Origin of the sequence: Telluria aromaticivorans (assembly GCF_013003915.1) — a bacterium.
Lineage (GTDB): Bacteria > Pseudomonadota > Gammaproteobacteria > Burkholderiales > Burkholderiaceae_D > Telluria > Telluria aromaticivorans.
This window is the reverse complement of the sequence record NZ_JABAIV010000003.1, coordinates 1-113,903: the sequence shown is the minus strand read 5'-3', so window position 1 is coordinate 113,903 and position 113,903 is coordinate 1. Positions and strand designations below refer to the sequence as shown.

At 65.3% G+C, this 113,903-nt stretch carries 98 protein-coding genes, 1 tRNA gene and 1 pseudogene (1 of these 100 running past the window's edge); 53 read left to right on the top strand and 47 right to left on the bottom strand.

The features are described 5' to 3' along the window. On the bottom strand, positions 1–741 hold the 5' portion of the coding sequence (locus HGB41_RS09735) for a D-2-hydroxyacid dehydrogenase (RefSeq protein WP_171083715.1). Its footprint begins 207 nt before the window's first position; only the first 741 of its 948 coding nucleotides appear in the window; its start codon is at positions 739–741; the stop codon falls past the left edge of the window. 509 nt (positions 742–1,250) lie between these two features. Between HGB41_RS09735 and ligD the strand changes: the two genes are divergently transcribed. Beyond that, positions 1,251–3,935, top strand: coding sequence for a DNA ligase D (ligD, locus tag HGB41_RS09730; RefSeq protein ID WP_171083713.1), 2,685 nt, complete (start codon positions 1,251–1,253; stop codon positions 3,933–3,935). Positions 3,936–4,151: 216 nt separating this feature from the next. Here the strand turns inward: ligD and HGB41_RS09725 are convergent, their stop codons facing one another. The 5 genes from HGB41_RS09725 to HGB41_RS09705 form a co-directional block, all read right to left on the bottom strand. Further along, positions 4,152–5,645 carry an App1 family protein phosphatidate phosphatase gene (locus HGB41_RS09725; protein WP_171083711.1) on the bottom strand — a complete coding sequence of 498 codons (1,494 nt, stop codon included), beginning with the start codon at positions 5,643–5,645 and terminating at the stop codon, positions 4,152–4,154. 97 nt (positions 5,646–5,742) lie between these two features. After that, positions 5,743–6,405, bottom strand: coding sequence for a PEP-CTERM sorting domain-containing protein (locus HGB41_RS09720; protein ID WP_171083709.1), 663 nt, complete (start codon positions 6,403–6,405; stop codon positions 5,743–5,745). 249 nt (positions 6,406–6,654) lie between these two features. Beyond that, positions 6,655–6,888 carry a hypothetical protein gene (locus HGB41_RS09715; RefSeq protein ID WP_171083707.1) on the bottom strand — a complete coding sequence of 78 codons (234 nt, stop codon included), beginning with the start codon at positions 6,886–6,888 and terminating at the stop codon, positions 6,655–6,657. Positions 6,889–6,891: 3 nt separating this feature from the next. Continuing rightward, positions 6,892–7,953 (bottom strand): non-homologous end joining protein Ku, encoded by a 1,062-nt coding sequence (ku, locus tag HGB41_RS09710; protein ID WP_171083706.1) that lies wholly within the window; start codon positions 7,951–7,953, stop codon positions 6,892–6,894. A 29-nt stretch (positions 7,954–7,982) separates the two neighbouring features. Then, positions 7,983–8,972 (bottom strand): SDR family oxidoreductase, encoded by a 990-nt coding sequence (locus tag HGB41_RS09705; RefSeq protein WP_171083705.1) that lies wholly within the window; start codon positions 8,970–8,972, stop codon positions 7,983–7,985. A gap of 160 nt (positions 8,973–9,132) precedes the next feature. On the opposite strand from HGB41_RS09705, the gene HGB41_RS09700 reads away from it, so the two are divergent. From HGB41_RS09700 to HGB41_RS09685, 4 genes are all read left to right on the top strand, one after another. Continuing rightward, positions 9,133–10,602: a GGDEF domain-containing protein gene (locus tag HGB41_RS09700; RefSeq protein WP_171083703.1), complete on the top strand. Its 1,470-nt coding sequence runs from the start codon at positions 9,133–9,135 to the stop codon at positions 10,600–10,602. A gap of 59 nt (positions 10,603–10,661) precedes the next feature. Then, a complete protein-coding gene (locus HGB41_RS09695; RefSeq protein ID WP_171083701.1) occupies positions 10,662–12,293 on the top strand; it encodes a SulP family inorganic anion transporter in 1,632 nt (543 codons plus the stop codon). Between the two features lie 51 nt (positions 12,294–12,344). Continuing rightward, on the top strand, positions 12,345–12,500 hold the full coding sequence (locus HGB41_RS09690; RefSeq protein ID WP_171083698.1) for a hypothetical protein: 156 nt from the start codon (positions 12,345–12,347) through the stop codon (positions 12,498–12,500). A gap of 121 nt (positions 12,501–12,621) precedes the next feature. Then, a complete protein-coding gene (locus tag HGB41_RS09685) occupies positions 12,622–14,409 on the top strand; it encodes a DUF1302 domain-containing protein (RefSeq protein ID WP_171083696.1) in 1,788 nt (595 codons plus the stop codon). A 58-nt stretch (positions 14,410–14,467) separates the two neighbouring features. Here HGB41_RS09685 and HGB41_RS09680 read toward each other — a convergent pair whose 3' ends face one another. Next, on the bottom strand, positions 14,468–15,100 hold the full coding sequence (locus HGB41_RS09680) for a 1-acyl-sn-glycerol-3-phosphate acyltransferase (protein ID WP_171083694.1): 633 nt from the start codon (positions 15,098–15,100) through the stop codon (positions 14,468–14,470). Positions 15,101–15,284: 184 nt separating this feature from the next. On the opposite strand from HGB41_RS09680, the gene arsC reads away from it, so the two are divergent. Beyond that, entirely contained in the window at positions 15,285–15,647 is a 363-nt protein-coding gene (gene arsC / locus HGB41_RS09675; RefSeq protein ID WP_308788929.1) for an arsenate reductase (glutaredoxin), read from the top strand. Here the strand turns inward: arsC and HGB41_RS09670 are convergent, their stop codons facing one another. Together HGB41_RS09670 and HGB41_RS09665 are read right to left on the bottom strand one after the other, a co-directional pair. Then, the gene (locus tag HGB41_RS09670) at positions 15,648–16,826 is read right to left on the bottom strand and encodes a right-handed parallel beta-helix repeat-containing protein (protein WP_229422959.1); all 1,179 of its coding nucleotides are present in this window, start codon (positions 16,824–16,826) and stop codon (positions 15,648–15,650) included. Between the two features lie 173 nt (positions 16,827–16,999). Beyond that, positions 17,000–17,452: an acyl-CoA thioesterase gene (locus tag HGB41_RS09665; protein WP_171083690.1), complete on the bottom strand. Its 453-nt coding sequence runs from the start codon at positions 17,450–17,452 to the stop codon at positions 17,000–17,002. Between the two features lie 123 nt (positions 17,453–17,575). Between HGB41_RS09665 and HGB41_RS09660 the strand changes: the two genes are divergently transcribed. Then, positions 17,576–17,923 carry a hypothetical protein gene (locus HGB41_RS09660; RefSeq protein ID WP_171083688.1) on the top strand — a complete coding sequence of 116 codons (348 nt, stop codon included), beginning with the start codon at positions 17,576–17,578 and terminating at the stop codon, positions 17,921–17,923. Positions 17,924–17,944: 21 nt separating this feature from the next. Here HGB41_RS09660 and HGB41_RS09655 read toward each other — a convergent pair whose 3' ends face one another. The 5 genes from HGB41_RS09655 to HGB41_RS09635 form a co-directional block, all read right to left on the bottom strand. Next, positions 17,945–18,331, bottom strand: coding sequence for a VOC family protein (locus HGB41_RS09655; protein WP_171083686.1), 387 nt, complete (start codon positions 18,329–18,331; stop codon positions 17,945–17,947). A 60-nt stretch (positions 18,332–18,391) separates the two neighbouring features. Beyond that, complete coding sequence (locus HGB41_RS09650; RefSeq protein WP_171083684.1) at positions 18,392–19,105, bottom strand: hypothetical protein; 714 nt, start codon at positions 19,103–19,105, stop codon at positions 18,392–18,394. A gap of 4 nt (positions 19,106–19,109) precedes the next feature. Continuing rightward, complete coding sequence (gene pepN, locus HGB41_RS09645) at positions 19,110–21,755, bottom strand: aminopeptidase N (RefSeq protein ID WP_371868497.1); 2,646 nt, start codon at positions 21,753–21,755, stop codon at positions 19,110–19,112. Positions 21,756–22,029: 274 nt separating this feature from the next. Further along, a complete protein-coding gene (locus HGB41_RS09640; protein ID WP_171083681.1) occupies positions 22,030–23,085 on the bottom strand; it encodes an alkene reductase in 1,056 nt (351 codons plus the stop codon). 10 nt (positions 23,086–23,095) lie between these two features. Next, the gene (locus HGB41_RS09635) at positions 23,096–23,392 is read right to left on the bottom strand and encodes an ArsR/SmtB family transcription factor (RefSeq protein WP_171083679.1); all 297 of its coding nucleotides are present in this window, start codon (positions 23,390–23,392) and stop codon (positions 23,096–23,098) included. A gap of 167 nt (positions 23,393–23,559) precedes the next feature. On the opposite strand from HGB41_RS09635, the gene sugE reads away from it, so the two are divergent. Further along, positions 23,560–23,880, top strand: a complete 321-nt coding sequence (sugE, locus tag HGB41_RS09630) for a quaternary ammonium compound efflux SMR transporter SugE (protein ID WP_171083677.1) — start codon at positions 23,560–23,562, stop codon at positions 23,878–23,880. Between the two features lie 13 nt (positions 23,881–23,893). On the opposite strand, the gene HGB41_RS09625 is transcribed toward sugE, so the two are convergent. Next, positions 23,894–24,880, bottom strand: coding sequence for a M14 family metallopeptidase (locus HGB41_RS09625; RefSeq protein WP_171083675.1), 987 nt, complete (start codon positions 24,878–24,880; stop codon positions 23,894–23,896). Between the two features lie 110 nt (positions 24,881–24,990). Here HGB41_RS09625 and HGB41_RS09620 point away from each other — a divergent pair, with 110 nt between their 5' ends. Then, entirely contained in the window at positions 24,991–26,133 is a 1,143-nt protein-coding gene (locus tag HGB41_RS09620; protein ID WP_171083673.1) for an acyltransferase family protein, read from the top strand. 131 nt (positions 26,134–26,264) lie between these two features. On the opposite strand, the gene HGB41_RS09615 is transcribed toward HGB41_RS09620, so the two are convergent. From HGB41_RS09615 to HGB41_RS09605, 3 genes are all read right to left on the bottom strand, one after another. Next, positions 26,265–26,738, bottom strand: coding sequence for a hypothetical protein (locus HGB41_RS09615; RefSeq protein ID WP_171083671.1), 474 nt, complete (start codon positions 26,736–26,738; stop codon positions 26,265–26,267). Between the two features lie 83 nt (positions 26,739–26,821). Beyond that, positions 26,822–27,691 carry a pirin family protein gene (locus HGB41_RS09610; RefSeq protein ID WP_171083669.1) on the bottom strand — a complete coding sequence of 290 codons (870 nt, stop codon included), beginning with the start codon at positions 27,689–27,691 and terminating at the stop codon, positions 26,822–26,824. A gap of 51 nt (positions 27,692–27,742) precedes the next feature. After that, entirely contained in the window at positions 27,743–28,339 is a 597-nt protein-coding gene (locus HGB41_RS09605) for an FMN-dependent NADH-azoreductase (RefSeq protein WP_171083667.1), read from the bottom strand. A gap of 108 nt (positions 28,340–28,447) precedes the next feature. Here HGB41_RS09605 and HGB41_RS09600 point away from each other — a divergent pair, with 108 nt between their 5' ends. Next, the gene (locus tag HGB41_RS09600; protein ID WP_171083665.1) at positions 28,448–29,368 is read left to right on the top strand and encodes a LysR family transcriptional regulator; all 921 of its coding nucleotides are present in this window, start codon (positions 28,448–28,450) and stop codon (positions 29,366–29,368) included. A 10-nt stretch (positions 29,369–29,378) separates the two neighbouring features. Here HGB41_RS09600 and asd read toward each other — a convergent pair whose 3' ends face one another. Beyond that, a complete protein-coding gene (asd, locus tag HGB41_RS09595; protein WP_503827418.1) occupies positions 29,379–30,227 on the bottom strand; it encodes an archaetidylserine decarboxylase in 849 nt (282 codons plus the stop codon). A gap of 225 nt (positions 30,228–30,452) precedes the next feature. Here asd and HGB41_RS09590 point away from each other — a divergent pair, with 225 nt between their 5' ends. Next, complete coding sequence (locus tag HGB41_RS09590; protein WP_171083663.1) at positions 30,453–32,648, top strand: TonB-dependent receptor plug domain-containing protein; 2,196 nt, start codon at positions 30,453–30,455, stop codon at positions 32,646–32,648. A 507-nt stretch (positions 32,649–33,155) separates the two neighbouring features. Then, positions 33,156–35,339 carry a TonB-dependent receptor plug domain-containing protein gene (locus tag HGB41_RS09585; protein ID WP_171083661.1) on the top strand — a complete coding sequence of 728 codons (2,184 nt, stop codon included), beginning with the start codon at positions 33,156–33,158 and terminating at the stop codon, positions 35,337–35,339. Positions 35,340–35,343: 4 nt separating this feature from the next. Here HGB41_RS09585 and HGB41_RS09580 read toward each other — a convergent pair whose 3' ends face one another. The 5 genes from HGB41_RS09580 to HGB41_RS09560 all read right to left on the bottom strand — a co-directional run bounded on the left by HGB41_RS09580 (position 35,344) and on the right by HGB41_RS09560 (position 39,148). Beyond that, positions 35,344–36,621 carry a TCR/Tet family MFS transporter gene (locus tag HGB41_RS09580; protein WP_171083659.1) on the bottom strand — a complete coding sequence of 426 codons (1,278 nt, stop codon included), beginning with the start codon at positions 36,619–36,621 and terminating at the stop codon, positions 35,344–35,346. Between the two features lie 50 nt (positions 36,622–36,671). Beyond that, the gene (locus tag HGB41_RS09575) at positions 36,672–37,346 is read right to left on the bottom strand and encodes an HD domain-containing protein (protein WP_371868512.1); all 675 of its coding nucleotides are present in this window, start codon (positions 37,344–37,346) and stop codon (positions 36,672–36,674) included. Between the two features lie 4 nt (positions 37,347–37,350). After that, complete coding sequence (locus HGB41_RS09570) at positions 37,351–38,034, bottom strand: ribonuclease HI family protein (RefSeq protein WP_171083655.1); 684 nt, start codon at positions 38,032–38,034, stop codon at positions 37,351–37,353. Positions 38,035–38,100: 66 nt separating this feature from the next. After that, positions 38,101–38,748 (bottom strand): YXWGXW repeat-containing protein, encoded by a 648-nt coding sequence (locus tag HGB41_RS09565; protein WP_171083653.1) that lies wholly within the window; start codon positions 38,746–38,748, stop codon positions 38,101–38,103. Positions 38,749–38,932: 184 nt separating this feature from the next. Next, positions 38,933–39,148 carry a hypothetical protein gene (locus tag HGB41_RS09560; RefSeq protein ID WP_171083651.1) on the bottom strand — a complete coding sequence of 72 codons (216 nt, stop codon included), beginning with the start codon at positions 39,146–39,148 and terminating at the stop codon, positions 38,933–38,935. A 233-nt stretch (positions 39,149–39,381) separates the two neighbouring features. Here HGB41_RS09560 and HGB41_RS09555 point away from each other — a divergent pair, with 233 nt between their 5' ends. From HGB41_RS09555 to HGB41_RS09515, 9 genes are all read left to right on the top strand, one after another. Beyond that, positions 39,382–42,474 carry a penicillin-binding transpeptidase domain-containing protein gene (locus tag HGB41_RS09555; RefSeq protein WP_171083649.1) on the top strand — a complete coding sequence of 1,031 codons (3,093 nt, stop codon included), beginning with the start codon at positions 39,382–39,384 and terminating at the stop codon, positions 42,472–42,474. Between the two features lie 91 nt (positions 42,475–42,565). After that, the gene (locus HGB41_RS09550; RefSeq protein WP_171083647.1) at positions 42,566–43,876 is read left to right on the top strand and encodes a hypothetical protein; all 1,311 of its coding nucleotides are present in this window, start codon (positions 42,566–42,568) and stop codon (positions 43,874–43,876) included. Next, positions 43,867–44,424, top strand: a complete 558-nt coding sequence (locus tag HGB41_RS09545) for a hypothetical protein (protein WP_171083646.1) — start codon at positions 43,867–43,869, stop codon at positions 44,422–44,424. The genes HGB41_RS09550 and HGB41_RS09545 overlap by 10 nt, the downstream gene beginning before the upstream one ends. Before the next feature lies 1 nt (position 44,425). Continuing rightward, entirely contained in the window at positions 44,426–45,457 is a 1,032-nt protein-coding gene (locus tag HGB41_RS09540; protein ID WP_171083644.1) for a hypothetical protein, read from the top strand. Continuing rightward, positions 45,454–46,446 (top strand): hypothetical protein, encoded by a 993-nt coding sequence (locus tag HGB41_RS09535; protein ID WP_171083642.1) that lies wholly within the window; start codon positions 45,454–45,456, stop codon positions 46,444–46,446. Before HGB41_RS09540 ends, HGB41_RS09535 begins: the two co-directional genes overlap by 4 nt. 170 nt (positions 46,447–46,616) lie before the next feature. Beyond that, the gene (locus HGB41_RS09530) at positions 46,617–48,599 is read left to right on the top strand and encodes a coiled-coil domain-containing protein (protein WP_171083640.1); all 1,983 of its coding nucleotides are present in this window, start codon (positions 46,617–46,619) and stop codon (positions 48,597–48,599) included. A gap of 8 nt (positions 48,600–48,607) precedes the next feature. Next, positions 48,608–50,830 (top strand): SUMF1/EgtB/PvdO family nonheme iron enzyme, encoded by a 2,223-nt coding sequence (locus HGB41_RS09525; protein ID WP_171083638.1) that lies wholly within the window; start codon positions 48,608–48,610, stop codon positions 50,828–50,830. Positions 50,831–50,852: 22 nt separating this feature from the next. Continuing rightward, positions 50,853–51,656, top strand: a complete 804-nt coding sequence (locus HGB41_RS09520) for an alpha/beta fold hydrolase (protein WP_171083636.1) — start codon at positions 50,853–50,855, stop codon at positions 51,654–51,656. 30 nt (positions 51,657–51,686) lie between these two features. Then, positions 51,687–52,577: a pirin family protein gene (locus tag HGB41_RS09515; protein WP_171083634.1), complete on the top strand. Its 891-nt coding sequence runs from the start codon at positions 51,687–51,689 to the stop codon at positions 52,575–52,577. Positions 52,578–52,832: 255 nt separating this feature from the next. Here the strand turns inward: HGB41_RS09515 and HGB41_RS09510 are convergent, their stop codons facing one another. From HGB41_RS09510 to HGB41_RS09500, 3 genes are all read right to left on the bottom strand, one after another. After that, positions 52,833–54,392: an FHA domain-containing protein gene (locus HGB41_RS09510; RefSeq protein ID WP_229422958.1), complete on the bottom strand. Its 1,560-nt coding sequence runs from the start codon at positions 54,390–54,392 to the stop codon at positions 52,833–52,835. Positions 54,393–54,520: 128 nt separating this feature from the next. Continuing rightward, entirely contained in the window at positions 54,521–55,534 is a 1,014-nt protein-coding gene (locus HGB41_RS09505; RefSeq protein ID WP_171083632.1) for a PP2C family protein-serine/threonine phosphatase, read from the bottom strand. Positions 55,535–55,606: 72 nt separating this feature from the next. Next, positions 55,607–56,878 (bottom strand): MFS transporter, encoded by a 1,272-nt coding sequence (locus HGB41_RS09500; protein ID WP_171083630.1) that lies wholly within the window; start codon positions 56,876–56,878, stop codon positions 55,607–55,609. Between the two features lie 109 nt (positions 56,879–56,987). Between HGB41_RS09500 and HGB41_RS09495 the strand changes: the two genes are divergently transcribed. Continuing rightward, positions 56,988–57,449: a GNAT family N-acetyltransferase gene (locus tag HGB41_RS09495; RefSeq protein ID WP_171083629.1), complete on the top strand. Its 462-nt coding sequence runs from the start codon at positions 56,988–56,990 to the stop codon at positions 57,447–57,449. Here the strand turns inward: HGB41_RS09495 and HGB41_RS09490 are convergent. From HGB41_RS09490 to HGB41_RS09465, 6 genes are all read right to left on the bottom strand, one after another. Further along, positions 57,446–57,895 (bottom strand): SH3 domain-containing protein, encoded by a 450-nt coding sequence (locus HGB41_RS09490; protein ID WP_171083627.1) that lies wholly within the window; start codon positions 57,893–57,895, stop codon positions 57,446–57,448. The two genes, HGB41_RS09495 and HGB41_RS09490, sit on opposite strands and share 4 nt — an antisense overlap. 8 nt (positions 57,896–57,903) lie before the next feature. Beyond that, on the bottom strand, positions 57,904–59,469 hold the full coding sequence (locus HGB41_RS09485; protein ID WP_171083625.1) for a hypothetical protein: 1,566 nt from the start codon (positions 59,467–59,469) through the stop codon (positions 57,904–57,906). Then, the gene (locus HGB41_RS09480; RefSeq protein ID WP_171083624.1) at positions 59,439–61,775 is read right to left on the bottom strand and encodes an FtsW/RodA/SpoVE family cell cycle protein; all 2,337 of its coding nucleotides are present in this window, start codon (positions 61,773–61,775) and stop codon (positions 59,439–59,441) included. Before HGB41_RS09480 ends, HGB41_RS09485 begins: the two co-directional genes overlap by 31 nt. Continuing rightward, positions 61,772–62,737, bottom strand: coding sequence for a protein kinase domain-containing protein (locus tag HGB41_RS09475; RefSeq protein ID WP_171083621.1), 966 nt, complete (start codon positions 62,735–62,737; stop codon positions 61,772–61,774). Before HGB41_RS09475 ends, HGB41_RS09480 begins: the two co-directional genes overlap by 4 nt. A gap of 73 nt (positions 62,738–62,810) precedes the next feature. Beyond that, positions 62,811–63,764 carry an IS1595 family transposase gene (locus HGB41_RS09470; RefSeq protein ID WP_171083619.1) on the bottom strand — a complete coding sequence of 318 codons (954 nt, stop codon included), beginning with the start codon at positions 63,762–63,764 and terminating at the stop codon, positions 62,811–62,813. Between the two features lie 147 nt (positions 63,765–63,911). Further along, a complete protein-coding gene (locus HGB41_RS09465) occupies positions 63,912–64,463 on the bottom strand; it encodes a glycine zipper domain-containing protein (protein ID WP_171083617.1) in 552 nt (183 codons plus the stop codon). 274 nt (positions 64,464–64,737) lie between these two features. On the opposite strand from HGB41_RS09465, the gene HGB41_RS09460 reads away from it, so the two are divergent. Together HGB41_RS09460 and HGB41_RS09455 are read left to right on the top strand one after the other, a co-directional pair. Next, positions 64,738–65,820: a metallophosphoesterase gene (locus HGB41_RS09460; protein WP_171084809.1), complete on the top strand. Its 1,083-nt coding sequence runs from the start codon at positions 64,738–64,740 to the stop codon at positions 65,818–65,820. Between the two features lie 80 nt (positions 65,821–65,900). After that, a complete protein-coding gene (locus HGB41_RS09455) occupies positions 65,901–67,340 on the top strand; it encodes a M20/M25/M40 family metallo-hydrolase (protein ID WP_171083615.1) in 1,440 nt (479 codons plus the stop codon). 46 nt (positions 67,341–67,386) lie between these two features. Here the strand turns inward: HGB41_RS09455 and HGB41_RS09450 are convergent, their stop codons facing one another. Continuing rightward, positions 67,387–67,755, bottom strand: a complete 369-nt coding sequence (locus HGB41_RS09450; protein WP_171083612.1) for an Lcl C-terminal domain-containing protein — start codon at positions 67,753–67,755, stop codon at positions 67,387–67,389. A 218-nt stretch (positions 67,756–67,973) separates the two neighbouring features. On the opposite strand from HGB41_RS09450, the gene HGB41_RS09445 reads away from it, so the two are divergent. Beyond that, complete coding sequence (locus tag HGB41_RS09445) at positions 67,974–68,570, top strand: hypothetical protein (RefSeq protein ID WP_171083610.1); 597 nt, start codon at positions 67,974–67,976, stop codon at positions 68,568–68,570. Positions 68,571–68,670: 100 nt separating this feature from the next. Here HGB41_RS09445 and HGB41_RS09440 read toward each other — a convergent pair whose 3' ends face one another. Then, positions 68,671–69,342 (bottom strand): SOS response-associated peptidase, encoded by a 672-nt coding sequence (locus HGB41_RS09440; protein ID WP_171083608.1) that lies wholly within the window; start codon positions 69,340–69,342, stop codon positions 68,671–68,673. Between the two features lie 118 nt (positions 69,343–69,460). Between HGB41_RS09440 and HGB41_RS09435 the strand changes: the two genes are divergently transcribed. From HGB41_RS09435 to HGB41_RS09365, 15 genes are all read left to right on the top strand, one after another. Then, entirely contained in the window at positions 69,461–69,865 is a 405-nt protein-coding gene (locus HGB41_RS09435) for a hypothetical protein (RefSeq protein ID WP_171083606.1), read from the top strand. Positions 69,866–69,887: 22 nt separating this feature from the next. Continuing rightward, positions 69,888–70,097: a hypothetical protein gene (locus HGB41_RS09430; protein WP_171083604.1), complete on the top strand. Its 210-nt coding sequence runs from the start codon at positions 69,888–69,890 to the stop codon at positions 70,095–70,097. Positions 70,098–70,423: 326 nt separating this feature from the next. Continuing rightward, positions 70,424–70,508 (top strand) — tRNA-Leu (locus tag HGB41_RS09425). Between the two features lie 196 nt (positions 70,509–70,704). After that, positions 70,705–71,496 carry a hypothetical protein gene (locus tag HGB41_RS09420; protein ID WP_171083603.1) on the top strand — a complete coding sequence of 264 codons (792 nt, stop codon included), beginning with the start codon at positions 70,705–70,707 and terminating at the stop codon, positions 71,494–71,496. Between the two features lie 86 nt (positions 71,497–71,582). After that, the gene (locus tag HGB41_RS09415) at positions 71,583–73,829 is read left to right on the top strand and encodes a penicillin acylase family protein (RefSeq protein ID WP_229422957.1); all 2,247 of its coding nucleotides are present in this window, start codon (positions 71,583–71,585) and stop codon (positions 73,827–73,829) included. Between the two features lie 7 nt (positions 73,830–73,836). After that, entirely contained in the window at positions 73,837–74,385 is a 549-nt protein-coding gene (locus HGB41_RS09410) for a sugar O-acetyltransferase (RefSeq protein ID WP_171083601.1), read from the top strand. Between the two features lie 128 nt (positions 74,386–74,513). Then, positions 74,514–75,143, top strand: coding sequence for a PEP-CTERM sorting domain-containing protein (locus HGB41_RS09405; protein ID WP_229422956.1), 630 nt, complete (start codon positions 74,514–74,516; stop codon positions 75,141–75,143). 141 nt (positions 75,144–75,284) lie between these two features. Continuing rightward, positions 75,285–75,836 carry a thymidine kinase gene (locus tag HGB41_RS09400; RefSeq protein ID WP_171083599.1) on the top strand — a complete coding sequence of 184 codons (552 nt, stop codon included), beginning with the start codon at positions 75,285–75,287 and terminating at the stop codon, positions 75,834–75,836. Positions 75,837–75,842: 6 nt separating this feature from the next. Next, entirely contained in the window at positions 75,843–76,427 is a 585-nt protein-coding gene (locus tag HGB41_RS09395; RefSeq protein WP_171083598.1) for a hypothetical protein, read from the top strand. Between the two features lie 156 nt (positions 76,428–76,583). After that, positions 76,584–78,863: a carboxy terminal-processing peptidase gene (locus HGB41_RS09390; protein WP_171083596.1), complete on the top strand. Its 2,280-nt coding sequence runs from the start codon at positions 76,584–76,586 to the stop codon at positions 78,861–78,863. Between the two features lie 297 nt (positions 78,864–79,160). Beyond that, positions 79,161–79,853 (top strand): PEP-CTERM sorting domain-containing protein, encoded by a 693-nt coding sequence (locus HGB41_RS09385; RefSeq protein WP_171083593.1) that lies wholly within the window; start codon positions 79,161–79,163, stop codon positions 79,851–79,853. A 132-nt stretch (positions 79,854–79,985) separates the two neighbouring features. Then, on the top strand, positions 79,986–81,188 hold the full coding sequence (locus HGB41_RS09380; RefSeq protein ID WP_171083592.1) for an acyl-CoA dehydrogenase family protein: 1,203 nt from the start codon (positions 79,986–79,988) through the stop codon (positions 81,186–81,188). Between the two features lie 10 nt (positions 81,189–81,198). Next, on the top strand, positions 81,199–82,338 hold the full coding sequence (locus HGB41_RS09375) for an acyl-CoA dehydrogenase family protein (RefSeq protein ID WP_171083590.1): 1,140 nt from the start codon (positions 81,199–81,201) through the stop codon (positions 82,336–82,338). Between the two features lie 5 nt (positions 82,339–82,343). Beyond that, positions 82,344–82,808 carry a MaoC family dehydratase gene (locus HGB41_RS09370; protein WP_171084803.1) on the top strand — a complete coding sequence of 155 codons (465 nt, stop codon included), beginning with the start codon at positions 82,344–82,346 and terminating at the stop codon, positions 82,806–82,808. Between the two features lie 228 nt (positions 82,809–83,036). Next, positions 83,037–85,754: a DUF8189 domain-containing protein gene (locus HGB41_RS09365; protein ID WP_171083588.1), complete on the top strand. Its 2,718-nt coding sequence runs from the start codon at positions 83,037–83,039 to the stop codon at positions 85,752–85,754. A gap of 732 nt (positions 85,755–86,486) precedes the next feature. Here HGB41_RS09365 and HGB41_RS09360 read toward each other — a convergent pair. The 3 genes from HGB41_RS09360 to HGB41_RS09350 all read right to left on the bottom strand — a co-directional run bounded on the left by HGB41_RS09360 (position 86,487) and on the right by HGB41_RS09350 (position 89,631). Next, positions 86,487–87,719 (bottom strand): acyl-CoA dehydrogenase family protein, encoded by a 1,233-nt coding sequence (locus tag HGB41_RS09360; RefSeq protein WP_171083586.1) that lies wholly within the window; start codon positions 87,717–87,719, stop codon positions 86,487–86,489. A 41-nt stretch (positions 87,720–87,760) separates the two neighbouring features. After that, a complete protein-coding gene (locus HGB41_RS09355) occupies positions 87,761–88,837 on the bottom strand; it encodes a phosphotransferase (RefSeq protein WP_171084801.1) in 1,077 nt (358 codons plus the stop codon). A gap of 83 nt (positions 88,838–88,920) precedes the next feature. Further along, entirely contained in the window at positions 88,921–89,631 is a 711-nt protein-coding gene (locus tag HGB41_RS09350; protein ID WP_229422955.1) for a histidine phosphatase family protein, read from the bottom strand. 194 nt (positions 89,632–89,825) lie between these two features. Here HGB41_RS09350 and HGB41_RS09345 point away from each other — a divergent pair, with 194 nt between their 5' ends. The 11 genes from HGB41_RS09345 to HGB41_RS09295 all read left to right on the top strand — a co-directional run bounded on the left by HGB41_RS09345 (position 89,826) and on the right by HGB41_RS09295 (position 100,834). Continuing rightward, the gene (locus tag HGB41_RS09345) at positions 89,826–91,529 is read left to right on the top strand and encodes a GspE/PulE family protein (protein ID WP_171083583.1); all 1,704 of its coding nucleotides are present in this window, start codon (positions 89,826–89,828) and stop codon (positions 91,527–91,529) included. Then, positions 91,529–92,761, top strand: coding sequence for a type II secretion system F family protein (locus HGB41_RS09340; RefSeq protein WP_171083581.1), 1,233 nt, complete (start codon positions 91,529–91,531; stop codon positions 92,759–92,761). The genes HGB41_RS09345 and HGB41_RS09340 overlap by 1 nt, the downstream gene beginning before the upstream one ends. Further along, complete coding sequence (locus tag HGB41_RS09335) at positions 92,758–93,300, top strand: hypothetical protein (protein WP_171083579.1); 543 nt, start codon at positions 92,758–92,760, stop codon at positions 93,298–93,300. Before HGB41_RS09340 ends, HGB41_RS09335 begins: the two co-directional genes overlap by 4 nt. 45 nt (positions 93,301–93,345) lie before the next feature. Continuing rightward, entirely contained in the window at positions 93,346–93,843 is a 498-nt protein-coding gene (locus HGB41_RS23820) for a type II secretion system protein (protein WP_171083577.1), read from the top strand. A 443-nt stretch (positions 93,844–94,286) separates the two neighbouring features. After that, positions 94,287–95,177 carry a type IV pilus biogenesis protein PilM gene (gene pilM, locus HGB41_RS09325; RefSeq protein WP_308788928.1) on the top strand — a complete coding sequence of 297 codons (891 nt, stop codon included), beginning with the start codon at positions 94,287–94,289 and terminating at the stop codon, positions 95,175–95,177. Continuing rightward, entirely contained in the window at positions 95,174–95,836 is a 663-nt protein-coding gene (locus tag HGB41_RS09320) for a PilN domain-containing protein (RefSeq protein ID WP_229422954.1), read from the top strand. The genes pilM and HGB41_RS09320 overlap by 4 nt, the downstream gene beginning before the upstream one ends. Continuing rightward, on the top strand, positions 95,833–96,570 hold the full coding sequence (locus HGB41_RS09315) for a type II secretion system protein M (RefSeq protein WP_171083575.1): 738 nt from the start codon (positions 95,833–95,835) through the stop codon (positions 96,568–96,570). Before HGB41_RS09320 ends, HGB41_RS09315 begins: the two co-directional genes overlap by 4 nt. After that, positions 96,567–96,959, top strand: a complete 393-nt coding sequence (locus HGB41_RS09310; RefSeq protein ID WP_371868495.1) for a hypothetical protein — start codon at positions 96,567–96,569, stop codon at positions 96,957–96,959. Before HGB41_RS09315 ends, HGB41_RS09310 begins: the two co-directional genes overlap by 4 nt. Positions 96,960–96,969: 10 nt before the next feature. Beyond that, positions 96,970–98,769, top strand: coding sequence for a pilus (MSHA type) biogenesis protein MshL (gene mshL, locus HGB41_RS09305; protein ID WP_171083574.1), 1,800 nt, complete (start codon positions 96,970–96,972; stop codon positions 98,767–98,769). After that, positions 98,769–99,659, top strand: a complete 891-nt coding sequence (locus HGB41_RS09300) for an ExeA family protein (protein WP_171083572.1) — start codon at positions 98,769–98,771, stop codon at positions 99,657–99,659. Before mshL ends, HGB41_RS09300 begins: the two co-directional genes overlap by 1 nt. Continuing rightward, complete coding sequence (locus HGB41_RS09295; RefSeq protein ID WP_229422953.1) at positions 99,641–100,834, top strand: tetratricopeptide repeat protein; 1,194 nt, start codon at positions 99,641–99,643, stop codon at positions 100,832–100,834. Before HGB41_RS09300 ends, HGB41_RS09295 begins: the two co-directional genes overlap by 19 nt. A 152-nt stretch (positions 100,835–100,986) precedes the next feature. Here the strand turns inward: HGB41_RS09295 and HGB41_RS09290 are convergent. From HGB41_RS09290 to HGB41_RS09275, 4 genes and pseudogenes are all read right to left on the bottom strand, one after another. Next, positions 100,987–101,529 (bottom strand): annotated as a pseudogene (locus HGB41_RS09290) (aminotransferase class I/II-fold pyridoxal phosphate-dependent enzyme); the annotation flags it as partial. Between the two features lie 583 nt (positions 101,530–102,112). Continuing rightward, complete coding sequence (locus HGB41_RS09285; RefSeq protein WP_171083570.1) at positions 102,113–102,790, bottom strand: hypothetical protein; 678 nt, start codon at positions 102,788–102,790, stop codon at positions 102,113–102,115. A gap of 8 nt (positions 102,791–102,798) precedes the next feature. Further along, entirely contained in the window at positions 102,799–103,356 is a 558-nt protein-coding gene (locus tag HGB41_RS09280) for a hypothetical protein (RefSeq protein WP_171083568.1), read from the bottom strand. Positions 103,357–103,707: 351 nt separating this feature from the next. Beyond that, positions 103,708–104,610: a retropepsin-like aspartic protease gene (locus HGB41_RS09275; RefSeq protein ID WP_171083566.1), complete on the bottom strand. Its 903-nt coding sequence runs from the start codon at positions 104,608–104,610 to the stop codon at positions 103,708–103,710. 709 nt (positions 104,611–105,319) lie between these two features. On the opposite strand from HGB41_RS09275, the gene HGB41_RS09270 reads away from it, so the two are divergent. Beyond that, entirely contained in the window at positions 105,320–105,721 is a 402-nt protein-coding gene (locus tag HGB41_RS09270) for a hypothetical protein (RefSeq protein WP_171083564.1), read from the top strand. A 430-nt stretch (positions 105,722–106,151) separates the two neighbouring features. On the opposite strand, the gene HGB41_RS09265 is transcribed toward HGB41_RS09270, so the two are convergent. After that, complete coding sequence (locus HGB41_RS09265) at positions 106,152–106,778, bottom strand: tyrosine-type recombinase/integrase (RefSeq protein ID WP_171083562.1); 627 nt, start codon at positions 106,776–106,778, stop codon at positions 106,152–106,154. A 138-nt stretch (positions 106,779–106,916) separates the two neighbouring features. On the opposite strand from HGB41_RS09265, the gene HGB41_RS09260 reads away from it, so the two are divergent. After that, complete coding sequence (locus HGB41_RS09260) at positions 106,917–107,252, top strand: H-NS histone family protein (RefSeq protein WP_171083560.1); 336 nt, start codon at positions 106,917–106,919, stop codon at positions 107,250–107,252. A 629-nt stretch (positions 107,253–107,881) separates the two neighbouring features. Here HGB41_RS09260 and HGB41_RS09255 read toward each other — a convergent pair. From HGB41_RS09255 to HGB41_RS09240, 4 genes are all read right to left on the bottom strand, one after another. Then, a complete protein-coding gene (locus HGB41_RS09255) occupies positions 107,882–110,449 on the bottom strand; it encodes a S1 family peptidase (protein WP_171083558.1) in 2,568 nt (855 codons plus the stop codon). After that, positions 110,430–111,809, bottom strand: a complete 1,380-nt coding sequence (locus tag HGB41_RS09250; protein WP_171083555.1) for a metallophosphoesterase family protein — start codon at positions 111,807–111,809, stop codon at positions 110,430–110,432. The genes HGB41_RS09255 and HGB41_RS09250 overlap by 20 nt, the downstream gene beginning before the upstream one ends. 46 nt (positions 111,810–111,855) lie before the next feature. Further along, positions 111,856–112,260 carry a hypothetical protein gene (locus tag HGB41_RS09245; protein WP_171083554.1) on the bottom strand — a complete coding sequence of 135 codons (405 nt, stop codon included), beginning with the start codon at positions 112,258–112,260 and terminating at the stop codon, positions 111,856–111,858. A gap of 347 nt (positions 112,261–112,607) precedes the next feature. Beyond that, a complete protein-coding gene (locus HGB41_RS09240; RefSeq protein ID WP_171083551.1) occupies positions 112,608–113,411 on the bottom strand; it encodes an SGNH/GDSL hydrolase family protein in 804 nt (267 codons plus the stop codon). Positions 113,412–113,903 lie beyond the last annotated feature (492 nt).

The window sequence follows — 113,903 nt, the reverse complement described above, 5'->3', positions numbered from 1 at the left end:
CGCTTTCAAGGCAGCGGCCAGCGCGGCTTCGTCCACCAGGCCGCCGCGCGCGGTATTGATCAACAGGGCGGTTTTCTTCATCAGCCCCAGCTCGCGGGCGCCGACCAGGTGGCGGGTCTGGTCGGTGAGCGGCAGGTGCAGGCTGACGACGTCGGAGGTGGCCAGCAGCTCATCGAGCGGCAGCTGCACGACGCCATCCTCGAGGATGGGCGAGCGCGAAGTCGCGGCGATCTCCATGCCGAAAGCGCGGCCCAGTTGCGCCACCTTGTGTCCCAGCGCGCCGTAGCCGACGATGCCCAGCCGGCTGCCGGCCAGGTCGCCGATCGGATGGTCGAGCAGGCAGAAGCGGCTGGATTGTTCCCAGCGTCCGGCTTCGACATCGGCCATGTAGGCGCGCAGGTTGCGGCGCAGTGCGAGCAGCAGCGCGAAGCAGTGTTCGGGCACCGACACCAGGGAGTAGTCGCGGATGTTCGAGACCACGATGCCGCGCGCGCGGCAGGCGTCGAGGTCGACGTTGTCGGTGCCGGTAGCGGCAATCGCCACCATCTTCAGGTCGGGCAAGCGCTCCAGGCTCGCCGCGCGCAGTGGGACCTTGTTGGTGACGGCGACCGTAGCGCCAAGCAGGCGTTCCACGACCTCGCCTTCCCGGGTGCCGCCGTGGTCTTGCCATTCATGGGCGAAGCCGGGCGCACGCACGCGGGCCTGCAGGCTGTCGCGATCGAGGAAGACGATTTTTTGCATGGCGGCCTCGCGGAAGTGAAAAACGCATTGTAGTCGCCAATGCCAGCTGGAAGCGGCAAAGACAGGGCGAATCCTCATGCCGACCACTTAAGAGCCGCCGCTTACTCGTAGGGTGGGCAATCCGTAACTCATGCCACTGGCCTGAGTTACCTTGCCCACGCGTTCAAACTACGGCGCTGCGGCCCGCGCGCCGGCTAATATGGCAACTATCACCGCGTGGGGTAACCTGGGCCAGTGGTCCGGGTTACAAGCCGCCCACCCTGGGGTTCCCGCTAATTGACTGGCATTAGGGCGAACCCTGTCTTCTGGCATATGCGGCTCGACTGTGGTTGAGGGGGTAGGGCATCTGCGTGGGCAGTCAACGTGGCCGCAAAAGCGGTCGTTGACCGTATTTATATCCACTTACAAGTTGCCGGATTTGCACGACGCCGGCTTACAGGGTTAGGTGGCGTACAGTCGCCTCAGGTGCCCGGGCATACACTTTCCTTGGACAGTTGCCGGGAGGCCCCATGCCAGACGCGCTAAAACTCTACAAAGCCAAGCGTAATTTCGATATCACGTCTGAGCCGGCCGAGGGCGGCGTCGCCGGCCTTGACACCTTGACCTTCGTCATCCAGAAGCACTGGGCGACGCGGCTGCACTACGATCTCCGCCTGGAACTCGACGGCACCATGAAAAGCTGGGCGGTGCCGAAAGGTCCGAGCTACGATACGCGCGACAAGCGCATGGCGGTGCATGTCGAAGACCATCCGATTTCCTATTCGGATTTCGAAGGCACGATTCCTCCGAAGCAGTATGGCGCTGGCAAAGTCATCATCTGGGACAAGGGCATCTGGGAACCGATCGGCGATCCGCACGAGGGCTACCGCCAGGGCAACCTGAAGTTCGCCATCCACGGGCACAAGATGCAGGGGCGCTGGGCACTGATCCGCATGAAAGGCCGCGGCGAGAAGCAGGAGGCATGGCTGCTGATCAAGGAGAAGGACGAGTACGCCCGTCCGGCGGAAGAATTCTCGGTGGTGGACGAACTGCCCGACAGCGTCAAGGCGCTGCCGATGCCGAAGCCCGCGCGCGGCAAAGTTGCGGCCTTGAAGGCCGAAGCAGAGTCGGAGGAAGCGCCGAAGCCGGCCCGCAAGCGCGCCGCCGCGGCCAAGCCTGCGGCAAAATCGGCAGCGAAGGCGGCAGCGAAACCAGCAGCGAAGAAGGCTGCCAAGGCAGCGGCCAGGCCTGCCGCCAAATCCACCAGGTCCACGAAGTCCGCAATCAAAGGCGTGCCGGAAGGCGCCGTCGAAGCCGCGCTGCCGGAGAAATTCACCCCCGAACTGGCCACGCTGGTGGACGCACCGCCGCACGACCCGGCCGAATGGGTATTCGAGGTCAAGTTCGACGGCTACCGCATGCTGGCGCGGGTGGAGAACGGCGAGGTGCGCCTCGTCACGCGCAACGACAACGACTGGACCGACAAGCTGGCCCCGATGCGCGAGGAACTCGAACGCATGGGGCTGCCCGATGGCTGGTACGACGGCGAAATCGTCGTGCACGACGAACATGGCAAGCCGAATTTCGGGCTGCTGCAACTGGCCTTCGACGGCCAGCGCCGGGCCGACATCGAATACTTCCTGTTCGACGTGCCCTACTGCGGCGGCTACGACCTGCGCGACGTGCCGCTGGTGGAGCGCCGCGCCGTACTGGAAGCGGTACTGAAAAAGGCCAAGTCGGACAAGGTGCGCTTTTCAGGCGAATTCGGCGGCAATCCGGACGAGCTGGTGGTGGCCGCCTGCAAGATCGGCCTGGAGGGCGTGATCGGCAAGCGGCGCGACTCGCGCTATGTCTCGCGCCGTTCGCCCGAATGGATCAAGCTCAAATGCGGGCTGCGCCAGGAATTCGTCATCGGCGGCTTCACCGACCCGAAGGGCTCGCGCAAGGGCGTCGGCTCGCTGCTGCTGGGCACCTACGACCGCGAGGGCGTGCTGCGCTACGCGGGCAACGTCGGCTCGGGCTTCAAGCACGCGACCCTGATGGACGTCAAGAAGCAGCTCGAGGCCTTGCGCACCGACGAGAGCCCGTTCCCGCCGCGCGCGGTGCCGGGGCGCCAGCACCACTGGGTCAAGCCGGTGCTGGTGGCGGAAGTGAGCTTCTCGGAATGGACCAGCGCCGGCGCGGTGCGCCATCCGGTTTTCCAGGGCCTGCGCGCCGACAAGCCTGCGCGCGGCATCACGCGCGAGGAACCGCGCCACATCGAAGACAGCGAGAAGCCCGTGACGCCAGATGCGCCGGTGGCGCCGCCGCCGCCCGGCCTGCACGGCAAGCTGCCGGAATCGCTGCGGGTGACCAATCCGGACCGCATCGTCGATCCGTCCACCGGCATCACCAAGCTCGATGTCATCCGCTACTACGCGCTGGTCGGCGAGCTGATGATGGAACACCTCAAGCGCCGTCCGCTGACCCTGGTGCGGGCCCCAAGCGGCATCGGCGCCGAACTGGTGTTCCAGAAGCATGCCGACGTCAAGAAGCTGCCGGGCGTGAAGCAGATGGATGCGGCGCTCGACCCGAGCAATCCGCCGATGCTCGAGATCGTGGGCGTCGAAGGCATCCTGTCGGTGGCGCAGTGGAATGCGATCGAGCTGCATACGCAAAATGCCGTGGCCAGGAGCTATGAAAAGCCCGACCGCATGGTGTTCGACCTCGACCCGGGCGAAGGCGTGGAATGGCCTGCGATACAGGAAGCGACGCAGATCATGCACGCCTTTCTCGACGAGCTGGGATTGCCGTCCTACCTGAAGACCAGCGGCGGCAAGGGCCTGCACGTGGTGGTGCCGATCAAGGGAGAGTACGGCTGGGATACGGTGAAAGCCTTTTCGCAGGCCATTGTGCGCCACCTTGCCGCCACCTTCCCGGACCGCCTCGCGTTCAAGAGCGGCCCCAGGAACCGGGTCGGAAAGATCTTCATCGACTACCTGCGCAACGGCCGCGGCGCCACCACCGTGTGCGCCTGGTCGGCGCGGGCCCGGCCGGGCATGGGGATTTCGGTGCCGCTCGAATGGGATGAACTCATGAAGCTCAAGTCGAGCACGCAGTGGACGGTGGCCAACGTGCACACGCGGCTCGACAAGGGGAATGATCCCTGGGCGGGGTATGACAAGGCGGCCAAGGGAATTACCAGGGCGATGAAGGTGTTGGGGTTCGAGGATTAAGGGGCGTTAGCGGCAGCGCATGGTAACTTGGACGGGATATTGCCAGTGGCATTATCCCGGCCTGCGCCGGGATGACGTTTACGAGTACGTGGTCAGTGGCGCAGCGAACGTCGTCGCCACCCTGAAAGCCGTCGTCCCGGCGAAGGCGGTAACGATGCCACTGGCATCGTTCCCCCCAAGTTCGCAACGCACCCGTAGCGCGTCCTCTGGCAGTGATTAGGGTTCGTTCACGGTACTCGTATCTTCTACGCCACCCGCAGCCACCCCGGTCGCCACCGCCTTCGCCGTCTCATCCTGCCGCATGTCCGAGCGCACCGACGGCAAGCGATCCACCGCGATCAGCCCCTCCGCCGCCGCGTGCGACGCCGCGAACACGCTGTCCGGCGACAGGATCAGCTGCGTGCCCGTGGTACTGACCTCGTCGATCAGCTTGTCCAGCGCATCGATCCGCGACGGATCCGGATTGACGTTGCGGATGTAGATCATGCGCACCGCCTTCGGATGGCGCCGCACCACTTCGGTATAAATCTCGGGATCCTGTTCGCCGCTGTCGCCGACCAGCACGAATTGCATGTCCGGATAAAAATCCAGGATGCGCTCGATCTGTTCGAGCTTGTGGTTGCCGTGCTCATTGAGCTTGAGCACGTGGCGCACGCTCAGTTCGCGCAGCATCAGCGGGCCGACCGGGATGCCCTGCAGCTTCAGGAAGTGGACCAGGGGCCCGTACAAATGCCAGGGGCTGCTCGACACGTAGAACAGCGGGTTGTTCTCGGCCCCGCCCACGCCGTCGCCCAGCGCGCGGTAGAAGGCGGCAACGCCCTTGAAAGGTTTGCGGGTGTGCGAGTTGGTCCGCGCCAGCATCAGCGCCATGTTCAGTTTGTTGGTGACGTTGGTCCACAGGACCGTGTCGTCGATGTCGCTGATGATGCCGAAGCGCGCGGTTTCCGCCGGCACGATCACGTCGGCCACGGCGCGCAGCGGCCGGCCGTCGGGCTGGGCATTGTCGGGGAATTCGAGTTCGACCCGGTGCCGGCCGCCGGCCAGGGGGGCGCCGACGGTGATATCGAAGGAAAAATAGCCGCCCCGGTCAGTCGTCGCTTCATGGGTCGTTCCGCCGAAATGCGCCAGCACGCGCGAGTCGGCGACTTCGTCGGATTCGAGGCGCTGGTAGAGCGCGACCAGGTTGTTCCAGCCGCTATCCTCGCCAGACTGTTCGCGGAAGGCATATTCGTCGAGCAGCCGGCCCTTGAGCCAGATGCGGTTGGCGTTGCCGAAGCCCAGGTAGGGCACGGCCATCAGCGCGCGTCCGGATTCGGGCCGGCGCAGCAGGCGCCATGCATTGGAAGCGAAGGCGCCGGCGGTGCGCGCCAGGCGGTGGCGCAGCGGTGTCTCGGGGACGATGTCGTCCTGCGCGCGCTGGCCTGTCGCCACCGGAATGCCGGCGCGTGGCGCGCCGCGCTCGACCCAGACGCTGCCGGCTTCCTTGCGCGTCAGGAGCAGCGCCTGCTGGACTTCCTGCGGCTTGAGGGGATCGACTGCGGTGCCCATGACGTGCACGGCGGCGCCGCTTTCGCGCAGGCGCGCGATGTCGTCTTCCGACACCAGGCCGGGGTTGAGGAAGAGGGTAGCGCGGCCCAGGTCGACCCGCTGGGAAATATCGTCGAAACCTGCGCGGGTGAGGACGAGGAAGGGCATGGGATTGGCGGTCATGGCATACGGGAGAGCTTGTCGATGTGCCAAGTATCCTCCATGCTGGCGGAAGGCAACGCACGCTTGCCGTCCGCCTTCCTTTCCCGGAACTGCCCGTTTAGCGGGACGGCGCGCGGCGCCGGCGGGCGGCGACCAGCAGGACGCCGGTGGCGACCAGCATGCCCGACCCGGGCTCGGGAATCTCCGATTCCACGGCGCGCAGTTGCGTCACTTGCCACCAGGTGACGAGGCTTGCATCGGTCCCATCCGAATACACCAGGGCGAAGCTGCCGCTTTCCGGTGTAGCCGAAGCGAGCAGCTCCCGGACCGGCGTATCGAGCGGCAGGATCTCCGGCCGCGAAAACCGCAGCTGGACGCCGGCCAGGGTGAGGCCCGGTATCTGCAGGCTTTCCTCGACCACGCCGCCGGTATTCCAGCGGTTGCCGCCGAGCATCGTCAGTTCTGTCCCGTAAGGCAGCACGGTATTGGCGGCGAAGCTGTTTCTGGCCTTGACCAGGTTGCTGCCGAACGCGAACTCGCCGCTGAAGGCGCCAAAAAACCAGTTCGCATCCGGGAAGCGGGTCAAGCCGACCTCGTCGTCGAGCGTGAAATTGCCCCTGACCACGGTGCCGGGAGAATAGTAGGGCGCCAGCGCCTCCGGTGTGAGCGGATCCCACGGTAGGCCAAGGACGCCCTCGACGGTATAGGTGATCGGAGCGGAGCGGCCGGGCAAGGGCAAGGCCATCAGGAGGGCAAGGATAGCTGGACCTAACATGCGCATGGGAACCTCATCTAGTGTGGAGGAACGGCTGGATTGCACGCCTGGCTGCTTGCCCGGTGCCGGACCTGCGTGCAGGCGGTTGGCGAAGGCTCACCTGGCCCTGCGCCGCGGGAGCAGCAGCCATGAAACCGGCAGGTGAAGCAGCCGGCGCTACGGTCGAGCAAACTCTACCATAGCGCCGGCGCCGGTGTCGCACTCTTGGTAGCGAAGCGCCGGGTACCCCGGGTTTCGTCCAGGCGGGCTGGCGCTTCAGGACTCGTTCTTGAAGATGCCGCGCACGTTGGTCACCATCAGGGCCACCTGCAGCGCGATCAGCGCCCAGGCTTCGTCGTGCCAGCCCCAGGCGATCCACAGCAGGTTACTGAGGATGAACATGCAGAAGCCGAACACGCGGCGCTCGGCGCGCTGGGAGCCGATCAGGTAGGCAGCAAACAGGGTGACCAGCATTGCCGGCCATTGGAGGAAGTCGATGAATTCATCCATCCGTCAGGCTGCCTTCTTGCGGCGCGCGGGCGCCGTCGATGGTGCGCCGGCCGACTTGGCGGCCGTCTTTTTTGCTGCCGGCTTGGCGGCCACTTTCGCACTCGAACGCTTGGGTGCGGCGCCGCTGGCCGCGACCCGGTCGATGCTGTGGCCGGGCGTCTTGCGTGCGCGCGGGGCCGGCGCCTCTTCCTCGTCGTCGTCTTCGGCGGGCGCCTTGCGCTTCTTTGGCGGCGGCGGTTCGTCGTCATCGTCCGCGGCGGCCTTCGAGGGCTTCTTGCCCAGGCTGGCCTGCAGCAGCGACACCAGGTCGATGACCTTGCCGGTCTCGCGCTTCTTCTCGCCCGGCTCGGGCATGGTGATGGTCTTGGTCTGGTGCGCCTTCACCTTCATTTCGATCAGCGCCATGATGTCTTCGCGGTAGGTGTCGTGGTATTCCTCCGGGTCCCAGTCCTCCGCCATGCCCTGCACCAGGGCCATTGCCATCTTGAGTTCCTTGTCGGTGACGGCGGCCTTCTTGTCGCCCGCGGACGGGATCTTGAGCTCGCCCGAATCGCGGATCTCGTCGGCATAGCGCAGGGTGTTGAGGACAATGGTGTCGCCCACGCAGACCAGCGCGCACAGGTGCTGCTTGACGCGGATGACGACGCGCGCGATGCCGATCTTGCCGGCCTTGCGCAGGGTTTCGCGCAGCAGGGCGTAGACCTTGTCGCCGCCCTTGCCGGGCGCGAGGTAATAGGGCTGCTCGAAATACAGGAGCGAGACGTCCTCGGCGTCGACGAAGCCGACGATGTCGATGCTCTGGGTTGCTTCCGGATTGGCGCGCCGCAGGTCTTCGTCGGACAGCACCACATACTCGCCGCTGGAGTATTCGTAGCCCTTGACGATGTCGTCCCAGGAGACTTCCTTGTTGTTGCCCTTGTTGTAGCGCTTGAAACCCACCGGCGAGAAATCGCGGCGGTCGAGCATGGTGAGGTCGAGGCCCTTGTTGGCGACGGCGGGGTACATGTCGACGGGGATGTGCACCAGCCCGAAGCTGATCGCACCTTTCCACATGCTGCGCGGCATAGCGGTTCTCCTTATTGGTTTTTTTCGCGCTACTCGCCGACCACGCCGGTGACCGGCAGGACGATGCCCGTGATATAGCCCGAGCACACGCTGGAGGCCAGGAACACATAGGCCGGCGAGAGTTCTTCCGGCTGGGCCGGGCGCTTGTAGGTGGTGCTGGCGCCGAACTCCTTGATCTTGTCGGGCGATTGGTCGGCCGGGTTCAGCGGCGTCCATACCGGGCCCGGGGCCACCGCATTCACGCGGATGCCCTGTTCGATCAGGCTGGCCGCCAGCGACATGGTGAAGGCGTGGATCGCGCCCTTGGTGCTCGAATAGTCGAGCAGCTTGCCCGAGCCTTTCAGGCCGGTCACCGAGCCGGTATTGACGATCGCGGCCCCGCGCTTCAGGTGCGGCAGGGCGGCGCGCGCCATGTGGAAGTATCCGTAGATATTGGTGCGGAAGGTCTCGTCCAGGCGCTCGTCGGTGATGTCGAGCAGCGAGCCGGCATGCTCCTGGAAGGCGGCGTTATTCACCAGCACGTCCAGGCGCCCGAACCCGGCCACGACCTTGGCCACCGCGTCTTTGCAGAAGGCCGGGTCCTTGACGTCGCCGGGGATGGTAATGCAGCGCCGGCCCTCGGCCTCGATGCAGCGTTTGGTCTCTTCGGCGTCTTCGTGCTCGTTCAGGTACATCACCGCGACGTCGGCGCCTTCGCGCGCGAACAGCACGGCGACCGCGCGGCCGATGCCCGAGTCGGCGCCGGTGACAATTGCGGCCTGGCCTTCGAGCTTGCCGCTGCCCTTGTACTGCTCGGCCATGAACTTCGGTTTCAGCTCCATCTCGGCTTCGATGCCGGGTTTGGCAAGGTGCTGCTGGGGGAATGGCGGGGCCGGCTGGTCGACACCGGTCTGCACGGCCTCGTCGCTTTCCTGCTTCTGAGTCTTGGCGTCCTTCTGGTCCTGCTGCTGCTGGATCGTTTTCTGCTTGTCCGCCACTTTGTTTGCCGCTTTGTTCCCCGCTTCGTCCTGATTTGCCATCACATGCTCCCATGAACGTTCAATCAACCGCATGAGTATCGGGGCCCGGAGCCTGTGGCGACCGTGCGCTCACGTACATTCACGGACAAATCCGCTATCGGGCCGGGTGGCTTTATGGCAAACTTGCCAGCGTTCTGTAACAATTATCAGGGAGAAAACGATGTCTCAGCAGGAAAGCGCGCCCGTCCCTCCAACCGGCCTGTACGTCAATCCGGTCGGCCAGCGCCGTGCGGATTTCCAGCATGCCTGTGCTGCCCTGTTCGACGGCCTGCGCGTGGCCGATGGCGCCGAGCAGGCCGCCGCCATGCTGGCGCAGGGACCAAGCGCGGTGCTGGTGCTCGACCTGGAACGCTTCGAGCTGGGCATCGACCTGCCAGCGCTGGGCGAGCTCGTCGCTTCCCGCAATGGGGCGCCGGTACTGGTCCTGTGCCCATTCACGAATGCGCGCTGGCTGCCGGCGCTGATGCAGCACGGGCCACTGGACTATGTCATCGGCCCGCTTCCGGCGGACGAGACCCGGCGGCAGGTCGAAGCACGCCTGCAGGCAGGATTTGAGGCGCCGCTCGAGCCGACCGCGGCAGAAGCCGAACTGGCAGCCCTGCTGGCGGTGCGCACCGAAGCGCAGGCGGCGCTGCAAGAGGCCGACGACGGCATCCGCTTTGCCGAGCGCCTGTGCGCGGCATTGTTGCGCTGGCCAGGCCTGGTGCATGCGGCAGTATTCGGGCTGCACGAAGGCGGCGACCTGCGCCTCGATGCCCAGCACGGCAAACCGGGCCTGGACCTGGCCGCCGTCCTGCAGCGCCGCGAGCGCCTGCTGCAGTCGCCGCTGCGCCATGCCTTCCCTGGACTGCTGGCAGCAAGCAGCGGCGAGGCGGCCCTGCTCGACGCGCTCGACAAAGCCGGCGAGCCGGCCCTGGCCGCGGTATTGCGCGAGCAGGGCGTGCAGATGGTGCTCGGGCTGCCGATCCCGGCGCCCGGCCCCGGCGCGCCGCGCGGCGCCCTGTGCCTGCTCTTCGATCACGCGCGGCCGTTCTCGCGCGCCCAGCTCACGGCCTGCGACGACCTGGCGCAGCTGGCCGCCTTCGGCCTGCGCATGGCGGACCTGATGCGCGAAAGCGAAGAGCTGCTGGGGCGGGTAACCCACCTGGCAACCACCGACGCATTGACCAACGTGGCCAACCGGCGCCATGGCGAATACCTGATGGAACAGGAGATCAAGCGCGCGCGCCGCTACCGCCTGCCGCTGGCCCTGATCGCCTTCGACATCGACCGTTTCCGCGCCATCAACGACAGCTTCGGCCATCCGGTGGGCGACATGGCCTTGCGGGTGGTGGCCGATACCGCGCGCAGCCTGCTGCGTTCGAGCGACGTGCTGGTGCGCTCGGGCGGCGAGGAATTCCAGGTGATCGCGCCCCATACCAGCGCGATCGACGGCCTCAAGATGGCCGAGAAGCTGCGCGCCGCGATCGAAGCGGCCGAGATCCCCGGCTGCGACCACGTCACGGTCAGCCTCGGCGTGGCCCAGTTGGGCGAAACCGAATCGGGCGATTCGCTGGCGGTGCGGGTGAATGCGGCGCTGGCGCGCGCCAAGCGGGCGGGGCGCAACTGCGTCGAACTGGCCATGCAGTAAGGCGCTCATCGCCGGCTGGCCCTGTGGTAGGCTAGCGGCTTTTCTTTCAGGCAATACCCATGCTCTCCTGGTTGCAGCACTACCGGCGCGCCATGCTGCCCGGCGACATCAGCGCCGGCATCGTCGTGGCGATGATGATGATCCCGCAGGGCATGGCCTATGCGCTGGTGGCCGGACTGCCGCCGGTGGCCGGCATCTACGCGAGCATCGTGCCGCCGCTGCTGTATGCGCTGTTCGGCACCAGCAGCACGCAATCGGTCGGGCCGATGGCGATCACTTCGCTCATGGTGGCATCCGCGCTGGCGCCGCTGGCGCTCCCCGGCAGCGCGCTGTACGGCGTGCTGGCCGCGCAGCTGGCCTTGCTGTCAGGCGCGGTATTGCTGGCCTGCGGCCTGCTGCGCATCGGCTTCGTCGCCAACTTCTTTTCCCGTCCCGTGATGAGCGGCTTCACCATCGGCTCGGCGATCCTGATCGCCTGGGGACAGGTGCGTCCGCTGCTGGGCGGCATGCCGCCTGCGGTGCACTGGCCGAGCGCCGCGATGGGCCTGGGCGCGCTGGCGCTGCTGCTGTGGGCGCGCAGCTGGATGGCCGGGACCCTGCGCCGCACCGGACTGTCGCCGGTCGCCGCCGACATCGGCAGCAAGCTGGCGCCGATGGTGGTCGTGATCGGCGCCACGATCCTGGTCGCCGCCATGGGGCTCGATGCACGCGGCGTGGCCACCACGGGCGCAGTGCCGGCGGGGCTGCCCGGCCTGAACTTGGCAACGTCAAGCGCGCACTGGCAGCCCTTGCTGCAGCCGGCGCTGCTGGTCGGCTTCATGGTTTTCCTGATCAGCATGTCGGGCGCCCAGGCGCTGGCGCTCAAGCGCGGCGAAAAGCTGGGCAGCAACCGCGAACTGGTGGGACTGGGCGCGGCCAACATCGGCAGCGCGCTGTCGGGTGGCTTTCCGGTCACCGGCAGCATCTCGCGCTCGGCGGTGAATTTCGCGGCCGGCGCCAACAGCCAGCTGGCGAGCATCATTACCGCAGCGCTGCTGGCGCTGGCGCTGGTGGCGCCGACCGGCTGGCTGGCACTGCTGCCGCTTCCTGCGTTGGCGGCGACCATCATCGTCGCGGTACTTGGCATGCTCGACCTCTCGCTACTCCACACGGCCTGGCGCTATGACCGCGCCGACGCGGCCGCGCTGCTGGCGACTGCCGCCGGGGTGCTGGTGCTCGGCGTCGAGGCCGGCGTGGTTGTGGGCGTGGCGCTCTCGATGGGCGCCCTGATCTGGCGCGCCAGCCGCCCGCACATCGCGGTGCTGGGGCGGATTGCCGGCAGCGAGCATTTCCGCAACGTCGACCGTTATTCAACCGAGACCGCACCGGGCCTGCTGATGCTGCGCGTGGATGCCGGCCTGTTCTTCGGGAACGTCGAAGCGGTGAACGAGCGCATCGAGGACGAGCTGAAGGCGCATGCCGGCACGCGCCACCTGGTACTGGTGCTGTCGGCGGTGAACTCGATCGATACCTCGGCGCTGTTCGGGCTGGGCGAACTGAATACCTCGCTGAGCCAGCGTGGCGTGCTGCTGCACCTGGCCGAGGTCAAGGGGCCGGTAATGGATCGCCTCAAGCAGAGCAGCCTGCTGCAGGCCTTGAACGGACGCTTGTTCCTGAGCGCAGCAATGGCGTGGGATGAGCTTGCCTGCTAAGGCTGTTCTAATTCCTGCCTGATAATGTTCCTGTACTTACCGGAGACTACGATGCGCCACCACCTGCTGACCCTGGCCTTTCTCGCCGCCGCCGCCACCCTGTGGTTCTTCGGCCTGCGCGACGACGCGGTACTGTTGATTGTGGGCGGTATCCTGTTCGAAATCGTGTTCTGGAAACGCCTATTCCGGCGGCATAAAACGCGCTGATCGCGCATTCTTTTGTTGACCGGAATCATCCCCGCCTCTAGGATTCCTTCGATGCGTATTGACGATGCGGCGAGCTGACAGCCGCACGGCGCACACGACGTACTAAAAAAAAAGGGTAGGGATGACCCGAGAAGCGACCGCGGCGACCGGTGTCGCCATTCTCCGGACAGCGATTGCCGTGGCGCTTGCCGCGGCGGCCGCTGCTCCGTCACTGGCAGCCGGGATCACGGCCAGTGGCCGCCTCATGGCGGGCAATATCTATCGGGTGCAGGACCGCGACCCGCAGCTCCTCACCGGCGTCAACGCCGCCACCCTCGGCCTTCCGGGCTATGGCAGCGGCGGTAATGCGGACGACGCCAGCACCAATTACGCGAAGGGCGACGCGGTATCGCGCATGGTCAAGGCGGTGCTCGAGGTCTCGGCGCAGGAGGGCGACTGGGCCGGGCTGGTGCGCGTGAAAGCCTGGCACGATCGCGGCTTGTCGCATGACGGCCGGCCCTGGGGCAATGTCCCGAACCGGTATGCGGCGGGAGCGCCCCTGTCGGACAGCGGCGCGCCGCGCCTCTCGCGCTTTTCCGGTGTTGCCCTGCTCGACGCCTGGGTGGAGCGCAGGTTCATCCCAGGCGGAACGCCCGTGGTGCTGCGCCTTGGCCAGCAGACGCTGGGCTGGGGCAGCCAGTCGCTCACGCCCGGCGGGCTGGAAGCGCTCGATCCGCGCGACATGCCCGGCCAGCACCGCGCCGGTCCGGTCGCCCTTGAAACCGTGGTGCCGCGGCCGATGCTGTTCGGCCGCGTCCAACCCACACCCAACCTGGCCATCGAAGCCTATTACCAGACCGCCTTCCGGCCAGCCGCGCTCGACCAATGCGGCACCATATGGTCGATGAGCGACTACATCGTGGATGGCTGCGACATCATCATGTCGGGCCAGCCCGTGGTGAGCGACCGTTCGCGGCTGGTGGTGGGTTCGTTCAAGAAGCGGCTGCCGACCCCGAAACCCGAGGCCAAGGAATTCGGCGCAGGGTTCACCTGGCGACCGGACGGCCTGGCCGGCACCGAGTTCGGCCTGTACCACGCCCGCTATAACGGGCGCATGGCCATGCCCGGGCTGCGGCGCTCGACCCGGCCAAATGGGCCGGCGCTGATTGCCGGCGACCCGGACGGCCGCAACCAGGCTTATTACTCCGAATATCCCGAAGGGCTGCGCATCAGCGCCGCGACCCTGTCCCACAAACGGGGCCCTGCAACGCTGTACGGCGAACTGTCCTACCGCGACGGCGTGCCCTTCATGCTGGCGCCGGGCGACGTGATGCCGCCTTTCCTGAGCGCGACTGCGCCCTCGCTGCTGCGCGCGCGCGCCAATGCGGTGCCGCCGGGTGGGCTGTTCCGCGGCTTCGACCTGTATGCGATGTGGCAGGCGCAGTTCGGCGTGCGCGGCCAATGGACGCTGGCCGGCATGGCGGTGGTGGCCAGCGTCGAGGCAGTCGGCAAACATGCGCGCGGCTTGCCCGAGCCGTCGGTCATGCGCTATGGGCGGGCCGACATTTTTGGGGCCGGTGCGGTCTTTGGTGCCTGCTCGGTGCATACGGGCGATGCGGCGCGCCAGTGCAGCCTGCGCGGCTATGCCACGCCGAATTCCTGGGGTTACCGGTTGCGGGCCGATGCCCGGCTGCCTGCCATGGCGCCGCAGCTGGTCACCAGCGCCAGCGTGCTGTTCGTCCACGACGTCAAGGGCTGGTCGGGCGACCTGCTGCTCAATGAAGGACGCAAGTCGGTCAGCATGGCGCTGCGTTTCGAATATCGCGAGCGCTACCTGGCGGAGCTGGGCTACCAGCCGACCTGGGGCGGGGATTACCACCAGGCCGCCGACCGCGATACGGCCTCGGTGGCAGTTGGGGTGCGCTTCTGAGCGGTGCCCCGGTCGCGCCAAGGGACGTGCAGGCAGCCGGCCGCGCTGCCGGGTGCTGTCAGGCGCGGCGGCGCTGCGGTTCCGAGGCGTCGCGCGGAGGCGCGAGCTTGATGGGCGCGGCCTTGTCCGGATACAGGGCCTGGCGGTCCTGGTAGATGGCGGCGATGGCTGCCATGTCCTGCCCGGTGTCGCCGGTCAGGTCGAGCGTATCCACCACGCTGAGCACCTTGGTGCGGTAATCGATATACACCAGCAGCAGGGGCACCTTGGCCATCGTGGCGAGGTGGTAGAAGCCGCTCTTCCAGTGCGGGCGGTAGCTGCGCGTGCCTTCGGGGGTGATCCCGATCCAGCACCATTCAGATTTCAGCATGGTGTCGGTCAACTGGCGGGTGGCGCCCATCGAGGCGCGCCGGTCGACGGCGATACCGCCCCAGTAACGCATAATCGCGCCCATCGGGCCGCGGAATAGCGAATCCTTGGCAACCCAGCGGAACTTCAGGCCAATGGCCCATTTGCCGAGCAGGCCAACCGGGAAATCCCAGTTCGAGGTGTGCGGGTAGACCACGGCGATGCCATGCGGCCCCGGCAGCGGTTTGAAACGCAGGTTCCAGCCAGCCAGGTTCAGCAGGCGCAACGCGAGCCGCTGGCTCCAGGTGGGAAGGTCTGCGGCGCGCAGCATGTAATCGCTCATCGAATCTCCGTCGCTATACGAAAGGCTATTTTTCTACAATCAATGTTACTGCAGAAAAATAAGCGACGAATTCTATAGTGCGGCGGGGAGGGCAACAAGCAAAAAAGCTGGTGCACGCCATGAGCTGTGGTTATCATGCCGCTGGAAAAAATGGCAAGCCACCACCCACTCATATTGAACAGCCATGGGCAAACAGCAGATGGACATCACGATTTACCATAACGCGCGCTGCGGCACCTCGCGCAACGCACTGGCGGCGATCCGCGAAGCGGGACACGAACCACAGGTGGTGGACTACCTGGCGACCCCGCTGTCGCGCGAGCAGTTGCGCGAGCTGATCGCCGCCGTCGGCTTGCCGGTGCGCGAGGCGATCCGGAGCAAGGAAGCCGCATTTGCCGAGCTCGGGCTCGACGCGCCGGGCACGGGCGACGAGGCGCTGCTCGATGCGATGGCGGCCCATCCTGTCCTGCTGAACCGGCCCTTCGTGGTGACGCCGAAGGGGACGCGCCTGTGCCGGCCGTACGAGCTGGTCAAGGAAATCCTCTGACTACTCGGTAGCGGTCGACATCGGGCTGGCCAGCTCCGGCGGCGTGTAGGGAACGGCGCCGATGTCGGTCGGGCGCCTTGGCCGGGCCCCGGCCGTTTCGGGGGGCGGGCCTGCCGCCATCCCCTTGCCGATCGCCGGCGACCCGGGCTGCAGCCGGAAGTCCGGCTCGGCACCCCCTCGGGTGTAGTCGACGAACAGGGGCCCGGCGCTGATCGTGCCGACGTGCTCCCGGCCAGCCGGCAGCTTCCAGTCGCTGCCGCCATTCTGGTAGACCAGGTTGTTGCGGTAGCTGACATTTGGGCCGGTCTCGCCCTGTTCCACGACGCCCTGGCCATTGTCGACCACGATGTTGTTGATCGTGTGCGTATTGTCGTTCGGCCCCTTGCCGTGATAGTAGTCGCCGCCGCCGACCACGATGCCCGACCCGGAGGCCACCACGGTATTGCCGCGGATGCTGACATTGGTGGCGTCATGCCACAGGTGGATGCCGCTGCCCGAGGCGCGGTAGATGATGTTGTCGCGCACGCTCGCGCGGGTACTGATATAGATGCCGTGCATGGTGCGGCATTCCGGCGGGCCGATATCGTGCACCTGGTTGCCCACCACCTCGGCGTCGTTGCCCTTGTAATAGCTGTCGATGCCGATGCCGGCGCCGCCCTTGGTTTCGCAGGGCACGTCGTTGCCGATGTGGTGGATGCGGTTGTGATGGACGCCGTTGTGCGAGGCGGCGTTGTAGATGCCGCTCAGCCATTTCATGCCGCTCTGGTACTGGTTGCCGTCGATCTCGAAGCCGACGATGTCGAGGTAGTTGGCGCGGTTGTCCCAGGCCGCCGGCCGGCGCGAATCGAGCGGCGGGACCAGCCGCGCGCCCCAGCGCTCGGTGGACTGGAACACGATGCGCGCCTCCGCCGTGCCATGGGTATTGGTGCGGATGCCGCCGAAATAGGTGCCAGGTGCGACATGCACCGTGGTGCCCGGCGTGGCGGCCTGCGCGGCGCGCGTGAGCGTGCGGAAGGGTTCGTCGCGGGTGCCGGGATTGCTGTCCGAGCCGGACGGGGCGACATACAGGTGGGTGCGCACCAGCTCGGGGATGACGAGGTCTTCCTGCCCGGCCTCGCGCAGGCGGCAGCCGGAGAGGAGGACGCACAGCGCCAGCGCCGCCGGCAGCGGAAGAAGCAAGGCAAGGACATGATTGGATAGTCGGCGCAGCATCGTTCCCCCGTGGCAGCGGATGTGACTTGGCCAGTTTGACGCAGCACAAGCCGGAACGGGGCCGGTTGGCTCAATGTATTCCTTGAGCGCGCTCAACACGGGGCGAGGCCGTGGCGGCTGCCCCGGCGCCCCGGCCTGGCTTACGGCGCGGCTGCGTCCACGGCCTGCGCCATCGCCGGCATATAGGTGTCGACGAACTCCGCCGGCATGCGGCGCACCCGGCCGCTGCTGATCTCGATGCAGACCAGGTCCCAGCGGCCGCGCAGCACGGTGGCGCCGTCGCTGTCGCGCACCAGCTGGAAGCGGCGCTCCATCGCCAGCTTGCCGTCGCCCGCCACCAGCCAGGTGGCCAAGGTCAAGGCTTCGCCGGCGAAGGTCGGCAGCAGGTAATCGTATTCGCCGCGCCGGATCGCCATCGCACGGTCCAGGCGCCGGTAGTCAGGCAGCGACAGGCCGAGCTGTTCCGAGTGGGCCCAGCCGGCCTGCTCGCACCAGCGCACGTAGACGGCATTGTTGGTGTGGTCCAGGCCGTCGATGTCGCCGGCGCAGGGCGTGACGGGCAGTGTGAAGGGTTGCGGATAATCCCAGTCCAAGCTGTTACCTCGTGATGCGGTGGGCGGCGCGCTGCCGCTATACCGCTATTCTACGGGCTGGCGCCGTACTGCAAAGCCAGCCGGACATGCGATGATGGCGCAGGACCCATGCCTGGAGAGTAGATGTTTACGATGATCCTCTTGCTCTACCTGCAGCAGCACCGCGACGTGACGCTGGAAAGCAGCAGCCTGCGCGGCAGCTACAAAACGAAGAAGGCCTGCGAAGCGGCGGCCCTGCGCCTGCGTGGGCCCTTGCCGACGCCCGACGGCCATGCCGCGGCCTGGCACGACGCGGTGTGCATCCCGATCAACCGCAACGTGGAAGTGAGGGAGGGCAAGCCGGTCGACCTGGGTAAACTCCTGCAGGGGCGTCCGCCCATCGTATGCGAAGGTACCGGTGCCTGGCGCCGGGTGGCCGAATTGTGCGTACCGGCCGCGCGCGAGGGCAAGGGCGAGGGCGGCGCGGATTAGGAGCGCTGCCGGTGCGAAACCTTATTGCCCGGCAGGCGGTTCCCACAATTCGACCTTGTTGTTTTCCGGGTCCATGACCCAGCCGAACTTGCCGTATTCCGAGTCTTCCGGTTTCTCCAGAACGTTGCAGCCTTCCTCGCGCAGCACGGCGAGCAGGGCGTCCAGGTCGGCAACGCGGTAGTTGATCATGAAGGACGCCTTGCCCGGGGCGAAATGCCCGTTGTCTTCAGCGCCGACCGACCAGATGGTCGTGCCCTTGGCCGGTTTGCCCGCATCGTCGGTCCAGGTAAAGGCCGCGCCTCCCCATTCCAGCACGTCGATGCCCAGGTGCCGCTTGTACCAGGCGCGCAGCGCGACCGGGTCTTTTGCGTGGAAGAAGATGCCGCCGATACCAGTAACGCGTTTCATGTGAATCTCCGATCTGGAAAAAGAGGCAAAACATTAACACATGCGAATGCGCCGGAACAGCTAATCGCGCTTCCAGGTGGCATGGCTCGGGCAGCTGATCAAGCCCGCAGTGCCATTGCCGCCTTGTACATCGAAGGCGCTTGGAACAATGGCGTTGCCGATGCCCGGCTTGACCCCGCCGCTGATGCGGCAAAGGACCCTGCCGCCTTGGCGGAAACGGTAGATGATTGCACCATCGGGCGCGGTATAGGATTCGCTGACCAGCGTGCGGCTGTTGTCGATATGGGCGGCATCTAACGCGCGCGTGAAGCGTCCCCAGGGCGTGCCCGCAACGGCCGGCACGCCGGACTTCCCCTTGCGCAGTTCGCGGTCGATCACGCCGGCCTCGCGGCGCGCACGGCCCACCATCGCGTCGAGCGGCGATTCCGCTGGCGCAGCGGTAATGGCAAGCGGGTCGGCGGCTGGTGCCGGTGTGGCGGCCGATGGTGTGATTGGCTCCGCTGCGCGCACTGCATCCGGCAGCGCAGGCAGTGCTGGATCAAGCGTGCGCGGCGCCTCCGTGCGCACGGGCTCCGTCTCCCGGCGCACGGAAGCCAGCTCCGGCGCCGGCGGCGGGACCGGGATCACATTGAAAACGCGTTCCTCGAGCGTGTCCTGGGCCGGCGGATGCGCAGTCCGCCAGCTCCAGGCCAGCAGCAGGTGCAGGCCCAGCGTGGCCGCGAGCGGCCAGCCGGGCCTGCGGCGCGGCCAGGCCGCGTCGCCAGGGTCGGTCAAGGAGTCAGGACTTCGGTGCCGTCATGGCCTTCTCGATCGCCACGCAGCGCTGGTCTTCCTGCAGCGTGTCGAGCAGCGCGCGGCGGGTGCCGGCCGACAGTTCCTTCATGCTGCCTGCCGCACGGCTAAGTCGCTGCACGCTGGCCGGGGTGCAGCTGGCCGGAATCATGGCGCCGGCATAGGAACGCATGAAGACCGGGCCGGCCGCCTTGTCGATCGCCGGCAGTTTGGCCAGGCGCGCCTCCGCGGTCTGCTCGGCGAGTTTCGCCTGCTCGGCCGGGTACAGGCTGCCCATTGCCGTACGCACCTTCGAGAACGGCAGCTCCGTCTGGAGGTTCTGAATGGTTGCCAGCCATTCGGCCTTGACCTTCGGGTCCGGGCGCGCCACGGTGGCGGCCAGCGCCGCGCCCTGGCCGGTGTCGGACTTGTCGCGTGCCTGCTCGGCTTCGACCAGTGCCGCGGCGCCGCTCGCGTTGTAGCGGTTCAGGCGCCCGATAATGGCCCAGCGCTGATCCTGGCCGATGTTCAGGCCTTCGGTGCCGCGTCCCTCGAGCATGCCGGCCAGGCGCGCCAGCGCCTCCGGGCTGCTTGCCACATTCAGGTAAGTCGCAAACCAGCGGCGCTGGAAGTTGTCGTTGCCCTTATGCGCGACGACGCCATTCCACGCCATGTCTTCCAGCTGCTTGCCGGTCTCGCGGCTCCAGGCATTATCGAGGGCCATCGCATCGAGGTAGTATTTTGACGTGCTGACCTTGCCCAGCACATCGCCCAGCAGCGTGTAATCCTTTTCCTGCGGCGCGTTGGCCAGGGCCACCTTGATGAAATCGTTCAACGGCAGCTTGGCGTCGCGCACGCCGTCCCACAGGCTTTGCCACAGCATGGCGCGCAGCAGCGGGTCGTCCACGCCGGCCAGTGTGGTGCGGGCGGTGTCGAAGGAACGCTTGTCCAGCTGGACTTTCACGAAGCCCCAGTCCTGGTAGTTCGGGTAGACCAGGTCGGGGCAGGCGGCGCCCACCATGCCCGGCACATTGGTCTTGGCGCCGGAATAGGTGACCGGGACGTTCTTGGCCAGCACCAGCTTGCCGCTCTCCAGCTTGAAGGCGGCCACCTGCACGCGCTGTTCGCGCAGCGTCGGCAGGGCGCGGCTAGCCGCCGCCTGCTGCAGCGAGAAGGCCTTGATCTTGCCATTGGCGCAGGTGTAGTTGGCGGCGATGGTGTTCACGCCGGCCTGGTACAGCCAGTCCTGGGTCCACTTCGACAAATCGCGGCCCGCCGCTTCGCCCAGGCTGCCGATGAAGTCTTCCAGCTTCGCGTTCTGCCACGAGTATTTGACGAGGTAGTTATGCACGCCCTTGCGGAACACTTCTTCGCCCAGCATGTGGCGCAGCTGCTTGAGGGTCGAGGCGCCTTTCGAATAGGTGATCGCGTCGATGTTGTCGAAAGCATTGGCCGAGGAGGGCACCGGCACTTCGATCGGGTGGGTCGAGACCTTCTGGTCCTGCGCGTAGGCGGCCTGCTTGTCGTCCTGGAAGAAGGACTGCCAGGCATCCTTGAATTCGGTCGCTTCGGCGGTGGCGAGCGTCGCCATGAAGGCGGCGAAGCTTTCGTTCAGCCACAGGCCGTTCCACCACTTCATGGTGACCAGGTCGCCGAACCACTGGTGCGCCATCTCGTGCATGATGACTTCGGCCAGGCGCGCCTTCTGGGCGGCGGTCATCTCGGCCTTGTACAGGAAGCCGCCTTCGGCGAAGGTAATCGCCGCGGCGTTTTCCATCGCGCCGTACAGGAAGTCCGGCACCAGCAGCTGATCGTATTTCTCGAACTGGTAAGGGATGCCGAAGTAGTTCTCGAAGAAGCCGATGCCGCTCTTGGTGTAGCGGAACCAGTCGGCCGGGGTGACCTGCGCCGCCACCGACTGGCGCGCGAACAGGCGCATCGGGTATTTGCCGCTGTTGTCTTCCCAGACCTTGTACGGGCCGGCGTGCAGCGAGAAGTTGTAGGGGCTGAGTTTCTTCGTCTTCGGGAAGGTCCAGCGCTTGCCGCCGGTGGCGTCGGCAATGCCGGATTCGCGGGTGGTGGTGACCACATGCCAGTCGTTCGGCGCGTTGACGGTGACGGTGTAGGTGGCCTTCAGGTCGGGCTGGTCGAAGACCGCGAACATCTGGTGCGCGGCGGCCGGCTCGAAATGGGAATAGGTGTAGACGCGGCCGTCGACCGGGTCGACCATGCGGTGCAGGCCTTCGCCATTGGTGCTGTGCAGGCGCTCGTAGCTGACGGTGACGGTGTTGCGGCCCTTGGACAGATCCTGCGGCGCCAGCGTGATGAACCACTTGTTGTACTGCGGCGTGACCTGCTTGCCGTTGACGGTGAGCGACTTGACGGTGGCCTTGTCCAGGTCGAGCGTGACGGCGGAGTCCAGGTCGGCCAGGTCGAAGCTGACGGTGGTGGTGCCGGCGAAGCTTTCCTTGCCCGTGAGGGTGAAGTCCAGCACGTAATCCACATTCGACACGCGCGCGGAGCGGGCCATGGCATCAAGCTGCGACAGGTAGGCGTTCTCGGCGCGGGCCGGGGCCGGCGCTGCGGTGGCGGTGTTGAAGGCGAAGGCGGACGCGATGGCGAGCGCCATCACGCGTGGTGCGAAGTTGTTCACTACAGTCTCCCGGACAGCGCAGGCTAGGTGCGCATTAAAAATAATCGCGCAAGAATAGCATGGGAGGGCTGTGGTTTACACCACATACATATCGGTTTGTGGGACGTATGTATGGGCGGAGAGACGTTGGCCGTGCTCGCGGAACTTGGGTTCCGGCCTTCGCCGGAACGACGGTCTTTAGGGAAGGGGCTGATCGATACGTTGTTCCGGCCTTTAGCTTTAAGACCGTCATCCCGGCGTAGGCCGGGATCCAAGTGAGTAATCTACCGCTAACTTATGCCAGCGCCGGATAGTCGATGTAGCCTTCCGGCCCCGAGCCATAAAACAGCTCCGGCTTCGGCGCATTCAGCGACGCATCCACCTTGAAGCGCTTCGGCAAATCCGGATTCGCAATGAACCACACGCCGAACGCCACCGCATCGGCTTCGCCTGAAGCGATCAGGGCCTCGGCGCTGTCCTTGGTCAGCTTCTCGTTGGCGATGTACACGCCGCCGAATTCCTTCTTTAAATACGCGCGCAGGCTGTCGTCGCCGATGGCTTCACGGGCGCAGATAAACGCGATGCCGCGCTTGCCGAGTTCACGCGCGACGTAGCCGAAGGTGTCCGCCGGGTTTGAGTCGCCCATGTCGTGCGAATCGCGGCGCGGCGCCAGGTGCATGCCGACGCGGTCGGCGCCCCACACTTCGATGCAGGCATCGGTCACTTCCAGCATCAGGCGGGCGCGGTTCTCGACCGAGCCGCCGTACTGGTCGCTGCGCTGGTTGGTGGAATCCTGCAGGAACTGGTCGAGCAGGTAGCCGTTGGCGCCGTGGACTTCCACGCCGTCGAAGCCGGCCAGCTTGGCGTTCTCGGCGCCCTTGCGGTAGGCCGCGACGATGCCCGGGATCTCGGACAGCTCGAGCGCGCGCGGGGTGGTGAAGTCGCGCATCGGGCGCAGCAGGCTCACATGGCCTTTCGGTGCGATCGCGGACGGCGCCACCGGCAGCTGGCCATCGAGGAAATGTGGGTCCGAAATGCGGCCCACGTGCCACAGTTGCAGGACGATGCGGCCACCGGCCTTGTGCACGGCCTCGGTGACGATCTTCCAGCCTGCCACCTGCTCGTCGGACCAGATGCCCGGGGTGTCGGCATAGCCCACGCCCATCGGGCTGACGGCGGTTGCTTCCGACAGGATCAGGCCTGCCGAGGCGCGCTGCACATAGTATTCGGCCATCATCGCATTCGGGACGCGGTCGCCGCCGATGGCGCGGGCGCGGGTCAGCGGCGCCATGATGATGCGGTTCGGGAGTTCGAGCGCGCCTACGCGCAGTGGGTCAAACATGGTCGTCATTGAAATACTCCTACAATCCGTCATTCAGTTGGTCGAGGAAGGTCTTGATGGTTTCCTCGTTACGTTGGAAGAAGATGAACTGTCCGACGCGCCGTGTGCTCACGAGCCCGGCGCGCTGCAGCGTTGCCAGGTGGGCCGAGACCGTCGATTGCGACAGGCCCGTCTGCTTATCGATCAGCTTGCAGCAGACGCCGAAATCGAGCGGGTGCTCCTGCTCGGCGAAATGCTGGTGCGGATCCTTCAGCCACTGCAGGATCTGGCGCCGTACCGGGTTGGCCAGGGCCTTGTGGATCGCGTCGATGTCCATGAATTCTTCCTTGTATCGGGTTCTTTCGATCCGAGTATCGTCATCTTACGATATTCAGAAAATCCTTGCTGGCGGCCGGCCGTTTTACGGAGCAGGGCACGGCCGGGCCCGGTGGTATACTCGGCGCCCTTCGACACTGGGGCGCACGCGCCGCGAAAGGGTAATGCATGAGCTGGTTCTATCTCTTCATAGCCGGGCTGCTGGAAATCGCCTGGGCGGTCGGCCTCAAGTACACCGAGGGCTTCACCAAACTGATGCCGTCGCTGTGGACGCTGCTGGCGATGCTGGGCAGTATCGGCATGCTGGGACTGGCACTGCGCCAGCTGCCGCTGGGTACCGCCTACGCGGTCTGGACCGGCATCGGCACCGTCGGCACGGCGATCGCCGGCATGGTGATGCTGGGCGAGCCGGCCGGCGCCATGCGCCTGGGCGCGATTGCGCTGATCGTCACCGGCATCGTCGCGCTGAAGTTCCTGTCGCCCGGTTAAGCGCAGGCGTGCTTCATTCCCGTCCGAACGTCGGGTTCGGGCGGGTCAGGTAATACCACTCGGAGTTGGCATTCGCCTTCGCGTCCGGAAACAGGATGCGGCCGCTGAATTCCGCGGTGACCCGCGTGCCGTCCGCGCGTACGCCGATCTCGTCGCCTTCGGCCACCGCATCAAAGCTCGCCCAGCTGCGGGTGAAGCGGTCGGCCGCATCGAGCTTGTCGTGGACCACGACCATCGACAGCGCTTCCATCTCCTCGAACGGCACCGGCTCCGGATCCGGCGCCTCGATCAGTTGCAGGTGCGCGAGCGTGTTCATGATTGCGCGGTAGGCGACTTCCGGCGCGCCTGGGTCGTCGTGCTGGCCGCATTCGAGCGTCAGCGCATAACCGCCGGTGGTGCGCATGTATTCGGTGGTGCCGACGCCGTAGCGCAGCACGGTTTCCAGTTCGGACGCGTTGCCGCGGCTGCGGCGCTTGACGCCGTCGCCATAGGACGCCAGCCAGCCATCCACGAAGCGCTTCACGCCCAGGCGGCGCGCCCATGCCCGTTCTTTGGCCGCGTGTTTGAACGGCTGCAGCGGGCCCTCGTTGTCGAGCGGGCCGACCATCACGAAGGGCTGGCCGCCGGTCGCATTGAACGAATGCAGGTCGAGCAGCACGTCGTGCTGGCCGAGCAGGGGGCAGAGCCAGTTGGCGATGTGGTCTTCGAAGTCTTGCGGCTCGTCCTTCGGGAACAGGTTGCGGTTCAGGTTGCGGTCGCCGTTGCGGGTGTTCTGCTCGTAGGCCTTCGGGTTCACCACCGGCACGAAGGTCACGCTGCCGGCCGTGACCTGCAGGCGGCCGCTGTCGATGTCGTCCATCACGCGCAGGATGCCCTTGGTGCCGCAGGTCTCGTTGCCATGGGTCGCGCCCATGATGATGACGCGCGGGCCGGGGAGCAGGCCGGTGTAGTTGACGGATTTGAACTGGTAGTTGTGCTGGTGATTGCTGGTGGAGGTCATTGCGGTGGCGTGCCAGGGACGTTTCGGGTGCCGGTATTTTAGCGGACAAAGCTGGCATGCGGCGGGGCGCCGTGGCATGATCCGCAACTTCGCTATCCCGCAGCCGCCGCATGCAGCATGCTACTTCCACCATTCGCGTCCATGGCCTCGACACCCTGCGCGCGCTCGCCGTCACGCTGGTCGTGCTGCACCACTACGTGCTGTTCGTCAGCCACGCGCCGACCTTCGGCTGGATCGGTGACGTCGGCTGGGTCGGCGTCGACCTGTTTTTCGCGCTTTCGGGCTACCTGATCGGCAACCAGATCTTCGCGGCGATGAAGAGCCCGGGCGGCTTCTCGCTGAGGCACTTCTATGCACGCCGGTTGCTGCGCACCTTGCCGAATTACTGGGTGGTGCTGGCGCTGTACTTCCTGTGGCCGGCCTTTCGCGGCCAGTCGCCGCTGCTGCCGCTCTTGGAATACCTCAGCTTTATCCAGAACATCGGGCTGGAGCCGGGCAGTGCGTTTTCGCATAGCTGGTCGCTGGCGATCGAGGAGCAGTTCTATCTGGTGCTGCCGGCGCTGGCCCTGCTCGGCGCGGCATTCAAGGGTTCGGTGCGGCTGGCCTGGGTGGCGATCGCCCTGGCCTTCGTCGCGGGGATGCTGGTCCGCGCCGACCTGTGGCAGGAGCTGGTCGAGGGGCGGAACTATAAGCTTTACTACTATTTCAAGTTCATTTATTACTCTAGCTTATGCCGCGTCGACGAGCTGCTGGCCGGGGTGGCGCTGGCGCTGCTGCGCAACCACCATCCAGGCGCCTGGCGTGCTCTGACGCGGCATGGCAACCTGGTGGGGCTGGCCGGGCTGGTCGTGTGCGGGGCGACGTTCTGGTGGTTCCTCGCAGACCGGTACGGCTTCTTCGTGACCGTGTACGGGTTTCCGCTGCTGGCGCTGGGGTTTTCTCTCTTGATTGTGTCGGCGGTGGCCGAAGGATCGCTGCTGCGCAGCCTGCGCGTGCCGGGGGCGGGGGCGCTGGCCTTGTGGTCGTATGCGATCTACCTGCTGCACAAGCAGGTGTGCGTGCTGGGGGCGAAGTGGATGGCGGGGCAGGGGTATGGGACAGAGTCTTTGGAGACCATCGTGGCGATGCTGGCGCTGTCGGTGGGGACGGGGTGGCTGCTGTATAAGCTGGTGGAGACGCCGTTCATGTGGCTGCGGGAGCGGTATGTGCCAAGTAATGCGTTGTATCCAGCATCGGCGCATCGCATCGTGTAGTTGAACGCGCGGCCGTTTGTAATTCCGGGCACTGCCCGAAATTACCCCTGCCACCCTACGGATGCGGTTGTAGGGTGCGCGGGTCTCCCGCCCGCGCGTTCAACCAGCCGCAAATCCCTCGCTGATCACACTCAAGCCCGCGCCTCGATCACCCCGAACGCCGCCGGCGCATCCGCCAGGAACGCCAGCAAGGCATTCGCCTGCACCTGCGGCTCGAACCTCGCCGTCTCGATAATCGCCTGCCTCAAACCCGGCACCGTCTCCACCGTATGCGGACTCCGGTAAGCCGCCGCCAAGAGCTGCGCCAAATCCAGCGGCGCCCCATGCCCACGCCGCAGCCGCTGCTCGATGATGGCCAGCAGCGCGCGCTGCATGCGCGGGGTCGGGTTGAGGATTTCGCCGAACACGAGCGGCGTATTGGCGATGGCTTCGCACAGCGTACCCTCGATCGCATCGGGCTTCATGTCCGAGGCAATATCGAAGTAAGCCTTGTTCCAGCGTGTGCGCGCGTAGGCATGGCCGGGCGGGAAGGAATCGACCGTCTCGAGGCCGAGCGCGCGGCTGGCGCGCGAAAGTAAATCCGAAACGGTATCGATCAGCGGCATGGTGGGAGGAAGTGCGAAGACGTCATGCCGGCAGTGTAGCGCAAGCGGGGAGGCTGCGTGCATGCAGCCTCCCCGCAGGATCGTCAGGCGAAGCGCCCGGCGCGGAAGTCGTCGAAGGCCTGGTGCAGCTGCTCGGTCGTGTTCATCACGAAGGGCCCGTGCTGCGCGATCGGCTCGTTCAGCGGCCGCCCCGCCAGCAGGATCAAACGCGTCGGTTCGACCGCCTTGATGCGCACGCCATCTGCGCCGGCGGCATTGTCGAGGATCGCCATGCGCGTCTTGCCCACGCCCTTGCCGTCAACGACAACCTCTCCGCGGTAGACGTAGAAAAAGGCATTATGCCCCTGCGGGATCGGCTGCTCGAAGGTGACGCCGGCCGGGATCTCCAGGTCGAGGTAGAGCGGCAGTGTCGTGTCGCGCTGCACCGCACCCTTCACGCCGAAGGTCTCCCCGGCGATCACCTGCACCGTCACGCCATCGTCGTTGGTAAAGCGCGGCACTTCCCCGGTCGGGATGTCGCGGTACCAGGGCGCCATCATCTTGTCCTTGGCGGGCAGGTTGAGCCATAACTGGAAGCCTTCCATCAGGCCTTCGTCCTGCTCCGGCATCTCCGAATGGATCACGCCGCGGCCCGCCGTCATCCACTGCACGCCGCCATTCGTCACCAGGCCTTCGTTGCCGGCGCTGTCGCGGTGGCGCATGCGGCCGTTGAGCATGTAGGTGACCGTCTCGAAGCCGCGGTGCGGGTGCTCCGGGAAGCCGGCGATATAGTCGCCGGCCTTGTCGCTGCCGAAGGCATCGAGCATCAAAAATGGATCGAGGCGGCGCTGCAGGTGACCGGTGAGCACACGGTTGATCTTCACGCCCGCGCCATCCATCACGAACTGGCCGTTCACCAGGCGTTCGATGCCGCGCGACGTCACGATCGTCGATAAACCAGCTTGCTGGGTCATGCTGTTCTCCTGTCGATTGTTCGGATTGCGCCGCCCCGTAACCGGGACAGCTTAAGCCAGTGCCGCTTCCACTGCCTCGTTGGCCGCCTGCTGGCCTTTCGCCGCCGCTTCCGGACCCATGTTCAGGCCGTGCGAGTAAATAAACGTATGGTCGCTCAGGCCCAGGAAGTTCAGCAGCATGCGGATGTGCGGCACCTGCGGGTCGGCTTCAGCCGGATAGACGCCGCCGCGCGCCGTCGCCACGTACACCTTCTTGTTCGCCAGCAGGCCTACAGGTCCGGTCTCGGTATAGCGGAAGGTCACGCCGGAACGGGCGATCGCATCGAACCAGCCCTTGAGCTGGGCTGGCATGCCGAAGTTGTACATCGGGGCGCCGATCACGATCACGTCGGCAGCCTGCGCTTCCGCGATCAGGGCGTCGTCCAGGGCCACGCGCGCCGCCTGCTCGGACGAACGCTGGTCCGCCGGGGTGAACAGGGCGCCGACGGCGGCGCCGTCCAGCAGCGGGTGCGGCTGGGCGCCGAAGTCGCGGCGCACCACGGTCGCATCCGGATTGGCGGCGACCAGCTTGTCGATGACGAGATTAGTAACGCGGGTCGTTTCCGAATCCTTGCCGCGCACGCTGGAGGTAATTTGCAGGATGTTCATGGTGGGTCCCTTTGTCCGAAGAATGAGTTGATGGACCCACTGTAAAGGTTCCATAAACAATACGGAAGCCAGTAGAATGGATAACATTATCCCAGTGGTGGCACAATCATGAATCTCGAACCGAATGACCTGCTGCTGTTTGCCCGCATCGTCGAGGCGGGCAGCTTCAGCCGCGCCGCCGAGCGCGTGCAGCTGCCGAAATCGACCGTCTCGCGCCGCATCGCGCTGCTGGAACAGAAGCTGGGAGAGCGCCTGCTGCAGCGGACCACCCGCAAGCTGATGGTGACCGAATTCGGAGCCAGCCTGCTCGAGCACGCGCGCAAGGTGGCCGAAGAAGTGGAGGCGGCCGGCGCCCTGGCCCAGCACCGCCAGGCCGCGCCGAGCGGCAAGCTGCGCCTGTCGGTGCCGGGCGACTTCGCCAACAGCAGCCTGCACGAGGTGATCGCGCGCTTCATTGCACGCTATCCGCAAGTGTCGCTGGAGATGGATTTGTCGCCGCGCCGGGTCGACCTGATCGCCGAGAATTTCGATATCGCGATCCGCATGGGAGACCTGCCCGACGACTCCTCGCTCAATGCGCGCCCGATCAACCTCGAATACTTCGGACTGTATGCGTCGCCCGCCTACCTGGCCCGCCATGGGCTGCCGGAACACCCGGATGACTTGCTGAAGCACGATGTGCTGTGCATGCTGAACCGCAGCGGCGCCGCGCCTTCCTGGCTGCTCACGCGCGGCAAGCTGAGATGGGAACGGCAGCTGGTGGCGAGGCTGACCGCGAATTCGCCCGACCTGCTGGCGCGGATCGCCTCGCGCGGTGCCGGCATTGCGGGCAGCTCGCAGACGTTCGCGAGTCCCTACCTGGCGACCGGAGAACTGGTGCGGGTGCTGCCCGAATGGGATCTGCCGACAGCCAGCGGCTGGGCGGTGTTCCCGGGGCGGCGCCTGATGCCGGCCAAGACCCGGGCTTTCCTCGACTTGATGGCAGAAGTATGCCGGGAACGCGGCCAGGACGACGCACCGGGTAGATAACGCAGTGCGCTTAGCGGGGACGGTTGCCCATGGTCTCGCCCAGGCGCACCGAGCGCTCCGGCGCCCACTCGCCATTGAAGGAGATCGCGCCCTTCTTGAACAGCATGACCACGGTGGAGCCGAGCAGGAAGCGGCCCATCTCTTCGCCTTTTTTCAAAGTGACCTGGCCGGGTTCGTAATTCCATTCGCAGATGCGGGTCATGCGCGGCGGGTTCACCACGCCATGCCAGGCGGTCGCCATGCTGCCGACGATGGTCGCGCCGACCAGGGTCATCACGAAAGGCCCGTGTTCGCTTGAGTCGAACACGCAGACCACGCGCTCGTTGCGGGCGAACAGGCCCGGCACGCCGCGCGCCGTGGTCGGGTTCACCGAGAACAGCTTGCCCGGCACATAGATCATGCGGCTCAAGCGGCCATCGCAAGGCATGTGGATGCGGTGGTAGTCCTTCGGGCTCAGGTAAAGGTTGGCGAAGAGGCCGTGCTGGAAGTGCGCGGCCAGCTTGTCGTCGCCGCCCACCAGTTCCGCCGACGTGAATTTATGTCCCTTGGCCTGGAAGATATGGTGGTCGTCGATGTCGCCGTACTGGCTGATGGCGCCATCCACCGGGCAGACGAAATCAGCCTGCGCCAGCGGACGCGCATCGTCACGTAGCGGGCGCGTGAAGAATTCGTTGAAGCTGCTGTAGCTCGCGATGTCCGGGTTCGCAGCCTCGTCCATGTTGACCCCGTACTTGCCCACGAACCAGCGGATCAGGCGCGTCGTCATCGCGCCTCCCTTGGCGCCGGCTACCCGGCCGGCGAAGTTGGTCAGCGCCGTCTTCGGCATCACATACTGGGGCAAGACTTTTAAACGGGACACTTTGATGGGCCTCTAGGTTTCGAATCGATGGCGAATTATAACGGCGATGATGGCCTGAATTGCATCTTTATGGCCGCAGTGTACTCCAGCAGGCTGGGGCAGGGGATCTGGCAGGCGTGCATGGCGCATGCGCCCTGCATCGACCTTCCATGCATACACGATTTCCCGCGACAATGGGAATTGCTTCTGGGACAATGTTGGCCCCTGCACCCACGAAGCCTGACCATGTCTCGTATTTACTGCCCGATCCGCCTCAGCGCGCTTGCCGCCGCCGTCAGCCTCTGCCTTCCCGTGTTTGCGCAGGAGGCGCCGGCCACCCCGGCCAAGGCCGAACCGGTCAAGTCGGAAGACGGCAAAAAGATCCAGCAGGTGCAAGTCAAGGGGACGGCCGACAGCTACGACCCGCGCCGCGACGACACCGCCACCAAGATCGTCGTCACCAGCGAAGAGATCACCAGATTCGGCGACACCAATGCCCTCGACGTGCTCAAGCGCGTGCCCGGCATTACCGTCAACAGCGCCAATGGCCGCGGCGGCGAGATCCGCATGCGCGGCCTCGGTAGCGGCTATACGCAGATACTGGTGAACGGCGAGCGCGCGCCGGCCGGCTTCTCGATGGAGGCGCTGGCGCCGGATTCCATTGAGCGCATCGAAGTGCTGCGCGCGGCCAGCGCCGAGTTCTCGACCCAGTCGGTGGCCGGCACCATCAACATCATCCTCAAACGCACGGTGAAGAACCGCCTGCGCGAACTGAAGCTCGCCATGCAGGGCTCGAGCAACGGCTTCGGCCCCAATGCCAACCTGCAGATGTCGGACCGCGACGGCAGCTTCTCGTATTCGTTCACGGCCAACGCGATGCAGGACCGCTTCGACTTCGATGCCGCGGGACTCGAGACCACCGTGGCGCCCGACGGCACGGTGACCGAACTGCAGTCCCTGGAACTGCCGCAGAAGGGCTGGTTCCGTGCCCTGAACCTGAACCCGCGCCTGAACTGGACCCTTGCTCCAGACAATACCGTCACCTGGCAGACCTGGGTCAATGCCAACCGCTTCCGCAACCGCTTCCGTGAGGTCACGACCACCGTCATCGGCAGCCCGCCGTTCTACCCGGACGAGTCCAATGCGGTCGACAATGAGGGCAACCAGCTGCGCTCCGACCTGTCGTGGGCGCGCAAGCTCGCGTCCGGCGCGAAGCTGGACCTGAAACTCGGCGTATCCGCCGGCGAGGTGACAAGCATCATGCTGCGCTCTGCCACCAACGGCACCAATCCGATCCTCGACAAGCATATCCGCGCCGAGGGCGAGGACCGCGGCATCAACTCCACCGGCAAATACGCCCGGACTTTGGGCAAGGGCCATGCCTTCACGGCCGGCTGGGACGGCGGCGTCGATACTCGCGACGATGCGCGCATCGAGCGCGATGCCCTGCGCAGCGCACCGCCGCTGCCCGAGGAAAATTCGGAAGCACGGGTCGAGCGGCTGGCCGTGTTCGCGCAGGACGAATGGAACATCCTTCCTTCGTGGTCGATGTACCTGGGCGCGCGCTGGGAAGGCATCCGCACGGCAGTCGAGGGCAATGCTTTTGGGAGCGTGCGCGCCAGCTCCAGCGTGTGGAGCCCGATCATGCAGACCCTCTACAAGATCCCGGGGAAGAAGGGCGACCAGCTGCGCTTTGCCCTGACCCGCACCTACAAGGCGCCCGGCGTGGGCAACCTGAGCCCGCGGCGCCAGAGCAGCGAGAACAACAGCTCGACCCAGCCCGACTACCAGGGCAACCCGAACCTCAAGCCCGAGTTGGCCTTCGGCATCGACGCGGCCTATGAACATTACTGGGCCGAAGGCGCGCTGTTCTCGATCAGCGCCTCCTCGCGCCGGATCAGCGACTTCACCCGCTTCCTGACCTATTTCGATGGCCGGCGCTGGATCACGACACCATCCAACCAGGACAGCGCGGTCACCCGTTCGCTCGAGGTGGAAACCAAGTTCCCGCTCAAGGCGGTGATGCAGGATGCGCCGGCCGTGGATGTGCGCGCCAGCGTCAGCCGCAACTGGTCGCGCGTCGAATCGGTGCCGGGGCCGTACAACCGACTCGACCAGCAGACGCCCCTGAGCCTGACCCTGGGCGTCGACTACAAAGCGGGCGCGCTCACCACGGGCGCCAGCTTCGCCTACCGCAGCGGCGGCCCGGTGCGGGTCTCGCTGAACCAGCGCTCCTACTTCCGCCCGCGCCGCGACCTCGACCTGTATGCGCTGTGGAAGTTCGACGCCAAGCAGCAGCTGCGCCTGGCCCTGTCGAACGTGTTGAAACAGGACTTCCTGGCCGAGAATACCTACATGGACGACAGCATCGGCGCGCAGACCCGCAGCTTCCTGTATCCAGGCCCGGTGCGCATGCGCGCGACGTATGAGCTGAAGTTCTAACTCTTCGAGAGAGGGTATTTAAGAGCCGCCAGTTTCTCGTAGGGTGGGTAATTCGTAATTCAGGCCATTGGCCTGAATTACCTTGCCCACGCGTTCGACCAGAGGTAGCACGGACGCGATGCGGTTTTCATGCGCAAACTATCACTGAAGTTCTGACTCTTCCGCGAGGGGGTACTTTAGAGCCGCCAGCTTCCCGTAGGGTGGGCAAGTTCCTTGCCCACGCGTTCAACCAGCAGTAGCACGGACGCGATGCGGTTTTTAAGCGCTGACTATCACTGCGTGGGCGTTTGTAATTCCGGGCATTGCCCGAAATTACCCCGCCCACCCTACGATCGACAGGCGAATCTTAAGCGACCGGCAGGATCGCCGCAGAGCGGTTTTATTTCGCATGGAAGCTGCAATTGCTATGAACTAGCAATAAATGATACTCAAGAGAGTTTACATATTGCTCAGTACTAGCATATAGTCATTCGCACAAGCCGAATAACTAATTCTGGAGACTGGAATATGAACTTGCTGCGCCCGCGTCACCTGGCCCTCATCCTCGCCGGGCTGTCCGCCCCGGCATTCGCCCAGCTGTCCGCCAAGGACGGCGCCGTCCAGCAGGTGGAAGTGAAAGGGACCAGCGCGGCCTACGACCCGCGCCGCGACGATACCGCTTCCCGCATCGTCGTCGGCCGCGAGGAAATCGCCCGCTACGGCGACACCAGCGTGCTCGATGTCTTCAAGCGCATTCCCGGCGTGACGGTGACCACCGGCTCCGGGCGCAGCACCCAGGTGCGGATGCGGGGCCTGGGGGCGGGCTATACCCAGGTCCTCGTGAACGGCGAACGCACGCCCGCCGGCTTCAGCCTCGACAACCTGTCGCCCGACACCATCGAACGCATCGAGGTGCTGCGCGTGGCCAGCGCCGAGTTCCCGGCCGCGGCGGTGGCCGGCACCATCAACATCGTGCTGCGCAAGACGATCCGCAAGCGCGAGCGCGAGGCCAAGCTGGGCTACCTGCTCTCGAGCGACTTCCGCGGGCCGACCTTCAGCACCCAGCTGGCCGAGCGCGGCGAGGCTTCGTCCTGGTCGCTCTCCGCCAGCGGCAACCACGACACCCTGGCGCGCGAGTGGAGCGGTCATGAGGAGAACACCCGCCCGGACGGGGTGGTGGACCTGCGCCGCACCACTTTCGCGCCCGAGCGCGGCCACATGAACCGCCTGAACCTGGGGCCTACCCTGAACTGGACCCTGGACAATGGCGACAAGCTGGCCTGGGAGACGACGTTCAACAGCAGCAGTTTCCGCAACAATCCGCAACCCCGGGTGACGACCCTGGCCGGCAATCCGCCGCCGACACCCGACCTCCAGATCTTCGGCGAATTCGACGACCGCATGCTCAAGTCCGACCTGCGCTGGGCCAGGGAGCTGCCCGCCGGCGCCAAGCTCGATGCGAAGCTGGGCTTCGAATGGTCGTCGCGCAAGATGTTCGTGCGGCGCGTGGGATTCGACGGCGCCGGACTGCCCGAGTCGGACGGCTCGACCCTGCTTGACACCCACGCCCGGGGCGCGAACTCCACCGGCAAAGCGACGCGCGCGCTGGATGGCGGCCATGCGCTGTCGCTCGGCTGGGACATCGGCGTCAACGCGAGTTCCGACATCCGCGTCGAGCGCGACCGCATCCGACTGCTGGCGCCCGGGCTGCCGCTTGGCACGCCGCTGGACGAGCAGTTCCGCGCGACGGCGACCCGCGCCGCCTTCTACGCGCAGGACGAGTGGACCGTCACTCCGCTATGGTCGGTCTACCTCGGCACACGCTGGGAAGGCAGCCGCACGCGCGTGTCGGGCAGCGGCTTCGAAGCGGCGAGGGTGGATTCCAGCATCCTGAGCCCGATCCTGCAGACCCTGTACAAGTTCGCCGGTGCGGACGGCAAGAAAAGCGGCGACCAGCTGCGCCTGGCGCTGAGCCGCACCTACAAGCCGCCCGGCCTGTACAGCCTCGTGCCGCGCCGGTCGGCCTGGGAGAACAACAGCGCCACCGAAGCGGACTTCGTGGGCAACCCGAAGCTGAAGCCGGAACAGGCATGGGGCATCGACGCGGCCTATGAACATTACTGGGCCGAAGGCGCGATGGTGTCGGTCAGCGGCACGGTCAAGCGCATCGACGACTATATGAGCAACCACATCTACTTCGACGGCCTGCGCTGGATTTTCACGCCGGTCAACGACGACCGCGCGATGCTGCGCACCCTCGAGGTCGAGACCAGGTTCCCGCTCAAGTCCCTGTTCGCTGGCGCCCCGGCGATCGACCTGCGCGCCAGCGTGAGCCGCAACTGGTCGCGGGTCGAATCGGTGCCCGGCCCGAACAACCGGATGGAGCAGCAGGCGCCGTTGACGGCCAACGCGGGCTTCGACTATAAATCCGGCGCATTGGCCGCCGGCGCCAGCGTCGCGCACCGGCGCGGCGGCGCGATCCGGGTGGACGTCAACCGCGGCTTCTACAACTACGCGCGCACCGACCTGGATGCGTATGCGCTATGGACCTTCAACCCGAAACTGCAGTGGCGGGTCGCCCTCTCCAACCTGCTCGGCGAGGACGGCGGCTTCGAAGTGTCCTACCTGGATCCGGTGCGCGGCCTGGAAAAACGCGGCTGGAACTACCCGGGCGGCGTCAAGCTGCGCACCACGCTGGAAATGAAGTTCTGAGGCTTCAGGCGGCGTTGCTGTCGACGGGACGCTTGCTCTCCTGCGTGCTATCGTGGGCGTGATGTTTGCGGAAATAGTGCCAGGCCACGAAGATGGCCGCCGCCTGCAGCGCGGCGCACAGCAGGAAGTGGCTGCCGATGCGCCAGTCGCCGGGCGGCAGGTCGCTGACACTGGCCAGGATCGCGGTGCCGACCAGCGGCGTGATGATGACGCCCAGGCTGCTGATCGACTGGAGCGAACCCATGAGCTCACCCTGCTGGTTGGACGGCGTGGTTTTCGAGATGATCGCCTGCAGGGCCGGCGCCGCGGCGAAGGCCAGCACATTGCACAGGATGATCGCGTACATCATCCAGCCCTGGGTCGCCAGGCCGTAACCGAGGAAAGCGAACGAGCCCGAGACGATGCCCAGCAGCGACAGCCGCACTTCGCCGAAGCGCCGGATCAGCACCGCCAGCAGGCCGGCCTGCACCACTGCCGAGACCAGGCCCACGCAGAACATCGCGATGCCATTGTCGCGCGGGGTCCAGCCGAAGCGGAAGGTGGTGTACAGCACCCAGGTCGATTGCAGCATCATCTGGCCGAACGTGACCAGGGCAATGACGATGACCAGCCCGCGGATATCCTTGCGCCGCACCAGGCGCAGCAGCGCCGCCAGGGGATTCAGGCGTGCCCAAGCGAAGGGCGCGCGCTCGCCCGGCGGCAGCGACTCGGGCACGAAGAAATAACCGTAGACCAGGTTGGCGGCGCCCAGCAGGGCCGCCACGTAGAAGGGCAAGTGCAGGTCGTTGTTGCCCAGCAGGCCCCCCAGCATCGGGCCGCAGATGAAGCCCAGGCCGAAGGCGGCGCCGATCTTTCCGAAGCTCTTGGCGCGGTTTTCCTTGGTCGAGATGTCCGAGGCATAGGCCGAGGCGACCGACATGCTGGCCGAGGACATGCCGCCGATGATGCGGCCGACGAACAGCCAGGCCAGGGTCGGCGCCCAGGCCGTGATCAGGAAATTCAGGCACATGCCGGCCATCGAATACAGCAGCACCGGGCGGCGCCCGATGCGGTCGCTGAGCGCACCCAGCGCCGGCATGAACAGGAATTGCAGCACCCCGAAGGTGGCCGCCAGCACTCCGAACCACAAGGCGTGGTCTTCGCGCGCCGGCACGAACTGGCCGACCAGCAGCGGCATCACCGGGACGATCAGCCCGATCCCCAGCATGTCGATGAAGATGCAGACCAGGACGAAATTGAGTTTGCCGGTGGTGGACTTCTGAAGCGCGGTGGTGCTGGACATGCGGGCCTCTGGCAGGGATCGGTGGTCAATCTTAGCACCGCAATATGCGTTCAGGAATCTTTTGCATCTCCCCACTCGGCGGCGAAGGCAGTGCGGAAGGATTCCAGCATGGCAAGGCGTTCCTGCCCCAGCTTGCGGCCTGCCTCGGTCTGCATCTTGCCGGGAAGCGTAGCCAGTTTGGCGGCGATATGGTCGAGCGAATAGGCGCGGTCGTCGAGCGGGCGGCTTGCGGCCAGCGGGTCGCCGGGGTGGGCCAGGCTGCTGCCCATGCGCCCGGCCGTATAGAACATGCGCGCCAGGCCGACGGCGCCCAGGGCATCGAGCCGGTCGGCGTCCTGCACGATCCGCGCTTCCAGCGACTCGGCCGGGATGTTGGCCGAAAAGCTGTGCGCTTCGATGGCATGCGCCACCGCGCCAAGGCGCTCGGGCGGGAAGTTCATCCACGCCAGCTGGTGGCGTGCCAGCTTGGCCGAGCGCCTGGAGGCCTGCGCGCGGTCCGGGTCGTCCTTCGGCAAATTGACCAGGTCGTGCAGGTAGCAGGCGGCCATCACGACCAGGGCGTCGGCCTCGGGGTGGTGTTCGAGCAGGGCCTGGGCGTTGCGCCAGACGCGTTCGAGGTGGTTGGCGTCATGGGCGCCGTCGCCCCCGGTGCCGGAGGCGGCAAGGGCGGCAAAACGCGGACGCCAGGTCGCGAGGCCGGTGTCGGGTTCGAGGGGCTTGGTCAAGGGGTCATTCATGGGCTTGTTCAGAAGGGAGGATCAGGGCGGCGCGCTGCGACAGCGCGTCGGCGCGGGTGTTCTTGTGGCGCGGGATCCAGCGCAGCGTGGCGCCGGGCAGTTGGGCGAGCAGGGCGCGCGCGCGCGCGCGGTAGGCGCCCAGGCTCGCCGCCCCGGCACAGTCGGGCGCATTGACGTCGTCGATCACCACCTGGCTGTCGCCGTGGATTGCGAGCGGCCCGGCGCCATGTTCGAGGGCGGCTTCAAGCACCGCGATCAGCGCCAGGTATTCGGCTTCGCTGCTGTTGCCGTAGCCGGCGCCGCAAGACAGTTCGACCAGCACGCCGCCAGGGCCCTCCAGTACGGCGCCGATGGTGCAGCGGCCTGGATTGGGGTGGGCTGAGCCGTCGAACCATGCGCTCCACGCTGGTGCGACGGAGGTCTGCCGGCGCCGCGATACCGAGGCGGCGGCGCGTGCCTGCCGTACCGCCGCGTTCACATCGCTGCGCTCGCGGGCCGCAGCGCGCATGCTGAGTAAATGCTCAAGTCCGGCCGTGCCGGCGCGCAGGCTCAGGGTGGCGCGCAATGCTGCCGATTCCGGGATGCCGGCGCGTTCGGCCAGCTTGCGGCTGGCGGCGAGTTCCCCCTTGGAGGCGGCGGCAAGCAGGTTGGCAAAGTCAAGGTCATTGTCATGCATGGCGAGAGGATAACAAAAAGCCGCCCGAAGGCGGCTGGTTCCATTCCGGACCCGCGGGAGAGCGGATTAACGGCGGTACGGGTTGTTCGGGCTGTCGTCGCGGCGGTTGCGGACGCCGTCACCGTCGCGATCGCGGTCATGCTCGTTGCGGATGCCGTCGTTGTCGAGGTCGCGGTCGTAGCGGTTCGGGATGCCGTCACGGTCGGTGTCACGGCGGCCGTGGTGACGGTGTCCGTCGCGGTAGCCATCGCGTCCGTCGCGGTAACCGTCACGGCCATCGCGGTAACCGTCACGGCCATCGCGGTAACCGTCGCGGCCATCGCGGTAGCCACCGGCATACACCGGCTCGTAGCCGCGGCGTTCGAAGCGGTCAGGCACGCCGTCGCGGTCGCGGTCACGGCCGCCATGCTGGCTCCAGCGGGACGGTTCCATGTACCAGCGGCCCTGGCGCTGGTGCCAGCTCGGCGGCGCATACACATAGCCGGGACGGGCGACGATGTAATGGCCCGGCACCCAGTGGTGGCGGTGGCGACGCCATTCCCAGTAGCCAGGCGCCCAGACGTGGCCGTGGCGTGCAACCGGAATGCGTTCGTACATGGGCGCCGGCGGGGCCGAGCCGATATACAGTTGGAAGTCGGTTTGCGCCAGGGCCGGCAGCGGCGCGAAGGCGGCGCCAATGGCGATCAGGGCTGCTAGGGTAAGAGTGCGTTTCATGTCGGTCTCCAGATCCAAAATGGATGACCCACTATATCGCCAGGGGTGCTGGAAAGGGAGGCTTGAAGCAGATGCTTACATCTGAAACAGATGGGGATGGGAATTGCGGGGCGGCTGATACAAACGGCTGTGCTGCCAGGCTCCCGCTGTCGCCACTACGCGACAGCGGGCGAGCCTGCGGCACTCATCCACGGCTCCCTGCAGCCTGTTTTTCTTCGTCAGTGAGGCGTTTGGCGGTCACTGTGACCACGGCCATCTTGTCGCCGCTCGCAACCAGGGCGGTATCGGCGGCGTAGCTGCGGGCCTGGGCTTCGGGAATGCTGTCGAGCAGGTAGCTGCTGGAGACGGCGAGGCTGATGGCGACGACGAAGACGGCTTCCATATGCTTCATGACGTTCATGGTATTTCTCCTTGGTGGATGGGTGGTCGACGGCTTGTCGATGTATGCAATGTAGGCCAGGCCCGGTTGCCGCGCGAGCCGATTGCGACGAGACGCGGAAAACGCGGAACAAGCTGTCGAAAAGCCTGCGCGAACGTGCGCGCGCCAGGGCGCAATGGATGGGTTTCGGCGTCCCCCCGCTAGGCATTGGCGAGGCGGCCCATCTGTGGCTGCTCCGTTGATGCGGACCCTTGATGACAGCCACCCTTGCCCAACTAGCCGGACAGATCGCCGCGACCCGCACCGCCTGGCGCCGGGCGCGCAACCTGCGCAGCGGTAGCCGCCAGGCGAGCATGCCGCACGTCAGGCTGAACCTGTGGGTCGTGCTCGCCGGCGCGGCCGTGTTGCTCTGTGCTGTCGTGCTGGCGCAGGCGGCGCGCTCGCTCCCGGCAACGGCCGGCGGCACGGTTTCTGCTGGCGAGTCGGCGCTGGCAGGACTGCAGCCGTGGCTTGCTGGCGTGACCATCCGGGTGCCGGCCGAACCCGGTATCGCGGTCACCCAGCACGGTGGCGCTGCCGTGGTGGTGGCCTCCAGCATGCAGGCAGGAGCGCCGGTGCGGGTCGACCTGTGCAAGCAGCTCTCCGATCCGCAGAGCCCGGTGCTGCTGCCGCTGCGGATCGGCTATCCCTTCAGCGAGGCGCTGGTCGCGGGCGCATCGGCACGCACCGTACTGCTGGCCGCTCCGGGTTCCACCATGCCGCGCATCGAACTGCGCGGCGATGCGCGCGGCCCTCTGCGGATGGGGTGGAATGCCGGCGCAGCGAAGGCGGCATGGATCAGCGACGCCGGCAATGGCCTGGTGTCGCGCGCGGCGCGCGGCCAGGGCACGCTTGGCCAGGCCGGCTGGCTGGTGTGGAAGGAGGGCGCCCTGCGTTTTACGCGCCGCTCCAGTAACGCCTGCCCGCAGGCGGGCGAGCTGGTATTGCAGCGCTATGCGCCGGGCGTTGAGGGCACGGGCCTGGTGCAGGCCTTCGGCGCCGGCGCGGCCTTGCCGGCGCTGCGCCTTGCGCCGGGCGAATACGTGGTGCCGGCCGCCGCCCCGCGTGGACTGGAAGACGCGCTGCTGTTCGAACGCCTGCAGGAGCGGGGACTCATCCGGCTGGCGCCTGATGGCCTGGTCGAGGTCGCACCGCGCGACCTGGCTGCATGGCTTGCCGCAGCACCGGAAGGACGTGCGCCACTGCGGGGCTGGGAAGGCATCCGGCTCGACGAGGATGGCCGCAAGCTGCTCGACCGGTTGTACTACCGCGCCGACGGCGCTTTCGTGCGCGAGCAGCTGCGGGTTTATAACAGCGAGCGCCGCCTGCTGGCCTGGCGGGTCCGGCCCGGCCATCACGCACAGTGGCAGGCCAGCGTCGGCGGGGTGCCGGTGGCGCAGCTGGACGCCTTGCCGGTGGCTGCCATGCGCCTGTTCGCGCGCCTGCCGGAAGGCTGGGCGCCATGGCGCCGCGTTGCGGCATGGGACAACGGCGGCGCCGGCGGGACGGCCGAGCTGGCCCTGGACGCCGCCGGGCCGGTCGAGCTGTTGCTGGCCGGCCGGGTGCGCAAGGTGCTGGGGGCCACTGTCACCATCCGCGGCGAGTGCGATGGACGGGCCTGCCCTGGCCGCGATGCGGTGCAGCGTGTCGGCCTGGTGCCGCAGCCCGGCGCCGGGCGTATCGTGCTCGAGCTCGAACCGCTGGACCTGGGCTCGCTGTCCGGCGGCGCCGATGCCTCCTACCGCCATCTGCGGTTGGAAGGCGGGCGGCTGGCATGGCAGGCCTTGCCGGCCCCCGATGCGCCGGGACGGACCGCGCTGGCCGAGGTGCGGCTGGCCGACCGCAACGGCGAAGCCCTGTGGTCGGACGGGCGGGCCAGCACGGCGGCCCAGGCGGCCGGGCTGGGGACGCTGCTGGGCGTGCACCGCGACCACGCGTCCAGCGTGGCCGGCATGCTGGCGCGGGTGCCGGGCCCGGCGCACACGGCCCGGCTCACGCTCGACCTGCGCCTGCAGGCGGCGGCCCAGGCGGCGCTCGACTGCATCGGCCTGCGCGAAGGGAAATGGGATGGAAAGCAGTGTAGTGGCGCGGGCGCGCTGCCAGCCGGACGCCAGGCCGGGCTGGTGCTGCTGGACGCCGGCAGCGGCGAGGTCCTTGCGGCGGCCGGTGGCGGCACGGGCGGCGTCGAGGCGGCGCGCTGGCCGGAAATGCGCGACTTCGACCGCGCCGACCCGGCGCGCAGCCCCTTGCGCCTGCCGGCCTTCCAGCACGACGGCGGCGCGCAGCGGGCGCCCGGCTCGACCTTCAAGGTGGTCAGCGCGCTCGGGGCGGAGCAGGCAGCGCGCAACGACAAGCGGCTCGACCGGCTGCTGCAGGGCATGCCGCTGGCCGACATCGACCGGATGGCCCGTGACGGCGGCTATGGCTTCCGGACCGGTGCGCCGGCCTATCCAGACACGGCGGGCGCGAATGGTGCCCGCATCACGAATTTCCGCGAGCAGCTTGCCGGCACCCGGGCCGTCGACGGCCGGCTCGGGCTGGCGCAGGCGATGACGCACAGCGTGAATACCTGGTTCGCCTGGACCGCAGAACTGGGCGACCGCAGCCTTGGCGGCGCAGCGCAGGGCGGCGCGCCCGGCGTGCGCGAGCTCGAACCGGGAGCGCTCGACGCAGTGCGCCCGGTGGCCGGCATGGCCCGCAAGCTCGGTTTCGGCGCCCCGCTGCGGCTCGACGGCGGCCTGCTGCCGGCAGATTTTCGCTGGTCAAGCTGGGACGCCCTGCAGGGCAGCGCCTCGCTGCTCGACCCGATCCAGACCCGCCACGAGGTACGCCAGATGGCCATCGGGCTGCGCATGCAGGCGACCCCGCTGCAGATGGCGCTGGTGGCAGCCGCGGTCGGGCAGGGCAGGCTGGTGGCGCCGCGCCTCTTGCAGGAACTCGACGGGCGCGAGGCGGCGAGCGATCCGGGGCCGGAGCTCGGGGTGCGGCTGGACCGCATCCGTGCCGGGATGAAGGGCGTGATCGACGGCGGCACGGCCACCGGGGCCTTCCGCGGCAGGGAGTTCGACCGGCTGCGCGCCGGCCTGTTCGGCAAGACCGGTACCGCGCCGACCGGCGATGACGGCATGGCGACGGTCTGGTTCCTGGGCTGGCTGGAGCCCGGCAGCTTGCCCGGCCAGACCCGCCGGCTCGCCTTTGCCGCATTCGTCAGCCAGTCGAGGCTGACGGGCGGTGCGCATGCCGCGCCCATCGTCGCCGGAATCTTGCGCTCCATGCAATCCCGGTCCCTCGAACAGAAGCCGGATTAGCCTTCTGCTGCGCGCCTCGAATATGTGTTTGTATGGCATCATCTGTTGACAATCCGCTCGCTTGCGGATGGCCATCGAGGATGAGGAAAGCATGCGTTTGCCGGGAACCCGGTACCAGGAGCACGGTTGGGAGCAGGTCCGCAAATTGCTGGGACAGTGCTCGCTGGCGGCGTTCGCCCGCATCGATCCGATGCTGCTGCTCGAACCGGGCCGCGACGCCGGCCTCACGGAGTATGTCGATGCCGTCGCGGAACTGCTGGGCAGGCGCGGCAGCCTCGGCGCCGCGCCCGGCAACAGCTACGGCGATACCGCCCACGAACTGGCCCTGACCCTGGTGTATGAGTTGCAGGCCCGTCCCGCCGACTGGGCCGCCCTGTGCTCCGCGGTCGCAAGCGAACACGCCCGCATTAGCGCCTTCTGGGCCGCGCCAGGCGGCGACGCGCCGCTGCGCAAGAAATTCAACGACTTGTATGCCGTCCTGCGCGACAAGGTCGACAGCGACAACTACCAGGCCGCCTGCGGCCGCCCGTGCAGCCCGAACCGCATCTACGCCTACCGCATGCTCGATACCGCCTACGGCGAAGTGGCGCGCCTGTTCGCGTCCTGGCGCGAGCACCGCGGGCAGGTCGGCGCCATCCTCGGGCGCACGCTCGATGCGGAACCGATCGAGGCGCGCCAGCTGCGCTCGATCGCCGGTTGCCGGCCGGAGTGGATCATGCGCTGGAGCGAGACCCTGGAAGCCTTCGGTGGCGCACCCGGCCCGCTGCATACCCGTTCCAAGCGCTTCGCCAGCCTCAAGGACAATCCTGGCAAGATCGGCGCCATGCTGCGCGAGATCGGCGAGTACGAAGCGCTGTCCTCGAACCAGGACCGCGACTGGCTGCAGGATGCCAGTGATGCCGGCGCCTGGCTCGACGATTACTGGCGCGTGCTGGGTGAATCGGAAAGCGGCAGCACGCCGGGACCGGACCAGATACTGGAAGCGCAGCAGGAGGAACTCGACCTTGCCGACGCCGGGGAAGAGCTCCCGGCGCCGCCGGCAGAGCCATTGACACTGCTGGACGCCAGCCTGGCGGAACGCGTTTCACTGCCCCCCCGCTACCTGGAGATGGCAGCGGCGGCGCAGGAGCGCGGCAGCTGGGCGATGCGCATGATGGCGGAGGAGTCGCTGCCGGTGCGCCTGGCGGTCTACCTGAAGCTGCTGGGGCCTTTCGACGACAGTTATCCGTCCGATTGGCTGGACCCGGCAACGGGCGAACTGCCGACAATGCAGCAATTCGCGCTGCTCGACGGCGTCTCGTTGCCGACGCTGCGCAAGCGGCGCGACGCTGCGATTGCCAAACTGGGCGCATCAGCAGGTGTAAGTGCAGCAGGCATGGAGGAGGAGAATCGATGGACATGACAGGACTGGACCGCAGGCTGCAGGCGCAGTTGCTGGCGGGACGCCGCGTGGAGGGCGACCGGCTGGTGCTGGCCGATACGGTGCTCCTGGGGGCGCTTGACGGCAGCAGGCCACTGACGGCCGGCGAGCGCGCGGCGCTGCAGGCTTCACCTTTGACCACGCGCCGACTGCAGGTGCTGGCCGGCCAGCGACGTGCCGCAGCGGCGCCGGCAACCTGGAGCGGCAGCGCCGGCATGCTGCGCGCGGCCGACGGCGGGGCGGCGCTGGACACCCTCGTCACCGACGACGGCGCCTGGCGCCTGCACTTCGTGCAAGACCGCGTGATCCTGCAGCTCGACCCGCAATCCCGGCTGGCAGCCACCTTGCTGCGCGGGCTCCAGCCCGAACCCCAGCCGCTGCGCGTGCTCGATGGCGCCGGCGCCACGGTGCTGCAGGGGCAACTCGACAGCGACGGCGAATGCGAAGGCCCCTGGCCCTTTGCGGAGGCCCCTGCACGGCATTTCCAGCGGCATGGCGCCCGCTTCAGCGTGGAGCCCGACGGGAAGTGAGATGCTGAACCTGTTCAAAAGGCCGTTCCGGCAGCCGCCCGCGGACCTTTCCGGCCTGGGCGCGGCCTTCATCGCGCTGCCGGTTCCCAAGGGCGGGACGGTGCCGGACGGCTGCTTCGCGGTGCTGGCCAATAAAGAGGGGCGTACCCGCCGCCTGAGCGAAGGCGCGCGCCTGGCCATCCTCGACGGCGAGAGCGCCTGGTGCATTCACCCCGGCCCCTACGGCTGCGACCTGGTGCCGTTCGCGGCCGCGCCTGAAATCGGCCTGCGCGTGAGTTTCGCCATCGACAGCGCCGACCCGCGCGAAGCCCAGCAGCGCTTCGACCTTTTCCTGGCCAGCGAAGGCGGCGAACGGGTGGCCCTGGATGGCTTCGTGGCGGCGCTCCAGGCCGCACTGCAGCGCGAACTGGCCCAGGGCAACCTGGACCTGCCGCCCTGCACCAGTTTCGAGGAGTGGAACGCCTTCCGCACCGGCTTCAACCAGCTGCTGTATACCCGCTACGGTGTGATGGTCGACGATTGCGTGCCGGTCGACCTGGGCGCCTCGCGCGACCTGGCCGCCTTGTTGACGGCGCGCCTGGCGATGCAGCCCGCGCCGGCCGTGGCAAGCCTGCCGCAGGAAACCTTCGATGCGGCAGCGGAAGACCGCACGGCGCTGCGCCGCCTGTTCCTGGAGCTGCCCTGCGTCCTGTGCGGCCTGCGCCTGGCCGTGTTCCCGCCCGATTGCGCGACCTTCCGCCGCCACCAGGAGCTGCTGCGCCGTCTCGACCTGGTGAGCCTGTCGGTCGGCACCATGCCGGCCTTGGCCCTGGCTGCGCCCAACGAACCATTGGCCGCCACCGAACAGCTGCGCCGTGCGCGCCATAGCCGCCGCGCTGCCGCCGCGCTCGACGAGGCCTGGGCCCTGCTGGCGCGGATCAAGAATTGCGGGGGCGCGATGGTGGCCCTACTGCTGGACGAGGCCGACCGGATCGTCGCCAATCTCGAATGCGATTGCGCGGCGCGCCGTGCGACCAGCGAGGTGGCCGCATGAACGCGCCGCTTGTTACCTGCCGCAGCATTGCGCCCGACGGCTCGCTCTTGACTGTCACCGCTACCGTGCGCCCGCGCGGCGGCCGGGCCGAAGTCAAATGCAGCGTGCCCGATGCGCCGGAAGTGGCGCAGCGGATGCAGCAGGTGGTGCGCCTGGCGCGCCATACCGAGCCGCGTTTCGACAGCCGCGACCAGGTCGTGCTCAGTCTCGACCGCGCCCCGCTGTCAAGCAGCCGCGACTGGGAATTGGCTGCGGTGCTGGCCGACCGCATCGTGCGCAGCCTGTGGGCGCCGCAGCGGCCGGTGGTCGCCAACGGCTGGTCCGACGCCTGGCACCTCGGCCGCATCGATGGCCATTGCCTGCGCCAGGTGCCTGTTGGCGTGCTGGCCGGCGGCGAAGGCCTGCCGCATCTCGGCGCCTTGAGCGGGCATCCCGATCCTGCGGCGGGCGTCTCCACGGCGCGCGCCTGGTTCCCGCTCTACAGTGGCGGCGCCGGCGACGCGCTGTGCTGGGTCGAGGCCAGCGTGCGCCCCGCGGCGCACCAGGAAGACGAGGAATCGAGCATCGCCGCGCCCGGCGTGGATGCGGCCCTGCAGGCGCGCGTGCGCGCGGTGCTGGCCGGCGCGCGCCACCACGACGGCCGTGGCACGGGCCAATGGCGCACCACGGTGCGGTTCGGCGAAGAACGCTTCCAGGGCGGATCCTTCGAACTGGCCCTGGTGATGGCCGACCGCATGGCGCGCGGGCGCGACTTCCTGGCCCGCGGGCGAGTTCTGGCCACGGGACAGTCGTCGAGCTGGCATGCCGGCCGCGTCGAGACGGTCGATGGCGTGGCGCCGAAATGCGCCCTGATGTTGCGCGAAGCGGCGCCCGGCGACCGCATCCTGGTGCCGCGTGCCTGGGAGCCGGATTTGCCGCCGGGATGGCGCGAAGCCTTGCGCGAACGCGGCGCAAGCCTCGCTTGCGTGGAGCGGATCGGCATCATTTGAGAGCGCTTGATAAATCCCCCATGACGGCCTTGCATTCGTCTCGCCGTACTAGCGTACTGTCTTCGACGATGCGCCGTGTCCTGGGGACTTTCTCAGACGCTCTACACCGTTGGCGCGCCTGTTAAAATCGATTGAAGCGGTCAGTTGCAAGTAATGAAACGGAGTCGGAAATGTTCGAGATGTTCGGAGTGAAAGGCGCCAGCTGCCCGCGCTGCGAGCGCAAGCAGGGTGGCGATGCGCGCTATTGCGCCGGCTGCGGCATGATCCTCGGCGCCCCGCGCAATGCGCCGGTGCTGCGCGAGAACCGCTGGGTGGCCGGGCCGGACGAACTGGCCGTGTTCTTCGGCGTGCGCGAATTGTCCGGCGTGTTCGTCAAGACCCTGCGCGTGCCGGCGACGGCGCGCGCCTTCATCCTGCAGGGCGACAAGACCACCGAAGTGCCGCAGGGCGAATACGAGATCGAAGGCTTCTTCACCCGCCTGAACCACCTGCTGCGCGACCAGCATGCCGAGATCCTGGTCACCCGCACCGGCGCGCTGCCGGTCGAGTTCCGCTTCGACGACGTGTTGACCTCCGAGCAGCTCGCCGTCAGCACACGCCTCATGGTCAGCCTGCGCATCGAGAACGTGCCCGCCTTTGCGCGCCACTTCATGACCATGCCCGGCACCATCGGCAGCAAGGAGCTGTCCGAGCTGCTGGCCGCACCGGTGCGCCAGCTGGCCGAAGAATTCGTTGGTGCGCGCTCGATCCGCGAGATGGCGGGCAATCGCGAACTGCGCGAGCAGCTGGACGAGCGCCTGCAGGGGGGGCTGAAACTGCTGCTGGCCGAGTACGGGCTGGCGGTGGTGAAGGTCGACACGGTCGAGCTGCGCCACGACAAATACGACGCCAACCGCGCCAAAGTCGGCAGCCTGTGGCTGGCAGCGGACGAGCGCCACGTGCAGGTCGAGCACCGCAAGCACCTCGACGATTTGTACGATGCCGAGGAATGGCAGCGCCTGCGCCGCAGCGAGCAGCAGGCACGCGTGCGCCAGCGCGAGGCCGAGCTGCGCCAGGATGATGCGATCGCGCGCGCCGAACTGTCATTGACGGGCGCCGACCGCGCCCATGCCGTGCGTTCGCGCCAGATCGAGCTGTATGCGCGCATCCTCGACGCCGAGTCGCGCAAGCAGGCGCTCGAGCGCGGCGCCGGCGAGGTACTGGCCGAGCTGGAACACGAGCTGGCCAAGAAGGGCGCTGCGCGCCTCGATGAAGCCCAGGAGTGGAAGCACCTGCGCGCGCTGGCCCAGGTGCGCATGCGCACGGAACTCGAGGTCGCGCAGCAGGAAACCCAGCAGGCGCGCCAGGTCGCACGCCAGCGCTTCTCGCAAGCCTTGCTGCAGCAGCAGATCCGCAACAAGATCGAGCAGGCGAACCTGATCGAGGACGCCAGCCGCCAGCATGCTGAACTCGTGCGCCTGCGCGCCAGCGAAGAGGACGCGGCCCGCCGCGCGCGCGCGATCGACGAAGAAGAGCATGTGGCGCGCCATCAGGCGCTGGCTTTGGCCAACGCGGCGCGGCGGCGCGAGGCCGAACGGCTGCAGGAATGGGAAGACGAGCAGGCCAGGCAGCAGGTCGAGGCCACGCGCACCAGCCTCCAGCAGGACAAGCTGCAGCGCACCATCGAGCTCGATGCGCGCCAGTCGCGCGAGCAGCAGGCGGTCCAGCTCGAAGCCGAGGAGCGCCGCCACGCGCTGCACCTGGCCGAGGGCGACGCCCAGTCGCAGCGCGAACTGCGCCGCATGGATGCCTTTGCCGCGATGGATGACACCGCCAAGCTGGCGCTGGCTGCCGCGCCGAATGCCGCTGCACTGAACGACTTCATGAAGACCCGCGTGCACGCCACCATGGATGCCGGCCAGCTGTCGGCACTGGCGGGCGTGGTCGGCGCCGGCCAGCTCACGCCGGCGGAGGCGCTGGAGCAGGTGCGGCAGGAACAGGCGCGCCGTGAAGTCGAAGTGGACAAGGACCGCCGCCATCAGGTGGAACTGCTGGCGACCCAGGCCAGGTTCGGCACCGGCATCGTGGCCGCCGTGCGCCAGTGCGCCCACGGCCATCCGGCGCGCGAAGGCGACCGCTTCTGCGCATCCTGCGGCGCGCCCGTCCCGGGCTGACGGAAGCAATGCAGACAGCCATCGACAAGATCCGTGAACTGCGTGCGCTGCACGAGGATGGACTGTTGAGCCGTCACGAGTTCGACCAGCGCAAGAACGCGATCCTCGATGCGGTCTATGCGCCGGCGGCGGTGGGCGATGACGTTTCCCACGAGGCGGCGCAGGCGCCTGCACGTCCCGGCACCGAGATCGGCCTGATGGCGGGCCAGGAACTCGGGCCCCAGAACCGGCGCTACCGGCTGGAGCGCCTGATTGCGCATGGCGGCATGGGGCAGGTCTGGCAGGCCACCGATCTTGCCACCCACGCGGAGCTGGGCCACAGCGCCCAGGTGGCGCTCAAGATCCTGCCGCCCCAGCTCACCGAATCGGCCAGCCATGCCAAGCTGCTGATCCAGGAGGCCACGCGTGCGCGGCGCCTGGCGCACGAGAACATCGTGCGCGTCTACGAATGGGCGCAGGACCCGGCGACATCGAGCTATTTCATCATCATGGAATGCCTGGAAGGCGAAGACCTCGACGGCCTGCTGGCGCGCGAAGGGCGGCTGCCGTTCGAACGCGTGCTGGCCCTGCTCGACCCGGTGGCCGCCGCCCTCGACTACGCCTGGGACAAGCATGGCCTGGTCCACCGCGACATCAAGCCGGGCAATGTCTTCGTCACGGAGCGCGGCGACGTGAAACTGCTCGACTTCGGTATCGCGGCGCGCGCCCGTGCCACCGGCGGTGCCGCCGCCTTGCCGCCGGATGCCCCGGGAACCTCCGGCACCGCCGGCTACCGCGCGCCGGAAGCGGGCAAGCCGCAGGGCCAGCCGTCGCCGGCGCTGGACGTGTACGCGGTAGCGATGATGGTCTACCAGATGCTCGACGGCGCCTTGCCGCTGGACCCCGGTGTCGCGCCCGTGGGTATGAAGCCGCACCAGTGGCAGGTGCTGCGCACCGGCTTCGCGCGCGACGCGGCGGCGCGCCCGGCCAGCGTGCGGGCCCTGCTGGAGGCCTTGCGTCGCGCCAGCGGCCCGACCCCGGAGGAAATCGCTGCCAGCGAAGCGGCGGCGCGGGCCGGAGAGGAGCAGCGCGAACGCGAGCTGGCGGCGCGGCGCCAGCTCGAAGAGCAGGCCAAGCTGGCCGCGCGTGCGGAGATCGACCGCCAGCGCCGCGAGCAGCAGCGCCTGGAACGCGCTGTCGCGGAAGAAGCACGGGCGGCGCGCAAGGATGCGCTGCGCCAGCAGCTGCTGGCCAAGCGCGAGGAAGAAGCCGCCAAGACGCGGCTTGCGCAGGAAGAGGCCCAGCGCAAGCTGGTGCAGGCGCGCGCCGCGGCCAGCTATCTCGCCGAGCAGAAGCGCGCCCGGGAACTGCAGGCGGCGCGCACCGCCGACGATCTCGCCAGGCTGATGCCGACCGCCGCCAGCCCGGTGGCCGATGGCGAGGGCGTGCTGCGCGACGCTTTCCTCGATGGCGCCGGCAGTGGCCCGGCGCTGGTGCTGGTCCCGACCGGCCGCTTCCAGATGGGATCGCACGAACACGAACGCAAGATCGCGATGGAGGCGGGCGCGCAGGAAAAGTGGCTGCAGCGCGAGACCCCGCAGCGCTGGGTCGGCATCGAGCGGCCTTTCGCCATGGGACGTTATCCGGTGACGGTGGGCGACTGGCGCGTGTTCGCGGCGGCAACCGGGTGGGAGCCGAAGGGCGAGGTGCACTGGGACGCCCCTGGCTTTGCGCAGACCGATGCGCACCCGGTGGTCGGGGTGAGCTGGGACGATGCGCAGCAGTACATCGCCTGGCTGTCGACGGCCACCGGCATGCGCTACCGCCTGCCGAGCGAAGCGGAATGGGAATACGCCTGCCGTGCCGGTACCAGGACTGCCTTCAGCTTCGGCGATACCATCAGCCCCGATCAGGCCAACTACGACGGCCGCTTCAGCTATCACGGCGGGCCGCTCGGCGCCTTCCGGCGCGGCACCACCCCCGGCGGCATGTTCCCGCCCAACCCCTGGGGAATGTACGACATGCACGGCAACGTCTGGGAATGGGTGCAGGATGCCCTGCATGCGAATTACGAAGGCGCGCCGCTGGACGGCAGCGCCTGGGAGAGCGCGGGCGACCCGACGCGCCGCATCCTGCGTGGCGGTTCCTGGCAGTACAATCCGCGTTACCTGCGTTCGGCGCTGCGCAATGCGTTTTCCAGCGCGCTGTCGAACGACATCATCGGCTTTCGCGTGGTGCGCGAGCTGATGTGACCCTTTGCGACGGATTCATTCCATGACGAGAATCACCTGGCGGCTGCTGGCCGCCGCAAGCCTGCTGGCCGCTTCCAGCGTTCAGGCCGCACCCACGACCCTGCAGCTGGTCGACGCCGCACGCGCGCGGCCGGTGCCGGTCGAACTGTATTTCCCCGCGCGTGCATCCGCCTGCACAGTCGCGCGTCCTTGCCCGGTCGCGCTCCTGAACCACGGCTATGGCATCGGCAGCCGCGAATACGGCTTCCTGGCCGAGGCCTTGAACGCCGAGGGCTACCTGGTGGCCAGCATCGGCCACGAAGTCGCGGGCGACGCGAAGATGGACCCGGCCGGCGACATGCCGCGCCAGCGTGCCGGGATCGCGCGCCGCGGCGTCGCCAACATCCGCTTCGCACATGCCGCGCTGGCCCAGGCCTACCCGGGCTACGATTGGGGGCGTACCGTGCTGGTCGGCCATTCGATGGGCGGCGACAGTTCGGCATGGCTGGCAAGCACCCACCCGGACGGCATCGCGGCCGTGGTCACGCTGGACAACCGGCGCGCCGCGCTGCCGAGGAACGGCGTGCGGGTGCTGAGCCTGCGCGCATCCGACACCGGCGCCGACCCGGGCGTGCTGCCGACGGCCGGCGAACAGCTGCGCTACCGATCCTGCATCGTGCAACTGGATAACGCCCGCCACAACGACATGTTCGATGGCGGCCCGGCCGAACTCAGGAGCCGCATCCTGGCCGCCGTCATCGCCTTCCTGGCGCCCGGGCCCGGCGGCCGTCCCGCATTTGCCTGTCCTGCGGCAGGGCGGGGCCCGGCCGCGGATGGTGTACAGTAAAACCACCTTTTCACCACCGGAGGAATCGCCATGCCCATCGCGCACCTGCTCAAATCGCATGACAAGGATCTCGGCGGCGGCTTCACGGTAAGGCGCATCCTGCCGGCCGCCGCGCGCCAGTCGGTCGGACCCTTCCTGTTCTTCGACCACATGGGACCGGTGGAAGCCCAGCCGGGCGCGCGCCACGACGTGCGGCCGCATCCGCACATCGGCCTGGCTACCGTCACCTACCTGTTCGAAGGCGCCATCATGCACCGCGACAGCCTGGGCACCGAGCAGCGCATCGAGCCGGGCGCGATCAACTGGATGACCGGCGGCAGCGGCATCGTGCATTCCGAGCGCACGCCGGAAGACCTGATCGGCAAGCTGCGCCGCACCCACGGCCTGCAATTGTGGGCCGCGCTGCCGCGCGAGCACGAAGAGGCGCCGGCCGCGTTCTCGCACACGCCCGCACACCAGATCCCGGAAGTCGAATTCGAGGGCGCCACCGTACGCGTGCTGGTGGGGACGGCCTTCGGCCACACTTCGCCGGTGCCGACCTTCAGCCACACGCTCTACCTCGACGTCCAGCTGGCGCCCGGCGCGTCGATCGACCTGGGCGGCCTGCCGGAAGAAAGCGCCGTGTACGCGCCAATGGGCGCGATCGAGGTCGACGGCGAAGCGATTCCGGCGAATACGATGGCGATGGTCGAGCCTGGCCTGCCGGTGCGGGTATCGTCAGCCGCCGGCGCGCGCTTCGTGCTGATCGGTGGCGCGCCGCTTGACGGGCGCCGCTACATCTTCTGGAATTTCGTGTCCTCGAGCCGCGAGCGGATCGAGCAGGCGGCGCGCGACTGGGAAGCGGGCGCCTTCACGCCGGTGCCGGGCGACGACGAGCGCATCCCGCTGCCGGCATGGCCGGCGGCATGGCGCCACGATTGACGCCGGTTCGGCAAACCGTCACGGTTAGCGAAAATACTTGTCATGCATGAGGCGCAACGGGAAACCTGCGGGCGCCGGCCGGTGTCCAATACAGGTTGTCATCTCATGCAAACGCGAGGACGCGCCATGAAAATTCCTGAACACCTCCGTATTCCCGCCGTCGTTTTTGGGCTGCAGGCCGCGTTGCTGGCCGGTGCCGCATTGGTCTTCCTGGTGCTGCGCCCGAATTAAGGCCAACGCAAGGCCTGGGCAGACTCAGGCATCGAGCCAGGCAGGCTGGGCGCGCCGGCGTTCGCCGCTGCGCGCCGTCTGGTCGCGCGCTTCCGGATACGGAAGCGCTGCGAAGCGGAGCTGTTGCCCGAGGCCGCGCAAACGCTCCAGCGCCGTGCCCGGGGCCAAGGGCGTGTCCTGGCCGGAGACCGGGTCGCGGTGCCAGAAGCCGCCGTCGCGGTGGAACAGCAGCGGCATGGCGGCGGCGCGTGGCTGGACAGCACGTTCCTGTGCGGCGACATTGGTCTTGCCCGGGTCGGTGTCCGGCGCCACGATGTAGAAGGCTTCGGCCCGTGCGCCCGCATCGACGCGGTGCAGGATGACCCCGTGCGGCAGCAGGGCGGTGACTTCGAGTTCGACCACGCCGCGGATGCTGGCCGTCAGCGCGATGCGCATGCCCAGGCGCAGTGGGACCGGTGCGTGTTTGCCGGGCCACACGCCGTCGAGCAGCAGCCCATAGCGCGATACGTCTTCGATCTCGAAACCATGGCGGCTCTGGCGGATGAGCGCGTGGCGGCCGGACAGGCGGCGCGTCAGGCCGCAGCGCTCTTCGCCATGTTCGCCGTGGTGGGCCAGCAGCAGGTCGGCTTCCGGGGCGGATTCTTCAAACCGTCCCAGCACGCATTCGTCGAGCGCAAACAGGCGCAGGTGGCGCTGCGCGGCCGAGTCCGGCTCGGCATGCACCAGGCAGGCAGCGCTGGCAGGGCAAGGGTGGTCTTCGGCCTCGGGCGGCACGTCGATCTCGATCAGGTCTTCGTCCCAGGCGATCGTGGAAAAGCCGAGGTCGATCTTGCCGCCCTCTTCGCCCAGGTTCACCTGTGCGATCGAGGCGTTGCGGGCGGAGACGTCGATATCGACCCGGCCGCCGCCCGGCGCATGGACCCGCGCGATGCCGGCATCGTCGGCCGTCACGCGCACGTTCTTGCAGGTGGCAAGGAAGGCCTGGTGGATGTCGCCCAGGCTGGCGTCCTGGCGCGGCACCAGGATCACCGGGGTGCAGGTCCAGGTGCGGCTGGCCTCGGGACGGTGCGCGTGGCGGCTGTGCAGCTCGATCTCGACCCGGTACTGACCGTGCTCCAGGCCGCGCGAGGAAAATTCGAGGAAGACCGGGCGCCAGTCGCCGCGCGAGGTGCGCTGGAAGGCATGGCTGTCGCCGTCGCGCAGGCGCAGGCCGGAATGCACCAGCATGCGCACCTCGGGCGCGCAATCCATGGGCATGCCGCGCAGTTCCAGCTTGATGGCCTGGCGCCCGCCTGCGGCGCGCGGGTCGAAACCGCTGATATGCAATTGCGGGCGCTGCAACTGGGCCCTGGCCGGCGCCTGCTGCGGCGCAAAGACCGTTGCGGCCACCGGGCCGCGGCCGGCGCGCAAGGCGCTGATGGCCTCGAAACTCGAGGGCAGCCCGGCCGTCGGGACCGCGGGGACGGTTACGGCGGTGGCGACCGCTGCTTCAGCCGGCTGCGCATGCCCGTGTGCGCACACGCCGTCGCCGGGCATGACCCAGACGGTGCAGTGCGGATGGTCGGGATTGCGGCAGCGGTTCATGGTCCGGATCGGGCTTTCGACGGGTTGACAAGCGCGGTGGCAAGCGCATGTGCAAGTTTATGCGTTTTTGGAACCCAGCGGCGCGCCACATTCATTGATTAGCAACATTATTTACTGTTGGGAATTTTTTAACTGCGGTCACCACGACCGGCACCGCTGCGGGCAGCGTCCGGCAGGGCGGTCTCGTCGGCATGCGCATTGGCCATTCCTGCCAGCGGACGCAGCACCAGCGCCGTGAGATTGTCGGCCTGCAGCCCCTCCGGCGGCGTCGCATCGAGTGCCGTGAACAGCCGGGCAACCATCGCCGCTGCATCCGGCGCACCCGCCAGCAGCCCGGGCCAGCGGCTTACAAAACTGTCGGGCGCGGCGCAGGACCAGAAGCCGTCGGTGGCCAGCAGGTAGACGGCGTCTTCGCGCAGTGGCAGGACGCGGCGGTCCGGCAAGCGGCACAGCCAGGATGGCAGCTTGAGCGGCGTCAGTTCGTACAGCGGGTCGGACAGCTGCGCCGGGTTGCTGAAGGTGTTGCCGAGGATGAAAGCCTGCGCGATCTGGGGCGAATGCGCGCCGTGCACCTGCCGCCACCAGCTGCGCTCGTCGATGCGTCCGCTCATGGCGGCCGCGGTGGCGGGCACGTGGTCCACGGTCAGCGGCATGGCGCGCGTCAAGCCGATCTCGTACAGGCGCGAATCGCCCACGTGGTAGAGCAGCGGCTGGCCGCTGGCCGGCAATTCGAGCAAGGTCAATGTGGTGCCGGGCCGGGCGCCCGTGTCGAAGGCGAAATGACGCTGCAGTTCGGCGTGCAGCACGTCGAGATGGCGCGTCAGCTCGGCCGCGCTGTGGCAGGGCGGGACCGTCAGCAGTCCGGCCGCCACCGCTTCGGCCGCCTCGCGTCCATGGCCATGGCCACCCATCCCGTCCAGCACGGCGACGCGCCCGTGCCCGGCCGGCCAGCCAGCGAGCTGGATGTGGCGGGGTTCCTGCCCCAGCAAATGACAGGCCTTGCCGGCAAAGTCGATGACGACGAAATTGTCCTGGTTTTCCGCACGCTGGACAGCTCCGGCGCCGCGCCGGCTGGCAACGGCCACGTCGTAACGCGGCGCAAACTGGAAGGCGGACAGGAGGGCGGGAAAGGCGGGCGGCATGGGTCGGGCGGCGGTGGTCCGTGTGTGCGATCCTGCCACTTTACACCTGAACAAGACCGGCCGAAGCCACGATTAGATGGGGTATTTCCGGTTTCCGGTCGCCAGGATGAGCGCATTGGCCAGCACGCAGGCGCCCGCCGCACCCAGGGCCGCCTGCACGCCCCAGTAATCCGCGACCTGCCCCCAGAACAGGCTGCCGGCCACATAGCCGCCGGACATGACGAACAAATAGATCGACAGGGTGCGGGCCCGCACCTCGGCCGGGAAAGACAGCTGGGCCGCCGCGTTCAGCGTCGAGACCGTGGCCGACCAGGCCATGCCGCCGCACACGATCAGCGGCACCAGCAGGGCGAGCGAACGGGTGCTGGCCATGGTCACCAGCATCAGGCCATATACCAGCAGGGCGCCGACCAGCACGCCGGTCTTGTCGACACGCGCGCGTACCTGCGGCAGGAAAAAGGCGGCGATCACGGCGCCGCCGCCCAAACAGCCCATCAGCAGGCCGTAGGTGCTGGACTGCTTGTGCAGCACGTCGCGCACGAACACCGGCAGCAGGCCGGCAAAGGCGATGGTGGCGAAGAACACCGAACACACGTTGCGCAGGATGCGCCGGTAGCGCGCGCAGCCGAAGGCGGTGCGCATGCCGAGCCGGAAGCGCTGCGTAAAACTCTCGCGCACGGTCGCCTGGGGCGTGCGCTCCTGCCACCAGGCCCAGTAGACCCCGAGCAGGCCGGCGAAGGACAATGCATTGGCCAGGAACAGGGCGCTGGCGCCGATCCAGCCGAACAGCAGGCCGCCCAGCGCCGGCCCGATGATGGCCGAGAGGTTGTACGACAAATTGTTCAGGGTGGCGGCCGCCTCGACTTCGTCGGGATCGACCAGGCCGGACATCGCCGCCTGCCAGGCCGGCCAGACGAAGGCGGTGCCGATGCCCAGGCAGAAGGTGATGGCCAGTACCGCGTTGCTCGAGACCAGCCCGGTCGTCACCAGCAGCGCCATCGCGGTGGCGCACAAGGCGAGGTAAAGGTTGCAGAAGAACAGGAACTTGGGCCGGTGGACGGCGTCGGCCACCACGCCGGCCAGCAGGGCGAACAGGAAGACCGGCACATAGGTCGCGGTCTGCACCATCGACGTGATCGAGGCCGACTGCGTCATCGACGCCACCAGCCAGGCCGAGGCGAAGGTCTGGATCCAGGTGCCGAGGTTGGAGACCATGTTGGCCAGCCAGATGTTGCGGTAACGCTTGTGCCGCAGCGGCCGGGTCAGGGGCACTTTGCGGCGGGCGGTGGCGGCAGGGGCGGCGGCGGCAGGAGAGCGCGGGACGCTGGTGCTGGGGTTGGACATGGTCGATACAGTGTAGAAGGCTTCCCTGTCGCAGGTCAATTAAAGTGCCTTTAGGAAAGAATTTTCCATGATATTGTGGCGTTCCCAAAACATTTCAGCCACGAATGACATGCTGATCCGACCTTTGGCGCTCATGGATATCCCGGCCGTGGCTGCGCTGCTGCGTGAGCTGGCGCGCGAATTCATCGTGCACGAGTCGACGCTTGAGGGGGCATCCACCTTCCTCGCGGAGAATGACGAGATGGGCGTGCGCGGCTTCCTGGCACGCGGGCATGTCTATCACGTGGCCGTCATCGACGGCGAGCTGGCCGGTTTCGTTGCCATGCGCGACCGCAGCCACCTGTTCCACCTGTTCGTCGGCAAGCGCTGGCACCGGCGCGGGGTCGCGCGCGTCTTGTGGGATGTGGCGCGCGAGGCGGCGCTGGCCGCTGGAGGCGACGGCAGCTTCACCGTCAACTCTTCGAATTTCGCGGTGCCGGTGTACGAGGCCTTCGGCTTCGTGCGGGTGGGCCCGACCCAGTGCGTCAAGGGCCTGTACTTCAACCCGATGCGGCTTGGCGGCCCGGATTAGCTCCCTTCCTGGCGCCGGCGCAGCCACAGGCTGCTGGCCCAGCCTTCCCGCTTTTTCCCCTCCACGTCAGCGCTCACCTTCCACCAGTCACCTTCGTGGTGGCCGGTCGCCGTCACCTGCGTGCCTGCGGGGACTACGGCGAGACGCGCTGCATTGACGCCGGCGGCGGCGCGCAGGTTCAGGTCATCGCGGACTCGGTAGCGTTCACCGGCAACCGGGGTGTCCGCGGCCCGTTCCGGTTCCGCGGGCGCGGCGGCATGCACGATCGCCGGTGGGCCGAACAGCCCGTGCAGCAAGGCGCCGAGCAGTGCCGTGCCGCAGGCCAGCACCGTGAGCGCACGCGCGTTCGGACGGCGCCACCACGTACGCGGGGTCAGCCAGGCCGCCAGGCAGAGCGTCAGCAGCAGGCCTGCGGCATACAGGGCAATCGAGGTGGTGGACGACATGGTGCGCCTCAGGCGTCGAAGCGCAGCACGTAATGGCCGGCCACGAGGTGGTGGCCAGGAGGGACCAGGTAGGGCTGCTCCGCCGTGGCGGCGTCGACCTGCGCTACCAGGCGCAGCTCCGCATCCAGGTGGAACAGGGCCTGGGTCTCGGACAGGCGCACGATGCGCATCCCGTCGCTCCCCGCTTCCCAGCTGAAGGCATTGCGCGACAGGCCCAGGCGGTCGGCGCTGGCGGCCGAGCTGCCATCGAGCTGGCGCAGGAATTGCGGCGCATCGAGCACGCGCAGCCCGGCCAGCGCGGGCATGCCGCGCCCGAACACGAGACGGGTGCCGCCAGCGGCAGGCTGGCACGGGCCCTGGGCCAGGACTAGCAGGGCGCAGTAGCGGTCCGCCATCTGCGGCGGCGCCGCATGCAGCTGGACGCTGCCGCCGTCGAAGGGTGCGAAGCTGGACGGGACGCTGACGCGCTGGCGCCCGGCGCTGGTGATCGCATGCACTTCGTCGGCCTCGTCGACCGCGAAGCGGATCACATTTTCCTTGGCCGGCGCCGACGGCGCCAGGGTGGCGCCCAGGCCGATTTCCAGCGCCTGGGCGCCGGTGTCGCGGTAGCGGCTCAGGCGCGGCAGGGCCAGGGCAGCCAGCGTGATGCGGTGGCGTGCGACCGGGGCGTAGGTGGCATCGTTTTCCGGTGCAAGCGGGAGCGCGGCCGGCGGCTCGGTCGCGAGCGGCATGGCGGTCATCTCGCTGTCGCTGTCTTCCGGGACGACGGCGCGTGCCTTCCAGACCGATGGAGCGCGTGCCGGAGCGGCGCTTTCCGCCTTTGCAGGCGTCGCCGGCGCAGCGCTGCCGGTGCGGCTGATCCGCAGCAGCAGGCGCTGGCCGGCGGTATCGCCCGTGCCGCGCTTGCTGCGGATGACGTAGTAGCCGTTGGCCTCGTCGAACTGGCAGTCGAGGGCATCCTTGGGCCGCACCTGCACCTCGATCGGGGCATCCGCACCGTCGTTGATCAGGAGGATGCCGCCCTCCAGCCCGAAGGGCCAGCCAGGCACGCCGAAGGTGGCATTGGCGGCGTCCTGGCCGACCACCGTGAGGCGCTGGTTCGGGAAGACCGCGCACACCGGCTGCCAGATTGCGCTGTCGCGCGAGGCAGTGACGGTGTACAGCACCTGCTCGCCCGGCGCCGGCAGGTAGACCGCGTGGCCGAACTTCACCTTGACCTCGCCTTGGGCCACCTCGTCGGCGCCGACCACGTGGTAGCGCACTTCGTCGCCACCGAGCAGGTCGCCGAAATCCTTCTGGTGCAGCGCCGCCAGCGACTGCGCGAGGTCGCGCACGCGCGCGCCGCGGCTCAGGTGGCGGTCGTCGTCGACCTCGTCCTGCGGCAGCATCAGCGTGACGTGCGAGAAGCAGCGGGTGGCGGCGCGTCCACGCTGTTCGCGCGGCGAGCGCTCCAGCAGGTCGCGCAGCAGGGGACGGCGCGAGAACAGCGCCAGGCCGGGGGGCTGCCACAGCGCCTCGGCATTGAACACGTCGCTGACCCTGGCTAGGACTTCGTGTTGGACGTAGACCGGCATGATTGACTCTCCTCGAAAGATTGAACGCTCGCCATGCCGAACGCTAGCAGGGGGCAGATGAAAAACAGCAGGTGCGAACCGCCGCTCGAGAGGAAACTCATCGGCTGGCCCATGATGGGAAACAGCGCCAGGTTGGTTCCCCAGGACAGCAGGAAATGCCCGGCCAGGAAGGCGGCGCCACCGCACAGGGCGAAGCACTGGAAACGGCCCAGCCAGGCGCGCCGGAAGTCCCCGGCCCGGAGCGCCGCCTGCCAGGCGCTGCCGGCCGCATGCAGCAGGGCGGCGAGCAATGCCGCCTGCAGCAGCCACACCAGCAGGCCGCCCAGCAGGCCGTGGCGATTGATCAGGAAGGAGGGCGCGAAATCGTCCTGCACGGCCGGGATGCGCAGCGCGTCGCCGGCCGCCTGACCGAGCGTGGCAAGCCCGAACAATCCATCGGCGCCGAGCCAGCCGCCGTCGGCCACGGCGCGCGCACCCATCAGCATCTGCTGGCCGGTATGCGGGTGGGCAGTCGGGTCGGACCAGACCTGGAAGCGCTCGGTGTAGAAGCCGCCGAGGCTGGGCGCGGCCTGCTGCAACGCCGCGGCGCCGAGCAGCACGGTGATGCTGAAGGCGCCGAAGCTGGCTGCCCAGCGCCGGCGGCCGCTCGCCAGGCACCAGGCCAGGAAACTCGCCGCGGCCCAGACCAGCAGCAGGATCAGCGGCGAAAAATCGTCGACCTGGACCAGGGCCACCGCCAGCAGCAGCACGAACAGCAGGGCCGGCGCGATCATGCGCAGCCAGGTGCGCCAGGGGCGCTGGCCGGGCGCGCCGCCGCCGGTCGCTAGCGCCAGGCAGTGGGCGCTGAGGGCCGCCAGGGCGAGCTTGGCGAATTCCACCGGCTGGACATCGAACACGCCGGTCTCGTTGCCGAAGCCGACCTGCAGTACCAGGCCTGCCAGCGCGGCCACGGCCAGCGCCACCAGCAGCCATTCGGTAGCGGGACGCGACACCCGGTTACGGGCCACGCCCTGGAGCAGCAACAGGCCGAGTGGCAGCCCGATTGCCAGCAGCACGCAGCTGTTTTCCACGTGGCGCAGCCAGGCCGTGTCGCGCGCCCCGAGGCCGAGTTCAAGCTGCACCAGCAGGCCAACGCCGAGCAGCAGCACCGCGACCACGCCCAGCACCGGCACACGGCGCGGCCACAGCAAGGCATGCCAGAGCGCGGCCCACGCCAGCAGCAATGGCCAGCCGGCGCCTGGTGCGGCGCCCGGTGCAGCACCCTTGCGCTGCATCGCCAGCACCAGCACCGCCAGGGCCACGATGGCGACGGCAGCAGCCAGTCTGGCGACCGGGCCCGCGCCGCGCGTGGGCCCGGCCAGGCGCCAGCCGGCCAGGCCGGCGAACAGGGCCGCCGCCAGCGCCGCGACCCACGCCGTGCCTGGTGGCGCCGCGAACTGCCACAGCGAACGCTCCTTCCAGGTCCAGCTGACGCCGGGCGGCAATTCGGTGTTCGGCTCCGGGGAAAGCGCTACCTGCGCCGACGGCATCAAGCGCAAGGCGTCGTCCGCGATAGAGACGGCGTAGGCGCTGCGCCCGACTGCGATGCCGGTCAAGCCGGCCAGGCCATGTTCGCGCTGGGCCGCATCGCTCCACCGGCCGCCGTCCTGCACCAGCACCGGCTGCGATCCGCGAACGGTCATGGCGATGCCGCCGGTGCTGTCCTGCGCCAGCGTGACCTTGCCGATCTCGAGGCCAGGCGTGGCCAGCCGGTTGCCGCAGTGGAGATGTCCGCCGAAGGCGAGCGGGTGTGCGAATCCGAGGGCGCGCGGTGCGATCCGGTTCCAGTATGTGGCCAGGCGCGCGCCGGCGCCTGCGTCCGGGCAGGCCGGCTGCACGGCATCGTCGCGCAGCAGCAGGGCGCCGTCGTAGGTCCAGGTGTGGCCGCCGCCGCGCAGGATGACGCGTCCGTCTTGCGCGGCAGTCACCTGGAACAGCGCGGCGCCGATGTGCAGGCGCTGGCCGTTGGCGAGGACGGTGCTGCCGGTATGGCGGCGCTCATCGCCGCGGCGCAGCACGGCGGCCTGCGCCGGGTTGGCGTTCTGCAGCCACCATTGCCCGCGCGCGTCGCGCCGGACCGTGAACTGGTGGGTGCCGGCGCGCGGGGCGGCGAGTTCCGCCTGGCCCAGCGTTGCGGATTGGCCAGGCTTGAGCTGGAGCGTGACCGCCGCCGGCAGCCAGCGCTGCGGCGAGTTCAATAGCGCAGCGAGATGCAGCGCGCAGACCAGGCCGAGGGCCAGGGCGGCGCAGGCCAGGCGCGCCTTCATGCGGCCCTCGGCAACGGTAACTGGTGCAATCGGTCGCGCACGGCGCCGAGCATGCGGCTGATCTCGAGGGCATGGCAGGGCCGGCCAGCCGGCAGGGGCGCCAGCAGGGTGCGCAGCAACGCCAGCGCCTGCACCTGGGCGCCGCTGAACCGATCGGCGAAGGATGCCGCTTCATCCGGCTGCAGTACCGGCGGCAGTCCGGAGTGCTGCTCGCGGAGGACGGCACCGCCTTCGCGCCCGTGCGCCGCGTAGGCCTGGGCGCAGGCGGCGCCGTAGCGCAGCACCTGCCCGCAAGCGAGAAAATAGAGCAGGGCGCCGAGCGCAAAATAGTCGCTGCGGGCGTCGCTTGCATACAGGCCGCCGGCTTGCGGGAAGAACTGCTCTGGCGCCTGCCAGTTCGCGGTGCCAGCATACGGATGCAGCGAGGCCTCGGCCAGCGCACGGCTGGTGCCGAAATCGGCCAGCTTCAGGCCTAGCGTGCGGCGGTCGAGCAGCAGGTTGCCGGGCTTGAGATCGAGGTAGCGGAAGCCGGCCGCATGGACCTTGGCCAGGGCCTGGTTGACCTGGATGATCCAGGCCAGCGCCTGGGCAGGGGCGGTAGGCCGTCCGGCGGCGCGTTCGGCATTGAGGAAGCCTGCCAGGTCGCCATCGAGCAGTTCGAGCGCCATCGCCGGCAGGCCGGCATGGCTGCCGCTGTCGAGCAGGCGGACGATGTGGCGCCCGTCCCAGGGCGCGAGACCGGACAGGAAGCGGTTTTCGTTGCGGGCGCTCTCGATCCAGTGCCCGTGCAGCGCGGCGGGTGCGCGGCCCATCTGCTCCTGGTTGACCAGCTTGATGGCGACGCAGCCTGCGGCGCCCGGCGTCTCGGCGCGCCAGACCACGCCATAGGCCGAGCCGCCAAGCTGTTCGCGCAGGCGGTATTGGCCGCGCGCCAGGGAAACGATGTTGCCTTGCTGGGTCATGCCTGCCTCCGCTGCCGGCGCCGGGCGCCCATGCGGTGACCAAGCGGGGGGAGAAAGAAAGGCGCTGTGCCCGTTATGTGTTGAAGCTGCCCAGCGCCGCCCTGAGCAGCCTTTCTGGCGAGGCAATACGTTCGCCGTCGAGCGCCCAGCGCCAGCCCAGGTAATTGGGCAGGTAGTGTGAGGCGACGCCATGGAAGCGCGCCAGCCATTGGCGGAAGCGTTGGTGATAGGCATTGACGTTCTGCACGTGGACAGCACCGCGCACCCGCTCCCCAAGACGCAGGTTGACGAAAGCATGTGCAATCCCCGCTTCGCGTGCGAAGGCCCGGTATGCCGCGTGCCCGTCAGTGACCAGCAGCACGTCCTTGTCGAGCACCGGAAGCAAATGGCGCTGCAACTGTTCCTTTGTAACTGCAGCGCGCCCGGTGACGAAGTCGCGGGTCTGGCGGGTCCGGTCGCGCGCCACCAGGATGCAGACGTGCTCATGCGTGATGCCGCGCGTGGCCGCGACCCCGCCGCGCCGGCGAGCGGGCCGGTCGAGCGACCGCGAACCCTTTTGCGACTCCAGCAGGAACATTTCGTCGGCCTCGGCAATGCCGGCCAGGCGCTCCGGGCGATCGTGTTTGGCTAGTGTCAGGAAGCGATGGCGCCAGCGAAAGCTTGTGTTCCGGTGAACGCCGACCGCGTCGGCAGATGCGCGCACGCTTTTTGTATCGAGCATCTTCTCCAGGTAATCGAGCCACTTGGCGCGATGGCGCAAGCGCGACAGGGGCGTCCCGCTCAGGGCGCTGAAGGTCTTGCCGCATGCCCGGCAGCGGTAACGTTGCACGCCGCGGTCCTGGCCATGCCGATATGGACGCTCGGCCCGGCAGGTGGGGCAACAGGGTAAAGGCTTCGCGTCAGCGATTGCCGCACAGACTCGTTCGAACCCGATTGCAGGCCGCAAGGCGTCCAGCACCTGTGTGCGCTGGCGTTGCGTTAGCGATGGAAGTTTCCTCAGCCACCTCGTAAAACCAGCTCGGTTCATGCCCCGGTCCATTTACGCGATCAGATCATCGTTGGACCTGATTAGAACTCGGCAGTTCAATTTCTACACGTTGCGGTGACAGCGCCAAAGACAACTGCGTTGTCAAAACGAGGACAAAAAAAACCGCGCAGTGCGCGGTTTCCTGGATCAGCGACCGTGACGGTCGTAGCGGTCGTAGCGGTCGTAGCGATCGTGGCGGTCCCCGTCACGACGGTCGTGACGCCCATCGCGGTCCCAGTCGCGGCGATCGCGGCGGTCATGGCGGTCGTTACGATCCCAGCCACGATGGTTGTCGATGTAGACTGCACGCGGCTGCACATACACCGGGCGTGGCTGGACATAGACAGCGCGCGGCTGCACGTACACGGGGCGCTGCTGGTAATAACCCCCGGAGCTGTAGCCGACCGATGCATAACCTCGGTTGTCGTAATAGCCGCGATTGTCGTAATAGCCGCGATTGTCGTAATAGCCGCGATTGTCGTAATAGCCGCGGTTGTTGTGACCCGACACAGAATTGCCCAGCGCCGCACCGATCACGCCACCCACCAGCGCGCCGTTCGACCCGCCGGCACTGTGGCCGATTGCTGCGCCAACCACGGCGCCGAGAGCAGTATTCACGCCACGGTCGTCCGCCATAGCAGCAGGCGAAACGGCAACTGCGGCCAGCACCACCGCACCAAAGCATTTAGATTTCCACATGGCTTTTCCTTATTGCCTCAGCGGGGATCAGGATGATCATGTCGACGCCAGGCATGGAACGAACTATAGGCCCAGCGAATGGACCTACCACTTGCTAATACAGATTATTACAAGTGGACATGTGACCGTAACATGGGGAACACCACCCTTGCAGTGGGACCGGGCTGCCCCATCTAACAATTGTTACCGTTTATGCCTGCCCCGGGCTCCTCAAGTGAACAGATCCTTCGCCACCGTCCTCTTCCTTCTCTTCTTGCTGCAGGTATATGTCGGCATGCGCCTGCTGCCGGACCTGGCGCTGGACCTGCTGCCCACCCTGTTCGCGGTATTGCTGCTGCTCGGTTTGGCCATATTGGTGCCGGTCGGGTTGTTGTCGGCGTCGCTGCGCCGGCGGCGCTGGTCCGAGGCGGTGGCCTGGGCCGGTCTGTTGTCGATGGGCTTCTTTTCTTCGCTGCTGGTGGCGACGCTGGCGCGTGACCTGGTGCTGCTGGCCCTGCGCCTGGCCGGCATGCTCACGCCGGGCTTCCTCCACGGCAGTGCGGTGGCGGTGCCGCTGCTGGCCTTCGGCGTCACGGCGCTCGGCTTCGTCAACGCGCGCCGCCTGGCGCGGGTGGTGAAGGTCGATGTACCGATCGCCGGCCTGCCCCTGGCGCTGCAGGGGTATTCGATCGCCCAGGTGTCGGACATCCACGTCGGCCCGACCATCCGCCGACCCTACCTGGAGGCCATCGTCGAGCGCGTCAACAAGCTCGGTGCCGACGCGATTGCCATCACCGGCGACCTGGTGGACGGCAGCGTGCACCGGCTGGCGCCGCATACCCAACCGCTGGCGCGCCTGGCGGCCCCGGACGGCGTGTTCTTCGTGACCGGCAACCATGAGTATTATTCGGGTGCGGAAGAGTGGATCGCTGAAGTGCGCCGTCTCGGCATCACCGTACTGATGAACCAGCACGTGATCCGGCGCCGCCAGGATGCTTCCCTGATGATCGCCGGCGTGGCCGACTACGGCGCCCACCAGTTCCATCCGGCGCATAAAAGCGATGCGCGCGCGGCGGCCGCCGGCGCACCGGCAGGCGTCGATGTGCGGGTGCTGCTGGCGCACCAGCCGCGCAGCGCGCCGGAAGCGGAGAAGGCGGGCTTCCACCTGCAATTGTCCGGCCATACCCACGGCGGCCAGTTCTTCCCGTGGAACTTGTTCGTGCCGCTGCAGCAGCCTTTCGTGGCCGGCCTGCACCGGGTGCGCGACATGTGGGTGTATATCAGCCGCGGCACCGGTTACTGGGGGCCGCCGAAGCGCTTTGGCGCGCCGTCCGAGATCACACTGCTGCGGCTGGTTGCTGCGCCGGTAGCAGTGTAAAGACGGCAATAATTCGCAGCCAGAAAACCCCGGATGCGCTAAGCTTTGACTCCCTCGCTTTCACCTCAAGGATTCAACGCATGAACCGTCGCATCCGCAGTCTCCCTGTCCTGGCCGTCCTCGCTGCAGCACTGCTCGCTTACCCGGCCCAGGCCGCCAGCCCCGGCAACGATCCGGCGGCGCTCGCCAAGATCCGCGACACGGCCATGGCCAGCGACTACGCGTGGGAACGCACGGCGGACATGACCGACCTGATCGGCCCGCGCCTGTCCGGCTCGGCGGGCGCGGCGGCGGCGGTGACCCAGGTGGCCGAGGCGATGCGCAAGCTGGGCGCGCGAGTGACGCTGCAGCCGGTCAAGGTGCCGCACTGGGTGCGCGGCCTGGAAAGCGCCGAACTGGTCGAGTACCAGGGACGCCCCTCCGGCATCAGCCAGCGTGTCGTGGTGACCGCGCTCGGCGGCTCCGGTGCAACGCCGGCCAGCGGCTTGAGCGCGCCCGTGCTGGTGGTGAAGAATTTCGACGAGCTCAAGGCGCGCGGCGCCGAGGTGAAGGGCAAGATCGTCCTGTTCGACGTCGCTTTCGACCAGCACATGGCCGACCGCGGCCTGGCGGGCCAGGCCTATGGCCAGGGTTCCGCCTACCGCCGCGACGGCCCGCGCCTGGCGGCGGAGCTGGGCGCGGCCGCAGCGCTGGTGCGCTCGGTTGGGGGCGCGAGCTACCGCCTGCCGCACACGGGCAGTACCGGGCTGGTCGATGGCGCACGGATCCCGGCAGCGGCCGTCACCGCGGAAGACGCCATGCTGATGAGCCGCCTGGCAAAGCGCGGCCCGGTCAGCATGCGACTGCTGCTGACCCCGCAAAACCTGCCGGATGCCGACAGCTATAACGTGATCGCCGACCTGCCGGGAAGCGACAAGCCGGACGAAATCGTGATCGTCTCCGGCCACCTGGATTCCTGGGACCTGGCCACCGGCGCGCACGACGATGCCGCCGGCGTCGCCAGCGCCATGGCCGTGCTCGAGACCCTGAAGAAGCTCGACTACCGCCCGCGCCGCACCATCCGCATGATCGCCTGGATGAACGAAGAGAACGGCACCCGCGGTGCGCGCGGCTACCTGGCGGCAGAGCAGGCCAACGCCGACAAGCATTTCGGCGCCATCGAAAGCGACAACGGCGCCGGCCGCCCCTTCGGCCTGCGCGCCAGCGTCCCGGCCGCGTCGAGCAAGCTGTTCGCGCCGCTGCAGGCCGCCTTGCTGCCGATCGGCGCCGGCGTGTTCCAGCGCCAGGACGCGCTCTCGACAGGCGACTTGTCCGGCCTCGAGCGCGCGGGCGTGCCGAGCTTCGCGCCGCTGCTCGATACCTCCAGCTATTTCGACTATCACCACACCCCGGCCGATACGCTGGACAAGGTCGATCCCGACCACCTGCGCCGGCATGTGGCGCTGATGGCCGCGACTACCTGGTTCCTGGCGAATATCGAGCAGCCGATCGGCCGCGCGAACGTCCCGGGCGTGAATTAAGCCAGTCTAGGTCAACGCTGCAGCGGCCCCGGCGCGCCGCGGCGCATCAGGGCACCGGGATGCGCCGCACCGCCCGCGCATGGCCCCGGTATGGCCGCCCATAGATGGTCTGGATACCGCTGGCGAAGTTCTGGCCCCAGACCAGTTGTGACCGTGTTTCGTGCGGTTCGCTGGACCAGTACCAGTTGCGCTCGAAGCCTTCGCGCTGGTTGGCGAACAGCAAAGCCAGCTCGCGCCGCGTCGGCAAGGCGCCGCCGCGCGCGCCGGCCCAGTCGGCGGCGGATGGCCAGCTGACGTCGGCGGCTTCGCCTGGCAGCAGGATCAGGTGGTAGTCGGAGTCATCCTTGCCCAGGATCAGACCCGCATAGGCCTCGCCGTCTTGCAGCATGGCCCGCACTTGCATGAACTCGCCCATATAACATTTCCTCGTGATTGGTAGCGTTCCATTAAGACCGTCCGGTTCAGCCTTTGGTTGCGTCCACCGTTCGATCTGGCGCATACAAATGCATAATTTCACTAAGGAAACCTGGTTTGTCGATTAACTACGACAAGCAGGTTTTTTTAAGGAAAGTTGAACTAAGGAAGTTTCCACTGCTCAAAGCTACTCACTCATTGATGACGCGAGGAACTTCCATGAAACAATTCCCAAGCTTTGCTTCGGGCTTCCGGCTCACTACGGCGCTGTGCTGTGCCGCAGCGGTATTGGTGACGGCCTGCGGCGGCGACATCAACGATGGCCGGGCCATCCCGCAGTCGGCGACCGCAGCCGAAGTGACGGGCGTCGGCGACGCCGATGCGACGGCCGTGGCCGCCATCGATCCGCTGGAAGCGATCCCGGCGGACAGCGCGGCCGTCCCGGCCCCGGCGCCGGAAGCGGTAGCCGCTCCTGCGCCGGCCAGCCCGAGGGCCGACCTGGCCAGCACGGCGGCTCCTGCCGCAACTGCTGCCGCAACCACCCCCGCAACTGCCACCTCCACGACGGTGGCCGCGAGCGCCCCGGCACCCGCGTCCATTGCTGGCGTCAGCCCATCGGCAGCCGCACCGGCTCCGGCCGTCAATCTGACCGGTTACGAGACCCCATCGGAAGCTCCCGTCGCTCCCGGCGCGAACGCAGCGGCTCCGGCCAACGCGTCCCCGGCCACGGCTGCGACGCCTGCCGTGCCCTCGACCATCGATCCCGAGACCGGGATGCCGACTGCGGGCATGCCTGCGCCTGCCACCTCGCACTGACGACCGCATCCGGCGCGGGCAGCGCCTGCCGGTAAATGGTCTGCCCATGAAAAAACCCGCACGGGACATCGGGCGGGTTTTTTTACAACTGGCAAAAAATTCAGCCGGGCAGGGGCAGGGCCATCTGCGGGTCCTGGGAACCCGCGCGGTTCACCGCCGTCGTGACCCTGTACCACTCGAAAGCCTCCGCGGCCAGGGCGGCGCGGCGCGCCAGGTCGAGCGCTTCCTCGGGCGAGCGCGAAGGGTCGAGCCAGAGTTCGGCGTCGGCCGCATCGAGCACCACCGGGCGGCGGTCGTGGATGTCGAGCATGCCGTCCGCCGCGTCGTCGGTCACCAGCACGAAGCCGGCTTCGGCCCGGTTCTCGATAAAGCCGCCGAAGTTCGCCAGCGCCAGCAGGAATAGCGGCGCGTGGTCCTTACGGTGGATGTGCCAGGGCTGCTTCGCGCCTTTCTCGCCGGTCCATTCGTACCAGCCCTCGGCCGGCACGATGGCGCGCCCGGACTTGAGCAGGGGTTTCCAATAGCGGTTGGTCAGCTTGTCCATGCGTGCGTTGACGACGATCGGCACCTTGCCCTCGGCCCATTTGGCGCGATAGCTCCAGAACACGTCGTCGACGCGGTGCTCGCCATCCTGCACGTGCATCACGGGGCGGTAGCTGCCCGGGGAAACATTCCAGGCAGGGCCGGCCTCGCTGTCGTAGACAGCGTCGGCCCAGCCGAACACGCTGGCGTAATATCGAGCCGTCTGGCTCTGGTCAAATCGTCCACACATGGCACACATGGTAGCGCAGGCCCGGGCAGGGTGCGGCACGGTAGGGCAGGATGCTGACACTTGCCCACGCGCGCGCAGTGGTATGCTCGTGGCTGAATTGATAACGGGAGAAAACGGTATGGCAACTGGCTGGTGGAGCGTCTTGAAGACCGTGCCCTGGAGTGAAGTGATCAATGCCGCGCCGCAGGTGGCGACCGGCGCGCGCCGGCTGTGGGATACGGTGGCGCGCAAGTCCGGCAATACCGCGGGCATGGCCCCGGGGCCGGTCATGGACGCCGAGCCCGGGGAAGACCTGTTCGGCACCCTGGTGCTGCGGGTCGAAAAAAATGAATCGACCGTGGCCGACCTGCGCAACCAGATGCTGCAGGCCTCCGAGATCATCGCCAACCTGGCCGACCAGAACGCCCAGCTGATCGCCAAGATGGAACTGGCGCGCAGCCGGCTGCTGTGGCTGGGCGTGGCGGTCGGCGTCTCGGGCGTGTTCTCGCTGGTGGCGCTGGCGCTGGTCATCGGACGCACCTAGTGCGCGCACCCAGGGCCCTGGCATGAAAGTCGTACTGATCCTTGCAACGCTATTCGTCTTCATCTCGATGCTGCTGAACGGGGCCCGGCGGCGCGGCAAGCTCAATGACAATGCGAACCGCGCCGTTGCCGGGCTAGCTTCGTCGATGCGGATCTTCGTCTATGGGTTGCTGGTGTTCGTGGCGATCGCCTGCCTGGCGCTGGCTTACCACAGCCTGCAAGCTGCCGGGTAGCCGAGCCAAGCCGCTGCCAACGGGAAAATGCACCCGGTATGTGCGAATACACTGACAAAACGGCGAGCCGGATTGGAGCTTGATGGAAGGGGGCATCGTCCCTATCTTTATTCCATCCTCTTTTGGATAGTTCTACCTCTCCGTGTGTCTCCAGCTCAGTACAGACTGAGTTATTCTCCGCTGCTCCAGACGGGCAGCGGATTTTTTTTGGCCGTTCGGGAGGTCGCGCTCATCGATTCTCGAGGCTGGCTACAGGCACGTGGATCCCCGATGCGGGCTCAACTATTCACACCGTCCTTGCTGCCCGTAGTACAATCCCGCCCGGCGCGGGCATGGCGAAATTGGTAGACGCATCAGACTTAAAATCTGCCGCCGTGAGGCGTGCCGGTTCGATTCCGGCTGCCCGCACCACCACACACCTCAATAGCAGCAACGTCCTTCAGGTTCTGCGGCCTGCGACGAGTGGGGAACGTCCGCCCGACTCTCTCGAATTTCTTCAGAACACTTTCAACGTTTCCCCCGGCTCATCGATTGGCCCTCCCGCCCGTATGGTGTAGCATGCCGGACGGCGCCTCATGTTGGCGGCGCCGCAGCAAGAGGACACCAATTGAACATCACACTGAACGACGACCTGCGCGCCTTTGTCGACCCGCTGACCCCCATTGAATACACCGCGCTCGAACGCAGCCTGCTGGCCGAGGGCTGCCGCGACGCGCTCGTGCTCTGGGGCGAAACCCTGATCGACGGCCACAACCGCTACGAGATCTGCCGCAAGCACGGGATCGAATTCCGCACCGTCCAGAACAACAGCTTCGCGTCGATCGACGACGTCATGCTCTGGATGATCGACAACCACCTGGCGCGCCGCAGCGTATCGGACTTCCAGCGCGGCGTGCTGGCGCTCAAGAAGAAAGAGATTGTCACCGCCCGCATGGCCGAGGAGCTGGCATCGAAGCCGCCGCAGCCGGAAGCCGACGACATGGAGGCGCGCCCGCCGCCGCCATGGAATACCCGCGAGGATGTCGCCAAGGCGGCCCGCGTGTCGAGCAATACCATCAGCCAGATCGAACGCATCCAGAAGGCCGCGACGCCGCAGCTGCGCGAGGCGGTACGTGCCGGCACCATCTCGATCAATGCCGCCGCCAACGTGGCCCAGCTGCCGGACGAGCTCCAGATCGCCGCCGTGGCCGGTGGCCGCAAGGAATTGCAGCAGGCCGCGCGCCAGGTGCGCGAGCAGAAGATGGCCACCCGCCCGAAGAAGGAAACCGTGCCGGTGGATCCTGCCGACCAGATGGCTGCCCTGAAGGCCGAAGTGGCATCGCTGAAGGACCGGGTCGCGACCTTGCTGACCGAGAATGAAGTGCTGAAGCAGCGGCTGGTGCACGCCGGCGTGGCTTGAGCACCATGCTGGTGCACGCCGGCGTGGCTTGAGCACCATAAGTAAGTAATAAAGACTCGCAGGACCAACACCACAGGAGACAACGCATGCCCATGTCCATGCCCGCAATCCGCCTGATCGTCACGGCCATCCTCGGTTTCACCTCGCTCGGTGCGGCAGCGCCGGTAGCAGCGTTCCAGGGCGACCCCACGCCGATGGCGAGGCCGGCCCACAGCGCCGCCGAGCTGGCGCGCTGGAAGAAGACGGCGGGGCGGGTAACGATCATGCGCGACAAATGGGGCATTCCCCATGTCTTCGGCAAGCGCGATGCCGATGCCGTCTTCGGCCTGCTGTATGCGCAGGCCGAGGACGACTTCAACCGGGTGGAGCTCAATTACATCAATGCGATGGGGCGCCTGGCCGAAGTCGAGGGCGAATCGGCGCTCTGGCGCGACCTGCGCATGAAGATGTACATCACGCCAGCGAGCATGCAGGCGAAGTATGCCGCCAGCCCGGCCTGGCTGAAGGAGCTCATGGTCGGGTTCGCCGATGGCCTGAACTATTACCTGCATACCCACCCCGAAGTCAAACCGAAGCTGATCACCCGGTTCGAGCCGTGGATGGCGCTGAGCTTCAGCGAAGGCAGCATCGGCGGCGACATCGAGTCGATCGACCTGAAAGACCTGGAGCGCTTTTACGGCAAGGCGCCGCAGCCAGCCCTGGCCATGGCATCGATCGGCAGGAACCTGGACGCCGAACCGCGCGGTTCCAATGGCTTTGCGATTTCCCCCAAGCTGTCGGCCTCCGGCAAGGCACTGCTCTTGATTAACCCGCACACCTCGTTCTACTTCCGCCCGGAAGTGCACATGGTCAGCGAGCAGGGCCTGAACGCCTATGGCGCCGTGACCTGGGGCCAGTTCTTCATCTACCAGGGCTTCAACGACAAGACCGGCTGGATGCATACCTCGGGCGGAGGCGACGTCATCGACGAATACCTGGAAACCGTCATCGAACGCGACGGCAAGTTCTTCTACAAGTATGGGCAGCAAGAGCGGCAGGTAGAAGCAAGGCCGATCACGCTGCCCTACAAGACGCCGTCCGGCGCGATGGCAAGCAAGACGGTCACCGCCTATTTCACCCACCACGGCCCGGTCGTGCGCGAGCTCGATGGTAAATGGGTGTCCGTGAAAATGATGGACGAGCCGCTGAAGGCGCTGACCCAGTCATACACCCGCACCAAAGCGCGCGACTACGAGTCCTTCTACAAGGCCATGGAGCTGCGCACCAATTCCTCGAACAACACGGTGTATGCCGATGCCAGGGGCAATATCGCCTACTTCCACGGCAATTTCATCCCGAAGCGCGACCCGCGCTTCAACTGGAACAAGCCGGTCGACGGCAGCCTGCCGGCCACCGAATGGCAGGGACTGCACGCCATCAAGGACACCATCACGCTGTTCAATCCGGCCAGCGGCTATATCTCGAACACGAATAACTGGCCATTCAGCGCGTCGGGTGCGAACAGCCCGCGCCGCCAGGATTACCCGGACTATATGTGGTCGCTGCCGGAGAATGCGCGCGGCCGCCACGCCGAGCGGGTGCTGAAGAACGCCAGGGGCTTCACGCTCGACAGCCTGATCGCGGCCGCCTACGACAGCCACCTGACCGCCTTCGAGCCGCTGGTCCCGCAACTGCTGAAGGACTACGACGCGCTGCCGGCGAACGACCCGCGCAAGGCCGGGCTCGGCGCCCAGGTCGCCGCGTTGCGCGGCTGGGACCTGCGCGCGGGCGTCGATTCAAGGCCGGCTTCTCTCGCCATCTACTGGGGCCAGGACATGGTGGCCCAGCACGCCGCGCGGGCCCGCGCCGCCGGTTTGCCGACCGTCGATTTCATCACCAGCAGCCTGAGCCCGGAAGAGCGCCTGGCCTCGCTGCAGCGCGCCACCGACAAGCTCACTGCCGACTTTGGCACCTGGCAGACCCCGTGGGGCGAGATCAACCGCTTCCAGCGCGTCAGCGGCGACGTCGACCAGCAGTACGACGACAGCAAGCCGAGCTGGCCGGTGGGCTTTGCCTCGGCCAACTGGGGTTCGCTGGCCTCGTTCGGCATGGTGGCCAAGCAAAAGACCAAGCGCATCTACGGCGACCGCGGCAACAGTTTTGTTGCCGTCGTGGAGTTCGGCCCGCGCGTGCGCGCCAAGAGCATCCTGGCGGGCGGCAACAGCAACAACCCGGCCTCGAAGCATTTCGCCGACCAGGCTGAAATGTACAGCCGCGGGGAGTTCAAGGATGTCCTGTTCTATAAAGAAGACATCGAGAAGAACCTCGAGCGCAGCTACCATCCGGGAGAATAAGCTGCGCATGAGCGAGCGCCACAAGATGCTGGCGGGACAGCCCTATCACGCGGACGATCCCGGGCTGGTTGGAGAGCAGGCGGCCAATGCCGCCTGGCTGGCACGCTACAACGCCGCACTCGGCGCGCCGGTCGCCGTATGGCGCACCCTGCTGGCCGAGCTCCTGGGCGCGGTGGGCGAGGGCAGCATCGTGCGTCCGCCTTTTCATTGCGACTACGGCTGGAACATCCGGCTTGGCAAGGGCGTGTTCGTTAATTTCAATTGCATCATCCTGGACGTGGTCCCGGTGACGATCGGCGACGACACGCGCATCGGCCCGGCGGTGCAGGTGTATACCGCCGAGCACCCGCTCGACCCGGCGCTGCGCCGCAGCGGGGTAGAGTCGGGCCGGCCGGTGGTCATCGGCAACAATGTCTGGATCGGCGGCGGCGCCATCATCCTGCCGGGCGTGACGATCGGCGACGATGCCGTCGTGGGGGCGGGCAGCGTGGTGACCCATGACGTGCCGGCCGGCGCTATCGTTGCCGGAAACCCGGCCCGGATCGCCACAAGCTGACGCTTCTTTTAGCCAGCTCAAGATGGCGGAAAATCAAGATTAGCAACACTGCAACTCCCGCGGGAACCATGTCTACTTGGGCGGCAGGACCACCATCCCCGACCGACATCCTCTTCCGGAGTGCAACCATGAACACCCGCCTGAAAACCTGTACGCTGGCCGCGCTGCTGTGCTGCGCCATGGCCGCCCATACCAGCGCCCACGCCCAGATCACCGTCTATACCAACTGCGACGCCTTCCTGGGCGCAGTCGTCAACCCCGGCGTGGATACCTACGACGACCTGCTGGTGGAAATGTACGCGCCCTCCCTGAATCGGACCGCGGGCGCGTATAACTACACTGTGTCCGCAGGAGAAGGCATCTACGGCGCCGGCGAGGGCGGCGATGGCTGGCTGTCCACCAATTCCCCCTATGACAGGATTGCCTTTAACAACTTCTCGTCGGTGGTGTACGCGCTCGGCGGCGAGTTTTTCGGCAGCAATCTCCTCGGCCGGTTCACGCCCGGCACCACCATCATTCTGACGGCGCTGAACGGCACCTCGGCCACCTATGTCCTGCCGGAAAGCGAAACCGGCAGCTTCGTCGGCTTCGTGTTCTCCTCGCCACTGAACTCGGTCGTGGTCGGCACCTTTGGTGAAGGCTACTGGCCGACGGCCAACAACCTGGTGCTCGCCGCTGTCCCCGAGCCCGGCAGCTACGGCATGATGCTGGCGGGCATCGGAGTGCTCGGATGGCTGGCGCGCCGCAGGCGCACCTGAGTCAGCCACTATCGGCCAGGCCGCCTGTCGCCGCGGCCTGGCCCTTTCCCGCCTCCGGGCTGCTGGCGCTGCCTCCTGCCTGCTTGCTATAATCCGGCAATTTTCTAGCGGCGAATTCTCACCAGCTTACGGGGCAGGGCAGTGGCAAAACTTTATTTCAGGTATTCGGCGATGAACGCCGGCAAATCGACCGCCCTGTTGCAGGTCGCGCACAACTACGAAGAGCAGGGCCAGCGCGTCAAGCTCTATACGGCGGCGATCGACAACCGCTATGGCGTCGGCGTGATCACCTCGCGCCTGGGTCCGCAGCGCGAAGTCGACACCTTCGAGCGCGATACCGATTTCCTGGCTGCCGCACCGGACGTGTCCTGCATCCTGGTCGATGAAGCGCAGTTCCTGACCACGCTGCAAGTGCAGCAGTTGCACCAGGTGGCCCAGGTGCGCGGCGTCCCGGTGATCTGCTATGGCCTGCGCAGCGACTTCCGCGGCGAGCCCTTCCCGGGATCGGCCTATTTGCTGGCGCTGGCCGACGACATCGAGGAAATCAAGAACATCTGCAGCTGCGGCAAGAAGGCGACCATGAACATCCGCGTGGATGGCGAGGGCCGCCGCATCCGCGAAGGCGAGCAGGTCAGCATTGGCGGCAACGAAAGCTACCGCCAGGCCTGCGGCCGCTGCTTCTACGCGCGCTGAGCCGCGATGGGGCTTGCCTCCGGCTGCGCCGCCTGGCTGCCCGCGCTCGCCTGCGCCCACGGCGCCGGCGCCATCGACATGCTGCTCTACCTGCTGCCCTCGGCGGCGCTGGCCCTGCTGCTGTGGATCGGCTCGGGCGCCCATCCTTTCTTCTTCGTGTTCACCGCGGCCGGTACGCTCTGCCACGAGCTGGCCCATTTCTCGGCCGGCCTGCTGACCAATGCCGAGCCGGTCGGGCTGAGCGTCATCCCGCGCCGCATCAAGCGCGCTGGAAAGGGACACAACTGGGAGCTGGGCTCGGTCACCTTCGCCAACCTGCGCTGGTATAACGCGGCCCCTGCGGCACTCGCGCCCCTGCTGGTGCTGGGCCTGCCGTTCGCGGTGGCCTGGTGGCGCACCCGCCAGGGCTGGGTATTCGAGCCGGTCGACCTGCTGCTGGCGGTGCTCTTGGCCCCGCAATTCCTGTCGTTCTGGCCATCCCCGGTGGACTGGCGGCTGGCGGCGCGCTCGTGGCCATGGATTCCGCTGCTCCTTGTTGCCGGGCTGGCCACGAAATACGGCGCCTTGCTGCTCGCTCTTGTCAAAGGGTGAACACATGGCTTATGCCAGCCTTAAAGGCGCGCCGCAAAAGCATACAAGCTGGCTCTGCACGCTTGCGCCTTCCTGTAGAATGGGCTGCAAAGGGCGTACTGACCGGCATGCCTTGCCGGACGCGCCGAGGCACCATACGTTTCGGAGAAACGAAGAATGAAAAAGCACCATCTGATCATGGCCGCAGTGGCCTTCGCCATGTCGGCCCATGTGGTCACCGCGCAGCCGGAAAAGACCGCGTCGGTCCAGCCTTCCAGATCGCCGGCCACCATCGGCGCCACCCAGATGAAGCCGCTCGCCGAGCAGACCCAGGCGGCAGTGTGGGCGTCGCGCGTGCTCGGGCGCTACCACTACAAGGCGGTGCCGCTCGACGACGCGATGTCGCAAAAGATCTTCGACAATTACTTCGAAGGGCTGGACAGCGAGAAGCTGTACTTCACCCAGTCGGACGTCGACCAGTTCGCCCCGATGCGCACCAAGATGGATGACGCCATCAACAACGAAAACCTCACGGTCCCGTTCGCGATCTACAACCTCTACCAGCAGCGCTTCGGCGAGCGCATGGCCTATGCACGCCAGCTACTCAAGACCACGCCCGACTTCACGCTCAACGAGACCCTCCAGCTCGACCGCGAGAAAGCGCCGTACGCCAGGTCCGAAGAAGAAATCCGCGACCTGTGGCGCAAGCGCGTCAAGAACGACTGGCTGCGCCTGAAGCTGGCGGGCAAGAGCGACAAGGGCATCCGCGAGACGCTCGACAAGCGCTACGACAACTACGTCGGCCGTATCCGCAAGCTCAACAACGAAGACGTGTTCCAGATGTTCATGAACGCGTATGCCACCGCGATCGAGCCGCACACCAACTACCTTGGCCCGCGCTCGGCCGACAACTTCGACATCGCCATGCGCCTGTCGCTGGAAGGCATCGGCGCCGTGCTGCAGACCCGCGACGAATACACCATCATCCGCGAGATCGTGCCGGGCAGCCCAGCTGCGCTGTCGGGCAAGCTGAAGGTGGGCGACCGCATCACCGGCGTGGCCCAGGGCGCCGGTCCGCTGACCGACGTGCTCGGCTGGCGCATCGACGACGTGGTCCAGCTGGTGCGCGGCGAGAAGGGCACCACCGTGCGCCTCGACGTGCTGCCGGGCGACGCCGGTCCCGACGCCAAGCCGGTGACTGTGTCGATGGTGCGCAAGAAGATCAGCATGGAAGAGCAGGCTGCCAAGAAATCGATCATCGAAGTCAAGGATGGCGGCGTCAAGCGCAGGGTCGGCGTCATCTCCCTGCCGACCTTCTACCTCGACTTCGAGGCGCGCCGCCGCGGCGACAAGGACTTCCGCAGCGCCACCCGCGACGTGGCCCGCATCCTTGCCGAGCTCAAGAAGGACAAAGTCGACAACGTGCTGATCGACCTGCGCAACAACGGCGGCGGTTCGCTGACCGAAGCCATCGAACTGACCGGCCTGTTCATCGACAAGGGCCCGGTGGTGCAGCAGCGCGATGCCCAGGGACGTATCGAAGTCGAATCCGACACCAATGCCGGCCTGGCCTGGGATGGCCCGGTGGGCGTGCTGATCAACCGCGGTTCGGCTTCGGCCTCGGAAATCTTCGCGGCGGCGATCCAGGACTATGGCCGCGGCCTGGTCATCGGCGAGCCGAGCTTCGGCAAGGGGACAGTCCAGACCCTGATCGACCTCGACCGCTTCTCGCCGGGCGAGAAAGTGCGCTACGGCGAACTGAAGATGACGATCGCCCAGTTCTTCCGCATCAACGGCGGCACCACCCAGCTGCGCGGCGTGACGCCGGACATCAAGCTGCCGGTGCTGTCCGACGTCGACAACTTCGGCGAGTCGTCGTACGACAACGCGCTGCCATGGGTGGCGATCAAGCCGGCGAGCTTCGCTGCTGCCGGCGACCTGAAGGAACTGATCGCGCCACTGCAGAAGCGCCACGAGGCGCGCATCGCCAAGGACAAGGAATTCCAGTTCCTGCAGGAAGACATCGCCGAAGTAATGAAAGTGCGCAAGGAAAACGCGATCTCGTTGAACGAGGCCGTGCGCCGCAAGGAGCGCGACAGCCAGAACGCCCGCGCCAAGCTGCGCGAAGCACGCCTGGCCGGCGCCGCCGGTACCGCAACCGACGAGCCGGCCACCGGTCCGGCCGGCAAGGAAGCGCGCGGCAAGGTGCCGGCCCCGACCAAGCCCGAGAAAACCACAGTCGCGCTGCGCGGTGCGCCACGCCAGGACGACGGCCTGCAATTCGACGAGCGCGACCTGAAGGCCGAACTGGCTGCCGAGAAGGCGGCCAAGGATGCCAAGGATATCCTGCTGCAGGAAGCCGCCAACATCCTGGCCGACGAAGTCGGGATGCTGCGTACCGACTCCCGCATGGCCTCGCGTGCCATGCCTTATATGGCGTCGCCGCGCGGTAACTGAAGGCTGCCAGGTTCCCTGGTGCTCCCCTCCAGATGGCCGGTCCTGCAATGCAGGGCCGGCCATTTTTCATTCCGGGCACCGAACACGATTGTTTTCTTTGCGGCAATAATTGCAGCGAGTTATGTTATCTGGCTCACATACCATGTAAGATGATTCCTACTCCGAAACGGGAATTTATCTAGTTTTCATACCCCGCGCACGGTTGAGATACCTCTTGCATTGTGTTTTTTTTATTTATGTTAGGATAAACCTACGTTGTAATAAAAATAATTGATTTTTAACTTAGGAGTTATTCCCATGGCAATCCGTCACCTCGTTGTTGCTGCGCTGCTCGTCGGTGCAGGTGCCGCCCAAGCAGATACGATTTCGTCGAGCACTTCCGCGCCACCGACCTTCCTGTCCGGCTGGACCGCCGGCAACGGGGTTGATGTCCTCGGTTCCGGCGTGCTCCAGGGTAACCTGAAGCTGATCGGTGGTGTCGCGCACTCGGCTGGCTCTTCGTCGGAAGCCTCGCTGGCCGACATCCTGGACGGCAAGGCATCCGCCACCATCGCCCAGGACAATGGCCAGACGACGATGTTCTTCAAGCGCGGCATCGCAGGCGACTACCTGCTGGGCTCGAACATGGCGATCATGGCGGCATCGATGGGCACCGGCGTTTCGCTGGTAGGCTCGGCCAACGGCGCCGTGGTCCAGGAAGGCGTTGCCGGCGTTCCAGCCAGTGGCGCGACTTCGGGTGGCGGCGCAGCGAGCGGCCCTTCGGGTTCGTCCGGCTCGACCGGTTCCGGTGGCGGCACAGGCGTGTCGGCCGGCGGCTCGACCAACGTGTCGATCCCGGGCATTGGCAACGGTTCGGGCCAGGCTGGCGCCGGCATCATCGTGAGCCCAGCGGCAGGAGCCGATGCTGTCGACGTGCCGGAACCGGCAAGCCTGGCACTGATGCTGGCAGGTATGCTGGGCGTTGGCGCAGCCCGCCGCCGCACCCGCTGATTGACCCAGCGCAGGGCGGCGCTGCCCGTCCTGCATAAGCCCAGGTGTTTCCACTTGGCGCCCGGTCCGATTGCGGTACAATCCTTGTGAACGGTCGTGCTTTTCCAGGCGGCCTAATAACAAGGAGACCACATGGACCTGCACTACTCGGACGACGACCTGGCCTTTCGCGACCAGGTCCGTTCCTTTCTCGATTCCCACCTGCCAAAAGACCTGCAAGCCAAGGTGCTCACTCACCTGCGCCTGACCAAGGACGACTTCGTCCGCTGGCACCGGATCCTTGCGCAGCAGGGCTGGGTAGCCCCTGGTTGGCCGGCCGAGTTCGGCGGTCCCGGCTGGACACCGATCCAGCGCCATATTTTCGAGGAAGAATGCGCACGGGCGGGTACGCCGCGCATCATGCCCTTCGGGATCGACATGGTGGCGCCGGTGATCATGGCCTTCGGTTCGCAGCAGCAGAAAGACCATTTCCTGCCGCGCATCCTGTCCTGCACCGACTGGTGGTGCCAGGGCTATTCCGAACCCGGCGCGGGCTCCGACCTCGCTTCGCTCAAGACCACCGCCACCCGCCACACCGATGCCGAGGGCGACCATTACATCGTCAACGGCCAGAAGACCTGGACCACGCTGGCCCAGCATGCAGACATGATCTTCTGCCTGGTGCGCACCGACAGCGGCGTGCGCAAGCAGGAGGGCATCTCCTTCCTGCTGGTCGACATGCATGCGCCGGGCGTTACCGTGCGCCCGATCATCATGCTCGACGAAGACCACGAAGTGAACGAAGTCTTCTTCGACAACGTGCGCGTGCCTGCGGCCAACCTTGTGGGCGAGGAAAACCGCGGCTGGACCTATGCCAAGTATTTGCTGGGCCACGAGCGCACCGGCATCGCGGCGGTCGGCCGCAGCAAGCGCGAACTGGCCTTCCTCAAGCGCCTGGCCCGGCGCGAACAAAAGAATGGCCGTCCGCTGCTCGAAGACCCGCTGTTCGCCGCCAAGGTGGCCGCGATCGAGATCGAACTGATGGCGCTCGAAATGACGGTGCTGCGGGTGCTGGCGCAAGCGAACAAGGCGCCAGGGCCCGAGGCGTCGGTGCTGAAGGTGCGCGGCACCGATATCCAGCAGGCGCTCACTGAGCTGATGCTGGAAGCGGCCGGCCCGATGGCGCTGCCCTTCGACGCGGCCTATCTCGAAGGCGAGAATGAACACAGCATCGCCGGCGACGACGATGCCGCGCCGCTGGCGCCGTACTACTTCAACTACCGCAAGACCTCCATCTATGGGGGGTCGAACGAAATCCAGCGCGGTATCATCACCCAGATGATCCTGGGCCTGTAAGGAGAGCCAGATGAACTTCAATCCCAAGGAAGAACAGGTCCAGTTTGCCGACGCACTGAAACGCTGGATCGGCCGCGACTACAGCTTCGAGCAGCGCCGCGCCATCATCGCGTCCCCGCAGGGCTGCTCGAACGAAGCCTGGGCCACGCTGGTGGAACTCGGCATGACGGCGCTGCCGGTGCCGGAAGAGCAGGGCGGCTTCAGCGGGGGCGCCACCGACATGTTTGTCGTGATGCGCGAACTCGGGCGCGGCCTGGTGGTGGAACCGTATTTCGCGACCGTGCTGGGGGCGAAATTCCTGGCCCTGGGCGGTGCGCATGGGGCGCTGCTGGAGGCGGTTGCGACAGGCGAGCTGAAGCTGGCTTGCGCGCTGGGCGAGCGCCAGTCGCGCCACGACCTTCGCGACATCGCCACCCGTGCCGAGGAAGTGGAAGGCGGATGGCGCCTGTCGGGCGAAAAAACGGTGGTGATCCATGGCTTGGAGGCCGGTGTGCTGGTGGTGTCCGCGCGCAGCAGCGGCGTCCAGCGCGACGAAGCTGGCATCACCCTGTTCGCGGTGCCGTTTGACGCGCCGGGCGTGCAGGTCACCGGCTACCGCAGCCTCGACGGCCTGCGCGCGGCAAATGTGCGCTTCGACGGCGCCCTGCTGCCGTCGGGCGCCGTCATCGGCTCGCCAGGCAGCGGCTGGGACATCCTGGAACATGCGGCCGATTACGGCGCTGGCCTGCTGTGCTTCGAGGCGCTCGGCGCGATGGAAGCGCTGTTCGACGCCACGCTGGACTACCTCAAGACGCGCCAGCAGTTCGGCGTGCCGATCGGAAAATTCCAGGCGCTGCAGCACCGCATGGCCGACATGTATATCCACCTGGAGCAGGCGCGCTCGATGGCGCTGCTTGCAGCAGTCAGGCTGGACGGCGGCGATCCTGCCGAGCGCCGCCGCGTGGTCTCCGCAGCCAAGTACCGGGTCGGCGAGGCGGCGCGCTTCATCGGCCAGCAGGCGGTGCAACTGCACGGCGGCATGGGCGTGACCGACGAGCTGGCGGCGGCGCATTATTTCAAGCGCCTCACCACCATCGACCTGAGCCTCGGCGACCGCGACCACCACCTGGCGCGTTTCATCGCCCAGCCGGGCTTCCAGGAGGCCGCGTGAGCGCAGTGCGCACGCAGTGGTACTTCGAGGATTTCCATGTCGGCCAGGAGCTCGACCTCGGTGAGCGCAATGTCAGCGAAGCGGAGATCATCGCCTTCGCCCGCGAATTCGATCCGCAGCCTTTCCACGTGGACAGGCAGACAGCTGCCGGCTCGATCTACGGCGGCGTCATCGCCAGCGGCTGGCATACCTGCAGCCTGATGATGCGGATGGTGGTCGACGGCATGATGTGCTCGGCGTCGAGCATGGGCTCGCCCGGCCTGGACGGCGTGCGCTGGCGGCACCCGCTGCGCGGTGGCGATACCCTCAAGGCGCGCTACCTGACCACCGCCGTCAAGGCCTCGGCCTCGAGGCCCGACCGCGGCGTGGTCTGGTCGACCTGGACCGCGACCAACCAGCATGGCGAAGAAATCTGCACCATCGACGGAATGGGCCTGTTCGGCCGCCGTCCCCCTGGCGGCCAGGGCTGACGCCAGCCACCGGCAGCCGGCGAGTCCTTCGCGGGCTTGCCGGCCTCACCTGTCCGTTCTCTTCCATTCCCGTTTGCCCGTGGTCCCCGCCACGGCGCATGTTTGCGCAAACGCAAACGAATCGATTCGGCTGAGCTCCTAAGCTGCACACTGGCCATCGGGGTGGGCGCTGCCCGCCGGTCCGCTGGTTTCGGAATTTTCCACACAGCGCAACTACAGGGGTGAACCATGAGCGAGAAAGGCAGCCAGCAACATACCCAACCGGGCGCAATGCCGAAAGGCGGGGCAATGGGCGGCGGCATGCCCACGCCATCGATGGGCGCGGCAGGCGGCGACACGATGCCGCGTCCCGGCCAGACCGGGGGCGCCACGGGCGGAACGGGAGCGGCGGATTCCATGCCGCGTCCCGGTGCACAGGGGGGCGGCGGGGGCGGAATGCCGCGGCCCGCGGGCATGGGCGGCGGGGGCGGCGGCGGCGGGGACATCCCGCGCTTCGTGCAGCCGGGCCGGCCATCCGGGCCTCAATACGAACCCGGCGTGGTCGAGGTCCAGTTCCGCGACGGCGTCCAGCCCAGCCTTTCCCACGACGGCACCAGCGTGGCCCTGTCGCTGCAGGCGCGGTCGGCGGGGCCGGATGGCGTCGGGCTGGATGCGGTCAACCAGATCCTGCAGCGCTACTGCCTGGTCAGCGCCGAGCCGACCTTCAACCGCACGCTCGAAGAAGGCGACAGCGCGCGCGCCACCGCCCTCCAGCAGGGCATCGACGTACCGCACCTGGCCGATTTCGTCACCCTGCGCTTCCCGCCGGACGCCGACGTCACCGAGATCGCCGCTGAACTCTGCAGCTCGCCGCAGGTGGCGCGCGCGGTCCCGGTGCCGACGGCCCGTCCGCCCATCGACGTGCTCGACGAAGCGCCGCCGCGCGCCGCGCGCCAGGACGATCCGCTGCGCGAGGGCGCCGGTGGCGAACTCTCCGAGCGTCCACGCGACCGTGAGGGCGCGCCGGCCGGGCCGCTGTCCGAACCGCTGGTCGGTTCCAGCGACCAGGCCGTCATCGACCCGAACACCGGGCTCGAGAACCAGTGGTATATCTTCCGCTGCCGCGCCAACCACGCCTGGAGCATGTCTTCGGGTGCGAACGTCGTCATCGCCGACGTCGACTGGGGCTACCGGACCGGCCACGAAGACCTGGCGCCGCACCTGGCCAAGACCTATAACGCGGTCGACGGCTCCGGCACCGTGAATACCGGCGGCTCGATCTACCACGGCACCGGCGTGCTCGGGCTCACCGGCGCCGTGGCCAACGGCAAGGGCATGGCGGGCTTCGGCTTCGATTCCGAACTCTGGGGCATCCAGGGCGACACCGGCCCCGGCGCTCCGCTCGGCGGCAATGCCTGGGCGCGCGGGATCGACTGGGTCCGCACCACCAACAGCGGCGGCAAGCGCAAGATCGTCATCCTCGAGGTGCAGACCGGCGCCTTCGGCAACTACGAGCAGGTTCCGTCGGTCAATGCGGCAATCAAGACCGCGATCGCGGCCGGCGTGGTGGTCTGCGTCGCGGCCGGTAATGGCGACCGCGACGCCGGCATCGACGATGCCGGCAACCCGATCCCGGCAACCGGCTCCATCCTGGTCGGCGCCACCGCCTACGACCCGGTCACCAACCCGCGCGCCTGGTTCAGCAATTTCGGCCCCAACATCGTCGTCGCCGCGCCCGGAGACTCGGACCACGACGTGACCTGCCACAGCGCCTCCGATTCCAGCTACAGCAACCATTTCGGCGGCACCTCCGGCGCCACGCCGAAAGTGGCAGGCGTGGCGGCGCTGATGCTGTCGGCGAATCCCTCCCTGACGCACGCCCAGGTGCGCGACCTGCTCAACTCCACCGGCTCATTGGTGACGACCACGGCCGGCAAGCCCCTGGGCCGGTTCCTCAACGCCGAAGCGGCCGTGCGGGCGGCACGTTCCGGCGTCACCGGCCGCATGGAAGTGTTCGCGCGCGGCACCGACAAGGCGGTCTGGCACCTGTGGCAGACCGCGCCCAGCAATGGCTGGAGCGGCTGGGCCTCGCTTGGCGGCTGGGTCGACATCATCCGCAGCGCGCGCAATGCCGACGGCCGCCTGGAAGTGTTTGCCCGCGGCGCCGACAAGGCCGTCTGGCACCGCTGGCAGACCGCGCCCAACAATGGCTGGAGCGACTGGCATTCGCTGGGCGGCTGGGTCGACCTGATCGAGGTCGGCCAGAACCAGGACGGCCGGCTGGAGATCTTCGCGCGCGGATCCGACAGGGCCCTGTGGCACCGCTGGCAGACCGCGCCAAGCAATGGCTGGAGCGAGTGGGCCTCGATGGGCGGCTGGATCGACCGGCTCTCCATTGGCCAGAACCAGGATGGCCGCATCGAGGTCTTTGCGCGCGGCGGCGACGGCGCCCTGTGGCACAACTGGCAGACCGCGCCCAACAATGGCTGGAGCGGCTGGGCCTCGATGGGCGGCTGGATCGACATGATCGACGTCGGGCGCAACCAGGACGGACGGCTCGAAGTGTTCGCCCGCGGCTCCGACGCCGCACTCTGGCACATCTGGCAGACCGCCCCGAACAATGGCTGGAGCAGCTGGAACTCGCTGGGAGGCTGGATCGACCAGATCGCGGTCGGCCAGAACCTCGATGGACGGCTGGAGGTGTTCGCACGCGGTTCCGACAAGGCCGTGTGGCACCGCTGGCAGACCGCGCCCAATAACGGCTGGAGCAACTGGAACTCGCTGGGCGGCTGGGTCGACCGGCTGTTCGTCAGCAATAATGCAGACGGCCGGATGGAGTTGTTCGCGCGCGGCGCCGACAAGGCCTTGTGGCACCGCTGGCAAACGGCGCCGAACAACGGCTGGAGCAACTGGGGTAGCCTCGGTGGGGTGATCGACTCGGTCGAGGTGGGGCAGAACGCGGGCTAGGGCCGCATGTCTGTCAATCCAGCTGAACTTGCAGGGTGGGCAGGGTGATTTCGGGCAATGCCCGGAATCACGAACGCCCACGCGGTGATCGTTTGGGCGGGATCTGCCGCACGGGCAGTCGCGCTGTGATTTGAACGCGTGGGCGTAATTCCGGGCATTGCCCTAATGCCAGTCAATTAGTGAGAACCGTAGCGTGGGCGGCTTGTAACCCGGGCCACTGGACCCGGTTACCCCACGCAGTGATAGTTGCAATATGAGCCGACGCGCGGGCTGCAGCACCGTAGTTTGAACGCGTGGGCAAGGTAAATCAGGCCAATGCCCTAATGCCAGTCAACTAGTGAGAACCGTAGGGTGGGCGGCTTGTAACCCGGGCCACTGGCCCCGGTTACCCCACGCGGTGGCAGTTGCAATATGAGCCAGCGCACTGGCTGCAGCACCATAGTTTGAACGCGTGGGCAAGGTAATTCAGGGCAATGCCCTGAATTACGAATTGCCCACCCTACGAGTCACCGGCGGCTCGGCTCTTAAGTGACCGGCATTAGGCAATGCCCTGAATTACGAATTGCCCACCCTAAGAGTAACCGGCGGCTCTTATGTGATCGGCATTAGGGTATTGCCCAAAATAACCCTGCCGACGCTACGAGTAACGAGCGACTCTTCACTGATCGGCAGGCTGAGGCAACGGGTAACCCGCGTTGGGGCGTGGGTCACCCCATGCCCCAGCCTTGCTTGCTAGGCTTTCGGCGCTGCGTACTTCGCCAGTTCGAGCTTGGCCACGGCATTCCGGTGCACTTCATCCGGCCCGTCGGCCAGGCGCAGCGTGCGGTTGCCGGCCCATTGATAGGCGAGAGGGAAGTCGTCCGACACGCCGGCCGCGCCGTGGGCCTGGATCGCCCAGTCCAGCACGTCCTGGGCCACCGTCGGCGCCAGCACCTTGATCATCGCGATCTCGGCGGCGGAGTGCTTGTTACCAACCGTGTCCATCATGTAGGCGGCTTTCAGGGTCAGCAAGCGGGCAGTATCGATGCGGATGCGCGATTCGGCGATGCGCTCGCGCCAGACACCTTGCTCTGAAATCTTGCGTCCGAAGGCCACGCGCGCCTCCAGGCGTTTGCACATCAGTTCGAGCGCGCGCTCGGCCACGCCGATGGCGCGCATGCAGTGGTGGATGCGGCCCGGGCCGAGGCGGCCCTGGGCGATCTCGAAGCCGCGGCCTTCGCCCAGCAGCATGTTCGCGGCCGGCACCCGCACGTTCTCGAACAGGATCTCGCAGTGGCCGTGCGGGGCGTCGTCGTAGCCGAACACCGGCAGCGGGCGCAGGATGGTAATGCCCGGGGTGTCGGCCGGGACCACGATCATCGACTGCTGCTGGTGGCGGGCGGCACCCGGATCGGTCTTGCCCATCACGATGAAGACCTTGCAGCGCGGGTCGCCGGCGCCCGAGATCCACCACTTGTGGCCGTTGATCACGTAGTCGTCACCAATACGCTCGATGCGGGTGGCGATATTGGTCGCATCCGAGGACGCGACGTCCGGCTCGGTCATGGCAAAGGCCGAGCGCATCTCGCCGCGCAGCAGCGGTTCCAGCCACTCGCGCTTGAGGTCTTCCGATGCGTAGCGCTCCAGCGTTTCCATGTTCCCGGTGTCGGGCGCGGAGCAGTTGAAGACTTCCGGCGCCCACGGCACCCGGCCCATGATCTCGCACAGCGGGGCGTAGTCGAGGTTGGACAGGCCTTCCGGCGCGCGGGCCGACTTAGGAAGGAACAAATTCCACAATCCGGCTTCGCGCGCCAGCGGCTTGAGGCGCTCGATCAGGCCAAGGGGCAGCCAGCGCGTGCCCTTGTCGCGCGCGTTGGCCGCGATTTCATCAAGGAAGGCGCTTTCGTTCGGATAAATGTGCTCGTCCATGAAGGCGAGCAGGCGCGCCTGCAGTTCCTGGCAGCGTGCAGAGTAGGCAAAATCCATGTGCGTGTCCTTGTAATCGGTTCAGGTGTCAGCTGCAACGGTCAGCTACGGCTGCGCGTTGCGAACTGCCATGCCATCTCGGCCATTGGCCGGGCGGCCTTGCCGTTCTCCAGGGCCTGGGCGCTGGAGGCGGTGCCGTCGGTGTAGCGCTTCATGATGCCCTGCATGATGCCGGCCAGGCGGAACATGTTGTAGGCCAGGTAGAAATCGAAATCTTCGGCGCGGATGGTCTTGCCGGTGCGCTCGCAATACCGGGCCACGTAGTCATCGAGCGACGGGATGCCGAGCCCTTCCAGGTCCAGTCCCGCGATGCCGCGGAATTTGCCGGGCGGGATGTGCCAGCTCATGCAGTGATAGGAGAAATCCGCCAGCGGATGGCCCAGGGTCGACAACTCCCAGTCGAGCACGCCGATGATGCGCGGTTCAAGCGGGTGGAAGATCAGGTTGTCGAGCCGGTAGTCGCCGTGCACGATGCTGGTGTCTTCGCCGGGCGGGATATTCTGCGGCAGCCATTCGATCAGGCGGTCCATCGCCTCGATGGATTCGGTGGCGGACGCCTGGTACTGCCTTGTCCAGCGCTCGATCTGGCGCGCAAAATAATTGCCCGGCTTGCCGTAGTCCCCCAGCCCGATGGCGGTATAGTCGGTGGTATGGAGCAGGGCGATCACGCGGTTCTGTTCGTCGTAGATGGCGGCGCGTTCAGAAGGCGTCATGCCCGGCAGCGACTGGTCCCACAGCACCCTGCCTTCGACGAATTCCATGACAAAGAATGCGCGGCCGATCACGGCTTCGTCCAGGCACAGGGCCAGCTGGCGCGGCACCGGGAAGCCGGCGCCATGCAGCGCTCCCATCACGCGGAACTCGCGGTCGATGGCGTGGGCCGAAGGCAGCAGCTTGGCCGCCGGACCGGGCTTGGTGCGCAGCACATACTGCTTGCCCCCGCAGGACAGCTTGAAAGTGGGATTCGACTGGCCGCCCTTGAACTGCTCGACCTCCAGGGTGACACCCTGGCCGCCGGGATAGCCTTCCACCTGGGCGCGCAGGTAGGCGTCCAGCGCATCGACATCGAATTTCTGGCGTTCTGCTACCTGCATGGTGCCCATCATTTCCTCGAACATCGCGTCTCCGTTGTTAGGGTTGTCCTTCATTCTAGCCCGGTTGGGCAGCAATGTGTACGGGCGTGCTATTTTGAATAAAAAACTTAACGCCCCTTGCGGTATTGCTCGAACAATTGCTCCATCGTGGTGGTGCGCGCGCCCGGCTGAAGCGGCCCCGGCGGCACGTAATTCACGAAGCGGACCACCCAGTCGCGCCGGTCCTCGCCGACGTCGAGCGCATTGATGCAGCCGGCGGCTTGCGACAGGCCGCCGAGGAACCGGCGCTGCCCCGTGAGGGCCAGCGACAGGATCGCGCAGTTCACGCCGCCATGCAGCACCAGCAGGATGGTGTCCCAGTCGTCCCTGGCGCGCAGGCGGTCGATTGCCGGGTGCACTCGTTCCATCATCTCGCCGACCGACTCGCCGCCGAGGAAGCGCTGGTCTTCGTCCACCACGCCCTCGAAGGCGCCGGTGAAGGCGCGCCGCAATTCGTCGGTGGGGATGGTCGACAGGCGCCCGCCGCGGATCTCGTGCAGTTCGCTCCATACTTCCGGCACGAGGTCCTGTTGCGAAGCAGCCAACACCCGCTGCGCCGTCTCCACGGTGCGCGGCAGTCCGGACACAATCACGCGATCGAAACGCACCCCGGCGTCGAAGAAGGCATGGCCGGCGGCGTCGGCCTGGGCCTGGCCGGTTTCGTTGAGCGCCACGGATTCGGGCAGGTAGGGTTTGCCGCTGTCGTCGAAATAGGTCACGCTGCCGTGCCGCATCAGGTAGATGCGGCGGCGTTGCGCACGGGCGCCGGGGTCGGTCATGGAGTCTCCTTGAATGCTCATGGCAGGCCGGGAAGCCTGCGGTCATTGTCAGCTTGTCCAGCGATCTTACACGCCATGCCCTGGCGGCGAGGCGAAACGGCGACACTTTGTCGGCCGACCACTAATTCCAACAGTCAATTTATTCCGGTTCTGGCATAAAATGTTCGTCGCAAGATATAAAACAAGGGATGTTCATGGCAAGGCCGGAAAAAATTCGCCTGGGCGAGGTGCTGATCCAGCAAAAGCTGCTGTCCGAAGAGCAGTTGATGCAGGCGCTGGCGGACCAGAAGCGCACCGGGCGCAAGCTGGGCCGCGTGTTCGTCGAGAGCGGCTTCGTGACCGAAGAGCAGATCTCGGGCGCACTGGCACGCCAGCTGAACATCCCTTACATCCACCTCAAGTTCTACAACATCAACGCCGAGCTGGTGCGCCTGCTGCCGGAAACGGCGGCGCGGCGCTTTCGCGCGCTGGTGCTGGAAGAGCGCCGCGAGACCATGCTGGTGGGCGTGTCCGACCCGACCGACCTGTTTGCCTACGACGAGATCGCGCGCCTGCTGAAAAAAGGCGTCGAGCTGGCGGTGGTCAACGAGACCGAAGTGCTGGCCGCGATCGACCGCATCTACCGCCGCACCGGCGAGATCACCGACTTCGCGCGCGAGGTCGAGGCCGACCTGGGCGACACCTCGATCGACTTCGGCGCGCTGGCCGCCAACCCGGGGCTGGAAGAAGCTCCGATCGTCAAGCTGCTGCAATCGGTGTTCGACGATGCCGCGCAGGTGCGCGCCTCCGACATCCACATCGAGCCGCAGGACGGCCGCCTGCAGATCCGCTTCCGTATCGACGGCGTGCTGCACCTGCAGACCGAAGCCGACATCAAGGTCGCCACGCCTCTGGCGCTGCGCCTGAAGCTGATGGCCGACCTCGACATCTCGGAAAAGCGCCTGCCCCAGGATGGCCGCTTCGCCGTGAAAGTGCGCAACCAGCGTATCGACGTGCGTATCTCGACCATGCCGACCCAGTACGGCGAATCGGTGGTCATGCGTTTGCTGAACCAGGGCGGCACCACCCTGCGCCTGGATGCGATCGGGATGCCGCCGCGGATCGTCGAGCGCTTCCGCGCGCTGGTCCAGCGCCCGAATGGCCTGGTGCTGGTCACCGGCCCGACGGGTAGCGGCAAGACCACCACTTTATATAGTGCCTTGTCCGAACTGAACTCGGTCGAGAAGAAGCTGATCACGGTTGAAGACCCTGTGGAATACCGGCTGGCCGGCATCAACCAGGTGCAGGTGAACGACAAGATCGAGCTGTCGTTTGCGCGCGTGCTGCGTTCCGCGCTGCGCCAGGATCCCGACATCGTGCTGGTGGGCGAGATGCGCGACCAGGAAACCGCCCAGATCGGCCTGCGCGCCGCCATGACCGGCCACCTGGTGCTGTCGACCCTGCACACCAACGATGCGGCCAGCACGCCGCTGCGCCTGATGGACATGGGCGTGCCGCGCTACATGGTGGGCGGCTCGCTGCAGGCCGTGCTGGCGCAGCGCCTGGTGCGGGTGATCTGCGAAAGCTGCAGCACGCCTTACCAGCCCACTCCAAACGAAGTTACCTGGCTGCAGCCCGAGCTGGGCCAGCATGCCGCCACCACCCAGTTCTTCCACGGGAAGGGCTGCTCGCACTGCAATGGCACGGGCTTCCGCGGCCGTACCGGCGTCTACGAGCTGCTCGAAATGACGCGCGCCGTGACCGATGCCGCCAACCACCCGGACCCGGCGCACTTTTTGAAAGTCGCGCATGCCGCGATGGAAGGCGAGACCCTGCGCCGCCACGGCGTGCAGCTGGCGGTGCAGGGCCGCACGACCATCGCCGAAGCGATGCGCATCAGTAACCAGCTCGACGACTGATGGCCTTCTTTGCCTACAAGGCGCGCGATGCGCGCGGCGAACTCCTGCAGGGCATCCTGGAAGGCGCCGACAGCGGGGCAGTTGCCGACCAGCTGTTCGGCAGCGGCGCCACGCCAATCGAGATCAACCCGAGCCGCAAGGGGCCGGCGTCGAAGGAAGGGGGCGCATGGGCGCGCCTGACCGAAAAGAAGGTCACGTCGATGGACGTGCAGCTGTTCAGCCGCCAGATCTACACCCTGCTCAAGTCCGGTGTGCCGATCATGCGCGGGCTGGCGGGGCTGCAGGAGTCCTGCGTCAACAAGACCTTCGGCCGGGTCATCAAAGACCTGCGCGAATCGCTCGATGCCGGCCGCGAGCTTTCTAGCTCGATGGCGCGCCACCCGGCCGTGTTCAATACCTTCTACCTGTCGATGGTGCGGGTGGGCGAGATGACCGGCCGCCTGGAAGAGATCTTCCTGCGCCTGTTCGACCACCTCGAATTCGACCGCGACATGCGCGAGCGCGTCAAGACCGCGCTGCGCTACCCGAGCTTCGTGATCGCCGCGATGGTCATCGCCATGGTCATCGTGAACATCTTCGTGATCCCGAGTTTTACCTCAGTGTTCAAGCAGTTCGGGGCCGAGTTGCCGTTGATGACGCGGGTCCTGGTCGGGACATCCAAATTCACCGTCGATTACTGGCCGCTGATGGCAGGCGTCGCGGCCGGCGCGGTGCTGGGCTTCCACAAATGGACCCGTACCGCGAAAGGCCTGCTGGCCTGGGACCGCTACAAGCTGCGCCTGCCGATCGCGGGCAAGATCATCCACAAGGCAACGATGGCGCGCTTCGCCCGCAGCTTCGCGCTGTCGATGCGCAGCGGCGTGCCGATCGTGCAGGCGCTGACGGTGGTGTCGCAGACCTCCGACAACGCGTACCTGAGTTCGCGCATCGAGCAGATGCGCGACGGCGTCGAGCGCGGCGAGAGCATCACGCGCACTGCGACCGCCGCCAACGTGTTCACCCCGATCGTGCTGCAGATGATCGCGGTCGGCGAGGAATCCGGTTCGCTCGACGAGCTGATGGACGAAATCGCCCAGATGTACGAGCGCGAGGTCGATTACGAACTCAAGACCCTGTCGAGCCAGATCGAGCCGATCCTGATCACCTTCCTCGGTGCCATGGTGCTGGTGCTGGCGCTCGGCATCTTCCTGCCGATCTGGGACCTGGGCAAAGCGGCCCTGCATCCGAAATGAGGCGGGGACCGCAGCCGGCAAAAGGCGCAGGGCTCAGGCGCGGACTGAGCCGCATCGAATGCGCCGTCCTGGCTGTGCTGGCGCTGCTGGTGGCGGGGTGGATGCTGGCCAGTCTGCTCGAATACCGCGCGTTGCTGGAGCGTGCCGCGGCGATGCAGGTGGTGTCGGCTGCCCGCACGGCCATGGCGGTGCGGGTGGCACGCATGGCCGGCAGCGGCGGGGCGGGGGCGCTCGAAGCGCTGGCGCAGGAAAATCCGGTGACTTGGCTGGCCCAGCCGCCAAAGAATTACCAGGGCGAGTACTACCGCCCGGACCCCGGCACCATCAAGCCCGGGCACTGGTATTTTGACCCTTCTGATAAGAGCATCAACTTTTTGCAAAGTAACGACACTTTTTCTCCAAGGACATCAAAATTGCTTAAGTTCAAGGTAGAATTGTTGCGTGAGCTTGCTCCGGCCGGCAGGGATGGACGGAACGTAGCGATTCTCGGGCTGGTGCTTGGTCAGGTAGTCGACCGGGTGGCCTCCAATAACCACTAAAAAACGCGGGTCGTCCGCACCATTTTCTTCAACGGAGAGAGCTTAATGAACAAGAATTTCAAGGCCGGTAAGCAGGGCGGTTTCACCCTGATCGAACTGATCGTCGTGATCGTTATCCTCGGCATCCTGGCCGCGACCGCGCTGCCGCGTTTCGCCAACCTGGGGGGCGACGCCCGCGAAGCCAGCCTGCGCGCAGCCCGCGGTGCACTGGCTTCGACCTCGGCCATGGTGCACTCGGAAGCCCTGGTGAACGGTATTCTTGTCGGTAACGTGGTTCTTGAAGGTTCTAACGTGACTCTGGCCAACGGCTACCCGGCAGTGGGTACGCTGGCCCAGGCACGCCTCTTCGCTACCGCCGCTGGTCTTGGCGCAAACGACTACACGATCACGATGCCGGCCGCTGGCCGCCTGCAGGTCACCCCGGCGGGCGTCGCTGCTGCAAACGTGGCGAATTGCAGCGTCATCTACACCCCGTCGACCGTGCCGAACACCGCGCCGGTTTTCACCACGCTGCCAGCCAACGGCAACTTCATCTGCGAATAAGCTGACGAAGCGGCTGCGATATGCTGTACAGGTCCGGCCCCGGAGCCGGACCTGCCACCACCCTGGACACCATGCGGAACCCGATACGGTTTCGGCACCGGTCGCCAGGGTGGTTTCACGTTGGGCAACCTGATCGTCCTGATCGTTTGCAGCCGCCGCCCTGCGACTGCACAATCCAGCCAAATGCTTGCGGATACGCCAGCCAACCTTGCGTTCTTTTCCCCCGGAAGATGCCAGTTCGCCGTCCCGGCCGCGTATTGACAACGAAAAGCCGGGTCAAGAGCGAGAAAGGCGTTTGTTTTCCGTCGTTTTGCGCCTTTTTTTGATCGGTTGGCGCTGGTCTTGAATATAATCAAGTCTTTGAGACTAAATCATTTCTTCGCCGACAGGACAGTTGCCGCTTGATGCGTTTTTTTAAGAAAGCCAAAAAGAAGGAAGGGTGGATGATCTTCGCCGTCCAGCGCGATGGCGTCGCCGTAACCAGCGTCAAGCACGCCGGCGAGGGCAAGCCGTTCGTGCGCTTTGCGCGCTTTCTTCCCGGCCAGCCTGATGCCGTGCTGGACAAGGCCGGCCGCGAAGGGCAGGCCAATGCCTACCGCTGCGCCACCCTGCTGGCCGGCGGCGAATATCAGGTCATTAGCGTCGAGTCTCCCAATGTGCCGAAAGAAGAGATGCGCACGGCCATCCGCTGGCGCCTGAAGGACATGCTCGACTTCCCGGTGGCCGAGGCCACGGTCGACGTGCTGGACATCCCGGTGGAGCAGGGCGCGCGCGCCCAGCAATCGACCTTCGCCATCGCTGCGCGCAACAGCGTCATCGCCCCGCGCCAGAAGCTGTTCCTCGACGCCAGGATCGACCTGGGCGTGATCGACATTCCCGAAATGGCACAGCGTAATATCTCGGCCATGCTGGAACCCGAAGGACGCGGGGTGGCGATGCTGTCCTTCGGCCCCGACGGCGGGCTGCTGACGGTCTCGTTCCGTGGCGAGCTCTACCTCTCGCGCCGCTTCGACGTCACGCTCGACCAGCTGCTCGAGCAGGACCACGAGCGCAAGCATGCGTCCTTCGACCGCATCACGCTCGAGCTGCAACGCTCGCTCGACAACTTCGAGCGCCAGTTTTCCTTCATCAGCGTGTCGAAGCTGCTGCTGGCGCCGTCCCCGGTGACCGGCCTCGACGAATACCTGTCGAGCAACATGTACATGCCGGTCGAGACGCTCGACCTGGCCAGCGTCTTCGATTTCACCGACACCCCGGAACTTGCCGAAACGGCGCAGCAGGCGCGCTTCTTCCTGCCGCTGGGCGCGGCCCTGCGCACGGAGGCTGCGGCATGAGCGGGCAGCTGCGCCAGCAAGTCAACCTGTTCAACCCGGCCTTCCTGCCGCAGAAGAAGGTTCTTACCGCGCCGATGATGGGCGCCGCGCTGCTGGTGCTGGTTGCCGGTATCGCGGGCCTGGGCGTGGTGCTGCGCGCGCAGACGGTGCGGATGCAGGCGGAGGCCGACGCCGGCGCCACCGAGCTGGCGCGCAAGCAGGCGCGCCTGGCCACGGTGAACGCCCAGTTCGCGCCGCGCCAGAAGACCGCCGACATGGATGCCCAGGTGCTCGAGGCCGAAGCCCAGCTGGCGGCCTTGCGCAAGGTGTCCGGTGTACTCCAGCGCGGTGAGCTCGGCGACACCAGCGGCTTCGCCGGCTATTTCCAGGCTTTTGCCCGCCAGAGCGTGCCGGGCCTGTGGCTCACCAGCGTGAGCATTGCCGGCAAGGACATCGGCCTCAAGGGCCGCACGACCGACCCGGCCCTGGTGCCCGGCTATATCGGCCGCCTGACCCGGGAACCGCTATTGCAGGGCAAGTCGTTCGCCAGCCTCCAGATCGGCCAAGCCGAGGCGCTGACCCGGACCGACGCCGACGGCAAGCAGGTGAAGACGCCGGCGCCGTATGTGGAATTCAGCCTGCAGTCGACGACGGCAACGCCGGAAGCGACGCGTCCATGAAACAGCGCCTGATCCAGCTCGCCGCCCGCATCGAGGCGCTGACCCTGCGCGAGCGGGCCTTGAGCTTCGCCGCCGCGGTGACGGTGATTGCCTTTGTGGGCTTCGAGCTGGTGCTGTCGCCGATCTACCGCGAGCAGGATGCCTTGCTCGAGCAGATCCTCCAGCAGCGCAACAACATGATGGGCATCGATGCCGAAATCATCGCGAAAGTCGAAGCCTACCAGGTGGACCCGGACGTGCCGGCCCGCACCCGGCTTGAATCGGTCAAGCAGGAAACCGCGCGACTGGGCGAATCGCTGCTGGCGATGCAGCACGGGCTGGTGCCGCCGGAGCGCATGGCGCCGCTGGTCGACGCCATCCTGCGCGCCAACGGCCGCCTGCAGCTCGTCTCCATGCGCACGCTGCGGGTGGAGGCGATTTCGGGACGCCCGGCCGCCGCTGGCGCCGCTCCTGCGGCAGCTTCCGCTGCGGCCGCGGCGCCCGACGCCGCGGCGCCCACGGCGGTTCCAGACGCCGATACCGGCAAGCCTGCCGACATGCTGTACCGCCACGGGGTCGAAGTGACCGTCCGCGGCAATTACCTTGACATGGTTAACTACATGAGCGCACTCGAAGCGATGCCGACCCGGCTGTTCTGGGGCAAGGCACAGCTCGACGTGGAGGAATATCCGGCCTCCCGCCTGACGCTGACGCTCTATACCCTGAGCCTCGACCGGAATTGGATGAAGCTGTGAAGACACTGACCGCACTGACCCTGGCCACCTTGATGCTGGCCTCCATGAATGCAGGCGCGCAGGCGCTGGCCGACCCGACCCGTCCAGGCGCCACGCCTGGAGCACGCGCCGGCGACGGCACTGCCGGCGATGGCTTGCCGCGCCTGCAGTCGGTGCTGATCTCGCCGCGCCAGGGTGGCCGCCACGTCGCCGTGATCGACGGCGAGACCGTGCGCCTGGGCGGAAGATACAAGGGCGCGCGCGTGGCGCGCATGACCCAGACCGAGGTCGAACTGGTGCGCGGGCGCGAGCGCCAGGTGCTGCGCCTGGACCTTGACCGGGTGCCGGACACCGTGCCGGCCGCAGTGCTGCCCGCGACCGCGGGCGCATCCGCACCACAGCTGAACTGAGGAACAAACGATGCGGACCTTCCTGCTGATCCCTGGCGCCGTCCTTGGCGCGCTGCTGCTGGCCGGCTGCCAGAGCACGCCCCGGCACGACACCTATGACGCGATCGGCCGCGAGATGGCGCGCGCCAGCAGCCAGCAGGGCGCCGCGCCTGCGATGGACGACGCCGTGGCCAATGCGCTGCTGCCGCCGGCCGCCGCGCTGGCCAGCACCCTGCCCAAGGCCCGCCCCGCGCTGGAGGAACGCTTCAACGTCTCGTTCAACAACGTCCCGGCGCAGCAGTTCTTCCGCTCGATCGTGGCCGGCACCCGCTACAACATGCTGGTGCATCCTGACGTCGGCGGCAGCATCAGCGCCAACCTGAAGGACGTCACCCTGCTCGAGACGCTCGAGGCGGTGAAGGAGATGTACGGCTACGACTACCGCATCGACGGCACCCGCATCACCATCCGCCCGCTCACCATGCAGACCCGGATGTTCCATGTGAACTACCTGACCTCGCAGCGCCGCGGCAGCTCCAACCTGCGCGTGACCTCGACCTCGGTGCAGAGCGCCGGCACCAGCAGCAGCGGCGGCGCCGGGGACACAGGCAGCGGCCAGCAGAACCAGGGCACTACCGGCAACGGGCCCCAGAATGGCGCCCAGAGCCAGGCCCAGAGCACCGACGTCAGCACCACATCGGTCAACGACTTCTGGGGCGACCTGAAGGCGTCGGTCGAAGCCATCGTCGGCTCCAAGGACGGCGGGCGCAGCGTCGTGATCAGCCCGCAGTCGGGCGTGCTGGTGATCCGCGCCATGCCGGACGAACTGCGCAACGTCGACATGTACCTCAAGGCGACCCAGCTGTCGGTCGACCGCCAGGTGATCCTGGAAGCGAAGATCCTCGAAGTCGAGCTGAACGACCGCTTCCAGAGCGGCATCAACTGGGCCTCGTTCGCCTCGTTCCGCGGCTCGCACGCCAACCGGGTCTCGACCGGCATGATCGGGCCGGGCGCGAACCTTGCCCCGCTGCCCTTCGATGGCGGCCAGCCGGCCGTCATCAACAACGGCAACGGCCTGAGCGCGAGCACCGGCTTCTCGCTGTCGCAGGCCGCGAATGCCGCCGGCTCGCTGTTCGGCTTCGCCTTCCAGACCAATAATTTCGCGGCCCTGATCACCTTCCTCGAATCGCAGGGCACCGTGCACGTGCTGTCGAGCCCTCGGGTGGCAGCGATGAACAACCAGAAGGCCGTGCTGAAGATCGGCACCGACGAATTCTTCGTCACCGGCATCACGACCACCACCGACAATACCGCCGCGGGCAGCAGCACCACGCCGAGCGTCACGCTGCAGCCTTTCTTCTCGGGCGTGGTGCTGGACGTGACGCCGCAGATCGACGACAAGGGCAACATCCTGCTGCACGTGCATCCGTCGGTGAGCCAGGTGACCACCGTGAACAAGGGCGTCAACCTGGGCAGCGCCGGTACGCTCAACCTGCCGCTGGCCTCTTCGAGCACATCGGAACTGGACAGCATCGTGCGCGGCCAGAACGGCCGCGTGGTCGCGATCGGCGGCCTGATGCGCCAGTCCTCGAGCGGCGATACCGACCAGCTGCCGGGCGCCGACCGGGTGCCGGTGCTTGGCGCGCTGTTCCGCAACAAGAACCGGGTGAACCAGAAGCGCGAGCTGGTGGTGCTGATCAAGCCGACCATCGTCGAAGGCGCCAATGACTGGAGCCAGGATTTGCTGGACACCAGCCGCCGCATCGACAGCCTGAATCCGGCCGGCCAGGGCGTGACCCGTTCCACCACCTCGCCATCGGGCCGCAAGTAATGTACGCAGCACATTTCGGCCTGCGCGAGCCGCCCTTCGGGATCACCCCGGACACCAGCTTCTTCTTCGGCAGCCCGCGCTCGCAGGAAGCCCTGAACACGCTGCTGGTCGCGGCCCGCAGCGGCGAAGGCTTCATCAAGATCACCGGCGAAGTCGGCACCGGCAAGACGCTCCTGTGCCGCAAGTTCATGGCGACGCTGGGCGACGGCTTCGTGACGGCCTACATCCCGAACCCATACCTCGAGCCGCGCACCCTGATGCTGGCGCTGGCCGACGAACTCGAAATCGCACTCGAACGCGACGTCGACCAGCACCAGCTGCTCAAGGCGATCAATGGCCGCCTGCTGGCGCTGGCCGGACACGGCCTGCAGGTGGTGCTGTGCCTGGACGAAGCGCAGGCGATTCCGGTGGAGAGCCTGGAAGCGCTGCGGCTCTTGACGAACCTCGAGACCGAGAAGCGCAAGCTGCTGCAGATCGTGCTGTTCGGCCAGCCGGAACTGAACCGCAAGCTGGAACTGGACCAGATCCGCCAGCTGGCCCAGCGCATCACCTTCCATTACCACCTTGGCCCGCTCTCGCGCGACGACCTGGATTATTACGTGGCGCACCGGCTGCGCGTGGCCGGCTTTACTGGCGCGCGCCTGTTTTCACCAAGCGCGATCCGCCGGCTGTTTACGTATAGCCGCGGGGTGCCGCGCCTGGTGAACATCCTCGCGCACAAGTCGCTGATGCTGGCCTACGGGCAGGGCAAGCAGCAGGTGGGCGGCGGCCACGTCATGACGGCGGTGATCGACACCGTCGGCGCCAAGCGCCGCTACTGGCCCTGGCTGGCCGCCAGCGGCGTGCTGGCCGGCGCGGCCGCCGGCATTGCATGGGCATTCGTACGATGAGCCTGATCAACAAGATGCTTCAGGACCTCGATGCGCGTGGCGGCCATCCCGGCCCCGCGGCCGTGTCGCACGAGATCAAGACCGTGCTGCCCCCGGAGCGTAGCTTTCCGTGGCTGCGCGTGGCGCTGCTCGGGGGGCTGGTGGCGGTGCTGGGCGGGTCGGGGTATGTGGTCTGGCGCATGCAGCAGGGTGGGGCGGTGCCTGCAGCCGTGCCGGTGAAGCCTGTGGCGGCGCCGGTTGGGTTCCCGGTGGCTGCGCCTGCTCCGGCTCCAGAAGTCATCGCGCCGGTGCAGTCGGGAACGCCGCCGCTCGCTGCTCCTCCGCCGATCGCCGCGCCGGTAGTCGAACAGGCGCCGGTCGTTGAGCAGGCGCCCGTGCCGTCCGAACCTGAACCCGTTGTTGCAGCGCCGCCGGAGCCGAAGAAAGCGGCGGAGGCCAAGCCGCCGAAAGCCGAACCGAAGCCGGTGAAGAAGGAAGCGCCGGCGCGCAAGCGCGAGCCGGTCAAGGCGGAGCCGGCTGCCAAGGTGCCTGCAAAAGCGGAGGCGCCCGCGAAGACGGTTGCGAAACCCGCCGTCCCAGCCAAGGCAGCTGTCGGGCGCGTGGAAACGACCCCGCAGCGCGCCGAGAACGGCTACCGCCGTGCGCTCGCGAGCCTGGACGAGGGCCGCGTGAGCGAAGCCATTGGCCACCTGCAGGGTGCGCTGCGCGCCGATCCGCGCCACGAGGCCTCGCGCCAGACCCTGGTCAGCCTGCTGATCGAAGCCAAGCGTCCGGACGAGGCGATGCGCCAGCTGCAGGCCGCACTGGCGCTGGATGCACGCCAGCCGGCGCTGGCGATGCTCCTGGCGCGCCTGCAGATCGAACGCGGCGGGCCGGCCATCGACACCTTGCTGCGTACCTTGCCGTCTGCTGCTGGCAATGGCGAGTATCACGCCTTCCTCGCCGGCGCGCTGCAGCGCGAGCAGCGGCATCGTGAAGCGGTCGAGCATTACCAGGCGGCGCTGCGGACCGCGCCGCAGAACGGCGTGTGGTGGATGGGACTGGGGATTTCGCTGCAGGGTGAGAAGCGCAATGCCGAGGCGGCGGAGGCGTTCACGAAGGCGCGTAACAGCGGGACGCTGTCAGCTGAATTGCAGGCGTTTGTTGAGCGCAAGCTCAAGCTGCAGGCGCGGTAAACGTAGGGTGGGCGGGTCTCCCGCCCGCGCGTTCAACCTGCCGTCGATCATCCCGTGCGGCGGCTATAACGCTAATTATCACCGCGCGGGCGTAATCCAGGCCACTGGCCTGAATTACCCTGCCCACCCTACGGGATAACGCGAAGCTGCTTTTACAGCTTCGAGAGGCTTTCCAGCGCCTGCTCCAGCGTCTCGTCCTTCTTCGCAAAACAAAACCGCACAATCCTTGAATCCGTCGGCTCGCTATAAAACGCCGACACCGGAATCGCCGCCACCTTGGCCTCGATCGTCAGCCACTTCGCAAACTCCGCTTCCGGCATGTCCGAGATCGCTCCGTAGCGCACGCACTGGAAATACGTCCCATCCGACGGCAGCAGCTCGAAACGCGAACCGGCCAGCCCGGCGCGGAACAGGTCGCGCTTGTTCTGGTAGAAGGTGGGCAAGTCGAGATAGGGCTGCGGATCGGCCATGTAGGCGGCGATCCCGTGCTGCATCGGCGTATTCACCGTGAACACGTTGTACTGGTGGACCTTGCGGAATTCGGCCATCAGGGCTGCGGGCGCCGCCACGTAGCCGACCTTCCAGCCGGTGACGTGGTAGGTCTTGCCGAAACTCGAGATCACGAAGGCGCGTTCGGCCAATACCGGGTGGCGCGCCACCGATTCGTGGCGTTCGCCGTCGAACACCATGTGCTCGCGGTCTATACGGAACGGAACACTAGACGAGTATCCTAATACGTTTTAGAGTCAATGGGTTAGGATCCCGTCGAGCGCTGCAAGACTCGACAGAAAAGGATTTGGCCGTCTTCCGTCGAGTGGTTCTTGTGTATCTATTCACCCATTTTTAGCTTCCGGGCCCCGGGCCGCTGGTCGGTACCACTTGGTTCCCCTTTCGGTGTCGGCGAACTGCTCGCGCGGGTAAGGGATTCGTAGCGGCGGTAGCGTGCGCCTGGCGCGGACGCCACCGACCACTCAGTTTCGGGGATGTGAAGGTCGACCTGCAGAACCGGCTCGTCACCAACAAAGCGCTACGGTGTGCCTGAAGAGGAGCGCAAGGTGGTGGATTTCCAAGCGGATGAAATGCGCCGCCTAGTTGACTACGAAGGACGGCATCTCGCCGAACCCGGCCGTTGAAGTCATCATAGTATGTTGCCTACCTGCAAATCCATGGCCTGACACGACCGGCAAGAGCCGTCCCATCTTAGACCTTCGCGTTGATATGATCATGCCAGACTGGGAAGGGTCTTTTTCGAGGTACCCTAAAGAGCGCCAGCCTATCTCAGGCGAAAAGCTTGTAACCTTTCCAATCGTGGTGCTTCGGCCGACCGCTGACGAACGTAGCGAACTTACAGTTCTCGGATAGAATCAAATCATGCCGGAAAGGGATAGGCAGGGGTAAAGGTTTCGCCTCAATGGGTCCTGAGAAGACCACCATAGCAAGCTCTTTTTCTCGCTCAAACAGCATTTCGCAGAGGCTCGCGAACGAATTGCCTGGGTCGTTTGCCATAGTTACACAAGCGGAGGAGTCATTCATGAATTGGAGTGCTAAAGCACTGGGACGCCGCTTGGTAAGCTGACGATCAATCGCGTCCTTTGCGACGTCCTCAGCCTTATCCCACAACGTGAGCTCCCCAGTCCATGCAACGCGGAGCCCTCTCCAACCTTGCGCAGACTCTTTTGGGCTGATGAATGCTAAGGTCGCCCCGGGAAGGCTGGGGGCAGCATCGAAGCAAGCATCTTCATTTGCCGGACCCGAAGGTACAGTAATGCTCGAGCGCACAATTTCAAATCCATCAAAGACGCCGTTTGACCGGTCTTCAAGGACGTCAACAATCTGCCCTACAAAATTCAAAAGCTTTCGCTCGTCGGTTGGAATGGCTTTAGAAACGTTGATGCTGAGAATGTTTGCTTCCCCCGGACGAGTAGGGATGTACGAGAAAATGTCAGAGGACTTCATACACACCTCTAGCAGTCGCTGGCCGTCATACAGGGTAGCGCGTGCGCCTTTGTCACCGGCAAACGACTTGCATTCAAGCTCGAACGTAGGGAGTCCTTGTGACGGGTCACCAACAGGTCAAAGGTCCCATCGGCACCGGCACTTTCCGGCCAGTGGATTTGGCACTGTTTTTTTAGAAGTGTCTCGGCGACATAAAGTTCAAAATGAAGGGCCTGCATGTCAGCAGGATTCTTCAAGGCCCCTTGAAATCTCTTTTCGAGACCATGTGGGCCAGACAGGCCACCCCTCAGCTTTTCACACCACGCGGCAATGCGATTGGCGAGCAAGATCGCTTCGACAGTCCTTATCCAATTGGCATCAGAGTCGGCCATGCACTCCTGACGGTCCCATCGCGTAAGCCCGAAGGCAAACCAGTTTTCCACCTCCAGTTGCCCTGTTCTTAGCGAAAAGCCTCGCTGTGCCTCCTCGTACTTTCGCACAACCTTCAACCATGGCTTATCCGGAAATATCCGTGATATCCGCTCGTACATGACTGGTAAGAGCAAGGCGGTTGGAATAAGTTCCATGTCGACATAACCTATGTATAGTTGTCCAAAGAAGCTCCGATTTCTTCGTTTCGAACTCGCTGGTTCGGGGGCGAAGGTCAGTGCTGTATACCTTTCGCTCAAGGGCATAGCCTTGTGAACTCGCTCAATTTCATTGAGAGGCCGCTTTTCGCTTTATAACCTGGGCGTTATGGGTGGCACCCACCGCCTTGCGACTGGCAGGGCCGACAATTCGAGCGGCTGCATTTGGCCCGATCTCGGCCCTTGAGCTTAGAATAACAGGTCACCAAGGCCGAAAAATCGCAGACTGTCACGAAGGACCGGATCCGACCCATAGCAGACGTTCGAACATGAAACGCGGCGGCGGCAATATCAATTCGGGTTGCTGACTTTCGCGTTGAAAGGCGAAATCAGCAAGCGATCTGCCGCTAGGTCGAACAGCACTTTATGGCTTTGAAAGAACGGCGCGCCGAGAATGCCGTCAAAGGGTGCTCCATTCAAGTCAATCCGCTCAGCTCTCAGCTTCCCCAGAGACTGGCCACTGCTGTCCTGGACTGCTCCTAGTTCTCGGAGATCACAGTTAATAGCCCCCTTAGGTGCAGGCTGACACAAAGATTCCGCAGCGACAGGCACAAGACTTTTGCTGTTGACTAGATTCACCTGCGCTCCAGTGTCTAGAACGAACTTAAGAGGTTTGCCGTTCACGATGAGAGTGACGTTAGGGCCTATTTTTCCAGACTCTAGACGCAAAGCTTGCCAACCTTGTTGACCTGCTTGCGGGCGTTCTCCCGGCTCGTAAACCGAAAGCGTGGCGAGTTGGTAGTCGAACATTACTGGCCGTTTTCCGAATGCCGCAAGGCCTATTGCTCCAGCCTGCCGTGCTTTGGTCAGCTCTGCTTCTGGCCCCTCTGGCGCTCCACCCCACTGAACATGGACTTGGCCGTTAATCGGACCAAGTTTAGTGGCCCCGAGCGTGACTTGGTCTGCGACGAAATTCTGAACCTCATACACCTGGCCCTTCAGGTCCCTAAACTTGGTTTTTTGCTCAAGTAGCCTAATTGCGCCAGACTCCTTTATTGTTTTTTCCGGAATCGAGATGCTGAGTGAACCACCTGAGTCAATCATTAGTCGTGAAGCAACTGCTCCGATCTTAACCGTCGGGAAAGGTAGCCCATTGACGAACGTTAGCGGAACGACGTCAGCGGCCGAGGCGGTGAGATGCAGAATGGCTCCAGCAAGGAGAACGGCTGTGCGGCTGCAAGCAAGGAGGTTCATAGTCATTCGGACATTGAAAAATTTGCATCCTAGCAGGCGCGGCATCTTAGAAATACGTGAATTTCCAAAATGCCGAACTTCCGCTTTTGGCCGATTGCAGTCTACCAGCGAAGTTCCGCAACCGACCCACAGCAGACGTCTTAATGCGGTCTAGGCATGGCCTCACAGTGACCGTCACGCACGACATGCGCGGCCAAGCGCCGTCAGGAGATATCTAGGACTGGGCACCCGGTCACGCTTTCCAAACGCCCGATTTCATGCATCAGCGTCCTGCACTGCTGGAAGGCCGGCGGCGACGAGCGAAACCACAAAAGCGGAGACAGCGTAACGCGGTTGTTGCACGAACGGCATCGTGTTTTTCACGTGGCATCGCGCATTATTTCTGTCACTTGTCGAGCCCCCTGTTTTGCCTGATGCAGTGGCGGATCCCGTTCCTCCAGGAATAGTTCGTAGCTACTAAACGCGCAAATCGGTTCAACGTTGTTTTTTTGCTTACCCCTTGCTAACCAACGAGTTACGCGCGACGATGTATGGACGTCGCTTAAAAAGCTATTCAAAGTCGTAGAACGCCGTCGCGCTGAATGCCGCCGCGAGACCATTGCCTAAAATGAACAACAAGGGGAATGTCCATGGAAATTAAACCGCTCCTCTGGATTTGCGCTGTCATCCTTTAACTGGTTAAAAAAACAAAAAATGGAGTGTTTATATCATGACTGATCTTCCTGGTTTCTTGGTATCACTTGTAACTGGTGGCGTTGCAGGTGCTGCAGTCAATGCATTCGTTACGTCACGGAAACAGAAAATGGAAGTAACGCTGAGCGTTGCGAAGGATTTCTTTTCACTATATGGTGAGATTGGTTTGGCGCTTGGCGCGCTGCAAATGCAACCTGACGAATTGACTCCTCAGCAATTATCGAACATTCGGAAAATCGGCGATTATTTTCACTATGTCGCGAATTTGAAGGCCAACAATTACATCAACCCCGTGCTAGACAACATCGGAATCATGAATTCGATTCAACGGTTTAGCCAAAACCTCACTGTCGCGATGACGCGTCACCAAGAGCTGCAATCTGCGTGGTCATGGTGGCCAGGTCTCAAGGGCCTATAAGGAGAAGGCATGATGGCATATCAAAAATCTTTGGACGCAATCTATAGTCAGCTAAAATTATTAGATAGCGCGGACGCTCCACAAGCACTGAAGGACCAACTATTCAGGTCAATTGAAATTTATATTTACAATGCCGCCAGCATCACGGCTGGAGCTGGACCGAACCCAATTCCCCCAAACTCACCGGACTCTTCATCTCCGGTGCGGGGAAGCACGATTAGCTTTAACTGCCCTGTCTGCCATCACCAAGTCAACGGAACTTTTACCTGAGCTGCATGAACCCGCAAGCAATTTTCACCAATTGTTGTGCAACGCCATTCCCGCCCTCGATGGCACCATACGTACAATGAAGGTCCGCTTCTGGCCCGAAAGCGGCCCTCACTGAGAACCGCTACCAAACCGTCCTGAGCAGCAGTCTCTCTAGCGTAAGTCAGACCTCGGTCTGATCAGCGATATCGAGTGCATCGTCAACTTCAATGCCGAGATATCGCACTGTGTTCTCTAGCTTAGTATGGCCGAGAAGCAGCTGTACAGCACGAAGATTTTTCGTGCGACGGTAGATCAATGTTGCCTTCGTTCGTCGCATCGTATGCGTCCCGTACGCCGTTGGATCTAAACCAATGGATCTCACCCACTTGACGACAATACGTGCGTACTGACGAGTCGACATGTGAAGGGTATTCATCGATCTGCTTGGGAATAGATGGTGGCTTGATGCGAGCTGATGGCTTGCGATCCAGCCTTGAAGTGCCTGACGAGTCTGCTCTGTGATTTCGAACTGAACAGGCCGATGGGTCTTCTGCTGCATGACAATCGCACGGTGAAATATGTTGCCACCTTGAGCGATGTCGTTGACCTTCAAACTGACCAGGTCGCAACCGCGGAGCTTGCTGTCGATCGCTATATTAAACAGCGCAAGATCTCTCAAACGTTCGGCGAGCTGTAGTCGAATCCTAATGGCCCAAATTTCCTTCAGCTTCAAGGGAAGCTTCTGACCGATCAGACGCCCTTTATTCCATGGAACGCGACGGCAAGTGGTGGCGCTAGTTGTGTTCATGATGACCTCCTCAGTGAGCAAGGTCCGATTTTGACGCTAGCCAGTCCAGGACGTTACATACGCAGTGCCAATATAGGTCGCATAGTAGAATGAAACAGTACTGGAAAACATATACTAACTTTAAAAAGGATCTAATCAATGGCAAACATCGATCTGTCGGGCTACAACCTCAGCGAACTGAAGGGCCTTCAACACGACATTGAAAAGGAAATCAAGAGTCGCCAACACCAAGACTTGCAGAAGGCGCGCGAGCAGATTTTGGCGATTGCCCAAGAGGCTGGTGTATCGGTTCAGGAATTGCTAGCTACTGGCGACAAGAAGCTGAAACAAGAAAAAGGGAAAGGGCAGAAGGTCCAGGCACGCTACCAAAATCCAGGAAACAATACTCAAACATGGACAGGGCGCGGGCGTCAGCCAAAGTGGATTGCAGAAGGCATCGCTGGCGGAAAGTCGATTGACGACTTCCGAATCTAAGAGCACCGCACTGACCTCACTCCAACCGACTGCGCGGTTTCACGCCGCTTAGTACTGAGGGACGTCTCCCACTGTTCTAGGTGGGATGAGGTTCAGTACTTCCCAGATGACTACATTGCTGAAGTCGTGATCCTCGAGGAATCGCATGGCGTAAAGCAGCCCATGCGTCTTCCGTAACTGGACTGCAGCGACTAGCAACCTAGCGTTGCGGTGGAGGTTGGGTTCAAGTTGCGTAGTCATCGGTCCATGATAAAGAACTCGTCTGTCGCGACCATGATGTAGATCAATGCCGCTAAGGTTGGGGGCGTGCGCTTAGGAGCGCGAGGTGCAAAGGTATGCAGTCGGCCAAAAGCAGACATAGCACCCGGTACACGCGGAAAGTGGCCCCTACCATGTAACTAATATGACACGTGAAAAGAAAAACGATAAACAAAGGTCATTCCGACACTAACCCTTGGGAGTTGCTTAAAGAGGGCCGCTACTGACGCTCACGTCGCGGGATTAAGACTATCCTGTCCAGAAGATCGGGCGATTCACGAGCAACTCGTATGCCCCAACAGGCAAATATTAAACGGCAACTCAGGGTTTAAGCGGTTTCCGTTAGGATTGCTAACACGAGCCGGAAGTTCCTAAGTGCTGCTGACGAGTGCTCTGATCCGAATTAGGGAGATGGCATAAATTAATGCGGCTAGGACATGTGTGCCGCAAGCAGCCCAAAACCACCTAGAATCCACTTCGCTAATTAATAGATTCGCCGCGATGCTGGAAAACGGCAGCGAAGCCCACGCGGCAGCGAAAGCAATGCTAAAGCCTGTCCCAAAGACCGATACCTGGCGCCCACAGTTGCGAAGTTTTTCGTAGAATTTGTTGGCACTTGCCAATCCGGGATTGAACCGCCCGACATCAAAAAAGAAACGCAGAGCGCAGTAGAGGTTCAGGAGAGGTATTACCGCCACGCCTAGATACCACCGCCAGCGTACGCTGTACTTTAGCCAATATTGGCGCGGCAAATCAGTTAGGCGCGATGCGGCGTGCTTATAATCTTCGCGTCGCCCCCGTAAAACCTCTGATCTATCCAGTATCGCTGTTTCTGCACGAATAAGCCTGCTGGTACTATGGTGGCTGATCAGTTCATCCGCCGTGTGTGTCAAGAAGAATGTAGAGCTGCAGTCGGCCATTAGGTCCTCTACTGTCGTACTCAAGCGGCGCCGGACTTCATGGTCGTAGGCAGCCAAGAAATTTGATGCCATTTCCATTGCCGCACTTTGGTGCAAGACCCTGTGTAACAAGAAATAGTATTTACTTAAATTTGTGAGCGGTGCTGCCATCGCACTGGCCGCCTCAGACATCTCATCGCGCTGGGAGACGGCGCGGTTGAGCGCCTCTCTTGACCGGATGAGTACAGTTTCGCTGTCTTCGATCCACTTGGCGCAACGGGTACAGGCTAAGTCAATTTCATGGAGGGCAACCCCGTACTCTGCGACCTTCCGGTCAATTTCCTGCGGATCGACCAGCGCTTCGCTGCCGGGCGGCGCAATGACAGGCTCGCACAACACGCCTCCAGATTGCGCTAGAGCTTGATCCAACGCGTAACCTGAGGCAGCGTTTAATGTTGAGTTCAGTAAGTCAAGCGCTCGTCGGTTCGCTGTGTGGCATGATACAACGGAAGCCAGACGCGCCACCAAATCAGCTCCGATTGACTTGTAGGCGCGGCTAATCCACATTTCTATGTTGCTTTCGGCAGTTTTTATCACTTGCTCAACTGCGTCGCGTGCAGTGCCCAGCCAAGAATGCGCTACGTTGCCGAGCGAGCAGACAAGTAGAAAACTCAGAAAGCACCGAATCGCTGCATGCTCGGATTCACGTTCCGGAACTTGGCGAAGCAGCCTGCTCAAAAGGGTTTCGATATCCCACCCCCTAGCAGTTTCAACTGCTGCGTGCAATCGCTCCAGGTTTTCAGCGATGTCGATCTGGCGGCGCTCAAGCGCGATACGTTCTTGGCTAAAGGTTTGCTGGAAGTGCTGGAGGTCGTTTCGCAACATTGGCAAAGTCGCTTTTTCCTCTTGGTGGCGTTTTTTGTTTTGTTCGTATTGTCGAGTTTCGCTCAGATAGCGCTGATGATACAGATTCCGCTGTTCGGTACTAATTTCATCCGATAACGCGGCGTAAACTGGGGGTGCTGGCATAACCTGTTGCTCAATCCGACGAATTTGTGCTTCACTTTTCTTGATCCCGTCTTCAGCAAGCGCAACGCGCCTTGAGAGTATAGCGAATTCGCGGTTCCCGGCATCTATAGCCTCCGCAACGGCGACCTGCGCTGCGGCAACCGCTGTACCGGCGAATTGATCGCGCACAGTGTCCGAAGCCGACTGTTCAAGCGCCAATGTTAGCAAGGCACTGTCTATCCCGGTGCATAAGTTGCATGGCAGTTGCGCCTGTTCCTCGGCCGGCCAATCCATCATTCGAAAAAAGCGATTGAAATACGCCTCGCTTCCAAACGTCTTTTCATCCTTTCCAGCAATCGGCAGAATGGCAGGCTGAAAATCCAGTAGGGCGACGACCGTGCTGATCGGGCATGCATAAACGTAGTCCATTACTCCTTTCTCGAAATCGTCCAGAGCTGGAATAAACCTAGTCAAATGCCCAATTACTGCGCCGTCCACGACCACCGCTGAGCCCGAAAATCCTTGGAGTGGTGCACCCCCAATTCGCGCCGAAGCGAGCAGGATGGCCTGCTGGCCCAGATCATTGATCGCCCGTATATCTTTCACCATGCCATCGAAGGGAATCCCCCCGGGAGGGGGCGACTCCACCCCAGTCATGCGTAGAATTTTCCCCGCATTGTCCATCACCGCAGGAAATCCAAAACTGTCCCAAGCTACACGGTCTCTCAGATCTTGAGCCACTGGCAGCGGTACTACAGAAACTTCTTCATCTAGCTCGAGCACTGCCGCATCGTGCTTGGCATCACTCTTATTCTGATATAAGACCGCACGCCGGTGTATGCCGTCGCGGCGTTCTCCAATAATGACCGGATGGGCTTCACCCGGCACCCAGGCTTGCACTACATGCCATGCTGTTGCCACATGCCTGGGACCGATCAGATACCCTGTTCCCCTAACACCGGCTACGTCGATATAGACACAGACCTCTTTTATCCGGGCTAAAATGTCCTCGTCAAGCGCTGACATAAACATGCTCTCCCGCGAGTCTGTGTGCAAGAGCGTCGGCAGTTACTTGCGCATGGTCGTCTGCGAAGTACACGTCTGCGGATATGACGAGTTCGCCGTCAATCTCGATTTTTGCATAAGTTGGGAGGCTACGGCGCCAACTAGTGAGATGGTTGCCCTCAAGATCGTCAATAAAAGCTTGGAGCGCATCTCGTGCAATGTTTTCTTCCACCGCCCATACCGCAGTCGGCACACAGATGAGATCAGCCCAAGTTCCCGTATTAAGGTAGACTGGCAATCCATTAGGCGAGTCACCTAATGCGACCTTTTTAACGTGATGGGTATGGCCATAAACGACTACCTGGAATCCTGCGCTTGCAGCTGCATGGGCTGGCATTAGGTAAATTTCCTTTTCAGTGTGCATATTAAATGCTTTTCGGTGCAAATCAGACTGGGCACGAAAGCACTTATATAAAGCTGCCCGCCGGGCTTCGCGATCGAACAACTTCGGTGCGCCAGCGCTAATCTGCCCTGGAGCTCCATCGCTTGCAATCGACTGCGCGAGCAAAAACATGGACTCATCACTTACTGTCTGTGCCGCGATAAAGCCCGGTACGACCGGTTCCCGGTTTTCGTCATAATCGACCGCACGCGTCTTCACGAAATTTCTAAAAAAGGTCCAGGCTTCCTTGATTCCTCCCGCCCCCAAGGCTATCAGGACCGGGAGCAAGGCAGCATCTTCAGGCTTGAGCAAATCGACAAATGCGTACTGCTGTTTGAGCGGATTTACTAGTTCCTCAACCATGCGGCTTCCCGGCATTGCGGGGAATGGTGGATTAATAGGCTGTCTGCGCGAGAGCTGCGATCGAACGCGCCGTAGCGCGTCATGCGGTACCGCATTCCACTCGTCGTAGCGATTCCCATGCTCAATTAACAAAGGGCCTAGGGTGAATGCTTCGTTGTCGTAAATGAGATGCACTCGCCCTTCTCCCAGACGATTCAGCAACACCTGCCGCACCGTTGGCATGGCTAGTTCAACATCATGATTGCCGAGCAGTAGAGTCAAAGCACCGTGCCGCTTGTTCACATATTCCTGCAGTGCGTCCCATATTGGCGATGTGCGCTCGAGAATTGTGTTCAATTTGCGCTCGGCGCTGGCTGGGTCGCTTGTGAACGCCTCGAAAGGCTCTTCTGCAAGAAAATCGACAATATCCCCAGCAATTATTAGTTGCGAGTCGGCATTGCCGGTCCGCCCAGGAAGCTGCTCGATAAATTGCCCAAGCAAAGCTTGCGTGTGCAATGAGCACATCTGAAAATCGGGCCGGTTACTCCCTGCGGCCGCTCCGCCAAGATGCAGATCGGATATTACGTAGACAATACTTCGCATATCATCTCCCTAATCGACGCGTTGGCGGATTTGCCTGTTTATAGGTTTAAGTTTTCTCATTAATTGTAGCATTGCCGAGGGTCTTTTCAGCTCTCTCCCATGTATCGACGAGCTGGATGCGTGTGAAACTGGGATCATATTGGTAACGAAGAATAGCTGCGTTCATCATCCTCCATGCGGCCCATGTTTCTTGGTTTTTTTTCGAAAGACTGAATGTGGTAAGAAGACCGGAGGCAAGGGCAGCGACAAAGGCAAACGCTTTGAGCATCCATTTATCGTCGCCAGTGAAAGATTCACTAAAAGTGGCGACTACAAGTGACGCTACTGAAGCGATAATTCCAAGCAAGACTAGTAGCGCCTGAATCAATACGCCCAAGCGGTAATAGATTTCCCCCGCCTTGAGTATTTCGTCTGGAACCGGTTCCTTCTCTCTTTGAACAACAGCGTCCATGATGAACCCCAGTTAGTCGTGGATTAGAGAATAAAAATTATGGCATTCTAATAACCATCCCTTTCTATTTTTTCATTCTGTTCTTTCTTGCGTATCGTGCGGGTGTATGCTACGATGAAATCGATGCGTTGATGTCGTAGCACGAGTTATATAGTGACATTAGGCGCTAAAAGGGGATTTTCAATCCGAGTCCTTGTAGCCTTAATGCCGACGCCAATGACGCAGCGATCATTAGCATGGCTGTCTATTTGACCAAAGTGGCTGCAACCAATATTCACGCCATATCTTCTTATAATCTCCGTTTCGCCCATAGTAACCCTCAAAAATGTAGCGTTCGTCGTGTTAACTTAAGCGGACAGGCCGAGGCGAACTAAAACTGGATTCCATTTTTCCATTGCTATCAGTCTAAATCCTGATGGCTTCGGATGCAATTCGTTTGCCCAATGACTTGCATCTAAACTGCCACGGCTATCAACAAAATGAATACGTGATGGGTCGATTTTCGTTATTTCTTCAAGCTCAATGCTCAGCCGGTTAATCACAGTCTTAACGCAATCAGCTTGCAATGTAGCGGGCACGCCCGCGTCCTCTAATGCTTGGCGTAACCATGTCGCCTTTCTTCCAAATATTCCCTTGCCGTTGGGTATCGCATAATCGTAATTGTGCACGACAATCTTCGCCCCTGGGCGCGACGCCACTAGTATCTGACCAATAAGGGATCGATAACTCTCAGAAATCTTCCCCATTAACCATTCTAGAGTTAGTTCTCCGTTTCCATCTCTGAAACATGATGACGAATCTTGAGCGCCCGAACAGTCGTCACGGAGCATAGGGCGAAGATCGTTGACTCCCGCAAAGTCATTCCCGCCGCCGCTAATAAAAACGGCTGACAGGCTGGCGCCATGCATTCTAAGGGCGGTTCGGATCATTTTGTTGTACTTGCCGTGAGTATAGTCAAACGCTTCGGCGCCGTTCGCTCCTAGAGCAAGAATTATATGTTCGCGTGTAGCCACAAGACGTCCGAGGTGGTTAATTAAAGAACCGCCAGGAAACGGGTACCAGAACCAAGAATCTCCTACAGCAAGAATCGATGGGTACACGCCATCTACTTTCATCGATCCTTCATCCCAGTAAACGTTTTCGAATTTCATGAATACCTCACGAAAGTAAAGGCACAGCATCGTACGGGGCGTTCTCATAGTTGCGTACATCGCGTACGACTTGAGGATGGGAAATAGTATTGAATTGATCAACGCCAGAATTAGCGTAACGCTCTAGAGTACTCTCTCTCTCTGTGCTACCACGTAAATTATAAGAAACCTTGTTGTTTTTTAGATCGAAAGAAATTTTTGCAGAGTTAACGAACGGAGTTTGATTAACATCAACCATCTAACGATCAAGTTAATCTCGTCCATATCCACTCAATGGTGTATAGGGCGAAGGTCTGCGTTGGGTCTATTGTGTTGAAAAACTCCCTTGATCATAACGTTTTCACCGCCTACCGTGATGTGAGTACTTGAGGATACGGAGGTTGCGATGATGGGGCGCCAAGCAACGAAGCGGGAGCTGTTTGTCTCGATCAGTTTAGACGAGTACGTTCCTGAAGACCACCTGCTCAGGGCGGTGGATCGCTACCTCGACCT

What these genes read in the sequence shown, in the direction of transcription:
- ligD (WP_171083713.1), top strand. Translation starts at nt 1,251, where the DNA reads ATGCCAGACGCGCTAAAACTCTACAAAGCCAAGCGTAATTTCGATATC.
- HGB41_RS09725 (WP_171083711.1), bottom strand. Translation starts at nt 5,645, where the DNA reads ATGACCGCCAATCCCATGCCCTTCCTCGTCCTCACCCGCGCAGGTTTC.
- HGB41_RS09720 (WP_171083709.1), bottom strand. Translation starts at nt 6,405, where the DNA reads ATGCGCATGTTAGGTCCAGCTATCCTTGCCCTCCTGATGGCCTTGCCC.
- HGB41_RS09715 (WP_171083707.1), bottom strand. Translation starts at nt 6,888, where the DNA reads ATGGATGAATTCATCGACTTCCTCCAATGGCCGGCAATGCTGGTCACC.
- ku (WP_171083706.1), bottom strand. Translation starts at nt 7,953, where the DNA reads ATGCCGCGCAGCATGTGGAAAGGTGCGATCAGCTTCGGGCTGGTGCAC.
- HGB41_RS09705 (WP_171083705.1), bottom strand. Translation starts at nt 8,972, where the DNA reads ATGGCAAATCAGGACGAAGCGGGGAACAAAGCGGCAAACAAAGTGGCG.
- HGB41_RS09700 (WP_171083703.1), top strand. Translation starts at nt 9,133, where the DNA reads ATGTCTCAGCAGGAAAGCGCGCCCGTCCCTCCAACCGGCCTGTACGTC.
- HGB41_RS09695 (WP_171083701.1), top strand. Translation starts at nt 10,662, where the DNA reads ATGCTCTCCTGGTTGCAGCACTACCGGCGCGCCATGCTGCCCGGCGAC.
- HGB41_RS09690 (WP_171083698.1), top strand. Translation starts at nt 12,345, where the DNA reads ATGCGCCACCACCTGCTGACCCTGGCCTTTCTCGCCGCCGCCGCCACC.
- HGB41_RS09685 (WP_171083696.1), top strand. Translation starts at nt 12,622, where the DNA reads ATGACCCGAGAAGCGACCGCGGCGACCGGTGTCGCCATTCTCCGGACA.
- HGB41_RS09680 (WP_171083694.1), bottom strand. Translation starts at nt 15,100, where the DNA reads ATGAGCGATTACATGCTGCGCGCCGCAGACCTTCCCACCTGGAGCCAG.
- arsC (WP_308788929.1), top strand. Translation starts at nt 15,285, where the DNA reads ATGGGCAAACAGCAGATGGACATCACGATTTACCATAACGCGCGCTGC.
- HGB41_RS09660 (WP_171083688.1), top strand. Translation starts at nt 17,576, where the DNA reads ATGTTTACGATGATCCTCTTGCTCTACCTGCAGCAGCACCGCGACGTG.
- HGB41_RS09655 (WP_171083686.1), bottom strand. Translation starts at nt 18,331, where the DNA reads ATGAAACGCGTTACTGGTATCGGCGGCATCTTCTTCCACGCAAAAGAC.
- HGB41_RS09640 (WP_171083681.1), bottom strand. Translation starts at nt 23,085, where the DNA reads ATGACGACCATGTTTGACCCACTGCGCGTAGGCGCGCTCGAACTCCCG.
- HGB41_RS09635 (WP_171083679.1), bottom strand. Translation starts at nt 23,392, where the DNA reads ATGGACATCGACGCGATCCACAAGGCCCTGGCCAACCCGGTACGGCGC.
- sugE (WP_171083677.1), top strand. Translation starts at nt 23,560, where the DNA reads ATGAGCTGGTTCTATCTCTTCATAGCCGGGCTGCTGGAAATCGCCTGG.
- HGB41_RS09625 (WP_171083675.1), bottom strand. Translation starts at nt 24,880, where the DNA reads ATGACCTCCACCAGCAATCACCAGCACAACTACCAGTTCAAATCCGTC.
- HGB41_RS09620 (WP_171083673.1), top strand. Translation starts at nt 24,991, where the DNA reads ATGCAGCATGCTACTTCCACCATTCGCGTCCATGGCCTCGACACCCTG.
- HGB41_RS09615 (WP_171083671.1), bottom strand. Translation starts at nt 26,738, where the DNA reads ATGCCGCTGATCGATACCGTTTCGGATTTACTTTCGCGCGCCAGCCGC.
- HGB41_RS09610 (WP_171083669.1), bottom strand. Translation starts at nt 27,691, where the DNA reads ATGACCCAGCAAGCTGGTTTATCGACGATCGTGACGTCGCGCGGCATC.
- HGB41_RS09605 (WP_171083667.1), bottom strand. Translation starts at nt 28,339, where the DNA reads ATGAACATCCTGCAAATTACCTCCAGCGTGCGCGGCAAGGATTCGGAA.
- HGB41_RS09600 (WP_171083665.1), top strand. Translation starts at nt 28,448, where the DNA reads ATGAATCTCGAACCGAATGACCTGCTGCTGTTTGCCCGCATCGTCGAG.
- HGB41_RS09590 (WP_171083663.1), top strand. Translation starts at nt 30,453, where the DNA reads ATGTCTCGTATTTACTGCCCGATCCGCCTCAGCGCGCTTGCCGCCGCC.
- HGB41_RS09585 (WP_171083661.1), top strand. Translation starts at nt 33,156, where the DNA reads ATGAACTTGCTGCGCCCGCGTCACCTGGCCCTCATCCTCGCCGGGCTG.
- HGB41_RS09580 (WP_171083659.1), bottom strand. Translation starts at nt 36,621, where the DNA reads ATGTCCAGCACCACCGCGCTTCAGAAGTCCACCACCGGCAAACTCAAT.
- HGB41_RS09570 (WP_171083655.1), bottom strand. Translation starts at nt 38,034, where the DNA reads ATGCATGACAATGACCTTGACTTTGCCAACCTGCTTGCCGCCGCCTCC.
- HGB41_RS09565 (WP_171083653.1), bottom strand. Translation starts at nt 38,748, where the DNA reads ATGAAACGCACTCTTACCCTAGCAGCCCTGATCGCCATTGGCGCCGCC.
- HGB41_RS09560 (WP_171083651.1), bottom strand. Translation starts at nt 39,148, where the DNA reads ATGAACGTCATGAAGCATATGGAAGCCGTCTTCGTCGTCGCCATCAGC.
- HGB41_RS09555 (WP_171083649.1), top strand. Translation starts at nt 39,382, where the DNA reads ATGACAGCCACCCTTGCCCAACTAGCCGGACAGATCGCCGCGACCCGC.
- HGB41_RS09550 (WP_171083647.1), top strand. Translation starts at nt 42,566, where the DNA reads ATGCGTTTGCCGGGAACCCGGTACCAGGAGCACGGTTGGGAGCAGGTC.
- HGB41_RS09545 (WP_171083646.1), top strand. Translation starts at nt 43,867, where the DNA reads ATGGACATGACAGGACTGGACCGCAGGCTGCAGGCGCAGTTGCTGGCG.
- HGB41_RS09540 (WP_171083644.1), top strand. Translation starts at nt 44,426, where the DNA reads ATGCTGAACCTGTTCAAAAGGCCGTTCCGGCAGCCGCCCGCGGACCTT.
- HGB41_RS09535 (WP_171083642.1), top strand. Translation starts at nt 45,454, where the DNA reads ATGAACGCGCCGCTTGTTACCTGCCGCAGCATTGCGCCCGACGGCTCG.
- HGB41_RS09530 (WP_171083640.1), top strand. Translation starts at nt 46,617, where the DNA reads ATGTTCGAGATGTTCGGAGTGAAAGGCGCCAGCTGCCCGCGCTGCGAG.
- HGB41_RS09525 (WP_171083638.1), top strand. Translation starts at nt 48,608, where the DNA reads ATGCAGACAGCCATCGACAAGATCCGTGAACTGCGTGCGCTGCACGAG.
- HGB41_RS09520 (WP_171083636.1), top strand. Translation starts at nt 50,853, where the DNA reads ATGACGAGAATCACCTGGCGGCTGCTGGCCGCCGCAAGCCTGCTGGCC.
- HGB41_RS09515 (WP_171083634.1), top strand. Translation starts at nt 51,687, where the DNA reads ATGCCCATCGCGCACCTGCTCAAATCGCATGACAAGGATCTCGGCGGC.
- HGB41_RS09510 (WP_229422958.1), bottom strand. Translation starts at nt 54,392, where the DNA reads ATGAACCGCTGCCGCAATCCCGACCATCCGCACTGCACCGTCTGGGTC.
- HGB41_RS09505 (WP_171083632.1), bottom strand. Translation starts at nt 55,534, where the DNA reads ATGCCGCCCGCCTTTCCCGCCCTCCTGTCCGCCTTCCAGTTTGCGCCG.
- HGB41_RS09500 (WP_171083630.1), bottom strand. Translation starts at nt 56,878, where the DNA reads ATGTCCAACCCCAGCACCAGCGTCCCGCGCTCTCCTGCCGCCGCCGCC.
- HGB41_RS09495 (WP_171083629.1), top strand. Translation starts at nt 56,988, where the DNA reads ATGCTGATCCGACCTTTGGCGCTCATGGATATCCCGGCCGTGGCTGCG.
- HGB41_RS09490 (WP_171083627.1), bottom strand. Translation starts at nt 57,895, where the DNA reads ATGTCGTCCACCACCTCGATTGCCCTGTATGCCGCAGGCCTGCTGCTG.
- HGB41_RS09485 (WP_171083625.1), bottom strand. Translation starts at nt 59,469, where the DNA reads ATGCCGGTCTACGTCCAACACGAAGTCCTAGCCAGGGTCAGCGACGTG.
- HGB41_RS09480 (WP_171083624.1), bottom strand. Translation starts at nt 61,775, where the DNA reads ATGAAGGCGCGCCTGGCCTGCGCCGCCCTGGCCCTCGGCCTGGTCTGC.
- HGB41_RS09475 (WP_171083621.1), bottom strand. Translation starts at nt 62,737, where the DNA reads ATGACCCAGCAAGGCAACATCGTTTCCCTGGCGCGCGGCCAATACCGC.
- HGB41_RS09470 (WP_171083619.1), bottom strand. Translation starts at nt 63,764, where the DNA reads ATGAACCGAGCTGGTTTTACGAGGTGGCTGAGGAAACTTCCATCGCTA.
- HGB41_RS09465 (WP_171083617.1), bottom strand. Translation starts at nt 64,463, where the DNA reads ATGTGGAAATCTAAATGCTTTGGTGCGGTGGTGCTGGCCGCAGTTGCC.
- HGB41_RS09460 (WP_171084809.1), top strand. Translation starts at nt 64,738, where the DNA reads ATGCGCCTGCTGCCGGACCTGGCGCTGGACCTGCTGCCCACCCTGTTC.
- HGB41_RS09455 (WP_171083615.1), top strand. Translation starts at nt 65,901, where the DNA reads ATGAACCGTCGCATCCGCAGTCTCCCTGTCCTGGCCGTCCTCGCTGCA.
- HGB41_RS09450 (WP_171083612.1), bottom strand. Translation starts at nt 67,755, where the DNA reads ATGGGCGAGTTCATGCAAGTGCGGGCCATGCTGCAAGACGGCGAGGCC.
- HGB41_RS09445 (WP_171083610.1), top strand. Translation starts at nt 67,974, where the DNA reads ATGAAACAATTCCCAAGCTTTGCTTCGGGCTTCCGGCTCACTACGGCG.
- HGB41_RS09440 (WP_171083608.1), bottom strand. Translation starts at nt 69,342, where the DNA reads ATGTGTGGACGATTTGACCAGAGCCAGACGGCTCGATATTACGCCAGC.
- HGB41_RS09435 (WP_171083606.1), top strand. Translation starts at nt 69,461, where the DNA reads ATGGCAACTGGCTGGTGGAGCGTCTTGAAGACCGTGCCCTGGAGTGAA.
- HGB41_RS09430 (WP_171083604.1), top strand. Translation starts at nt 69,888, where the DNA reads ATGAAAGTCGTACTGATCCTTGCAACGCTATTCGTCTTCATCTCGATG.
- HGB41_RS09415 (WP_229422957.1), top strand. Translation starts at nt 71,583, where the DNA reads ATGCCCATGTCCATGCCCGCAATCCGCCTGATCGTCACGGCCATCCTC.
- HGB41_RS09410 (WP_171083601.1), top strand. Translation starts at nt 73,837, where the DNA reads ATGAGCGAGCGCCACAAGATGCTGGCGGGACAGCCCTATCACGCGGAC.
- HGB41_RS09405 (WP_229422956.1), top strand. Translation starts at nt 74,514, where the DNA reads ATGAACACCCGCCTGAAAACCTGTACGCTGGCCGCGCTGCTGTGCTGC.
- HGB41_RS09395 (WP_171083598.1), top strand. Translation starts at nt 75,843, where the DNA reads ATGGGGCTTGCCTCCGGCTGCGCCGCCTGGCTGCCCGCGCTCGCCTGC.
- HGB41_RS09390 (WP_171083596.1), top strand. Translation starts at nt 76,584, where the DNA reads ATGAAAAAGCACCATCTGATCATGGCCGCAGTGGCCTTCGCCATGTCG.
- HGB41_RS09385 (WP_171083593.1), top strand. Translation starts at nt 79,161, where the DNA reads ATGGCAATCCGTCACCTCGTTGTTGCTGCGCTGCTCGTCGGTGCAGGT.
- HGB41_RS09380 (WP_171083592.1), top strand. Translation starts at nt 79,986, where the DNA reads ATGGACCTGCACTACTCGGACGACGACCTGGCCTTTCGCGACCAGGTC.
- HGB41_RS09375 (WP_171083590.1), top strand. Translation starts at nt 81,199, where the DNA reads ATGAACTTCAATCCCAAGGAAGAACAGGTCCAGTTTGCCGACGCACTG.
- HGB41_RS09365 (WP_171083588.1), top strand. Translation starts at nt 83,037, where the DNA reads ATGAGCGAGAAAGGCAGCCAGCAACATACCCAACCGGGCGCAATGCCG.
- HGB41_RS09360 (WP_171083586.1), bottom strand. Translation starts at nt 87,719, where the DNA reads ATGGATTTTGCCTACTCTGCACGCTGCCAGGAACTGCAGGCGCGCCTG.
- HGB41_RS09355 (WP_171084801.1), bottom strand. Translation starts at nt 88,837, where the DNA reads ATGTTCGAGGAAATGATGGGCACCATGCAGGTAGCAGAACGCCAGAAA.
- HGB41_RS09350 (WP_229422955.1), bottom strand. Translation starts at nt 89,631, where the DNA reads ATGACCGACCCCGGCGCCCGTGCGCAACGCCGCCGCATCTACCTGATG.
- HGB41_RS09345 (WP_171083583.1), top strand. Translation starts at nt 89,826, where the DNA reads ATGGCAAGGCCGGAAAAAATTCGCCTGGGCGAGGTGCTGATCCAGCAA.
- HGB41_RS09340 (WP_171083581.1), top strand. Translation starts at nt 91,529, where the DNA reads ATGGCCTTCTTTGCCTACAAGGCGCGCGATGCGCGCGGCGAACTCCTG.
- HGB41_RS09335 (WP_171083579.1), top strand. Translation starts at nt 92,758, where the DNA reads ATGAGGCGGGGACCGCAGCCGGCAAAAGGCGCAGGGCTCAGGCGCGGA.
- HGB41_RS23820 (WP_171083577.1), top strand. Translation starts at nt 93,346, where the DNA reads ATGAACAAGAATTTCAAGGCCGGTAAGCAGGGCGGTTTCACCCTGATC.
- pilM (WP_308788928.1), top strand. Translation starts at nt 94,287, where the DNA reads ATGATCTTCGCCGTCCAGCGCGATGGCGTCGCCGTAACCAGCGTCAAG.
- HGB41_RS09320 (WP_229422954.1), top strand. Translation starts at nt 95,174, where the DNA reads ATGAGCGGGCAGCTGCGCCAGCAAGTCAACCTGTTCAACCCGGCCTTC.
- HGB41_RS09315 (WP_171083575.1), top strand. Translation starts at nt 95,833, where the DNA reads ATGAAACAGCGCCTGATCCAGCTCGCCGCCCGCATCGAGGCGCTGACC.
- mshL (WP_171083574.1), top strand. Translation starts at nt 96,970, where the DNA reads ATGCGGACCTTCCTGCTGATCCCTGGCGCCGTCCTTGGCGCGCTGCTG.
- HGB41_RS09300 (WP_171083572.1), top strand. Translation starts at nt 98,769, where the DNA reads ATGTACGCAGCACATTTCGGCCTGCGCGAGCCGCCCTTCGGGATCACC.
- HGB41_RS09295 (WP_229422953.1), top strand. Translation starts at nt 99,641, where the DNA reads ATGGGCATTCGTACGATGAGCCTGATCAACAAGATGCTTCAGGACCTC.
- HGB41_RS09285 (WP_171083570.1), bottom strand. Translation starts at nt 102,790, where the DNA reads ATGAAGTCCTCTGACATTTTCTCGTACATCCCTACTCGTCCGGGGGAA.
- HGB41_RS09280 (WP_171083568.1), bottom strand. Translation starts at nt 103,356, where the DNA reads ATGGAACTTATTCCAACCGCCTTGCTCTTACCAGTCATGTACGAGCGG.
- HGB41_RS09275 (WP_171083566.1), bottom strand. Translation starts at nt 104,610, where the DNA reads ATGAACCTCCTTGCTTGCAGCCGCACAGCCGTTCTCCTTGCTGGAGCC.
- HGB41_RS09270 (WP_171083564.1), top strand. Translation starts at nt 105,320, where the DNA reads ATGACTGATCTTCCTGGTTTCTTGGTATCACTTGTAACTGGTGGCGTT.
- HGB41_RS09265 (WP_171083562.1), bottom strand. Translation starts at nt 106,778, where the DNA reads ATGAACACAACTAGCGCCACCACTTGCCGTCGCGTTCCATGGAATAAA.
- HGB41_RS09260 (WP_171083560.1), top strand. Translation starts at nt 106,917, where the DNA reads ATGGCAAACATCGATCTGTCGGGCTACAACCTCAGCGAACTGAAGGGC.
- HGB41_RS09255 (WP_171083558.1), bottom strand. Translation starts at nt 110,449, where the DNA reads ATGTTTATGTCAGCGCTTGACGAGGACATTTTAGCCCGGATAAAAGAG.
- HGB41_RS09250 (WP_171083555.1), bottom strand. Translation starts at nt 111,809, where the DNA reads ATGCGAAGTATTGTCTACGTAATATCCGATCTGCATCTTGGCGGAGCG.
- HGB41_RS09245 (WP_171083554.1), bottom strand. Translation starts at nt 112,260, where the DNA reads ATGGACGCTGTTGTTCAAAGAGAGAAGGAACCGGTTCCAGACGAAATA.
- HGB41_RS09240 (WP_171083551.1), bottom strand. Translation starts at nt 113,411, where the DNA reads ATGAAATTCGAAAACGTTTACTGGGATGAAGGATCGATGAAAGTAGAT.